The 114,173-nt window shown below is 66.1% G+C and carries 98 protein-coding genes (1 of these 98 running past the window's edge); 50 read left to right on the forward strand and 48 right to left on the reverse strand.

Annotation, left to right across the window (positions count from 1 at the left end; translation table 11 throughout):
* The 14 genes from recG to A6B37_RS04900 all read left to right on the forward strand — a co-directional run.
* Window positions 1-305: the final stretch of an ATP-dependent DNA helicase RecG gene (recG, locus tag A6B37_RS04835; RefSeq protein ID WP_102771299.1), read on the forward strand. The gene continues 1,786 nt to the left of window position 1, outside the view; only the last 305 of its 2,091 coding nucleotides appear in the window; its start codon lies off the left edge, out of view; its stop codon occupies window positions 303-305.
* 62 nt (window positions 306-367) lie between these two features.
* Window positions 368-1,318 (forward strand): LysR substrate-binding domain-containing protein, encoded by a 951-nt coding sequence (locus A6B37_RS04840; RefSeq protein WP_102771298.1) that lies wholly within the window; start codon window positions 368-370, stop codon window positions 1,316-1,318.
* Window positions 1,319-1,435: 117 nt separating this feature from the next.
* A complete protein-coding gene (locus A6B37_RS04845; RefSeq protein ID WP_102771297.1) occupies window positions 1,436-1,936 on the forward strand; it encodes a Dps family protein in 501 nt (166 codons plus the stop codon).
* Between the two features lie 102 nt (window positions 1,937-2,038).
* Window positions 2,039-3,112 carry a phytanoyl-CoA dioxygenase family protein gene (locus A6B37_RS04850; RefSeq protein ID WP_246842364.1) on the forward strand — a complete coding sequence of 358 codons (1,074 nt, stop codon included), beginning with the start codon at window positions 2,039-2,041 and terminating at the stop codon, window positions 3,110-3,112.
* Entirely contained in the window at window positions 3,105-3,911 is an 807-nt protein-coding gene (locus A6B37_RS04855) for an SDR family NAD(P)-dependent oxidoreductase (protein ID WP_111825066.1), read from the forward strand. Before A6B37_RS04850 ends, A6B37_RS04855 begins: the two co-directional genes overlap by 8 nt.
* The gene (locus tag A6B37_RS04860) at window positions 3,904-5,490 is read left to right on the forward strand and encodes an LTA synthase family protein (protein ID WP_111825067.1); all 1,587 of its coding nucleotides are present in this window, start codon (window positions 3,904-3,906) and stop codon (window positions 5,488-5,490) included. The genes A6B37_RS04855 and A6B37_RS04860 overlap by 8 nt, the downstream gene beginning before the upstream one ends.
* Before the next feature lie 231 nt (window positions 5,491-5,721).
* Window positions 5,722-6,828, forward strand: a complete 1,107-nt coding sequence (locus A6B37_RS04865) for an ABC transporter permease (RefSeq protein WP_111825068.1) — start codon at window positions 5,722-5,724, stop codon at window positions 6,826-6,828.
* A 132-nt stretch (window positions 6,829-6,960) separates the two neighbouring features.
* Complete coding sequence (locus A6B37_RS04870; protein WP_246842365.1) at window positions 6,961-7,950, forward strand: polysaccharide biosynthesis/export family protein; 990 nt, start codon at window positions 6,961-6,963, stop codon at window positions 7,948-7,950.
* Between the two features lies 1 nt (window position 7,951).
* Window positions 7,952-8,737, forward strand: coding sequence for an ABC transporter permease (locus A6B37_RS04875; protein WP_111825070.1), 786 nt, complete (start codon window positions 7,952-7,954; stop codon window positions 8,735-8,737).
* A 21-nt stretch (window positions 8,738-8,758) separates the two neighbouring features.
* Window positions 8,759-9,415, forward strand: coding sequence for an ABC transporter ATP-binding protein (locus A6B37_RS04880; protein ID WP_111825071.1), 657 nt, complete (start codon window positions 8,759-8,761; stop codon window positions 9,413-9,415).
* A gap of 27 nt (window positions 9,416-9,442) precedes the next feature.
* Entirely contained in the window at window positions 9,443-10,567 is a 1,125-nt protein-coding gene (gene wecB, locus A6B37_RS04885; protein ID WP_210405775.1) for a UDP-N-acetylglucosamine 2-epimerase (non-hydrolyzing), read from the forward strand.
* Window positions 10,568-10,574: 7 nt separating this feature from the next.
* Window positions 10,575-11,852 carry a UDP-N-acetyl-D-mannosamine dehydrogenase gene (wecC, locus tag A6B37_RS04890; protein ID WP_111825072.1) on the forward strand — a complete coding sequence of 426 codons (1,278 nt, stop codon included), beginning with the start codon at window positions 10,575-10,577 and terminating at the stop codon, window positions 11,850-11,852.
* Between the two features lie 77 nt (window positions 11,853-11,929).
* A complete protein-coding gene (locus tag A6B37_RS04895) occupies window positions 11,930-14,068 on the forward strand; it encodes a glycosyltransferase (RefSeq protein WP_168202114.1) in 2,139 nt (712 codons plus the stop codon).
* Between the two features lie 21 nt (window positions 14,069-14,089).
* Complete coding sequence (locus A6B37_RS04900) at window positions 14,090-16,687, forward strand: YqiA/YcfP family alpha/beta fold hydrolase (RefSeq protein ID WP_111825074.1); 2,598 nt, start codon at window positions 14,090-14,092, stop codon at window positions 16,685-16,687.
* Window positions 16,688-17,200: 513 nt separating this feature from the next.
* Here the strand turns inward: A6B37_RS04900 and A6B37_RS25945 are convergent.
* From A6B37_RS25945 to A6B37_RS04930, 7 genes are all read right to left on the reverse strand, one after another.
* Window positions 17,201-18,643 (reverse strand): hypothetical protein, encoded by a 1,443-nt coding sequence (locus A6B37_RS25945; RefSeq protein WP_146747996.1) that lies wholly within the window; start codon window positions 18,641-18,643, stop codon window positions 17,201-17,203.
* Window positions 18,644-18,696: 53 nt separating this feature from the next.
* The gene (locus A6B37_RS04905) at window positions 18,697-19,683 is read right to left on the reverse strand and encodes a glycosyltransferase (protein ID WP_111825075.1); all 987 of its coding nucleotides are present in this window, start codon (window positions 19,681-19,683) and stop codon (window positions 18,697-18,699) included.
* Window positions 19,683-20,978, reverse strand: a complete 1,296-nt coding sequence (locus A6B37_RS04910) for a capsular biosynthesis protein (RefSeq protein WP_111825076.1) — start codon at window positions 20,976-20,978, stop codon at window positions 19,683-19,685. The genes A6B37_RS04905 and A6B37_RS04910 overlap by 1 nt, the downstream gene beginning before the upstream one ends.
* The gene (locus A6B37_RS04915; RefSeq protein WP_246842366.1) at window positions 20,975-23,041 is read right to left on the reverse strand and encodes a capsular polysaccharide biosynthesis protein; all 2,067 of its coding nucleotides are present in this window, start codon (window positions 23,039-23,041) and stop codon (window positions 20,975-20,977) included. The genes A6B37_RS04910 and A6B37_RS04915 overlap by 4 nt, the downstream gene beginning before the upstream one ends.
* 12 nt (window positions 23,042-23,053) lie before the next feature.
* On the reverse strand, window positions 23,054-24,397 hold the full coding sequence (locus tag A6B37_RS04920) for an aminotransferase class I/II-fold pyridoxal phosphate-dependent enzyme (RefSeq protein WP_111825077.1): 1,344 nt from the start codon (window positions 24,395-24,397) through the stop codon (window positions 23,054-23,056).
* A gap of 7 nt (window positions 24,398-24,404) precedes the next feature.
* On the reverse strand, window positions 24,405-32,012 hold the full coding sequence (locus tag A6B37_RS04925) for a type I polyketide synthase (RefSeq protein WP_111825078.1): 7,608 nt from the start codon (window positions 32,010-32,012) through the stop codon (window positions 24,405-24,407).
* 720 nt (window positions 32,013-32,732) lie between these two features.
* Window positions 32,733-33,329 carry an alpha/beta hydrolase gene (locus A6B37_RS04930; protein ID WP_111825540.1) on the reverse strand — a complete coding sequence of 199 codons (597 nt, stop codon included), beginning with the start codon at window positions 33,327-33,329 and terminating at the stop codon, window positions 32,733-32,735.
* Window positions 33,330-33,597: 268 nt separating this feature from the next.
* Between A6B37_RS04930 and A6B37_RS04935 the strand changes: the two genes are divergently transcribed.
* From A6B37_RS04935 to A6B37_RS04955, 5 genes are all read left to right on the forward strand, one after another.
* The gene (locus A6B37_RS04935; protein ID WP_111825079.1) at window positions 33,598-34,725 is read left to right on the forward strand and encodes a branched-chain amino acid ABC transporter substrate-binding protein; all 1,128 of its coding nucleotides are present in this window, start codon (window positions 33,598-33,600) and stop codon (window positions 34,723-34,725) included.
* 95 nt (window positions 34,726-34,820) lie between these two features.
* A complete protein-coding gene (locus A6B37_RS04940; protein WP_111825080.1) occupies window positions 34,821-35,522 on the forward strand; it encodes a response regulator in 702 nt (233 codons plus the stop codon).
* Window positions 35,515-36,828: an ATP-binding protein gene (locus tag A6B37_RS04945; protein WP_111825081.1), complete on the forward strand. Its 1,314-nt coding sequence runs from the start codon at window positions 35,515-35,517 to the stop codon at window positions 36,826-36,828. Before A6B37_RS04940 ends, A6B37_RS04945 begins: the two co-directional genes overlap by 8 nt.
* A gap of 117 nt (window positions 36,829-36,945) precedes the next feature.
* Window positions 36,946-38,040, forward strand: coding sequence for a serine hydrolase domain-containing protein (locus A6B37_RS04950; RefSeq protein ID WP_102771278.1), 1,095 nt, complete (start codon window positions 36,946-36,948; stop codon window positions 38,038-38,040).
* A gap of 34 nt (window positions 38,041-38,074) precedes the next feature.
* Window positions 38,075-38,965, forward strand: a complete 891-nt coding sequence (locus A6B37_RS04955; RefSeq protein ID WP_111825082.1) for a MipA/OmpV family protein — start codon at window positions 38,075-38,077, stop codon at window positions 38,963-38,965.
* A 48-nt stretch (window positions 38,966-39,013) separates the two neighbouring features.
* Here the strand turns inward: A6B37_RS04955 and A6B37_RS04960 are convergent, their stop codons facing one another.
* The 4 genes from A6B37_RS04960 to ugpB all read right to left on the reverse strand — a co-directional run bounded on the left by A6B37_RS04960 (window position 39,014) and on the right by ugpB (window position 43,417).
* Complete coding sequence (locus A6B37_RS04960; protein ID WP_102771276.1) at window positions 39,014-40,102, reverse strand: sn-glycerol-3-phosphate import ATP-binding protein UgpC; 1,089 nt, start codon at window positions 40,100-40,102, stop codon at window positions 39,014-39,016.
* Between the two features lie 53 nt (window positions 40,103-40,155).
* Window positions 40,156-41,007 carry a sn-glycerol-3-phosphate ABC transporter permease UgpE gene (gene ugpE / locus A6B37_RS04965; RefSeq protein ID WP_102771275.1) on the reverse strand — a complete coding sequence of 284 codons (852 nt, stop codon included), beginning with the start codon at window positions 41,005-41,007 and terminating at the stop codon, window positions 40,156-40,158.
* Between the two features lie 18 nt (window positions 41,008-41,025).
* Window positions 41,026-41,907 (reverse strand): sn-glycerol-3-phosphate ABC transporter permease UgpA, encoded by an 882-nt coding sequence (ugpA, locus tag A6B37_RS04970; RefSeq protein ID WP_102771274.1) that lies wholly within the window; start codon window positions 41,905-41,907, stop codon window positions 41,026-41,028.
* A gap of 196 nt (window positions 41,908-42,103) precedes the next feature.
* Window positions 42,104-43,417, reverse strand: coding sequence for a sn-glycerol-3-phosphate ABC transporter substrate-binding protein UgpB (gene ugpB / locus A6B37_RS04975; RefSeq protein WP_102771273.1), 1,314 nt, complete (start codon window positions 43,415-43,417; stop codon window positions 42,104-42,106).
* Between the two features lie 194 nt (window positions 43,418-43,611).
* Here ugpB and proC point away from each other — a divergent pair, with 194 nt between their 5' ends.
* Entirely contained in the window at window positions 43,612-44,445 is an 834-nt protein-coding gene (gene proC / locus A6B37_RS04980; RefSeq protein ID WP_111825083.1) for a pyrroline-5-carboxylate reductase, read from the forward strand.
* A complete protein-coding gene (locus A6B37_RS04985) occupies window positions 44,442-44,996 on the forward strand; it encodes a queuosine precursor transporter (RefSeq protein WP_102771271.1) in 555 nt (184 codons plus the stop codon). Before proC ends, A6B37_RS04985 begins: the two co-directional genes overlap by 4 nt.
* A gap of 85 nt (window positions 44,997-45,081) precedes the next feature.
* On the opposite strand, the gene A6B37_RS04990 is transcribed toward A6B37_RS04985, so the two are convergent.
* From A6B37_RS04990 to A6B37_RS05000, 3 genes are read right to left on the reverse strand one after another with little or no spacing between them, the layout of a single operon-like run.
* Window positions 45,082-46,098, reverse strand: coding sequence for a tripartite tricarboxylate transporter substrate binding protein (locus A6B37_RS04990; RefSeq protein WP_246842367.1), 1,017 nt, complete (start codon window positions 46,096-46,098; stop codon window positions 45,082-45,084).
* Window positions 46,099-46,142: 44 nt separating this feature from the next.
* Complete coding sequence (locus tag A6B37_RS04995) at window positions 46,143-46,946, reverse strand: citryl-CoA lyase (RefSeq protein WP_111825084.1); 804 nt, start codon at window positions 46,944-46,946, stop codon at window positions 46,143-46,145.
* Window positions 46,943-48,106 carry a CoA transferase gene (locus tag A6B37_RS05000; protein WP_111825085.1) on the reverse strand — a complete coding sequence of 388 codons (1,164 nt, stop codon included), beginning with the start codon at window positions 48,104-48,106 and terminating at the stop codon, window positions 46,943-46,945. The genes A6B37_RS04995 and A6B37_RS05000 overlap by 4 nt, the downstream gene beginning before the upstream one ends.
* 116 nt (window positions 48,107-48,222) lie before the next feature.
* On the opposite strand from A6B37_RS05000, the gene A6B37_RS05005 reads away from it, so the two are divergent.
* The 6 genes from A6B37_RS05005 (at window position 48,223) to A6B37_RS05030 (ending at window position 54,398) form a co-directional block, all read left to right on the forward strand.
* Complete coding sequence (locus A6B37_RS05005; protein ID WP_111825086.1) at window positions 48,223-49,128, forward strand: LysR substrate-binding domain-containing protein; 906 nt, start codon at window positions 48,223-48,225, stop codon at window positions 49,126-49,128.
* Window positions 49,129-49,465: 337 nt separating this feature from the next.
* Window positions 49,466-50,581 carry a high-affinity branched-chain amino acid ABC transporter substrate-binding protein gene (locus A6B37_RS05010; RefSeq protein ID WP_102771265.1) on the forward strand — a complete coding sequence of 372 codons (1,116 nt, stop codon included), beginning with the start codon at window positions 49,466-49,468 and terminating at the stop codon, window positions 50,579-50,581.
* 190 nt (window positions 50,582-50,771) lie between these two features.
* Entirely contained in the window at window positions 50,772-51,698 is a 927-nt protein-coding gene (gene livH / locus A6B37_RS05015) for a high-affinity branched-chain amino acid ABC transporter permease LivH (protein ID WP_102771264.1), read from the forward strand.
* Window positions 51,698-52,933, forward strand: coding sequence for a high-affinity branched-chain amino acid ABC transporter permease LivM (locus tag A6B37_RS05020; RefSeq protein ID WP_168202115.1), 1,236 nt, complete (start codon window positions 51,698-51,700; stop codon window positions 52,931-52,933). The genes livH and A6B37_RS05020 overlap by 1 nt, the downstream gene beginning before the upstream one ends.
* Complete coding sequence (gene livG / locus A6B37_RS05025) at window positions 52,930-53,697, forward strand: high-affinity branched-chain amino acid ABC transporter ATP-binding protein LivG (RefSeq protein WP_102771262.1); 768 nt, start codon at window positions 52,930-52,932, stop codon at window positions 53,695-53,697. Before A6B37_RS05020 ends, livG begins: the two co-directional genes overlap by 4 nt.
* Window positions 53,697-54,398 (forward strand): ABC transporter ATP-binding protein, encoded by a 702-nt coding sequence (locus A6B37_RS05030; protein ID WP_102771261.1) that lies wholly within the window; start codon window positions 53,697-53,699, stop codon window positions 54,396-54,398. Before livG ends, A6B37_RS05030 begins: the two co-directional genes overlap by 1 nt.
* Before the next feature lie 50 nt (window positions 54,399-54,448).
* Here A6B37_RS05030 and A6B37_RS05035 read toward each other — a convergent pair whose 3' ends face one another.
* From A6B37_RS05035 to A6B37_RS05045, 3 genes are read right to left on the reverse strand one after another with little or no spacing between them, the layout of a single operon-like run.
* Window positions 54,449-55,192 (reverse strand): amino acid racemase, encoded by a 744-nt coding sequence (locus tag A6B37_RS05035; protein ID WP_102771260.1) that lies wholly within the window; start codon window positions 55,190-55,192, stop codon window positions 54,449-54,451.
* Window position 55,193: 1 nt separating this feature from the next.
* Window positions 55,194-56,660 carry a D-aminoacylase gene (locus tag A6B37_RS05040; RefSeq protein WP_111825088.1) on the reverse strand — a complete coding sequence of 489 codons (1,467 nt, stop codon included), beginning with the start codon at window positions 56,658-56,660 and terminating at the stop codon, window positions 55,194-55,196.
* Between the two features lie 2 nt (window positions 56,661-56,662).
* Window positions 56,663-57,640, reverse strand: coding sequence for a tripartite tricarboxylate transporter substrate binding protein (locus A6B37_RS05045; RefSeq protein ID WP_102771258.1), 978 nt, complete (start codon window positions 57,638-57,640; stop codon window positions 56,663-56,665).
* 132 nt (window positions 57,641-57,772) lie between these two features.
* Between A6B37_RS05045 and A6B37_RS05050 the strand changes: the two genes are divergently transcribed.
* Window positions 57,773-58,756 (forward strand): LysR substrate-binding domain-containing protein, encoded by a 984-nt coding sequence (locus tag A6B37_RS05050; RefSeq protein WP_111825089.1) that lies wholly within the window; start codon window positions 57,773-57,775, stop codon window positions 58,754-58,756.
* Here A6B37_RS05050 and A6B37_RS05055 read toward each other — a convergent pair.
* Window positions 58,753-59,373: a glutathione binding-like protein gene (locus A6B37_RS05055; protein WP_102771256.1), complete on the reverse strand. Its 621-nt coding sequence runs from the start codon at window positions 59,371-59,373 to the stop codon at window positions 58,753-58,755. The two genes, A6B37_RS05050 and A6B37_RS05055, sit on opposite strands and share 4 nt — an antisense overlap.
* 116 nt (window positions 59,374-59,489) lie before the next feature.
* Between A6B37_RS05055 and A6B37_RS05060 the strand changes: the two genes are divergently transcribed.
* Together A6B37_RS05060 and A6B37_RS05065 are read left to right on the forward strand one after the other, a co-directional pair.
* Entirely contained in the window at window positions 59,490-60,659 is a 1,170-nt protein-coding gene (locus tag A6B37_RS05060; protein WP_111825090.1) for a PQQ-dependent sugar dehydrogenase, read from the forward strand.
* The gene (locus A6B37_RS05065; RefSeq protein WP_102771254.1) at window positions 60,656-61,294 is read left to right on the forward strand and encodes a glutathione S-transferase; all 639 of its coding nucleotides are present in this window, start codon (window positions 60,656-60,658) and stop codon (window positions 61,292-61,294) included. Before A6B37_RS05060 ends, A6B37_RS05065 begins: the two co-directional genes overlap by 4 nt.
* On the opposite strand, the gene A6B37_RS05070 is transcribed toward A6B37_RS05065, so the two are convergent.
* Together A6B37_RS05070 and A6B37_RS05075 are read right to left on the reverse strand one after the other, a co-directional pair.
* Window positions 61,245-62,207, reverse strand: coding sequence for a DMT family transporter (locus A6B37_RS05070; RefSeq protein WP_102771253.1), 963 nt, complete (start codon window positions 62,205-62,207; stop codon window positions 61,245-61,247). The genes A6B37_RS05065 and A6B37_RS05070 overlap by 50 nt on opposite strands.
* 67 nt (window positions 62,208-62,274) lie before the next feature.
* Entirely contained in the window at window positions 62,275-62,652 is a 378-nt protein-coding gene (locus A6B37_RS05075) for a DUF423 domain-containing protein (protein ID WP_102771252.1), read from the reverse strand.
* A gap of 183 nt (window positions 62,653-62,835) precedes the next feature.
* Between A6B37_RS05075 and A6B37_RS05080 the strand changes: the two genes are divergently transcribed.
* Window positions 62,836-63,303 carry an antitoxin Xre/MbcA/ParS toxin-binding domain-containing protein gene (locus tag A6B37_RS05080; protein ID WP_111825091.1) on the forward strand — a complete coding sequence of 156 codons (468 nt, stop codon included), beginning with the start codon at window positions 62,836-62,838 and terminating at the stop codon, window positions 63,301-63,303.
* A gap of 40 nt (window positions 63,304-63,343) precedes the next feature.
* Window positions 63,344-63,853 carry an RES family NAD+ phosphorylase gene (locus tag A6B37_RS05085; RefSeq protein ID WP_102771250.1) on the forward strand — a complete coding sequence of 170 codons (510 nt, stop codon included), beginning with the start codon at window positions 63,344-63,346 and terminating at the stop codon, window positions 63,851-63,853.
* A gap of 6 nt (window positions 63,854-63,859) precedes the next feature.
* On the opposite strand, the gene A6B37_RS05090 is transcribed toward A6B37_RS05085, so the two are convergent.
* The 4 genes from A6B37_RS05090 to rocD all read right to left on the reverse strand — a co-directional run bounded on the left by A6B37_RS05090 (window position 63,860) and on the right by rocD (window position 68,543).
* A complete protein-coding gene (locus A6B37_RS05090) occupies window positions 63,860-64,918 on the reverse strand; it encodes an alcohol dehydrogenase (protein ID WP_102771249.1) in 1,059 nt (352 codons plus the stop codon).
* Between the two features lie 33 nt (window positions 64,919-64,951).
* Window positions 64,952-66,160, reverse strand: coding sequence for an ABC transporter substrate-binding protein (locus A6B37_RS05095; RefSeq protein WP_102771248.1), 1,209 nt, complete (start codon window positions 66,158-66,160; stop codon window positions 64,952-64,954).
* A gap of 207 nt (window positions 66,161-66,367) precedes the next feature.
* Window positions 66,368-67,309 carry an arginase gene (gene rocF, locus A6B37_RS05100; protein WP_102771247.1) on the reverse strand — a complete coding sequence of 314 codons (942 nt, stop codon included), beginning with the start codon at window positions 67,307-67,309 and terminating at the stop codon, window positions 66,368-66,370.
* Between the two features lie 25 nt (window positions 67,310-67,334).
* A complete protein-coding gene (rocD, locus tag A6B37_RS05105; RefSeq protein ID WP_111825092.1) occupies window positions 67,335-68,543 on the reverse strand; it encodes an ornithine--oxo-acid transaminase in 1,209 nt (402 codons plus the stop codon).
* A gap of 146 nt (window positions 68,544-68,689) precedes the next feature.
* On the opposite strand from rocD, the gene A6B37_RS05110 reads away from it, so the two are divergent.
* Window positions 68,690-69,511: a MetQ/NlpA family ABC transporter substrate-binding protein gene (locus A6B37_RS05110; protein WP_111825093.1), complete on the forward strand. Its 822-nt coding sequence runs from the start codon at window positions 68,690-68,692 to the stop codon at window positions 69,509-69,511.
* Window positions 69,512-69,680: 169 nt separating this feature from the next.
* Window positions 69,681-70,658, forward strand: a complete 978-nt coding sequence (locus A6B37_RS05115) for a diguanylate cyclase (RefSeq protein WP_102771244.1) — start codon at window positions 69,681-69,683, stop codon at window positions 70,656-70,658.
* A 24-nt stretch (window positions 70,659-70,682) separates the two neighbouring features.
* On the opposite strand, the gene A6B37_RS05120 is transcribed toward A6B37_RS05115, so the two are convergent.
* A complete protein-coding gene (locus A6B37_RS05120; RefSeq protein ID WP_246842368.1) occupies window positions 70,683-71,891 on the reverse strand; it encodes an MFS transporter in 1,209 nt (402 codons plus the stop codon).
* 91 nt (window positions 71,892-71,982) lie between these two features.
* Here A6B37_RS05120 and A6B37_RS05125 point away from each other — a divergent pair, with 91 nt between their 5' ends.
* On the forward strand, window positions 71,983-72,438 hold the full coding sequence (locus A6B37_RS05125) for an Lrp/AsnC family transcriptional regulator (RefSeq protein ID WP_102771242.1): 456 nt from the start codon (window positions 71,983-71,985) through the stop codon (window positions 72,436-72,438).
* A gap of 5 nt (window positions 72,439-72,443) precedes the next feature.
* Here the strand turns inward: A6B37_RS05125 and A6B37_RS05130 are convergent, their stop codons facing one another.
* The 4 genes from A6B37_RS05130 to A6B37_RS05145 form a co-directional block, all read right to left on the reverse strand.
* Window positions 72,444-73,604: a metallophosphoesterase gene (locus tag A6B37_RS05130; protein WP_111825542.1), complete on the reverse strand. Its 1,161-nt coding sequence runs from the start codon at window positions 73,602-73,604 to the stop codon at window positions 72,444-72,446.
* Window positions 73,605-73,690: 86 nt separating this feature from the next.
* On the reverse strand, window positions 73,691-74,920 hold the full coding sequence (locus tag A6B37_RS05135; protein ID WP_111825095.1) for an alpha-hydroxy acid oxidase: 1,230 nt from the start codon (window positions 74,918-74,920) through the stop codon (window positions 73,691-73,693).
* Between the two features lie 103 nt (window positions 74,921-75,023).
* Window positions 75,024-75,887: an archaetidylserine decarboxylase gene (asd, locus tag A6B37_RS05140; RefSeq protein ID WP_102771240.1), complete on the reverse strand. Its 864-nt coding sequence runs from the start codon at window positions 75,885-75,887 to the stop codon at window positions 75,024-75,026.
* Between the two features lie 135 nt (window positions 75,888-76,022).
* Window positions 76,023-78,377, reverse strand: a complete 2,355-nt coding sequence (locus A6B37_RS05145; RefSeq protein WP_111825096.1) for a cytochrome P450/oxidoreductase — start codon at window positions 78,375-78,377, stop codon at window positions 76,023-76,025.
* Window positions 78,378-78,491: 114 nt separating this feature from the next.
* Here A6B37_RS05145 and A6B37_RS05150 point away from each other — a divergent pair, with 114 nt between their 5' ends.
* Entirely contained in the window at window positions 78,492-79,328 is an 837-nt protein-coding gene (locus A6B37_RS05150; RefSeq protein ID WP_111825097.1) for an IclR family transcriptional regulator, read from the forward strand.
* Here A6B37_RS05150 and A6B37_RS05155 read toward each other — a convergent pair.
* Window positions 79,313-80,251: a LysR substrate-binding domain-containing protein gene (locus A6B37_RS05155; RefSeq protein WP_111825098.1), complete on the reverse strand. Its 939-nt coding sequence runs from the start codon at window positions 80,249-80,251 to the stop codon at window positions 79,313-79,315. The two genes, A6B37_RS05150 and A6B37_RS05155, sit on opposite strands and share 16 nt — an antisense overlap.
* A 126-nt stretch (window positions 80,252-80,377) precedes the next feature.
* On the opposite strand from A6B37_RS05155, the gene A6B37_RS05160 reads away from it, so the two are divergent.
* Both A6B37_RS05160 and A6B37_RS05165 read left to right on the forward strand, forming a co-directional pair.
* Complete coding sequence (locus A6B37_RS05160; RefSeq protein ID WP_111825099.1) at window positions 80,378-81,340, forward strand: tripartite tricarboxylate transporter substrate binding protein; 963 nt, start codon at window positions 80,378-80,380, stop codon at window positions 81,338-81,340.
* On the forward strand, window positions 81,337-82,929 hold the full coding sequence (locus A6B37_RS05165; RefSeq protein WP_111825100.1) for a sulfatase-like hydrolase/transferase: 1,593 nt from the start codon (window positions 81,337-81,339) through the stop codon (window positions 82,927-82,929). Before A6B37_RS05160 ends, A6B37_RS05165 begins: the two co-directional genes overlap by 4 nt.
* A 16-nt stretch (window positions 82,930-82,945) precedes the next feature.
* Here the strand turns inward: A6B37_RS05165 and A6B37_RS05170 are convergent, their stop codons facing one another.
* The 6 genes from A6B37_RS05170 to A6B37_RS05195 form a co-directional block, all read right to left on the reverse strand.
* Window positions 82,946-84,577 carry an ATP-binding cassette domain-containing protein gene (locus A6B37_RS05170; protein ID WP_102771234.1) on the reverse strand — a complete coding sequence of 544 codons (1,632 nt, stop codon included), beginning with the start codon at window positions 84,575-84,577 and terminating at the stop codon, window positions 82,946-82,948.
* Window positions 84,578-84,690: 113 nt separating this feature from the next.
* On the reverse strand, window positions 84,691-85,716 hold the full coding sequence (locus A6B37_RS05175; RefSeq protein ID WP_111825101.1) for an alpha/beta hydrolase: 1,026 nt from the start codon (window positions 85,714-85,716) through the stop codon (window positions 84,691-84,693).
* A 24-nt stretch (window positions 85,717-85,740) separates the two neighbouring features.
* Complete coding sequence (locus A6B37_RS05180) at window positions 85,741-86,610, reverse strand: CoA ester lyase (RefSeq protein ID WP_111825102.1); 870 nt, start codon at window positions 86,608-86,610, stop codon at window positions 85,741-85,743.
* Between the two features lie 11 nt (window positions 86,611-86,621).
* The gene (locus tag A6B37_RS05185) at window positions 86,622-87,335 is read right to left on the reverse strand and encodes a response regulator transcription factor (RefSeq protein WP_111825103.1); all 714 of its coding nucleotides are present in this window, start codon (window positions 87,333-87,335) and stop codon (window positions 86,622-86,624) included.
* Window positions 87,336-87,591: 256 nt separating this feature from the next.
* Entirely contained in the window at window positions 87,592-88,062 is a 471-nt protein-coding gene (locus A6B37_RS05190; protein WP_102771230.1) for a hypothetical protein, read from the reverse strand.
* A gap of 31 nt (window positions 88,063-88,093) precedes the next feature.
* Window positions 88,094-89,215 (reverse strand): 3-deoxy-7-phosphoheptulonate synthase, encoded by a 1,122-nt coding sequence (locus A6B37_RS05195; protein ID WP_102771229.1) that lies wholly within the window; start codon window positions 89,213-89,215, stop codon window positions 88,094-88,096.
* Window positions 89,216-89,442: 227 nt separating this feature from the next.
* Between A6B37_RS05195 and A6B37_RS05200 the strand changes: the two genes are divergently transcribed.
* Window positions 89,443-90,669, forward strand: a complete 1,227-nt coding sequence (locus A6B37_RS05200; protein ID WP_102771228.1) for an EAL domain-containing response regulator — start codon at window positions 89,443-89,445, stop codon at window positions 90,667-90,669.
* A gap of 127 nt (window positions 90,670-90,796) precedes the next feature.
* Window positions 90,797-92,107: a ferric reductase-like transmembrane domain-containing protein gene (locus A6B37_RS05205; protein ID WP_111825104.1), complete on the forward strand. Its 1,311-nt coding sequence runs from the start codon at window positions 90,797-90,799 to the stop codon at window positions 92,105-92,107.
* Here A6B37_RS05205 and A6B37_RS05210 read toward each other — a convergent pair whose 3' ends face one another.
* Together A6B37_RS05210 and A6B37_RS05215 are read right to left on the reverse strand one after the other, a co-directional pair.
* Window positions 92,108-93,748 (reverse strand): mucoidy inhibitor MuiA family protein, encoded by a 1,641-nt coding sequence (locus A6B37_RS05210; RefSeq protein ID WP_246842369.1) that lies wholly within the window; start codon window positions 93,746-93,748, stop codon window positions 92,108-92,110.
* 110 nt (window positions 93,749-93,858) lie between these two features.
* The gene (locus A6B37_RS05215; protein WP_102771226.1) at window positions 93,859-94,755 is read right to left on the reverse strand and encodes a LysR family transcriptional regulator; all 897 of its coding nucleotides are present in this window, start codon (window positions 94,753-94,755) and stop codon (window positions 93,859-93,861) included.
* A gap of 127 nt (window positions 94,756-94,882) precedes the next feature.
* Here A6B37_RS05215 and A6B37_RS05220 point away from each other — a divergent pair, with 127 nt between their 5' ends.
* The 3 genes from A6B37_RS05220 (at window position 94,883) to A6B37_RS05230 (ending at window position 99,928) form a co-directional block, all read left to right on the forward strand.
* Window positions 94,883-96,136, forward strand: coding sequence for an MFS transporter (locus A6B37_RS05220; RefSeq protein ID WP_111825105.1), 1,254 nt, complete (start codon window positions 94,883-94,885; stop codon window positions 96,134-96,136).
* Window positions 96,137-96,198: 62 nt separating this feature from the next.
* Window positions 96,199-96,882 carry a DUF2325 domain-containing protein gene (locus A6B37_RS05225; RefSeq protein WP_102771224.1) on the forward strand — a complete coding sequence of 228 codons (684 nt, stop codon included), beginning with the start codon at window positions 96,199-96,201 and terminating at the stop codon, window positions 96,880-96,882.
* A gap of 55 nt (window positions 96,883-96,937) precedes the next feature.
* Window positions 96,938-99,928 carry a PAS domain-containing protein gene (locus A6B37_RS05230; RefSeq protein WP_111825106.1) on the forward strand — a complete coding sequence of 997 codons (2,991 nt, stop codon included), beginning with the start codon at window positions 96,938-96,940 and terminating at the stop codon, window positions 99,926-99,928.
* On the opposite strand, the gene A6B37_RS05235 is transcribed toward A6B37_RS05230, so the two are convergent.
* Both A6B37_RS05235 and A6B37_RS05240 read right to left on the reverse strand, forming a co-directional pair.
* Entirely contained in the window at window positions 99,925-101,361 is a 1,437-nt protein-coding gene (locus A6B37_RS05235; RefSeq protein ID WP_281492751.1) for an RNA polymerase factor sigma-54, read from the reverse strand. The genes A6B37_RS05230 and A6B37_RS05235 overlap by 4 nt on opposite strands.
* A 154-nt stretch (window positions 101,362-101,515) precedes the next feature.
* Window positions 101,516-102,457 carry a sigma-54 dependent transcriptional regulator gene (locus A6B37_RS05240; RefSeq protein ID WP_281492752.1) on the reverse strand — a complete coding sequence of 314 codons (942 nt, stop codon included), beginning with the start codon at window positions 102,455-102,457 and terminating at the stop codon, window positions 101,516-101,518.
* A 238-nt stretch (window positions 102,458-102,695) separates the two neighbouring features.
* On the opposite strand from A6B37_RS05240, the gene A6B37_RS05245 reads away from it, so the two are divergent.
* A complete protein-coding gene (locus A6B37_RS05245) occupies window positions 102,696-104,072 on the forward strand; it encodes a sigma-54 dependent transcriptional regulator (RefSeq protein WP_111825109.1) in 1,377 nt (458 codons plus the stop codon).
* 4 nt (window positions 104,073-104,076) lie between these two features.
* On the opposite strand, the gene A6B37_RS05250 is transcribed toward A6B37_RS05245, so the two are convergent.
* A complete protein-coding gene (locus A6B37_RS05250; RefSeq protein WP_111825110.1) occupies window positions 104,077-104,457 on the reverse strand; it encodes a hypothetical protein in 381 nt (126 codons plus the stop codon).
* 125 nt (window positions 104,458-104,582) lie between these two features.
* Here A6B37_RS05250 and A6B37_RS05255 point away from each other — a divergent pair, with 125 nt between their 5' ends.
* The 3 genes from A6B37_RS05255 (at window position 104,583) to A6B37_RS05265 (ending at window position 106,049) form a co-directional block, all read left to right on the forward strand.
* Entirely contained in the window at window positions 104,583-104,801 is a 219-nt protein-coding gene (locus A6B37_RS05255) for a hypothetical protein (protein ID WP_111825111.1), read from the forward strand.
* Window positions 104,802-104,871: 70 nt separating this feature from the next.
* A complete protein-coding gene (locus tag A6B37_RS05260; protein WP_111825112.1) occupies window positions 104,872-105,444 on the forward strand; it encodes a hypothetical protein in 573 nt (190 codons plus the stop codon).
* On the forward strand, window positions 105,441-106,049 hold the full coding sequence (locus A6B37_RS05265) for a DUF4142 domain-containing protein (protein WP_246842371.1): 609 nt from the start codon (window positions 105,441-105,443) through the stop codon (window positions 106,047-106,049). Before A6B37_RS05260 ends, A6B37_RS05265 begins: the two co-directional genes overlap by 4 nt.
* 18 nt (window positions 106,050-106,067) lie before the next feature.
* Here the strand turns inward: A6B37_RS05265 and A6B37_RS05270 are convergent, their stop codons facing one another.
* The 5 genes from A6B37_RS05270 to A6B37_RS05290 all read right to left on the reverse strand — a co-directional run bounded on the left by A6B37_RS05270 (window position 106,068) and on the right by A6B37_RS05290 (window position 111,239).
* Window positions 106,068-106,955 carry an SDR family oxidoreductase gene (locus A6B37_RS05270; RefSeq protein ID WP_111825113.1) on the reverse strand — a complete coding sequence of 296 codons (888 nt, stop codon included), beginning with the start codon at window positions 106,953-106,955 and terminating at the stop codon, window positions 106,068-106,070.
* Window positions 106,956-107,017: 62 nt separating this feature from the next.
* Entirely contained in the window at window positions 107,018-109,486 is a 2,469-nt protein-coding gene (ligD, locus tag A6B37_RS05275; protein ID WP_111825114.1) for a DNA ligase D, read from the reverse strand.
* Window positions 109,487-109,506: 20 nt separating this feature from the next.
* On the reverse strand, window positions 109,507-110,418 hold the full coding sequence (locus A6B37_RS05280) for a Ku protein (protein ID WP_111825115.1): 912 nt from the start codon (window positions 110,416-110,418) through the stop codon (window positions 109,507-109,509).
* A gap of 75 nt (window positions 110,419-110,493) precedes the next feature.
* Window positions 110,494-110,835: a DUF883 family protein gene (locus A6B37_RS05285; protein ID WP_102771213.1), complete on the reverse strand. Its 342-nt coding sequence runs from the start codon at window positions 110,833-110,835 to the stop codon at window positions 110,494-110,496.
* Window positions 110,836-110,909: 74 nt separating this feature from the next.
* Window positions 110,910-111,239, reverse strand: a complete 330-nt coding sequence (locus A6B37_RS05290) for a four-helix bundle copper-binding protein (RefSeq protein WP_111825116.1) — start codon at window positions 111,237-111,239, stop codon at window positions 110,910-110,912.
* Between the two features lie 147 nt (window positions 111,240-111,386).
* Between A6B37_RS05290 and A6B37_RS05295 the strand changes: the two genes are divergently transcribed.
* Window positions 111,387-111,650, forward strand: a complete 264-nt coding sequence (locus tag A6B37_RS05295) for a hypothetical protein (protein ID WP_102771211.1) — start codon at window positions 111,387-111,389, stop codon at window positions 111,648-111,650.
* Here the strand turns inward: A6B37_RS05295 and A6B37_RS05300 are convergent.
* Window positions 111,636-112,703, reverse strand: a complete 1,068-nt coding sequence (locus tag A6B37_RS05300) for a DNA topoisomerase IB (protein WP_111825117.1) — start codon at window positions 112,701-112,703, stop codon at window positions 111,636-111,638. The genes A6B37_RS05295 and A6B37_RS05300 overlap by 15 nt on opposite strands.
* A 100-nt stretch (window positions 112,704-112,803) precedes the next feature.
* Between A6B37_RS05300 and A6B37_RS26025 the strand changes: the two genes are divergently transcribed.
* Both A6B37_RS26025 and A6B37_RS05305 read left to right on the forward strand, forming a co-directional pair.
* Complete coding sequence (locus A6B37_RS26025) at window positions 112,804-112,965, forward strand: hypothetical protein (RefSeq protein ID WP_168202117.1); 162 nt, start codon at window positions 112,804-112,806, stop codon at window positions 112,963-112,965.
* 49 nt (window positions 112,966-113,014) lie between these two features.
* On the forward strand, window positions 113,015-113,167 hold the full coding sequence (locus A6B37_RS05305; protein WP_102771209.1) for a DUF3309 family protein: 153 nt from the start codon (window positions 113,015-113,017) through the stop codon (window positions 113,165-113,167).
* A gap of 43 nt (window positions 113,168-113,210) precedes the next feature.
* Here the strand turns inward: A6B37_RS05305 and A6B37_RS05310 are convergent, their stop codons facing one another.
* Window positions 113,211-114,044, reverse strand: coding sequence for a universal stress protein (locus A6B37_RS05310; RefSeq protein WP_102771208.1), 834 nt, complete (start codon window positions 114,042-114,044; stop codon window positions 113,211-113,213).
* Window positions 114,045-114,173 lie beyond the last annotated feature (129 nt).

Raw genomic sequence — 114,173 nt, forward strand, 5'->3', positions numbered from 1 at the left:
TCTGCGTGCTGCTCTACCAGACCCCGCTGTCGCAGGTCGCGCGCGAACGCCTGCGCGCCATGTTCGAAACCTCCGACGGCTTCGAGATCGCGCGGCGCGACCTGGAGCAGCGCGGCCCGGGCGAATTCCTGGGCACGCGCCAGTCCGGCATGGCGCTATTGCGCTTCGCCGACCTGGAAACCGACGCCGCCATCGCCGAGGATGCGCGCGACGCCGCCGTATGGCTGCGCGCCGAGTACCCCGAGGCCGTCGAGGCCCACCTGGCGCGCTGGATGCGCGGGCGCGAGGATTTCCTGCGCACATGAACCATTACCTACCGACCGCCGGCGCTGCCGCCGGCGCACAACCCGCGGGGGCGTAGTCCACCATGACTCTCACCGAACTCAAATACATCGTCGCCGTCGCGCGCGAGCGCCACTTCGGCCGCGCGGCCGAGGCCTGTTTCGTCAGCCAGCCCACGCTCTCGGTCGCGATCCGCAAGCTCGAAGACGAACTGGGCGTCACGCTCTTCGAACGCGGCGGCGCCGAAGTCGGCGTCACGCCAATCGGCCAGCGCATCGTCGCCCAGGCGCAGAAAGTGCTGGAAGAGAGCGCGAGCATCAAGGAAATCGCACGCCAGGGCCACGACCCGCTGGCCGGCCCGCTGCGGGTCGGCGTCATCCACACCATCGGCCCGTACCTGCTGCCCAGGCTGGTGCCGGTGCAGATCGCGCGCACCCCGCAGATGCCGCTGCTGCTACAGGAGAACTTCACCGTGCGGCTGGTCGAACTGCTGCGCCAGGGTGAAATCGACTGTGCCATCATGGCCTTGCCGCTACCCGAAGCCGGCCTCGTCATGCAGCCCCTGTACGACGAACCCTTTGTCGTGGCCGTGCCCAACGACCACGAACTGGCGCGGCGCAAGGCCATCGACGCGCAGGACCTCAAGCAGCAGACCATGCTGCTGCTGGGCAGCGGCCACTGCTTCCGCGACCAGGTGCTGGAAGTCTGCCCCGAACTCTCGCGCTTCTCCGCCGCCAGCGACGGAATCCAGCGCACCTTCGAAGGCTCCTCCCTCGAAACCATCCGCCACATGGTGGCCGCCGGCATCGGCGTCACCGTCCTGCCCGTGACCGCCGTGCCCGAGCAGCCGCCGGCCAACAGCCTCTTGCGCTACCTGCCGTTCGAAGGCCAGGTGCCCGAGCGCCGCATCGTGCTGGCCTGGCGCCGCAGCTTCCCCAGGCTGGCCGCCATCGAGGCGCTGGCGCAGGCTGTCTACGCCTGCGAACTGCCCGGCGTCCGGATGCTGACCGACGAAGTCGCGGCGATGCAGGACTGATCGCTTGCGCATCGTCAACACCTGCCGCGCCTGACGGCGCCGGCGCTCAACTTTGCCGCAAATCATCATCCCCGCAGTGGTATTCTTGTTTTGCAATTTCACCAACAGGAGTTAGCAATGGCCAAGTCCCCCAAGAAGACCTCCAGCGTTCCGCGCATCAACATCGGTATCTCGGACAAGGACCGCGCCGCCGTCGCAGGCGAACTGTCCAAACTGCTGGCCGACTCGTACACGCTGTACCTGATGACGCACAACTTCCACTGGAACGTCACGGGACCCATGTTCAACACGCTGCACCTGATGTTCATGACCCAGTACACCGAAGAGTGGAACGCGCTCGACAGCATCGCCGAACGCATCCGCGCACTGGGCCACTACGCGCCCGGCACCTACCGCGAATTCAGCAAGCTCTCGTCCATCTCCGAGCCGGACGCCGTGCCCGAGGCCCTGGAAATGGTGCGCCTGCTGGTCACCGCCAACGAATCCGTCGCCAAGACCGCGCGCGCCGCCTTCGAGAAGGCCGACGCCGCCAACGACCAGCCCACGGCCGACCTGCTGACCCAGCGCCTGGACGTGCATGAAAAGAACGCATGGATGCTGCGCAGCCTGCTTCAATAAAATTTGGTGCGATTCGCTTACAATGGCCGGCCGTCCTTACCGACGGCCGGATCTTTGTGAACCCCGACAATGGCCGCCGAGAGGCGGCCATGTCTATGCGACGTGCCAAAGAAAACGCCCCAGACGCCACCTTCTGCCACCTTCCCATCCGCCGCGCACTGGCTGCGCTGGCTCTGCGCGCCGGTGTGGGTGCTGGCGCTGGCGACCGAAGCCAAATCCTTCAAAGACAATCCCATCCTCGGCAGCCGCAGGCTGAACCGCGCCGGCCTGCACATCGCCCGCGTGCGGCTGGCGCAGCGGCTGGCCGACAGTCGCCGTAAACGCCTGGCCCACCTCCTGGACGAACAGGACCGTAGCGATTTCGACCGCGACGGCTTCATCCTCAAGCCCGATTTCCTGCCCGCGGCCACCCTGGCCGCCGTCGAACGGGAACTGGCCAGCGCCGCCGGCCAGGTGCGGGAAATGGAGCAGGGCGACGCCATCACCCGCCGCATGTCGCTGGACGCCGGCGCGCTCAAACACATGCCGGCCACGCGCCAGCTGCTGCAAGGCGAACAATGGCTGGGGCTGCTCAGCTATGCCGGGTCGTTCCGCTGCCATCCCATGAACTACCTGCAGACCATCCTGGCGCACGCGCGCCCGGCGCCTGCCGACCCGCAGCTGCAGCTGCATTCCGACACCTTCCATCCCACCGTGAAAGCCTGGCTGTTCCTGAACGACGTGGGCGCGGAAGAGGGGCCTTTCGTCTACGTGCCCGGCTCGCACCGCATCAACCGCCGCAGGCTCGCCTGGCTGCGCCGCCAGTCCATCGACGCCTGCACGCTCGACCGCATGAGCGCACGCGGCTCGCTGCGCGTCTCGCGCACCGCGCTGCGCCGCATGGGCTACCCCGAGCCGCGGGCCTTCGCCGTCAAGAAAAACACCCTGGTGGTCGCCGACACCTCCGGCTTCCACGCCCGCGGCGCAAGCCGCCATCCGTCCACCCGCATCGAAATCTGGGGCTACGGCCGCCGCAACCCCTTCCTGCCCTGGACCGGCTGGGACCTCCAGGGCCTGCCCGGCCTGAAGGGCAGGACCGTGCCGCTCTACTGGCGCGCCCGCGACCTGGGCGAAGCCCTGGGCCTGCGCCGCAACCCGTGGCGCCGCGTCGCGCCTACCGATACTGGCCATGAATAGCGTCCACCCCCGTGCCGAAACCCGCGAACCCGGTTTCCCCCGCTGCGTCCTGATCACCGGCGCCACCGGCGGCATAGGCGGCGCCCTGGCGCTCGAATACGCCTCCGCCGGCGCCAAGACCCTGATCCTGCAGGGGCGCAACGCCGACCGCCTGCAGGAACTGCGCGCCGCCTGCCAGGCGCTGGGCGCGCGCGTCCTGACCCACGAACTCGACGTGCGCGACCATGACGCGCTGATGGCCTGGCTGGCCGACGTGTGCGAAGCCGAAATGCCCGAACTCGTCATCGCCAACGCCGGCGTCAACATCAACACCGGCCCGCAGCAGCAAGGCGAACAGTGGCGCGACGTGCACCGCCTGCTCGACGTCAACATCAAAGCCGTATTCGCCACCGTGCACGGCGCGCTGCCCGCCATGCGCAGGCGCGGCCACGGCCAGATCGCCCTCATCAGCTCGCTGGCGGCCTGGCGCGGCCTGCCCGAAACCCCCAGCTACAGCGCCAGCAAAGCCGCCGTCAAAGCCTACGGCGAAGCCATGCGCGACGCCCTGGACGCCGAGGGCATCCGCTTCAACGTCGTCATGCCCGGGTACGTGGAATCCCAGATGTGCTTCGACATGCCGGGCCCCAAGCCTTTCCTCTGGAAAGCCGACAAAGCCGCCCGCGTCATCCGCCGCGGCCTGCAGGCCAACCGCGCCCGCATCAGCTTTCCCTTTCCGCTGAACCTGGGATGCTTCCTGCTCTCCGTCATCCACCCCGCGGTATCCGGCTGGATACTGAAAAGGTTGGGCTACGGTGATTGAAGCCTTCTGGATCCCGCTGCTGCCGCCTTACCTGATAGGACTGGCGCTCACCTGGGCCATCGAAACTCTGCTCGTGCCGCGCCCCGTCGCCCCGTGGCGCCGGCCCGCGGCCGCGCTGGGCGCGCACCTCGGCGTCTGGACCCTGGCCTTCGCGCTCGAACTCGCCCTGTTCCGGCGCCCGTACTTCGCCGTCGCCAACGTCCTGGCCATCCAGCTCCTCATCGTCCTGGTCAACAACGCCAAATACCACGCGCTGCGCGAACCCTTCGTCTACCCCGACTTCGAATACTTCACCGACGCCATCAAGCATCCCCGCCTGTACTTGCCGTTCTTCGGCCTGGCGCGGGCGTTGGCCGCCGGAGGAGGGTACGGCGCCGCCCTGTGGGCGGGACTGGCGCTGGAAGACTCCGTCACCGCGGGCGCCGGCCTGTGGCTGGTATCGTTCGCCGAACTGCCCCAGGAACACCTGTTCGATCCCACCGCGCCGCTCATCCCGTTCTTCGCCCACACCGCCGCGCTGGCCATCGCCGGCCTTGCCCTGGCCATGCTTGCCGGCAGGTGCAACCCCGTCGGCTTCGACGCCTGCAACGACCTGCGTCGCCTGGGCCTGATCGCGGCCCTCTGGGCCTACGGCCGCGCCGAACGCCAGCCCACCGCAGACCTGCGCAGCCGCGCCCCGTTCGCCAACGTCAAACCCCCGGACGTCCTGCCGGACCCGCTGCCCGACCTCGTCGTCATCCAGAGCGAGTCCTTCTTCGACGCCCGCCGCGCCTATCCCCAGATCCTGCGCGAAGACATCCTGGCCAACTTCGACCAGCTCAAATCCGAAGCCATCGCCCACGGCCAATTGAAAGTCCCGGCCTGGGGCGCCAACACCGTACGCACCGAATTCGCCTTCCTGTCGGGCATGGGGCCGGACGAACTGGGCATCCACCAATACAACCCCTACCGCAGACTGGCCGGCCAGGGCTTTCCCACGATCGCGTCATACCTCAAATCGCTGGGCTACCGCACCGTCTGCGTCCATCCGTACCACCGCAGTTTCTACCGGAGGGACAAAGTCCTGCCGCTGCTGGGATTCGACGAATTCATCGGCATCGAAGCCTTCCAGCACGCCAGACGGGACGGCCCCTACGTGGGGGACAGGGCGCTGGGCGATTACATCGCTCACATGCTGCAACAGGAATCAGACCAACCCTTGTATCTGCACGTGATCACCATGGAGAACCATGGACCGCTGCATTGGGAGAGCGTGGATGAGGCGGATGTGGCGGACGTGTTCAAGGGACCGATGCCGGACGGCTGCCGGGACCTGGTGGCCTATGCGCGGCATTTGCGCAATGCGGATGCGATGTTTGGGAGGGTGAGGGAGGTGCTGATGGGACGGAACAGGCCGGCTTCGTTGTGCATCTTTGGGGATCATGTGCCGATCATGTCCGGTGTGTATGCGGAAATGGGGGAAGGGGACGGGAGAACAGACTATATCGTGTGGCGATCTGAATGCGGAGCGCTGCAGACCACGATTACCGATGTGATGCAACTCGGAGACGCTTACCTAGCTCCCGTCGTACTAGGGTGAATAACGAGCAGAAATGCGAAGTGTAGCGCCATTCGGCCAAGAGCTACAGAAACGTAAGAAATATATGGAAATGAAACGTCAATTTTTATTCCTCTATCGGCGGCCAATGTAACAGCCTCCTTCGCAATTGCCGGTACAATCGCGGCGCCACCAAATAATCCAGCTTGAATTGGGAACGATTGTAAATTTCCTGTACAAATTGATGCAATGTGCAATAAAAGCAAATATTAGATGATAAATTTTGACAAATTGAAATCGAAGCGCCTTTTCGTATGCGTGGTGGGCGTTCCGATGATACTCGCGGTCTTGTATTACAGCTTCTTCGCCTTGGATCGCTATGTGAGCACCGCACAGGTGGCCGTTCGCCAGGTGGGTAATAACGAGGCTCCGCAGATACCGGGCTTGGCTGTCATGTTAAGCGGGCTTAATCCAACGTCGCGCGAAGAGACCCTTTATCTTCGGGAGTTTCTAACGTCGCAGGATATGCTCAATGTGCTGCAACAGAAGGCCAATTGGTCTGAGCATTATGCGAATCGCTGGCGAGATCCTCTTTACTGGTTATCGAGTGATGCTCAACGGGAAGATCTACTTGATTACTACCGGCGCCTAGTGACCGCGCATTTCGATGAACAAACCGGACTTCTCAATGTGAGTGTTGAGGCATTTGACGCGGAATTTGCAGAGAAAGTTCTGAAAATCATGCTCGGTGAGAGCGAGCGCTTTGTAAACGAGCTGTCGCACCGCATGGCTCGTGAACAGATGGCGTTCGCGCAAAGCGAACTGGCGAAGGCTCGTGCAGCCTACGAAGAGCGGCGCGAAGATATGCTCGTTTTTCAGAGCAACAACAGCTTGTTGGATGCAGAAGCTACGGCCAAAGCGCGGGCGAACATCATTGCGGAGCTTGAAGCCAATCTGACAAAAGAGCGAACGACCCTGAAAGGGCTGCTTGCGACGCTTAGTGCGAATACTCCTCAAATCCGTCAACAACGAAACCGGATTCAGGCGCTCGAGCAGCAGCTTGCTGCAGAAATTCAGCGGCTAGTTTCGCAGAAGGACGGAGACAAACTCAATGTCGTGGCCTCTCGCTACCGGAATTTGACTATCGATGCAGCGATCGCAGAAGAAGCGTACAAGTTTGCTGTCAGCTCGGTCGAGTCTGCCCGCATTGAGGCCAGCAAGAAGCTGCGCAGTCTTGTTACTGTGGTGTCTCCTAATGCGCCCGATAAGGCGATATATCCGGACCGTGCCTACAACCTGATCACCATATTTATTGCACTGTTGCTGCTGTACGGCATTGCCAGGTTCGTGATCGCCACAATTGAAGATCACCGCGATTAATAATTGGCAATAGCAAAAATGAAAGTTTATTCTTATCGCCCTGTTATTATAGCCGCTGCCCTCAGTCTGCCATTATTGCTCTCAGGCTGCGGAAGCTTATTGTCTGCTGCAGGGCCATCGCGTCACGCAGTAATGACGAGTGAAGACTCGCAAGCCTACACACTTATCGATATCACCGCACAGACGATTGCTCCATACATGCGATTGCCCGAGCCGGACATAGAAGCCGCAGTAGCTTTGCCTGCGGTTCCCGACGTCCGTTTGGTGGCGGGTGACGTACTGCGCGTAATGATCTCCGATAGCGCTTCGGAAGGCGCTATTTTTGCACCGCTGGCTACCGGCGGCACGGTTTTCGAAAATGTGCGGCTCGATAGCAAGGGAACCATATCGCTACCGTACGTTGGCCAGGAACGTGTTGCTGGTAAGAGCACCGCTGAAGTTGAGGGCTTGATACGCAGGAAGCTCAAGGGGATCACCAGCGATGTGCAGGTTCAAGTCGCGCTTACGGGCGATCTTTCGGGTTCCGTATTGGTTGCGGGAGCTGTCAAGACTCCGGGTCGGTTTTCCGCGTTGCAGGGGCCGTTAACCCTCTTGGATGCGATCAATCAAGCCGGGGGGCCAGTGTTGGAGCCCCACCTTATCCGCGTTGTTGTTCGCACAGGCAAAAAGTCCTATCAGTTCAATTATCAAGATTTGCTGGCGGGCAAAAACCAAGTCGTTCCGCCTGGTGCGGAAATCGTGCTGGAGCGTGCTCGAAAGCGTTTTGTGGCAATGGGGGCGGTCGGGGATCCTGGTCTGCATGATCTTCCTTCGAATAATCCCAGCTTGCTCGAAGTGCTTGGCACCGTGAAAGGGTTGAGCGAGGCCAAAGCGGATGCTGCGGGTGTGTTCGTGTTTCGTCTGGTCGACGAGAAAGACACCGTCACTGGCCAGGCCACACCCAAAGCGCAAGTATTCCGGCTTAATCTGAAAGAGCCCGCAGCGATGTTCCTTGCTCGCCAATTTTTGGTTCAACCTGAAGACGCAATTTACGTGACTAACGCGGCGGTGTACGAATGGCAAAAGATAATTTCCCCTATCGTGCAAGTGTTGGTATTGGGTCGCACCATTAACGGGTTTTGACATGTTGCGGCGCTCGCCTTGGAAGATATCGCGGACAGTCATTTTTGCGCTGATTCTGCGGGAAATGCGCGGTAGATTTGGAGTAAATCGTCTGGGCGCTTTTTGGTTCGTGTTTGAGCCAATCGCCCATGTACTCGTGCTCATGACAGTGTTTATTGTCATTCGAGGGAAGACTCTACCTGGATTCGATTACGCGGTTTTTCTCGTGACGGGAATCGTCCCATACATCCTTTTTAAGAATATTGCCCTGAAAGGCATGGAAGCGGTAAATGCCAATCGCGCATTATTTTCTTATAGGCAAATTAAGCCCTTTGACGCAATTATTGCGCGCGCCATCGTCGAGTTTTCATTGATGGCATGCGTCTATCTGGCATTAAATTTCGGTCTCGGATTCTGGGGCGGATTTGATGTGGCGATTCACAGTCCGCTGCACTGGATCTTGGCGCTGGGGATAGGGTGCGTTCTATCGTTCGGTTTGGCGCTGGTCTTGTGCGTGATAGCCGATGCATTTCCAGAACTTAAGACATTTCTCCGCATAATGTTTCTGCCATTGTATTTTTTGTCGGGTGTGATCATTCCATTATGGCTATTACCTCGTCAAATTCTTGAGTGGATGATGTGGAATCCCTTCTTGCATATTATTGATGAGCTTCGTGTGGGCACTTTTCTGCACTATCCGAATGTTGTGGGAATAGACCTTATTTATGCCGCCAAGATATCGCTGACTATGCTGTTTGTGGGGATGGTCCTATATCGTACTCGCCGGTTACAGCTCGTTGCAATATAAAGGTGATTCGGGCTGACGTAAATGATCGAGTTGAAAAATTTAACAAAATCGTACCGAACTAATGCGGGTAGACGTTATGTATTCCGAAACCTAAACCTCGTCATTCCTTCGGATAAAAATATCGCATTAATTGGAAAAAACGGAGCGGGAAAGTCGACATTGATGCGGCTGCTGGGCGGGCTTGATATGCCCGACAGTGGCAAAGTGGAAACGACGAAAAGCATTTCCTGGCCGGTCGGATTGTCTGGCGGATTTCAGGGTTCTATGACAGGGCGCCAAAATGTGAAATTTGTATGCCGCGTTCATGGCGCAGAAGGCGAAGTTATGACTCGCTTGGTCAAGTATGTGGAAGATTTCGCTGAGATCGGAAGTTATTTTGACCAGCCGGTAAAAACCTATTCTTCTGGGATGCGCGCGCGTGTTGCATTTGGTCTAAGTCTCGCGATCGATTTCGATTATTACCTGGTCGATGAGGCAATGTCTGTCGGAGATGCTCATTTCCGAGAAAAGGCTATCCAGGCGTTTCGGGATCGTACCGGCCAGGCAAACATAATTCTTGTAACGCATGGCATGAGCCAAGTTCGGAGAATGTGCGACCTAATATTGCTAGTGAAAGATGGTCAGGTATTTCAGTATGAAGATATTGAGGAAGGTATTGCCGCGTATGAAGCGGGTTAGCAATTACGTGATTAATTTCGGAGGCTTTTGGTGAGGTTGTTGACTGTTTTTGGAACAAGGCCTGAAGCCATAAAAATGGCTCCTTTGGTCAAGCTATTAGAGCGAGAGGAGGACTTTGAGAGCAAGGTCTGCGTGACCGCTCAGCATCGTCAAATGCTCGACCAAGTTCTAAGCCTCTTCGATATCTCGCCCGATTTTGATTTAAACGTCATGAAACCGGGCCAGACTCTGACGGAAATTACTTCCAATATACTTGTCTCCCTGACCCCGATATTGGAAGAATACAAGCCTGATTTGGTGCTAGTTCACGGAGATACGTCTACGACTTTGTGTGCGAGTTTGGCTTCCTTTTATAGCAAGATTCCTATCGCCCATGTAGAGGCGGGCTTGCGCACCGGTGACTTACTGTCGCCGTGGCCCGAAGAGGCAAATAGGAAACTCACCGGCGCTTTGGCGAGTCTGCATTTGGCTCCGACTGTTGGTGCCCGGGCCAACCTGCTTGCCGAAGGTATTTCCGAGTCCCGTATTCATGTGACCGGAAACACAGTGATTGACGCGCTGCTTTGGGTCGATCGGGAGATTCAAAGCAATGAAAGCCTACTTGCCGGTATGCGTAATACGTTTTCCTTTCTCAGGAATGACGCGAAATTGGTGTTGATTACCGGCCACCGTCGAGAAAACTTCGGCCAAGGCTTTATTGATATCTGTCATGCCATAGGAGAATTGGCTACCGAATATCCGGATGTCGATTTTGTCTATCCAGTGCACATGAATCCCAATGTTCGTGAGCCGGTCAACAGATTGCTGAATGGCCTATCTAACGTTCATTTGATAGAGCCTCTTGAGTATTTGCCATTCGTTTACTTGATGGGGCGTTCATATTTAATTTTGACCGACTCTGGTGGGATCCAGGAGGAGGCTCCTTCGCTTGCAAAGCCAGTGCTGGTAATGCGAAATACTACTGAACGACCGGAGGGCATTAATGCGGGGACTGTTCGACTAGTGGGGACGGAGAAAGAAAAAATAATTCACCATGTAAAGCTGCTGTTAAACGATAAGGCTGAATATCTCGCGATGAGCGAGGCTCATAACCCTTATGGTGATGGTAAGGCATGTGAAAAAATAATCAATGTTCTGAAGAATTGGAAATAGGTGAGATATGCAGAACTCTAAAGTGGCCACCGTTTCGGTAGTTGGTCTCGGCTATATCGGCCTGCCAGCTGCGGCTATGTTTGCGTCCCGCAAGGTAAAAGTGATTGGCATTGATGTGAACCAGCATGCAATTGATACAATCAACAGCGGTAAGATTCATATCGTCGAACCAGAGCTTGACCTGCTTGTTCATGCGGCGGTCACAGAAGGCTACCTTCGCGCTTCCACTGTTCCGGAACCGGCCGAAGCCTTTGTTATTGCAGTGCCTACTCCGTTCAAAGGCGATTACGAGCCAGATCTTAGCTATATCAAGGCCGCGGTCAGTTCAATCGCGCCAGTATTAGAGCGGGGTAATGTGATCATCTTGGAATCCACTTCCCCAGTCGGAACGACGGAACAGATGATTAAATGGCTGACCGAAGCGCGACCCGATCTCCGATTTCCGATGTCGGCCACCGACAAGCCTGATGTGCACATAGCATATTGTCCGGAGCGCGTTCTTCCTGGGCAGGTGGTGCGAGAGCTGGTGCAAAACGACCGTATCATCGGTGGAATTACTCCGGCTTGCAGCGAGCGTGCCGTGGATGTGTACCGAGTTTTCGTGGCGGGTGAGTTGTTGGTTACCGACGCTCGCACTGCAGAGATGAGCAAACTTACGGAGAATGCGTTTCGCGACGCAAATATAGCCTTCGCAAATGAGCTGTCCTTGATCTGCGATCGGCTAAATATCAACGTATGGGAATTAATCAAGCTGGCGAACCATCATCCTCGCGTGAACATTCTGCAACCGGGACCGGGCGTAGGGGGGCATTGCATCGCGGTTGATCCCTGGTTCATCGTACACAGCGCACCCGATGTCGCCAAGCTGATCCGCCAAGCACGGGAGACCAATAACGCGAAGCCAAGATGGGTGGAAGGGAAGGTTGTTGACGCAATCAGAAGCGTTGCGTCCAGTCAAGGAATCTCGGAAGCCGCAGTAAAAGTCGGATGTTTCGGTCTAGCGTTCAAGGCTAACATCGATGATTTGAGAGAAAGTCCCTCGCTTGATATCGTCCATACGCTTGCTAAGGAGTATAGAGGACAGCTGATTGCTGTGGAACCGAATATTAACGAACTTCCGAGCAGTCTGAAGGATCTGGGGGTGCAATTACAAGATATTCAGACAGCAATCGCAGAATGCCATGTTGTCGTGATGCTGGTGGACCACCAGGAGTTTATGGAGTTGAAGCCTGAATTCAGGAAAGATCAGATTCTCGTCGATGCGAAGGGCGTTTGGCTCAACTAAGAGTTGCTGAGTTTAGAACGAATAGATAGGGGGGGATGTCCCCCCTATTTAATTTTGAAGGAATGCCGGAGATTGTTGTGTTCTTGATCAAGAAAATTAAAAAATATATTCGCGCTTTCTTGCTATCAAGGCGTAGGCGCACGTCGATTGTTCGCCTGAATTCATCGGACCGCAATCTGCGTGAAAGGAAAATTGTCTTCAACTTGGCTAGGAATAATCCAGCTGAAGGTTTTATTGTTGCGGGAAAGATCTTAACTCAGGAGCGTGACATAGCCAAAGCTGCAATACTGGCAGTCAATTTGTTCGATGGCAACAATAAAAAAATACTGCCAGAAAAGAATCTGACTGGGTTCTCTGACTCCGCCAAATATGGGCAATATAAATACCTTCCGGGCAGTGCACTCGGGCAACGGTTTCATCTTTTTGTGCCCGTACCGGCCGAAACAAGGGTGCTGAAGCTTGAAATTCACGCAAGGGGAGATTCGAACGCAACCCTCCTCGCAGGTGCCACGATAGAACGTGTCACAGTGACTTCAGTGGCCGAAGCTGCCGATCTCGTTGCTAGGATCGATAAGTTCGTGGCGACGCGCCTGAATCGCATGGCTTCAGATTTCTCGGTGGATGAAGTGGAGAAGCTCATTCAGAGCTGGTATGGCAAAAACTCTACCATACAAAAGCATTTGCTTTGCTCCAAAGCGTTTAGCCACTACGTTGATTTGAATGCTCCGATTGCCCCAATTGTCGGGTGGTGCGCTTATCGATTGATGGCGGATTTGGAAACGGCAAACAGAGTACGTACGCTACTGGTAGAGCAAGGATGTCTATACCTACTCCGCGACTTTATTGACGAAGTTAATCAGGACGCTCCGTATGGCTGGAAGCATACGTCGCGAAGAGTCGTGGCGGACATCCGCAATTATGAAAACGGCTTCGATATGCCGGTTGTCACTGAGTGCAGCAGCTACGAACGCGCTTCTAAGGTTTTTTATCTGCTACATAACTCCCTGCCATACAATTCCGGCGGTTATGCGACACGCACGCATGGACTTCTCACCGGCATCAAAAACCTGGGTCACTATACTCCCGCAGGTTTTTCTCGGCCCGGATATCCAACCGATCATAAAAAGTATATTAGCCATTCGCTCCCACCGACGATTCCCCCAATCGATATTGTGGAGGGAATAGAGTATTTTCGTGCAAATCAGTCGACACGGAAGAGTAGCTTAACCCTTGAGGAGTACGTCGAGGTGTTCGCCGGGGAGTTGGAGCGGCATGGGCGAGAACAGCGCGTACGGCTTATTCACGCGGCCTCCAACTATCCCAACGGACTTGCTGCGAGTCTTGCTGCTCGCCGTCTGGGGGTGCCATCGGTTTACGAGGTTCGCGGGTTGTGGGAAGTAACACGAATGTCGCGGCAGAAGAACTGGGAGCATTCCGACTATTGCAAATTCATGGCGAAAATGGAGGCAGAGGCTTGCCGCCATGCTGATCACGTTATAACGATTACTGAGGCTCTAAAAGAGGTAATGGTCAGCCGCGGAGTCGATCGGAACAAAATATCAGTCGTTCCCAATTGCGTTCACGTCGACCTATTTACTCCGTCTGAGAAACGAGACTTGGAACTCGCGACGCAGTTAGATATAGCACCTTCGGATGTGGTCATTGGCTATATTGGCTCTGTTGTAAACTATGAAGGTCTGTACGATTTGCTTCGTGCCGGTCGAACGTTGTTGGACGATGGAGTTTCGAATTTCAAGATTTTGATTGTTGGAGACGGAGCCGTATTAGACGGCTTAAAGGGATTGGCCGCTACACTGTGCCTGGAGCGAAATGTAATCTTCACGGGCCGGGTGCCGCATGCCTTAGTAAATCGATACTATTCGTTGGTCGACATCACGCCTTTTCCTCGGGAACCTTTTATGGTTTGCGAAATTGTCTCGCCGCTAAAACCGTTTGAAGCGCTGGCATGCGGAAAGGCCGTGGTGGTATCCAGTTGTGCCGCGCTAACAGAAATCATAGAAGATGGTTCCAACGGGCTGGTCTTTGAGAAGGGTAGATATGAGGATTTGGCGAAAAAATTAAAGCTGCTGATTGACAACCAAGATGTCAGGGAGCGCTTAGGAAAAACTGGTCGTGATTGGGTAAAAAAATACAGGGATTGGAGCCATTCGGCTCAGATAGTGCAATCCATATATAATAAGATTTCTGATAATTGATAGTTGGGGGGCATTTCAGATATGATTCCGCTCGCATCTTTTTTGCATCGAATATTTCCTTATGGCGCTTACGATGATAGCGTCGATCTTATAATAAATAAAAAATTATTCAAACCGCGAAATGACTGCGAGCCATTTTTTCTAGAGTGCCCCATTGACTGGGAAGCTAAGGGCCGCGCGGAAGATCGGAACTGGAGAATGCAACTTCAGGGCTGGACCTATTTTCACGCGATTATGAATATTTTTGACGAGTATGGCGAGAAAGAAAAGCTCGTGCAAATATTTCTCGAATTTTCACGCGATTGGTACTCTGTTTATGGAGGTGACGAGGAGGACATAAAGACGACTAGGATGCCAGAAAGCTATGCTTGGTACGATATGTCGGTTGGGTTTCGGGCTCTCGTTATTGCTTTCTTTTTGGATAGGATCGCGTCGTATCAGTTGGCTGTGGAGGAAAAGGATATGGCTTTTATCCAAGAAATTGGATTAAAGCACCTACGTCACCTGAGCCACGAGAAAGTGTTCAGCCTCAACAATCATGGAATTTTTCAGATGCAGGGGCTGGTCGCGTTGTGCCAGTTCCTTGAAAATGGGGAGCAAAAGAACAAGATCTTGGCCTATGGTATCCGGCAGATGGAGGAATTGGTCAAAAGTCAGTTTGGGGTGAATGGAGTTCATTTGGAACATTCGCCGCATTACCATTTTTATGTGTGTGCTACGTTTGAGGCGGTAACTCAAACAGGCTGGTACAAGGGCAGTGATGTAATTTCAGAGCGTATATCAAAAGCGTTGGAACGCAAGAGATGGTTGGTTGATCCTCTCGCGAGGCCTATCTGCGTCGGCGATTCTATCCTCACTCCACAGCGCTCAGTCAACTTCTTACTGCAACCGGAAGATCGTGAAAATCGGGATACACTGACCAGCGACTTTCATGAAAGCGGCTACGCCGTCGTCCGATCGGCGTGGAACTCCGCTCCCGACGCTGCTTCGATGCTGTTTATGACGGCGGCTTATCATTCCAAATCGCACAAACATCGGGATTGTCTGTCCTTCGATTGGTTTGATCGGGGGGAGCGTATTGTTTGTGATGGCGGGAAATACGGTTATCGCAGCGACAAATATAGAAATTACTTCTTAAGCGCAAGAGCGCATAATTCTGTTGAAATCGAAAACTTCGATATCATAAAGATAAAACCATACGGTTCGGCTATTCGGAATCTCAGAAGGGTCGATGAAAACGTATACTGCATATCGGCATCGCTTGAGTATCCCGCGATCCACCACGCAAGAAAATTGTACTTTTGTCCAGGGCGCTGGGTAGCGGTTTTCGATGAACTGGTTTTTCAGCGTGCCAAAAAGTTTACCCAGTGGTTTCATTTGTCGCCCAGCTTCAAAGTAACGTCGATTTCGGGAAATAAAATTGTTGCCGGTGATAAGACGCGCTCTTTGATCGTGCAGTGCATGGATGAAGGGTTGCAGGTTAGTGCCTATCACGGAGATGAAGATACGCTCAACGGCTTGATTTCCGAGAAAGATTATAAGTTTGAGGCTGCATGGGCGATCGGATTCTCGTCCACCGATAAACAACGTTCGATCATCACAACGCTCGCTCTCGGCGAGGAAGAACACAATGAAGTGCAGGGGTTCGTCGCCAATGGCTTTACATTTAGCTCTGCTTCGAATGGGGTGCGAGGGGCTCCGGCGGGGGAAGTCGCTGTTGCAGAATCGATAGACTCTGATAAGGTTGAATCTGTCTCCGTCAAGACAAATTTTGATGGCAGAATGCTAAAAGGAGTCCCGCATTTTTCGTTTGACGATAATGAAGAGGCTTTTAAGCTCAAACCCGGCGCGGCGACCTATTCCGCCGAGATTGGTGGCCTCAGGTTTTACTTTTATGCAAACGTCGTTGAATCTCGTGATCTAACAATACTACTTCCTGGCGCAATAAACCGGGAAAAAGGTTTGGTCGATTTCCAACGGCATAGCTGGGCAAAGGAGCTTGGCACCAGTGTTATCTCATTCTCGGATCCTACGATTACGGCCGATAACGATATTTCGATCGGATGGTTTCAAGGAAACGAAAATTCTTACGCTGTTAATTTGCTGGCCGAGATAATTGAGTCTATTCTGAGTAATAATGGATTCACATCCTCTCGCATGAAAATATTAGGCTCTTCTGCGGGAGGATTTGTTGCACTAAAACTTGCAGACAGGTTCCTCGACGCTAGAGTCGTGGCCGTAAATCCGCAGATTTTTTTGTTTAATTATGTGCAAAGCCACTACGAAAGGATGATGCAGGCTTGCTATCCGAGCCAGCCGCTGCAAGTGAGCGCGTGTCAGTATCGAGATAGAATTGTCGTCGATTTGCCGTCCCCTTATCGGACCGCTAGGACATATATAATTCAGAATGTTAAGGATGATCGGCATTATGAGCTGCATTTGAAACTGTATTTGAAGCAGCTTAAAGAGGGACAGTTCTATATTACCGACATTGAGCGCGCACGACAAAGCGAAGCCAAGATGCTGAATATTTTGCTATACGAAGACGCGTTACTTGGTCATTCTCCGCCGGACAAGGAAACTACGTTGCGGTATCTGGACATTATTGAGAAACTCTGATCAGTATGTCGGCCTATCGATCGTAGCCAGCGGGTGGCTTGCTGTCGTTTGGCCTCTTATGGAAAGTGGCGAGGCGCTCGTTAATCAGAGGGCCTCGCCGAGCACTTTGTGACGGCTAGATTGGCTTCCGCAGCCACTACTAGCTGCGGGCCCAACATTCTTTATTTTAGTTGATTCAAGCGGTCCAGCGTGCTCTGGAAAAGCCTTGTAATGTAGGCCGAGTCGACTGCAGCCTTTGCCACTGCTTGCTTGGCTGCGCTTTCAGCTTGGACAGTGAGTGCCGCATGATTCAACGCTCCGCCGGCTAACGCTGCCTTAACAATCTCAAGTGCAAGTTCTTGATTGCTGGATACTCGTTGGGTAGATTCTGATGCCATAAGTAAGATTGCTTGGTGAAAGGAATCATTATGTTAGCGCGCCGACAATAGTAGCTCTGTAACCAGATGTCGATTTTAGATGCAAATCTATATGTATAGAATTCGATGCACCGAATGTTTATCTGTCCGGTGCTCATTAGCGCTCGTAGCGATTGATATATCTATACTTGACGATTTTGCTGACATTGACCCCACTCAACTCGTAATCGCTATTGATCGGAACTTGCGCCGCAGAGCAACGTTCGAGAAGTATTGTTTTTTCTCGTTGTTGTTCTTCTATGCTGATCTCCGCAAAGTGCTGGTCTTCCTCAAATGCCCGTAGCCAGAATTTGGAGTGTTCGGGATAATCAAAGTAACGAAAGGGCTCTATAATGCGTACGAGATTGAGAAATGCGTTGCGATACTTCTTATGCCACAATTTCTCTCTCGCATAGCTCGGATCGATCTGACGAGAAAGTTGTATGATCGCGCAGGTATGATTCCGGTGGGCGAATTTATCGACCTGAGGGGGGAATTGTGTCGGAGAGTCGGCGAAACCTGACTCGACGTCAGTTACCAACTCTCGTACATACTGAGAATTTTCAAAATAGTATCCGAGGTTGAAGTCGCATTCCTTTTGATTGGCAAGGCTGGCCATGGCGTAGGTAAAGCATTTTCGACATTTTAGGCACCATTTTCCACCCAGTCTTTCACACATATAAATATTAGAGTAATATTCTGGATAGGCGGCCGAAAGTAACTTGAATGCGGGAGTCGGCCCTAGGCCATAGTTGAAATTTCGTACGGCAAAATTGCGTTTTAACGTCAGACTTGTAGCGTTCGCATAGGCCGAGATGAATTCAGGTCTCACCAAGGCAAAGCGGGCCCTTTGCGACGGATTAGTGCCGAGGTGAAATTCACTGCCATCATAGCCATGTGCAGCTTGTATATATTTTCCTGCTGCTAGAGCAGGCGCCATCAAGCCTGGGTATAGTGCAAAATTTGCTGATTTTCCGACATCACGGTTTTCGATGACGCAATGAAAATTGCTTTCTACGAACTGTACCTCGAATCCCCTATTTTGCAGGAAACTCAAGTGATCTGAAATTATTTCCCTTTTTTTTGAAAGATTGGCGATGTCGCTATCCCATACCAAGCGGAATAAGGTTGTTTTTTCCGCGCCATATAGGTCAGCATGTATGGCGGCAGAGAGTGAAGAGTCCTTTCCTCCGCCATAGAACAGCGCGTGTGTTCTACAATTATTCCCGCCGTGTTGAAAGGATGGGCCGTCAGAGGTGCCTATGTGTACCTTGACCTGGGAAAAATTGAAATAGCGGAGAATCGTTTCGGCAATTCTCTTATCCGTTTTGAAGGGAAAGTCGACGACGAACGGTTGTCGATGTATCGTTGCATAGCAGGGTATGACAACACTGAAAAACATGTACTGCGCAATATCCGCATCCAGTGTGATGGCCTCATCGAACTTGACGTAGAGGCGCGTCTCTTTGAATACCCCTGTTAGATTTTCGGAGTGCTTCCAAGTTAGAGTGACCTGCCCGGGATGTTGCAGTTGGTAGCTGATGAATTTAATTGCATCCATGTTGTAGAGCCAACCGAATTGTATTGATGTTTACTGTTTTTTGCATGGCAGATCTAAATTCCAACTGTGTTTCTTATCAGTTCGAGCCGAACGTCCCATGAGTGCCTCTTTCTAACGACCTCTGCCCCGGCTCTTGCACGTTCTTGGTCTCTGGAAGTGGGGCCATCCTTTAAAAGCCTTTTGATTAGATCTCGGCAGTCTGCAATATCGCTGACGATATGACAATAGTCCGAGAAGTATCTGTCCACGGCTAGGCTGGGATTGGTCACCGCAATCCCACCGCAAGCGAGAATTTCCACGAGACGACGGGAGTACATGGTAGGAGAGTCTTCTACGGTGTTCACGTTCAGCGACACTAGATGTTTCCGGTAGATTTCCCCCGTTTCCGCATATGGAACGGCGGGGTTGACGACTAGCCCCGGGTACGATGGATAGCGATAGTTTGAAGATTGGCGGTTGGAATTACGGTCGTACACGTTAATTGGCATGCCAGATTCCGCGCAGGCAGTAAACATCATCTCCTGCCATAGTCGGCGCCGAGTATGTATATGCCGGCTATAGCTGCCGACGAAATTTGCACGCGGAATTTCGAAGGAAAAACCTTTGAAGTAATGGAATTTGCTTTCAACAGCAAAAGGCAAGGTGTCCACGCTAGCATTGCCACCGGTCGCTTCAATGTAGCGTGGAACGCAGTTTTCATCTACGGTAAAGATATGTTCAAAAAAACGAGCGCTGTCGATAAAGCGATCGAAATGTACAGAATCTTCTTTATTCCAAAAGACCGTTGGTATGCCAAGATCGCGAGCATAGGTGACGACTTTACGCAATGCCCCGTTGTTTCGTTGTGGATGATCGGGGTATGATGCAATTTTATATTTCCAGCGGTCCCGATCACCTTGCCATGCAGATTCTACAAATAGAAAGTCAGGCTTTCCGTACCGTAACGTCAACCGATAGTTTAATGGTGTTACATTAATGACATGCCATCGTTCTCGTAGACAAGAAGTGGTCAAGGCGTCGGCGATTAAGGCAATTTTCATTAATTTGTCGTACGGGGCAGTTGGGCTGATTCCAGTTCGCTGATCGACAGCGTATCAATATTTGATTTGGATTCCTGTACGGAACTGGGCTGTAAAAGTCGTGGCAGGCTATGAAAGATCGCTTTGTCGATGGCGGTTTTTGAATAAAATCCGCCATTAATTTGTGTATGATTAATTACGGTGTCTCGAAAATTATGGAACAACTTCCCATCGGGCGCCTGACCGCCTTCCCAGAATGAATCCAGCGATCCTTGAAATGTAAGGCCAGGTATATCATATAGTGCCCATCCCAAAGCAATGGTAGGACGGCCGTGGATAAGAGACGAGCTTCCCACTGTGCTATTGACAGTAATCACACCTTTTGCCGCGCTTAATAGCGCCGGTAAATTCCCAGTCTCCAGATAGAAGATCCGATCAGCAATTCCGTTGATTCGGGCAACTTGTCTCAAGTATCTGTCATAATTAACAAGACCGGGGTCGAGAGGGTGAATTTTGACCACGAGCCTACTATGTTTAGGAGCTTGTGTAGCGAAGGACTCAAGGACTCTGTCTATCGCATGAGTCATGCTCTGAAATGGGGAGTGATGCACAATTTGTGCATCCGAGTCGAGTTGGAGTGGCAACAAGTAGAACGGTGACTTGTCCGCTTCAGCGATTAGTGTTGCTTCGATACGGCGGGATCTCGGTGCAAGGAATTTGACTCGTATGCCTCGACACAGATATCCAAGGTATTCGGTTGCTGGTGAGTACGGTACGTGGTTTTTTACGCCAGGGTGCAGGATAGGATTCAGGCCGGCCCAGATGTTGTAGCCGACATCGTAGGCCGCACGTAGCCAGAAGGGCGCCGAAAAGGGCTCACCGTTGTCATAGTGTGGGACTGCCTTGGCCTGTATCCTGTACCACTCGGCATCACGCGGTAAGCGCGAGTGCGCATTGACGCCGTCACGTTCTAATGTGATCCAGAAGGGACGAAAATAACCTTCCTCATACACATGTACGCGAATGTCCCGTTGTCGGGCGAGATTAATAGCGGGGCGGTGTACGGGCCGACAATCACCGAATAGGACTATATCAGTGATGGAGTGCTCCTCAAACTCATTCTGATAAAAGTCTTTCAGGCGATCCATGGAGCCACGGTAGGCCACGGCATTTCCCGAACGCCAGTAGAAAGAGTCTCCGACCGAAAAGTTGACTTTGCGGACGTAGTGACCTGCTTCACGGAGGGCACGGCCAAGGCGTCGGAAGAACGGCGACCGGACGCCCTGCAAAAATAGAAAACGCTGAGCTTGGCTCATCGCTTCACCGTAAACCCTGCTCGAGTCCAGAGCACGATTTTATTCCATTGCCGCCGCCATTTCGTCTGGCGGAGAGGTGCATACATGCCTTTGGCCAACAAAAGATCACGAGTCTGAATCAAGTTGCAAAGTGTGGCCTCACAAGTGGTGTAACCATTGAGGCGTGCATCGAAGTAAATCGGATAGTGCAGCAGGGCGCCGGCAACCAGTTCGTCCAGAGTGAGCTTGCGTTCGCGGCGCGGCGGGGGTTGCCGATCTGTGGTAAGGCCCCACCCAGCGTAGAACGGGCTCCCGTATGTAGTCACGGGCTTCCCACGCAGCAAGGCGTCAAAGCCGCTCAGCGAGGTCATCGTATGGAGCTCGTCGCATGCATCGATGCAACTGACGATGGAGGCATGGGTTTCGACTGTGTTGGCGAACTCCAAGGCCTCTTTTTGATGTAGGCGTCCGATGCGGTTGTTGGCCATGACATCGGGGTGAGGCTTGTAGACGATAAAGGCGTCGGGTGCTGCAAGTCGCGCCGCGCGAAGCAGTTGTAGATTGTTGCGCACGTCCTGGCAACCGTGGCGCACCGAGGCGTCGTCCTCGACCTGACCAGGGACCAATAGCGTATAGCGGTCCGGGTTCTTCCACGTCGGCGCGATATTGGGTTCGACATTGTATTTGGTGATGCCGTTGGCCACGATCAATTCACGAACCCGCCGCGCTCGCGCGCGATCCACGTCGGTGAATTCGCGGGTATTCAGCATGGATTCCAGGTCGCTGGCCTGTCGAGGGTCGAAATACAGGCCTTGACTGTCAAGCACGAGTGCACGGGGAGGTATGAAGTCCGATCCCAGTCCGACGGAACGTACAAAACCGTCTTCCATGCGCAGCAATCGTGCTCCGCTGGCGTGGGCCAGGGCTTGCACGGGCGGCGGCGCGTCCGTGCCCCACACCACCAAATGATCGATGGCCGTCGGCTTCAGCGCGGCTGCAGCCGCGGCATCCTTTACGAAATGCGGTGCCTTGCCGTTGAATCGGAGAAACGGTCGAACGTTGTCGGCTTTCCACCGTCGGTAGCCGATTGCGATGGCGCGACCGGAATGCCGACGATGCGTGCGTCGTTGTCTTGCGAGCCATTCGATGGCGTCGAATATCGTGCCTGCCTGGCCGGTCTCGGGATCGAGATAGCGGCTGTAGTGCATGTACGCCGCTGCAAAAAGCTCTTCCACGGTACGACGTTTCGTGCGCCGTTCGCAGTTGAAGGCGTCATGGGTACACCCCCATCCTGCGTACCAGGGAAGCCCATAGCAATGCACTGGAAGTCCGCGCAATAGGGCCTCGAAACCCATGTGCGAGGTGACGGTGTAGACCTTGTCGACTTGCCCGAGCAGGCTGGCGGGTGAAATTGCGTCGCGCAGCATGATGCAGCGTTCATCGGCCGGAAAGTCGGAAAGATATCCGCGCTTGGCGCCGCTGCTGACTTCGGGGTGGGTTTTTATGTAGAGCGTCGCGTCGGGGTTCTCCCGCCTTGCGGCCGCAACCATTTCGGCGAATGTAGAGGCCCGCGCCATTCCGTGCGTCACACTGGCATCACCACGGGTCTGGTCTACGATCAGAACGCGCGAGCAGTTTCGGGGCCCGGGCAGTGAGTCGATATCTGGTGCGTGATTGTATTTGCTCAGACCCTCGGCAAGGATGCGTTCGCGCGCTTGTGCGTAGCCGGCTCCAGGTCCTTCCAGAACGTCGATGTCGGATTCCAGCAGTGTTTCCAAGTCTGAAGGGCGATCCGCCGCGTAGTAGATCCCCTGATGATCAACCACCAGCGACACCGGCGGATAGGCTCTTCCGGGCGCGAAAGAGCGCAAGAAGCCGTCCTCCAGATTGATGAACGGTATGCCGAATTGGCCAGCGAGCTTGCGCGGAAGACGAGTGGAGGGCCGGAATCCCCAACCATACACGGCGCTCATTCTACGTACGCCAAGGATCTGGCCCAGGCTCAGATGCGTCACTCGGCCGCCTACGAAGGTTTCGAGGTGGGGCAGGCGCGAGAGTTGGCGCGAAAAGGTGGCGAACGACATGGCGATATGGGCTTAGCGCAATGCTTCCGTCAGCGCCCGGATCGTTTGCTGGAGCTGCTCTTCCGTATGCATACAAGAAATAAAAAACCGCAGCCTTGCCGACTTCTCGGGCACGGCCGGATACAGAATCGGCTGCACGTTGATCCCTTGCTTGAAGAGTTCGGCCGACGCGCGCGTGGCTTTCAGCGAGCTGCCGGTGATGGCGGGCACGACGGCCAGGCCGGTGCTGGTGCCGGTGTCTATGCCGGCGGCGCGGGCCTGTTGCAGGAAGAACCGGCCGCGGGCCTGCAGGGCGGCCACGCGGTCGGGCGATTGCTTCATCTTGCGCAGCGCCGCCAGCGACGCGGCGGCGACGCTGGGCGGCATGCCGACGCTGTACAGGAAGCCGGGGGCCAGGAATTTCAGGTGTTCGACCAGCGCGGTTTCGCCGGCGATGTAGCCGCCGCAGCCGGCCAGCGTCTTGCTCAGGGTGCCCATCCAGATGTCGACGTCCTTGCCGTCGACGCCGAAGTGTTCGCTGATGCCGTAGCCGCGTGTGCCCATGACGCCCAGGGAGTGGGCTTCGTCGACCATGAGGAAGGCGCGGTGGCGCTGCTTGACCTCGATGAAGCGCGGCAGGTCGGGGTAGTCGCCGTCCATGCTGTAGATGCCTTCCAGCACGATGAGGACGCGTTCGAACTGGCGGCGCTGGTCGTTGAGGATGGCGTCGAGCGCTTCCCAGTCGTTGTGGGGGAAGGGCAGGCGGCGCGCGCCGGAGAGCTGGATGCCCTGTAGGACGCTGTTGTGGATCAGTTCGTCGTGCAGCACCAGGTCGCGCGGGCCGAAGAGGTAGCCGATGGTGGAGACGTTGGTGGCGTGGCCGCTGACGAAGGTGATGGCGTCGTCCACGCCGTAGAGGGCGGCGATCTCGGTTTCGAGTTCGCGGTGCACGGGGCGTTCGCCCGAGACCAGGCGGCTGGCGGACACCGAGGTGCCGTAGCGGTCGATGGCGGCCTTGGCCGCGGCGATCACGTCCGGATCGCCGGACATGTTCAGGTAGTTGTAGCTGGCGTAGTTGATGTAGCCGTTGCCGCTGATCCGGGTGGCGGCGCCGGCGGTGCCTTCATGCAGCTTGAAGAAGGGGTTCTTGACGCCGAGGCGGCTGGCGCCGTCGTTGATGATGCGCAGCTGCTGGTAGCCGGGGTGGAGATGGAAGCGGTAGTGTTCCTCGGGGATCTCGGCTTTCTTTTCCGCGGGGCGCGCCAGCGCCTGGCCGGCGGGCGCGGCGGCCTGGCGCAACTTGCGCTCCAGCGCTTGCTGGATGAGTTTGTCTTTGATGCCGGCGGCAAGGCCGGGCAGCTTTTTTACGGTGCTCAAGTCTTGCCTACTGGATCATGCGTTGCTTGGGAAGGCTGCCGTTCTGCTTGATCTCGTCGACGAATTCGGAGACCGAGCTGGCGCCGACTTCGGCGGCGTGGTGCGCGACGACCTGCTGCACGCTGGCGGTGAGGGCGTCGCCGGCGTCGTGTTCGTCGCGCAGCAGCAGCACCAGACGTTCGGCGAGCTTGGCCGGCGTGGGGCTTTCGTTGAGCGCCATGACGGGCAGGCGGATGCCGAAGCGGTTTTCCAGCGCGACCACCAGTTCCACGCCCATGAGCGAGTCCAGGCCCATGTCGTAGACCGAGCGGGTGGCTTCGATCTTGTCGGGCGCGACACGCAGGATTTCGCCGATCTCGGCCTTGAGCATGTCGGTGAAGCGCTCATGCAGGGCCTCGTCGTCCAGGGTGGCGATGAGGTGGGCGATGTCGTCGGCGCCGCTGTCTTCTTCGCCGGCGTCGCCGGCCTGGCGGGCGATGTCGGAGAACTTGGGCAGGCCGGAGGTGGGCAGGAAGCGGGCCAGCGCGCGCCAGTCCAGTTCCAGCACGCCGAGGCCGGAGGCGTCGGCGGCCAGCATGGCTTCGAGCGCGTCCAGCGCGGTCTGGGAGGCCAGGGCGCCGCCGCCCATGCGGCTTTGCAGGGCGTCCTTGATTTTTTCGTTGCGGGCCAGGAAGCCCACGTCGTCGATGGCGCCCCAGCGCACGCAGGTGGCCGGCAGGCCTTCGGCGCGGCGCTGGGCGGCGAGGCGTTCGAGCCAGGCGTTGGCGGCGACGTAGTTGCTTTGCCCCGGGTTGCCGAAGAGGGTGGTGGCCGAGGAATAGCAGATGAAGAGGTCCAGCGGCAGCGCGCGGGTCAGTTCGTGCAGGTGCTGCGCGCCCAGGACCTTGGCGGCCAGGGTGCGCTGGATCTGTTCGGCGTTGGCGCTGCGGGCCAGGCCGTCGTCGATGACCACGGCGGCGTGGACCACGCCCTTGAGCGGCGGCAACGTGGCGGCGGCGTCCTGCAGCAGGCCGGCCAGGGCGTCGCGGTCGGTGACGTCGCAGGCGGCGGCGTGGACGCGCACGCCTTGTGCTTCGAAGGCGGCGATGGCGGCTTTCGCGGCGTCGTTGGCGGGTCCGCTGCGGCTGATCAGGATCAGGTTGCGCGCGCCGCGCTCGGCCAGCCATTGCGCGGTGCGCAGGCCGAAGCCGCCCAGGCCGCCGGTGACCAGGTAGCTGGCGTCGGCCGGCAGTGCCAGGCCGTGATCGGCCTGGGCCGCCGGATGGTGCACGCCGCTGATGCCGTTGCGGTAGGTGACCACGATCTTGCCGATCTGGCGCGCCTGCTGCATGTAGCGGAAGGCGTCGACGATGTCGTTGGCGTCGAAGACGGTGTAGGGCAGCGGATGCAGCGCGCCCTGGCGGAACAGCGCCATCATCTCCGCGAACAGGCGCTGGGTGAGGTCGGGGCGCTCGTTCATCAGCTGGTCGGCGTCGATGCCGAAGTAGCTGATGTTGTTGCGGAACGGGCGCAGGCCGATGCGGGTGTTCTCGTAGAAGTCGCGCTTGCCCAGTTCGAGGAAGCGGCCGAAGGGCTTGAGCACCCGCAGGTTGCGGTTGACGGCTTCGCCGGCCAGGGAGTTGAGCACCACGTCCACGCCGCGTCCGTCGGTGTCGGCGAGGATCTCGTCGGCGTAGGACAGCGAGCGCGAGTCGTAGATGTGGCGCACGCCCAGCAGGCGCAGCAGGTCGCGTTTTTCGTCGGAGCCGGCGGTGGCGTAGATTTCGGCACCCAGCCATTGGGCGAACTGGATGGCGGCGATGCCGACGCCGCCGGCCGCGCCGTGGATCAGGATCTTCTCGCCTTCTTCGAGGCGCGCCAGGTGGTGCAGCGCGTAGTAGACAGTGAAGAAGGTGCTGGGAATGGTGGCCGCGGCTTCGAACGAGAAGCCTTCGGGGATGTGCGAGATGGCGCTGGGGCGGGTCAGCACGCGGTCGCCGAAGCTGGCCGGGCCGAAGCCCACGACCGCGTCGCCGACCTGGTAGCCGGCCGCGTCCGGTCCGACGCGGGTGACCGTGCCGGCGAACTCCAGGCCCAGGGTGGGGCCGGCGAAACCGTTCTCGATGGCTTCGTCGGACAGCAGGCCCAGGGCGTACATGACGTCGCGGAAGTTCAGGCCGGTGGCTTCGATGCGTACTTCGAGCTGGTCGCCGGCGGGCGCCGGGGCGGGGCAGGCTTCCCAGCGCAGGTTGCGCAGCTGGCCGGGGAATTCGAAGCCCAGGCGCACGGCGTGCGCCCCGGTGGCCTGGCTGGCCGGCGCCGGACGCGCGGCGAGGCGCAGGCGCGGCGCATAGCGTTCGCCGTCGGGGCCCAGCAGGATTTCGTCTTCGTCGTCCATGGCGGACAATTCGCGCGCCAGGGCATCGGCCAGGCCGCCGGCATGGGCCAGCGGCAGGTCCACCATGCGGATGCGGAAGTTCGACGCTTCGTTGGCCAGGGTGCGGCCATAGCCCCACAGGGCGGCGTCGTTGAGCGCGTGCATGGCGGCGGGGGCCGGCGCACGGCGCAGGTATTGCGCGGCGTCGGCGGTGATCAGCCACACGGTGGCCGGCGTCTGGGTGCGTTCGCAGGCCTGGATGACGGCGGCGGCAAGCGCGCAGCGGCGGGTCTGCTTGGCCAGCAGCTCGTCGGGCGTTTCGTGGGCGTCGGCCCAGGCCAGGCCGTCGAGATGCACGATGTGTTCGACCGGACCGTCGGCGTCGCCGGCCAGCAGGGCGTCCAGCGCCTCGGGCGCGACGCCGGTCTCCAGGCGCACCTGGTGGCCGGCCGCGGCCAGGCTGGCCTGCAGCGCGGGCGCCAGGCCGGCGCCGTGTTCCGGGTTGCGGTCGGCCAGGATCAGCCAGCGCGCCGGCGTGGCGGGCTGCGCCGCGGTGTCGGCCGACTGCGCGGCCTCGAGGCTGGCGGTCAGCAGATAGGCGCCGGTGGCCGGCGATTGGCTGAATTCCAGCGGGCTATCGCATTGCAGGCCCAGGGATTGCAGGGTTTCCTGCCAGAAGGCGGCGGGCTGTTGGGTGGAGAGCTGTTCGCCGTTCTCGCCGGCCTGCCACCATTGCCGGCGCGCGCCGAAGACGAAGTCGGCCCAGGCGGCCGGATGGGCGCCGCAGAAGAGCAGCACGCCGCCCGCGCGCAGGCTGGCGCGGGCGTGCTTGAGCGCGGCCAGGGCCGCGTCCAGGGTGTCGAATTCGCAGTGGAAGATGACGAGGTCGCAGCGCGCGGCCGGGGCGTCGCCGTCTTCGCCGATGCGTTCGGTGCGGGCGTTGGGATGGCGTTCCGCCTGCTGGTGGCCGACGTGGTCCAGCATGTCGGCGTCGGGCGAGGCGTAGCAGTAGTCGGCGACGTTGAAGTCCAGCGCGTCGCAGCAGTTGAAGTTGAAGAGCGGCGCGGCCTGGCCGACTTCCATGACGCTCAGGCGCTGGCCGGGCAGGCGGGCCGCCTGGGCCTGTTGCAGCACCGCGCGCAGGGCCGTGCCCAGGCGCTGGCCGCTGGCCGCGCCGAGCAGGCTGCGGTTGATGACGGCCGGCGTGGTGGCGCGCGGGCAGATCTGGTCGACGTCGGCCTCGCCGCGCAGCAGCGCGGGCAGGTGCAGGCCGATGCGGCCCACGGCGTGGACGATCTGCGCGTAGTCGGGGTATTCGCGCAGCAGCGTGTTCCAGATGTCGGTGGCGCCGCCTTCGCCGTTGTCGTCGGCGGGCAGCGCGATGCCGGCCGCCTGCGCTTGGACGTAGCCGGCGGCCGTCAGGCGGGCGGCGATATGCCGCAGCAGGGGCGCGGCCTGCGGGGCGTGGCGGCCCAGTTCGGTGATCAGGGCCTGCGGCAGCAGGCGGCCGTCGGGCGCGATGGCGCGCAAGGCGTCCAGCGCGAAGCTGTCGCACAGGCTTTCCAGCAGCGGATCGACTTCGTCGGCATAGCGCGCGTGCGCGCCGCCTTCGGTGCAGGCGGCGACGGCTTCGGCCAGCGCGGCGCGCAGGGTCTGGAGTTCGACCGGGTTGGGGCCGAACGGCGCGCGCGGGCGCGGCGTGGCGACGCTGTCCAGGAAGCTGAGATGGTCGGCCGCGGCCTTGCGCAGGCGGATGCTGCGAAAGCGCGCCTGTTCGACGGCGGCGATCTGCTCGCCGGCGGCGTTGTACAGCTCGAAGCTGGCGGTCAGCGAATGCGGGGCGCGGCGCTCCAGGCGCACGCGCGCGGCGGCCGGCTGGCCGGCGTTGGCGCGCAGGCTCAGGCGTCCGATCTTGGCGGGCACGTAGGCGATGCCCAGGCCCATGGCCGGGTCGTCGCGCAGCAGCTGGATGATGAGCTGGAACGCGCAGTCCAGCAGCGCCGGGTGCAGGTGGGCGGTTTCGAGTTCGGCGGCCAGGCAGGGCTGGGGTTCGAGCACGGCCAGCACGCTGGCGTCGGACTCCAGCCAGCCGTGCTTGACGGCGCGGAAGGCCGGGCCGTAGTCCAGGCCCACGGCGCGGGTCAGCGCGTTGTGGCTGTCGCCGGTGAAGTCGGGCGCGCGTTCCGGCAGGACCAGGGCGGGCCGGGTCAGGCGGGTCAGGCGCGGCTCGCGCAGCAGGCGGCCGCTGGCGTGCCGGGTCCAGGGTTCGGTGCTGCCGGTTTCCTTGGACGTGATGCGGAAACGGCCGTCGCCGTCATCGAGCAGCAGGCGCAGCAGCTTGCCGGGCGCGGCACTGAGCAGCAGCGGCGCGTGGATTTCCAGCTCTTCCAGTTCGGCGCAGTCGGTGGCGCCGCCTTGCCAGCGCAGCGCGGCGGCCAGCGCGATTTCGGCGAAGCCGGTGCCGGGAAACACGACCGCGTCGCCGACGACGTGGTCGGCCAGCGTGGGATGGGATTGCGTGTCGAGCCGGTTCTCCCAGGTGTGCTCGTGCTGCTGCATGGGATAGCCCAGCAGCGGGTGCGCCAGCCGGCGCGTGAGCAGGCCCTGGGACTCGGGGGTGGCCGGGTGCCAGTGGCGTTCGCGCTGCCAGGGATAGGTCGGCAGTTCGACCGGCGCGCCGGCCCACGGGAACAGCGACTGCAGGTCGAGCTGGCCGCCGCTGACGATGGCCTGGCCGGCGGCGTTCCAGATTTTCTCGGGATCGTCGCCGCCGCGCGTGGCGGTGCTGAGCACGCGGCCTTGCAGGTCGCCGGCCTTGAGGGCGTCGTTCAGGTACGAGCGCAGCACCGGGTGCGGGCCGACTTCGACGTAGACGTTATTGCCTTCGGCCACCAGCTGCTGCGCGGCCTGTTCGAAGCGCACGGCTTCGCGCACGTTGCGCCACCAGTAGCCGGCGTCCAGCCCGGCGCCGTCCAGCGGCGCGCCGGTGACGGTGGAATAAAAGGGCACGTCGGCCGCGCGCGGCGCGATGCCGGCCAGCGATTCGCGGATGCCGGCCTCGATGGCGTCCATGGCCGGGCTGTGGAAGGCGTAGTCCAGGTCGAGGCGGCGATGGAACAGGGATTGTTCGGCCAGCGCCGCTTCCAGCACCGCCAGCGCTTCGGGCGCGCCGGCCAGGGTGGCGCCGCGGCCGCTGTTGAAGCCGGCCACGCACACGCTTGCGCCCAGGCCATGTTCGGCGATCAGGGCCAGCGCTTCTTCGCCGCTGACGCCCACGGCCGTCATGCGGCCTTGGCCCTTGGTCTGACCCTGCAGGCGGCTGCGCTGGAAGATGACGCGCACCGCGTCGGGCAGCGACAGCGCGCCGCAGGCCCAGGCGGCGGCGACTTCGCCCACGCTGTGGCCGATCACGGCCGACGGCACCACGCCGTGCTGGGCCAGCATGCGGGTGATGCCGACCTGCAGCGCAAAGAGCGCGGGCTGGGCGATTTCGGTGCGTTCGTAGCGGTCGTCGCCGTTCTCGCCGGCCAGTTCCTTGTGCAGCGAGAAGTCGGCGTACTGGGCGAACAGCGCATCCACTTCGTCGATGGCGGCGGCGAACACCGGATCGGCCAGCAGCCGGCGGCCCATGTTGGCCCATTGCGAGCCGTTGCCGGAATAGACCAGCACCGGGCCGCGCGCGGCGGGCAGCGCGCTGCCGGCGACCAGGCCGGGCTTGGCGTCGCCGCTGTCGGCGTATTGCTGCAGCAGGTCGGCCACCGCGTTGCACTGGGTGCCGAACACCACGGCGCGCTCGCCGTGCCAGTCGCGGCGCATGGCGGCGTGGTAGGCGGCGTTGTACAGGAACTTGGCGGGCTGGTCGCGCAGCGTCTGCGCCATCCGGCCGGCCGCGGCCCGCAGCGCGGGCAGGGTCTTGCCCGAGACCACGACGGGGATCGGGGCGGTCTTGGCCATCTTGCCTTCGGCGGCCGGGCTGCGCGGCGGGGCGCTTTCCAGGATGACGTGCGCGTTGGCGCCGCCGAAGCCGAAGGAGTTCACGCCCACCACCAGCTTGCCGGCGGGACGCAGCTTGCGGTTCTGCGTGACGACGTCGAGGTTCCAGTCCTGGAACTCGATCTTGGGATTGAGGGTCTTGATGCCGATGGTGGCGGGCACCTCGCGGTGGCGCAGCACGTACAGGGCCTTGACCAGGCCGGCCACGCCGGAAGCGGCTTCCAGGTGGCCCAGGTTGCTCTTGACCGAACCGATGGGCAGCGGCGCGTCCTTGCCGCGCTGCTGGGCCAGGGCCAGGCCGATGGCGCGGGTTTCGATCGGATCGCCGACCGCGGTGCCGGTGCCGTGCGCTTCCAGGTAGTCGATCTCGGCGGGCGAGATGCCGGCCTGTTCGTAGACCTGGCGCATCAGCGCGGCCTGGGCCTGCACGCTGGGCACGGTGAGGCCGGACTTGCGGCCGTCGGTGTTGACGGCGCTGCCGGCCACCACGGCAAGGATGGCGTCGCCGTCGGCGACCGCCTGGTCGTAGTCCTTCAGCACGAAGATGCCGCCGCCTTCGGAACGGACGTAGCCGTCGCCGGAGGCGTCGAAGACGTTGCAGCGCCCGCGCGGCGACAGCATGGACGCCTTGGAGAAGGTGATGAAGCCGTAGGGGTGCAGGTGCAGGCTGACGCCGCCGGCCAGCGCCTGGGTGCATTCGCCCGACAGGATGGCGCGGCATGCCTGGTGGAAGGCGACCAGCGAGGACGAGCAGGCCGTGTCCATGGCGATGCTGGGGCCGCGCAGGTCGAAGAAGTAGGAGAGGCGGTTGGCGGCGATGCTGGCGGTGTTGCCGGTCGCCATCGAGGCGTCGACGGCGTTCAGGTCTTCGGCCAGGCGGTAGGCGTAGTCGGAGCTGGCGATGCCGATATACACGCCGCAGTCCGAACCGCGCAGGATGGAGGGCGCGATGCCGGCGTCTTCCAGGGCTTCCCAGCTCATTTCCAGCAGCAGGCGCTGCTGCGGGTCCATCAGCGCGGCTTCGCGCGGCGAGATGCCGAAGAACCCTGCGTCGAACCCGGAGACGTCGCCGATGGAGCCGGCGGCAAAGGTGTAGGCGGTGCCGGGATGGTCTTTGGCGGGATGCAGGTAGGCGTCGGCGGACCAGCGGTCCTGTTCGACGTGGGTGACCAGGTCGCGGCCTTCCAGCAGGGCCGGCCAGTAGCTGTCATGGGTGGTGCTGGGAAACCGAAACGAAAGTCCAACGACGGCAACGCGCTTACGCATGCAGAGTCCTTCTGGCCCCGCCACGCGGCGGGGGATGGTAAATGAGGGCGGTCGAACCGCAATGGCGGTCGGGGCCGGCCGAGGCTGCGGCGCCGGGACGGCCGGCGGCTGCGACGATCGGGAGTGCGGGAAGCCCGCGCCGGAAAATCAGGCGCGGGATAGACGGCCTGGGATGGCCGGAAGCTCCCGTCCAGGCGCTGCGAATAGCGTTATGGCGACGCCGGCGCCGCGGTTGCGCCGAAGCCGGGGCGCGAGAGTATTGCTCTGCATTCTCATTTTTTATTTTGTCGATCTGGCGACGAGATATGGCCTGCCGAACCTGCTCGATAACCGGCGAGCATGGTTTGGGCGCGGGCGAATCGCCGTGACATTTAGATGAATATGAGCCGATTTTACTGTATGTATAAGATTCAGCTAAATCCGGGAAGGAATGGCGGCGGACGGGGTTAACCCGTAGCGCCGCGCGCGCGTAAGCTGTCATTTCCCTGTCCCCGATGTTCCCGGCCGCTAGGATAACAACCATATGTAACCAAATTGGAGCAAGATTAATCAAAACGCTTCAACTGGGCGTAAGGGTTGTTGCGCAAGCGGCGTGTGCTGAAAGGTTTGCGGAAATCATCCGGCGATTACAAGAATTTCCGGTGCATTTCTGTTGCAAACAGTAGTCTGGATGCGTGATTTTACGCAACCAGCATGACCGCGCAGGACGGCTGCGGGCGTCTAGGACGCGTCGTAGAGCGGAATGGGCGGGATGCGCTTGGCGGGGGTGGGAATGCGCCAGGACGCCCGGCGGCGCAGGGCGCCGAGCAGTTTCAGGCCTTGCGGCCAGTCGCCCAGGCCGCTGTCGGCGTTGATGTGGCCGGCGCCGGAGAGGATGACGATGCGGCTGCCCCAGTCGCCGGCGAAGGCGCGGGCGCGGTCCAGGCTGCAATAGGGATCGTCGTCGCTGGCGACCACGACGCTCTGGTAGGGCAAGGGCTGGCGCGGCACGGGCGCGAAGCTGCGCAGGCACTCGGGCGCGTCGGCGCGTTCCACGTCGGCCGGCGCCACCAGCAGAGCGCCGGCGACCTTGGCGCGCAGCGGCACCGGCAGCGCGGCGCTGACCAGGCAGCCCAGGCTGTGAGCGACCAGCAGCACGGGGCTGCGGGCCCGATCCACTTCCGCGGCCAGCGTGGCGATCCATTGCGCGGCGACCGGGTTCTGCCAGTCGCGCTGTTCAAGGCGGACCGCAAGCGGCAGGGACGCGGCCCAGCGCGATTGCCAATGGTCGGGTCCGGAGTTTTTCCAGCCCGGGACGATGATCGGTTGGAGTCTCATGGCGGCCATCATGCCGCGCCGCTTTAGTAACTCAAACGAATAAATCGTCTTTTGCATATACGGCGACGGGCATAAGGCTGCGAGCGCGGCGGCCGCCGCGGTTTACGCGCGGCCCTCGTCGAAAAGCGGGTCGCGCGCCCTGCAAACAGGGGTATTTTTCAGTGTATGCTTGCCGTGCTAATGCACCGTAACCGGGCGTGAACACGGAAACAACCGGCGTGCGCACGGGTGCGGAACTAACGATTACAAATCATTAGAGGAGTCCAACATGAAGCCAGTATTCCGTCTGACCCCGGTCATCGCCGCGCTGGGCGTCGCCGCGGGCATGGCGTTCGGCGCGGCCGCGCAGGCGCAAACCATCAAGATCGGCGTCGTCGGCCCCACCACCGGCGCGGTCACCCAGTATGGCGATATGGTCCGTGAGGGCGTCGATACGGCAATCGAGCGCATCAACGCCGCCGGCGGCGTGAACGGCAAGAAGCTGGAAACCGTGGTGATCGACGACGGCTGCGAGCCCAAGCAGGGCCCGGTCGCCGCCAACCGCGTGGTCAACAGCAAGATCGGCTTCGTCGTGGGCCACGTGTGCTCGGGCGCCACCATCGCCGCCGCCGACGTCTACAACAACGAGGGCGTGGTCATGGTGACCCCCTCGGCCACGTCGCCGGCCCTGACCGACGGCAAGAACTACGAGTTCATCTTCCGCACCATCGGGCGCGACGACCAGCAAGGTCCTGCGGCCGCCAAGTTCATCCTGGACAAGATTAAGCCCAAGAAGGTCGCGGTGCTGCACGACAAGCAGTCGTACGGCCAGGGCATCGCCACCGCGGTCAAGAACGACCTGGAAAAGGGCGGCGTCACCGTGGCGTTCTTCGAAGGCATCAACGCCGGCGACAGCGACTACTCGGCCGTCATCACCAAGCTCAAGAGCCAGGGCGTGGACTTCGTCTACTACGGCGGCTACCACCCTGAAATGGGCCTGCTGCTGCGCCAGGCGGCCGAGCAGGGCGTGAAGGCCAAGTGGATGGGTCCGGAAGGCACGGGCAACCCGGACATCAACGCCATCGCCGGCGACGCGGTCGAAGGCATGCTGGTGACGCTGCCGGCCGACTTCACCCAGAACGCCGCCAACGCCGACATCGTCAAGGCCTTCCAGGCCAAGAAGCGCAACGCCGCGGGCGCCTTCCAGATGACGGCCTACACGGCCACCCAGGTCATTGCCGACGGCATCAAGGGCGCGGGCACGGACGATCCCACCAAGGTCGCCAAGTACCTGCACGCCAACTCCTTCGATACCCCGATCGGCAAGGTGTCGTGGAACAAGCAGGGCGACCTGACGAACTTCGAATTCGACGTGTTCGTCTGGCACAAGGACGGCTCCAAGACCGTCTACAAGTAACCCCGGGCGGCCTGCCGCCCAGTGATGCCGACCGGGCCGTGAGCTAGACTTGCGGCCCGGTTTTTATTTCGCCATCGATTTCATCCTGCACACCCATGACCAAGGCTTTGCTCGTCGAAGACGATCCGAAACTCTCGCGCCTGATCGCCCAGTTCCTGGAGCAGCACGGCTTCAACGTCGCGCAGGCCTTTCGCGGCGACCAGGCGGTGGAGGCGTTTCGGCGCCACGATCCCGCCATCACCATCCTGGACCTGATGCTGCCGGGCCGCGACGGGCTGCAGGTCTGCCGCGACCTGCGCGCGTTTTCGTCGGCGCCGATCCTGATGCTGACGGCCCGCGAGGATGACCTGGACCAGATCCTGGGCCTGGAGTCGGGCGCCGACGACTACGTGATCAAGCCGGTCGAGCCGCGCGTGCTGCTGGCGCGGGTGCGGGCGCTGCTGCGGCGCCACGGCCAGGCCGACGAACCGCCCGAGCGCCTGGAGTTCGGCCCGCTGGCCATCGACCGGCGCAACCGCGCGGTGGTCCATGCCGGCGTGGAGCTCGATCTCACCACGATGGAGTTCGAGATGCTGTGGGCGCTGGCCAGCCAGGCCGGCCAGGTGCTCACGCGCGACGACCTGCTCAACGCGGTGCGCGGCATCGAGTTCAACGGGCTGGACCGCAGCGTGGACGTGTGCGTGAGCAAGCTGCGCCGCAAGCTCGACGACGATCCGCGCGATCCGGCGCGCATCAAGACGGTCTGGGGCAAGGGCTATCTGTTCTCGCCCAGGGCGCAAGAGGGCGACGATGCTTAGGTTCATCCTGCGGCTGTTCGTGGTGCTGGCCGTGGGGTTCGTGATTTCGAGCCAGGTGGTGGACCGCTCGGCCTCTTACCTTTTCGAGCCGCTGAGCGAAGGCTATACGCGCCAGGCCGTGCGCGGCCAGATGTACAGCCTGGTGCGCGAGCTGGGCCAGGTGCCCGCCGCCGACCGCGAGGCCTATGTGCGCGACCGGTTGGCGCCGCACTACGGCCTGGGGCTGAGGGTGGCGCCGGCCGCCAGCTTCGAGGCGAGCGAGGCCGAACGCAAACTCATCGCCGCGGGCAGCTTTTTCATCCGCGACGAGATGCAGACCTTCGTGGCGGCGCTGCCGGGGCCGGGCGATCAATGGCTGGAAATGAAGCTGCCGGCCGAGCCGCCGGTCGGGCCCTGGGTGCTGGTGGCGGTGTATTCGGCGCTGACGCTGCTGCTGGGCGCTTTCATGCTGGTGTGGGCGCTGCCCACCTGGCGCGACCTGGAGGCGCTGAAGACGGCGGCGCAGCGCATGGGGCAGGGCGACCTGCAGGCGCGCGCCCGGCTGTCGCGGCATTCCACCATACGGGGCCTGGGCGACACCTTCAATCAGATGTCCGAGCGGATCAGCGCGCTGGTCAGCAACCAGCGGGAACTGACCAACGCCGTCTCGCACGAACTGCGCACGCCGATCGCGCGGCTGTCGTTCGAGCTGGACATGATGGACCGCGAGGACGATCCCGAGGCGCGCCGGCGCCTGGTCGAGGAAATGAAGAGCGACGTGGCCGAGCTGGACAGCATGGCCTCGGAACTGCTGATGTACGCCCGGCTGGAGCACAAGGGCGACGGCGTCGCGCTGCAGCCGCAGGACGCGCGCGGCTGGCTCGAATCGGTGGTGCAGCACGCGGGCTTCGAGGCCGGCGTGGCGGGCGTGCGCTGCGAGGTGGCGCAGTGCCAGGTGCCCGAGGTGCATCTGCACCAGCGTTACATGACGCGCGCGCTCCTGAATCTGCTGCAGAACGCCATCCGGCACGCGGGCGGCCGGGTCCAGGTCAGCCTGCTGGGCGGTTCGGCGCGCGAGTACGTGCTGATGGTGGACGACGACGGCCCCGGCATCGCGCCGGCGGATCGCGAGCGCATTTTCGAACCCTTCATCCGCCTGGATGAAAGCCGCGATCGCGAAACCGGCGGCGTCGGCCTTGGGCTGGCGATTGTGAGCCGGGTGGCGCGCTGGCACAACGGCTCGGTGCGCGCCGACGACAGCCCGCTGGGCGGGGCGCGCTTCGTCATCGCGTGGAAGGCGCTTTCCGCGCCGGGCCGCAGTACGTAAAGCAACTTCACAAACTCCCGCGACGATCTTCACAAACTCCATACAAAGCGGGAAAGATCGCGCGCAGGCGCATGGCTAGCATGACGGCACTTTCGTTCAGAGGAGCCGCCGTCCGCCATGTTTTGCCTGAGCCGCCTGCTTGCCGTCGCATCCCTGCTGGCCGTGATCGGCGGCTGCCAGGGCGTGCCGCCCGCCGCGCCCGCCGCCGTCGCGCCGGGCGACTACGCGGCGGTGATCGGCTACCTGGCCCAGCGCATCGCCTACGACATGGACGCGCAGAACGTGCCCGGCCTGTCCATCGCGCTGGTCGACGACCAGCGCGTGGTCTGGAGCACCGGCTTCGGTTATGCCGACGTGGCGCGGCACCGCAAGGCCAGCGGCGACACGCTGTACCGGGTCGGGGCCATCAGCAAGGTCGTCACCGCCGCCGGCGTACTGCGCGCCGCCGATGACGGCGCGCTGGGGCTGGACCGGCCGGCCTCGCAGGCGCTGCCGGACTGGGAGCTGCAGCCGCGCCGCAACGCCATGCAGTGGCTGGGCGCGCATCCCTTCACCGCGCGCGGCCTGATGGCGGTCCGTCCGGACGCGCCGGAAGACACCATGGGCCGGGCCCGCGCCGACATGGCCTACGCGCTGCTGGGCGACATGCTGGCGCAGGCGGCCGGCGAACCCTTCGACGCCTATATGCGCCGCGCCATCCTGCGGCCGGTGAACATGCCGCGCGCCGGCTTCGAGCCGGGGCCGCGCATGCTGCAGCTGCGCGCGGCGGGCTATCGGCGCGGCCACCCCTGGGCCGAGGCGCCGCAGGCCAATCCGCCGGCCGACGGACTGTGGCTCAGCACGACCGAGATGGCGCGTTTCTCCAGCATGTTGTTCGCCGGCGGCGCCCATGAGGGCAGGCGCGTGCTGAGCGCCGGCTCGGCGCACGCGGTGCTGGACCTGGAGACGGTGGCCAGCGGCATGGACCTGGAATGCCGGCTGGCGCTGTCGTGGCTGGCCGCGCCCTGCGCGGACATGATGGACGAAGCGCCGCTGCGCATGCATCGCGGCGCGACCGAGGCCTTCCATTCCCGCTGGGTGCTGGCGCCGCGGGAGAAGCTGGCGGTCCTGGTCATGGGCAATTCCGACACCAGCGAGCCGCTGGTGGCTTCGATCTCCGCGGTGGCGATGGCGCTGATGCGCCAGGCCAGGCAGCGCGGCGACGCCGACTGAATCCTTTCCTCAACCTGTTTCCAGGAACCCTCCCATGAAGCGTATTCTTCGCTCGTCCGTGTCCGTGCGCCGCGTCGGCGCGGCCTGCCTGCTCTCGCTGGGCCCGGGCCTGTGCCTGGCCGCCGACGAGGTCGCCGTCAATTCGGTCTATGGCCAGCGCGGGGCCACTTCACGCGGCCTGACCGTGCCCGACGCGCAAGGGCCGGCCGGCGAATGGCTGTTCTACGGGACGCTGGGCGTGGGCTACGCGCCGCGCTACAGCGGCAGCGACGAAGGCTCGGCGGTGCCCATCGTCGGGCTGGGGGTGCGCGGGCCGCACGGCTTCTTCCTGGGCACCGATCACGGGCTGGGCTGGGAGACCGAGGCGCTGGACAGCACCTTCCGCTTCTACCTGGCGCCCAGCGCGTCGCGCAAGGACCGCAAGCATGGCTTCGAGGGGTCGGACAAGCTGCGCGGCATGGGCGAGATCAAAAGCCGCGCGCAGATCGGCATGGACGCCGAAACCACGCTGGGCCCGGTGACCCTGTCGGCGACGCTGGCGCACGCCTTCAAGAAGAGCGGCGACAGCGACGTGGGCAGCGCCTACACCATGCTGAACCTGGGCGCCGGCGCCACGGTCTACGAAGGCGCCGCCGGCCTGGTGTCGGTGGCGCTGTCGGGCACCTTCGGCGACGGCAACTACATGCGTACCTGGTATGGCGTCAGCGCGCACCAGTCGGCCAATTCCGGCTATCGCCGCTACAGTCCCAAGGGCGGCCTGGAGAGCGTGGGCCTGGGCGCGACATGGACGCTGCCGCTGGACGAGTCATGGTCGTGGACGGTGGGGGCGGAGGCGCGGCGCCTGTTCGGCGACGCCGCCGACAGTCCCATCGTGCGCGAGCGCAACCAATACACGATCGGCACGATGGTGACCTACACGTACTGAGCAGGAGTAATGCCGGCCCCGTCCGGGGCCGGGGATGCCTGTGCAGGCTTACAGGCCTTGCACGCGGCGGCCGGTATCGGGTTCGAACCAGTGCAGCGGGTGGCGGCCGTCCGAGCCCACGTTGACGCGGTTGCCGACCTTGGCCGACGATTCCGAAAGCTGGCGCGTGGTGCAGCGGACCACCAGCGTGGCCTTGCCGCAGCGGCAGTGCACCAGTTGCTCGGAGCCCAGCGTTTCCACCATTTCCACTTCGGCCGGCACGCCCTGCGTGTTCAGCAGCATGTGCTCGGGCCGCATGCCCAGGATCACCTTGCGGCCGCGCACCGGGGCGGGTACGTCCAGCGGCGAGATTTCCAGCGGGGTGCCGTCCACCGTCTCCATCGTGCCGTCTCCGGCCACGTTCACTTCCATCAGGTTCATCGGGGGCGAGCCGATGAAGCCGGCCACGAAGGTGGAGGCGGGCTTTTCGAACACTTCCATCGGCGTGCCGATCTGCTCGGGCACGCCCTGGTACATGACGATCATGCGATGGGCCAGGGTCATGGCCTCGACCTGGTCGTGCGTCACGTACAGGCTGGTCGTGCCCAGGCGGCGGTGCAGCTTCATGATTTCCAGTCGCATCGCCACGCGCAGCTTGGCGTCCAGGTTCGACAGCGGTTCGTCGAACAGGAACACCTTGGGCTCGCGCACGATGGCGCGGCCCATGGCCACGCGCTGGCGCTGGCCGCCGGACAGCGCGCGCGGGCGGCGGTCCAGCAGGTGCGACAGCTCCAGGATCTGGGCGGCCGCGTCCACGCGCTTCTTGATCTCTTCCTTGGAGAACTTGCGGATCTTCAAGCCATAGGCCATGTTCTCGAACACGGTCATGTGCGGGTAGAGCGCGTAGTTCTGGAACACCATCGCGATGTCGCGTTCGGCCGGCTCCAGGTTGTTGACGACCTTGTCCTCGATGAGGATCTCGCCGCTGGTGACCGTCTCCAGGCCGGCGACCATGCGCATCAGGGTGGACTTGCCGCAGCCCGACGGGCCGACGATGACGATGAATTCACCGTCCTTGACGTCCATGTCGATGCCATGGATGACCGGCACATTGCCGGCATAGGTTTTCTTGACGTTGCGAAAGCTGAGAGTAGCCATGTGTTATTCGTATACGGAGTCGTGTTGGGGCGGCGAGGGCGGGAGAGCGGGGGTCACTTTTCAGTGTCGACCAGACCCTTGACGAACCATTTCTGCATCAGGATGACGACCAGCGCCGGCGGGATCATCGCCAGCATGGCGGTGGCCATGGTGATGTTCCATTCGGTCACGCTGTCGCCGCCGCTGATCATGCGCTTGATGCCGATGACGACGGGGTACATGTCTTCCTGCGTGGTCACCAGCAGCGGCCACAGGTACTGGTTCCAGCCGTAGATGAACTGGATCACGAAGAGGGCGGCGATGCTGGTCTTGGACAGCGGCAGCAGCACGTCGCGGAAAAAGCGGATGGGCCCGGCGCCGTCGATGCGCGCGGCCTCGATCAGCTCGTCCGGCACGGTCAGGAAGAACTGCCGGAACAGGAACGTGGCCGTGGCCGAGGCGATCAGCGGCAGCGTCAGGCCGGCGTAGCTGTTGAGCAGGCCCAGGTCGGCCACCACCTTGTACGTGGGCGCGATGCGCACTTCGACCGGCAGCATCAGCGTGACGAAGATCATCCAGAAAAAGAACATGCGGCCAGGGAAGCGGAAGTACACCACCGCGAAGGCCGACAGCAGCGAGATGGCGATCTTGCCGATGGAAATCGCCAGCGCCATGATCAGGCTGACGTACATCATGCGGCCCACGGGCGCGCCCGAGGAGCCGCCCGACGAGCCGCCGAACAGGGCCTGCATGTAGTTGTCGACGAAATGCTTGCCGGGAATGAGCGACATCGGCGCGGAAGCCACTTCCTGCGCGGTCTGGGTGGACGCGACGAAAGTGACGTAGAGCGGAAATGCCACCATCGCCACGCCGCAGAGCAGAATGACGTGGGCCAGAATATCCAGCCAGGGACGGCGTTCAACCATTGTTATCAGCCTCGAAAATCAATACTGCACTTTGCGGTCGACGTAGCGGAATTGCACGACCGTCAAGGCAATCACAATGAACATCAGCACCACCGACTGGGCCGCGGACGAGCCGAGATCCAGGCCGCGGAAGCCGTCGCTGTACACCTTGTAGACCAGGATCGAGGTCGACGTGCCGGGACCGCCCTGCGTGGTCGTGTCGACGACGGCGAAGGTGTCGAAGAAGGCGTAGATGATGTTGACCACCAGCAGGAAGAAGGTGGTGGGCGACAGCAGCGGGAACACGATGCTCCAGAAGCGGCGCGCCGGGCTGGCGCCGTCGATCGCGGCGGCTTCGATGAGCGAGCGCGGAATCGACTGTAGGCCGGCCAGGAAGAACAGGAAGTTGTACGACACCTGCTTCCATACCGCGGCGATCAGCACCAGCAGCATGGCCTGGTTGCCGTCCAGGCGCGGGTTCCAGTCGACGCCGGCGTGGCGCAGCGCCACGGCCAGGATGCCGACGGAAGGCGAAAACAGGAACAGCCACAGCACGCCGACCACGGCGGGCGCCACGGCGTAGGGCCAGATCAGCAGCGTCTTGTAGAGACCGGCGCCGCGGATGACGCGGTCGGCCATGACGGCCAGCAGCAGCGACACGCCCAGGCCCACCACCGCTACGAGGATGGAGAACACCGCGGTGACGCGGAAGGAATCGAGGTACGCCTGTTGCGAGAACAGGTCGATGAAATTATCCAGCCCGACGAATTCGGAGGACAGGCCGAAGGCGTCTTCGAGCCGCATGGACTGCCACATGGCTTGACCGGCGGGCAGGAAGAAGAAGACCACCGTAATGGCAATCTGCGGCAAGAGCAGCAGATAGGGCAGGGTCTTGTGCCCGAATACAACGCGTTTTTCCATAGGGGGAACCCAAGGTACACAAAAACGGCGGTTGGATTAACCGCCGCCTGAAACCGCCTTCATAAATGCGACAGGCCTAAAGCCCCAGAAAAGCAGGGCCTTAAGCCTTGTACTGCGTGGTGCTGAATGGCCCAAGTCCTTGTCACGGCATGGAAAATACCGATTGACAGAACCGGGCCGGCAATTCAGAGGGGCGTTACTTTACACTCTTCTCGAACTTTTCCAGCAGCTCGTTGCCGCGCTTGACGATGTTCTCCGCGCCGTCCTTGGCCGAGACCTTGCCCGACACGATGCGTTCGATTTCGGCGTCTTCGATCTCGCGGATCTGCGGCAGGAAGCCCAGGCGCAGGCCGCGCGACTGCGCGGTGGTCTCGACGTTGAGCTGCTTGACGCCGACTTCGGTGCCCGGGTTCTTGTCGTAGAAGCCTTCCTTCTTGGTCAGCTCGTAGGCGGCCTTGGTGACGGGCACGTAGCCGGTCTGCTGGTGCCAGCGGGCGGCGATTTCCGGGCTGGCCAGGAACTTGAAGAACGCGGTCACGCCCTTGTAGGTTTCCGGCTTCTTGTTGGCGAAGACCCACAGCGAGGCGCCGCCGATGATGGTGTTCTGCGGCGCGCCCTGCACGTCGGCGTAGTAGGGCAGGGTCGAGGTGCCGAATTCGAACTTGGCGTTCTTGGCGATGTTGGCGCGCAGGCCCGACGAGCCGGTGATCATGGCGCACTTGCCGCTGATGAAGAGCGAGTTCGGCTCGTCGCCGCGCCCGCCGTACATGAAGATGCCGTCCTTGGCGAGCTTGGCCAGGTTGTCCAGGTGGCGCACGTGCAGCGGGGTGTTGACCGCCAGGCGCGCGTCCAGGCCGCCGAAGCCGTTGTCCTTGGTGGCGTACGGCACGTTGTGCCAGGCCGAGAACGTCTCCAGCTGGACCCACGACGGCCACGAGGTGGTGTAGCCGCATTCCTGGCCGGCGGCCTTCAGCTTCTGGCCGGCGGCGGCCAGTTCTTCCCAGGTCTTGGGCGGATTGTCGGCGTCCAGGCCGGCCTTCTTGAAGGCGTCCTTGTTGTAGTAGAACACCACGGTCGAGCTGTTGAAGGGCATCGACACCAGCTTGCCGTCGGCCGACGAATAGTAGCCGGCCACGGCGCCGATGAATTCCTTCGGATCGATCGGGTTGCCGGCTTCCTCGGACATCTGCTGCACCGGCTTGATGGCGCCCTTGGCGTACATCATGGTGGCGGTGCCGACTTCGAACACCTGGAGGATGTCGGGCGCATTGCCGGCGCGGAACGCGGCGATGCCGGCGTTCATGGATTCTCCGTAGTTGCCCTTGTAAACTGCCTTGACCTGGTAATCGGGGTTTTTCTTGTTGAACTCTTCGACAAGGCCGTTCACCCGGTCGCCCAGGGCGCCTTCCATCGAGTGCCAGAACTGGATCTCGGTGGCTGCCTGCGCCGAGGCGCCGGCAAAAGCCGTCATGATGGCGGCAAAAGTTAAGGCAATACGGTGGGATCGCATAGAGAGGTTCCTCCAGGTTGGGCGTGTTGCGACCGGGGTGTCCGGGCACGAAAAACACGACACCTTATGAATTGTTTGTGACAAAACCGTGACTTTCACATCACTCTAAACGCCTGTCAAATTGCGCGTTTTAGGCGCGAACGAACATTTTTCCTTTTTTCCCCTACGGGAACTACCGATTACAATCGCCGGCTATGAAAAACGAACTTTCGATTGCGTTCATTGGTGGCGGCAATATGGCGGCCGCCCTGGCATCTGGCCTGGCGGGCAAAGTATGCGCCGCCGACCGCATCCATGTCATTGACATAAACCAGGAGGCCCATGCCGCCTGGCAGGCCCGCGGCATGACCACCGCGACGGCCCCCGACGAGGCCCTCGCGCGCGCCCGCGTATGGGTTTTCGCTGTCAAGCCACAGAACATGAAAGACGTTGTGGCTTCCACGCGTCAGTGGTTGCGCGAAGACACTTTGGTGGTAAGCGTCGCGGCCGGCATCCGCGCCGACACGCTGGCCGGCTGGCTGGGCACGCCCGAGGCGCCGTTCAAGCGCCTGGTGCGCTGCATGCCCAACACGCCGGCCCTGGTGGGCGCGGGCATGACCGGGCTGGCCGCGCTCGACGGCGTCGGCCAGGCCGACCGCGAACTGGCGGCCGAACTGCTGTCCAGCGTGGGCGAGGTGGTCTGGGTCAAGGACGACGCCGCGCTCGATGGCGTGACGGCCCTGTCCGGCAGCGGCCCGGCCTATGTCTTCCTGTTCCTGGAGGCGCTGGTCGCCGGCGGCCAGAAGGTCGGGCTGACGGCCGAGCAGGCCAAGCAGCTGGCCCTGGGCACGCTGGCCGGCGCCACGCGCCTGGCCGCCGAATCGTCCGAGCCGTTGTCCACGCTGCGCGAACGCGTCACGTCCAAGGGCGGCACCACCGCCGCCGCGCTCGACGCCTTCGGCGCCGCGGGCTTCGCCGGCATCGTGGAAGACGCCATGACCGCGGCCGCGCGGCGCTCGCGCGAGCTGGCGCAGGAGTTCGGCAAATGAGCACGGCGGCGCGACGCTTTCCGGCCATGAGCCGCACGCAGTTCGGCATCGCCGTGCTGTGCATGCTGCTGGTGGTGGTGGGCTCGAACATCCTGGTCCAGGTGCCGCTCAACGACTGGCTGACCTGGGGCGGGCTGTCCTACCCGGTGGCGTTCCTGGTCACCGACCTGCTGAACCGCCGCTTCGGTCCCGCAGCCGCGCGCCGCGTGGCCTGGTGCGGCTTTGCCGCTGCGCTGATCGTATCGGTATGGGTGGCGTCGCCGCGCATCGCGCTGGCCTCGGGCCTGGCCTATATCTGCGCGCAGCTGGCCGACATCCAGGTCTTCGACCGCATGCGCGACCAGCGCTGGTGGCGCGCGCCGCTGGTCTCCGGCACGCTGGGCGCCATGCTCGACACCGCCGTGTTCTTCAGCGTCGCCTTCGCCGCCACCGGCGCACCCTGGGTCACCTGGATGCTGGGCGACCTGGCGGTCAAGCTGGCGGTCAACGTCAGCATGCTGGCGCCGTTCCGCGCCCTGATGTGGAACCTGGCCAAACCGGCCAACGCCTGAAAGCCCACACCGGGGAACCGCAAGCCGCCCGCGAGGATGGGCACATGGCGAACGGCGGCACGCTCGCGCCACACCGCCGCGATCCTCAATTCGCCTGCGCTCCCGATTGCCGGATCAGGTTGGACCATTTATCCAGTTCGTCCTGGCCGAATTTGTCGATGCCGCTCATGGCCACGTCGCTTTTCTCCAGGCCCTGGGCTTCGAGCTTGGCGACGATGTCCGGGCTGGACAGCGCCGCGGCGGCGGAGTCGCGCAGGGTCTGCAGGACGGGAACGGGCGTGGCGGCGGGGGCGTACAGCATGAACCAGGCCTGCAGGTCGAATTCGCCGCCCAGCTGTTCGGCGATGGTGGGCACGTCCGGCGCGGAGGCGCTGCGGCGCATGACGGAGGTGCCGAGCGCGCGCATCTTGCCGGACTTGATGTGCGGCAGCACGGCCAGCGGGTGGTAGAACATGAACTGGGTCTGGCCGGACATGACGTCGGTCAGGGCCTGGCTGCCTTCTTTGTAGGGGATGTGCACCATGGTGCCGCCCAGGCGCGACTTGAGCAGTTCGCCGGCCAGGTGGCCGGAGGTGCCGGTGCCGGCGGAGGCGAAGCTGATGCCGCCGGGTTTGGCGGCGGCGGCCGCCAGGTCCTGGAGGCTGCGTACCGGCGAGCCGGCGCCGACCACCAGCAGGGTCGGGGTGTAGCCGACCAGCGCGACCGGCTTGAAGTCGCGCAAGGGGTCGTAGCCGAGCTTGGGATAGAGGGCTTTGTTGATGGCGTGCGTGCCGACCGTGCCCATGACCAGGGTGTAGCCGTCGGCCGGGGCGCGGGCGACGAGTTCGGTGCCGATGGAGCCGCCGGCGCCGGCGCGGTTTTCGATGATGACGGGTTGTCCCAGCGATTTGGACATGGCGTCGGCCAGCATGCGGGACACGGTGTCGGTGGTGGTGCCGGGGCCGAACGGGACGATCAATTTTATCGGGCGTTCGGGGAAGGCGGCGGCGCGCGCCGGCTGTGGGACGAGACCCAGCGCGCAGGCGCCCAGGGCCAGCGCCGCAAGGGCGCGGCGCATGGGGTTGGGGCGGACGGGCCGCGGGCAGGCGGTGGTCGGTTGCATGGTGTTTGTCTCCTGTGTGTTTTTAGCGCCGTATAGGGTGGGCGTCATGCTGCGGGGTGGTCCGGAACCTCGCCGTCGTATTGCAGTTCGCGGGTGGCCTGGTAAGAGAGGGCGAAGCCCGAGGGCTGCTGGAGTTCTTCGTTGAGGTGGGCGATGAGGCCGGCGGTGCGGGCCAGCAGCGGCACGCCGCGCAGGGCCTGCAGCGGAAACCCGGCGCCCAGCAGCACCGCCGGGATGGCGGCGGAGACGTTGAGCTTGAGGGCCTTGCCCAGCACTTCGGGGATCTGGCGTTCGACGGCTTCCGCGATTTCGACGTAGGTCTGGTCCGAGCCGCAGTCGCGCGCCACCTCGAACAGCCGCGCCACGCGGGGGTCGCGGGTCTTGTGCAGGGGATGGCCGTAGCCGGGGATGGGCCTGCCTTCGGCGCGGTAGCGCCTGAGCACGTCGAGCGCCGCGGCATCCAGGTCGATCTGTTTCTGTTCGGCGCAGTCCTTGATTTCGGCGAACAGCCGGCCGGCGGTTTCCGAGGCGCCGAGGATGACCGAGCCGCAGCCTAGCAGGCCGGCGGCGACCGCGCCCTGCATGGCGTCGGGCGCGGCGGCCAGCGTCATGCGGGCGGCCTGCACGCTGGGCACGAAGCCGTGTTCGGCGATGGCGACGAGGGTGGCGTCGAGCACGGCGGTGGCCGCGGCGTCGGGGCGGCGGCCGGTGACCAGCAGATGGAAGTAGTCGGTGAAGGAGATGCGGCCGATCAGGTCTTTGCACAGGTCTTCGCCGCGTACCACGATGGTGTGTTCGTCGGAGGTGCAGATGGCGGTGCGGGGGATGGTGCTTTTGCCGATTTTCATGACGGGTCCTGGGGGGTAGTGGGGTTGCGGCTGGCCAGCGCGGCGCGGATCTGGGTGTTGTGTTCGCCCAGCAGGGGCGGGGGCGTCACGTCGCAGGCGCGTTGGCCGTCGAAGCTGACGGGCGAACGCACGGTGCGCCAGGGGCCCAGCGTGGGATGCGTGCCTTCGATTTCGAGTTGCAGGTGGCGCGCCTGCGGGTCTTGCAGGGCTTCGGCCGTGTCGTACATGGGGGCGTGCGGCACGTCCGCTTCGGTCAGGCAGCGGCACCATTGTTCGCGGGTACGGCCGGCGAACACGCCGTCGAGCACGGCGATCAGCGCCGCATGGTTGGCGATGCGGCCTTCGCGCGTGGCGAAGCGCGGGTCTTGCAGGATGTCGGGGCGTTCCATGGCGTCGGCCAGGCCGCGCCAGAATTTCTCGGGCGATGACATGTGCAGGGCCAGCTTCTTGCCGTCGGCGCAGGTCAGGGCGTAGGACTGCGAGACGCTGGGACGGCTGTAGGGGCCCATGACTTCGTTCTCGGCGAAGTAATGGGTATAGGCGTCCAGGTTGAAATGGCACATGGCCTCCAGCATGGAGACCTCGACGCTACGGCCCGCGCCGGTGCGCGCGCGTTCGACCAGGGCGCCGAGAATGCCGTAGGCGGCGTAGAAGCCGGTGAGCGAGTCGGCGATGGCCGGCCCCACGACGCGGGGATGTTCCGGATTCACCAGCAGGTTGAGGAATCCGCTGGCGGCCTGGGCCACGGTGTCGTAGGCGGGGCGTCCGGCCGCCGGGCCGGTCTGGCCGAAACCGCTGATCGCGCAATAGACCAGGCGCGGGTTGATGGCGCGCAGCCGCGCCTCGCCGGCACCCAGGCGCTCGGCGGCCCCGGGGCGGAAATTCTGGATATAGACGTCGGCCTCGCGGATCAGTTCGTCGAATACGCGCGCGTCCTCGGGGTTCTTGGCGTCGAGCTCGATGCTGCGCTTGTTGCGGTTGTAGGTCTGATAGTGCGGGCTGTACAGCCCGCCCTTGAAGGCGCGGAACGGGTCGCCCGTGCCCGGCTGCTCGACCTTGATGACGTTCGCGCCCAGGTCGGCCAGCAGCATTGCGGCCGCGGGGCCGGTAATGAAGGTTCCCTGTTCGATGACGGTGATGCCATCCAATACCTTGGACATGAGTGTTCCTCTTGCGGATTGCTGCGAACCGCAAGACTATCGGCCGCCGAGAAAAGATGAAAATGATTAATATCGTCCATCATCATTGATGCCATCGATTGTTTGGGGGGCAAGACATGGAGCTGCGGCATCTCCGGTACTTCATTGCGCTGGCCGGGTCGCTGAATTTCACGCGGGCGGCCGAGCGCGTGCACGTGACGCAATCGACCCTGTCCCACCAGATCCGGCAACTGGAGGACGAGGTGGGGCAGCGCCTGTTCGACCGCATCGGCAAGCGCGTGGTGATGACGGAGGCGGGGGAGACTTTCCTGGCCTACGCCCAGCGCGCGCTCAGGGAGATCGACCAGGGGCTGGGCGCGATCAAGCAGGACGTCGCGCTGGTGACGGGCCTGGTTCGGGTCGGCACCACCCATACCTTCAATCTGAATTTCATTCCGGATTGCGTGGCGCGGCTGTTGCAGCGCAGCCCCGGGGTGAAGGTGCTGATCGAAGAGCTGCCGGCAGACGCCATCGCCAGCGAGCTGGAGGCCGGCCGGCTGGACATCGGCGTGGCCTACCGGCCTGAAGGCGCCAGCGCGCTGCGCTTCGAGCCGTTGTTCAACGAGGAGCTGGTGCTGGTGGTGTCGGCCAGCCATCCGCTGGCCGGGCGGCGGCGCATCCGCATGATCGAGCTGCATCGCGAGCCGCTGGTGATGCTGCCGGCCGGGTTTTCGACGCGGCGGATCCTGGACGAGTGTTTCCAGGCCGCGGGCGCGGCGCCCGAGGTCGTCGCGGAGATGAACACCATCGCCGCCATGCTGGGCATGGTCGCGCGCATGAACGTGGGCGCCATCGCCGCGGCCAGCGCGATCGCGCCGGACCCCGGGCTGCGCCTGATACCCATGGAAAATCCCACGCCCATGCGCACGCCGGGCCTGCTATTCAATAATGCGCATCCGCAAAGCCGCGCATGCCGCGCATTCGTGGCGCTATTGCGCAGGCGCGCGCTGGGGCAGGCCGCATTATCCGTAAGTCCTGCGTAAGTACTGTATTTGAATGCGCGGTTAAACGTCGTATTAATGGCCATCGCATATAAACCCGCATGCACGATTTTCGTGGGGTGCGCCAGCGGTCTTGCAAGCTCTGTTCGCGAATTCTCCTGCGATTTCATGGGCTTGCGGAGCCAATCCGTCACGATTAAAGGCGGCTCGCAAAATATTGGGGATTACACGCAGTGACAGTGTGGCGGCTTGCTTCCAGAATACCGCCCACATCGTGATTTCGCCCAAGAAGCCGGCGACGGGCGTCGCGCAATATCGGAATAAATGCCGTAAATGCGCGCCGAACAGAGCCGCTCACAACCTCGCTGGAGAACTCCGCATGAAGTTTCTGCATCGTCTTACCCCGGTAGCCGTCGCGCTTGGTGCACTTGCCCTGGCCGGCGCCGTGCATGCAGCCGACACGATCAAAATCGGCATTCCCCAGCCCATGACCGGGCCCAACACGCAGTACGGCGACCAGATCCAGGCCGGTGCGCTGACGGCCATCGAGACCATCAACGCCAAGGGCGGGGTCAAGGGCAAGAAGCTCGAGCCCATCCTGATCGACGACGGCTGCGAACCGAAGCAGGCCGTGCCCGCCGCCAACCGCGTGGTCAACTCCGGCGCCAAGTTCGCCGTGGCCCATGCGTGCTCGGGCGTGACCGTGGCCGCGGTGAAGGTCTATGAGGAAGAGGGCATCGTCGGCATCACCCCGGGCGCGACCTCGCCGCTGGTGACCGACACCATCAAGCCGCATTTCTTCTTCCGCACCATCGGCCGCGACGACCAGCAGGGTCCGTACGCCGCCAACTACATCGCCAAGACGCTCAAGCCCAAGAAGGTCGCCGTGCTGCACGACAAGCAGACCTACGGTTCGGGCGTGGCCACGCAGGTCAAGGACACGCTGGCCAAGGAAGGCGTGAACGTGGCGATGTTCGAAGGCATCAACGTCGGCGACAGCGACTATTCGGCCATCATCACCAAGCTGAAGTCGGCCGGCGTGGACCTGGTGTACTTCGGCGGCTATCACCCCGAGCTCGGCCTGCTGCTGCGCCAGTCGCGCGAGCAGGGCCTGCAGGTCCAGTTCATGGGTCCGGAAGGCACGGCCAACCAGGACCTGGTGGCGATCGCCGGCCCGGCCATCGAAGGCCTGCTGGTGACCCTGCCGGCCGACTTCACCAAGCTGCCGGGCAACGAAGGCATCGTGAAGGCGTTCAAGGACGCCAAGCGCGATCCGGACGGCGCCTTCCAGATGCCGGCGTACGCCGCCGTGCAGATCCTGGCCGACAGCATCAACGCGGTGGGCGAGGACCCCGCCAAGGTGGCCGACTACATGCACAAGACGACCTTCAACACCGGGATCGGCAAGGTCGAGTACGACGCCAAGGGCGACCTGAAGAACTTCGAGTTCGCGGTCTACAAGTGGGACAAGAACGGCAAGAAGACCCAGCTGTAAACTCGCGATCCCGCCGGCGGCTCGCCGGCGTGTAGGGTCTGTCGTCCTCGTTTTGCCGCCATCCGCATGGCAAGCGCCAAAAGCGCTGCGGGGGCGGCGGGAAGCGGCGGCAGGCCCTTATAAAATACGCCCAGGTTTCCGGCTCCGGGTCTCTCTACCGGAGCCGGAACTATTTGGAGCAAGAGAAATAATGTCTGACCTCATACCCCAACTTACCCAGCAATTCTTCAATGGATTGTCTCTGGGCGCGATCTATGCGTTGATCGCCATCGGCTACACAATGGTCTACGGCATCATCGGTATGATCAACTTCGCCCACGGCGAAATCTATATGATCGGCGCCTATGTCGGCCTGGTCACACTGACCGCCATCGGCACCAACAGCGGCCTGCCGATGCCGTTCATCATCGCGGCCATGCTGGTCGTGTCCATCGTGGTCACCGGCATCTACGGCTTTTCCGTGGAACGGGTGGCCTACCGCCCGGTGCGCGGCAGCCCACGCCTGGTGGCGCTGATCTCGGCCATCGGGATGTCGATCTTCCTGCAGAACTGGGTGGCCCTGGGCCAGGGCGCGCGCGACATGGCCGTGCCTTCGCTGGTCTCGGGCGCCTGGCAGTTCCAGATGGGCTCCGACTTCGATGTGACGGTGCCGTATTCGCGGCTGATGATCATCGTGGTGACGGTGCTGCTGATGATCGCGCTGACGCTGTTCATCAAGTATTCGCGCATGGGCCGCGCCTCGCGCGCCTGCTCGCAGGACATGCACATGGCCAATCTGCTGGGCATCGACACCAACCGGGTGATCTCGTTCACCTTCGTGATGGGCGCGATCCTGGCGGCGGTGGGCGGCGTGCTGATCGCCATCACCATCGGCAAGCTCAATCCCTTCATCGGCTTTCTGGCAGGCATCAAGGCCTTTACCGCGGCGGTGCTGGGCGGCATCGGCAGCATCCCGGGCGCCATGCTCGGCGGCGTGCTGCTGGGGCTGGCCGAGACCTTCGCGGCCGCCTACATCTCGTCGCAGTACAAGGACATCGTGGCGTTCTCGCTGCTGATCCTGATCCTGCTGTTCCGTCCCACCGGGCTGTTGGGCAAACCTGAGGTGGAAAAAGTCTGATGTCGAACAACACTCTTAAAAACGCCACGATGGCGGCCGTGCTGACGGCGGTCATCGTCACGCCGGTCTTCGGCCTGCAACTGATCCGCCAGGGCGCGCGCACCAGCATGGAGGCCAACTGGTCGCTGGTGGCGATCGCCGCCGCGGTGGTGTTCGTGTTCCAGCTGCTGCGGCCCTGGATCGCCAAACCCTTCCAGAAGCTCAAGACGGGCCTGCCCACCTTGCCGGCGGCGCCGGCCAAGAGCCACAAGCCGCTGGCGCTGCTGCTCCTGGCGATCGCGGTGATCTGGCCGTTCTTCGCCGGCCGCAGCTCGGTGGACATCGCCACCCTGGTGATGATCTACGTGATGCTGGGCCTGGGCCTGAACATCGTGGTGGGCTTCGCCGGCCTGCTGGACTTGGGCTTCGTGGGCTTTTACGCGGTGGGCGCCTATACGTACGCCTTGCTGTACCACTGGGGCGGCTGGAGCTTCTGGGAAGCGCTGCCGTTCTCGGGCGCGATGGCGGCGCTGTTCGGCTTCATCCTGGGCTTTCCGGTGTTGCGGCTGCGGGGCGACTACCTCGCCATCGTGACGCTGGGCTTCGGCGAGATGATCCGGCTGCTGCTGATCAACCTGAACACGCTGACCGGCGGCCCGGACGGGATTTCCGGCATTCCCAAGCCGACGGTGTTCGGCATGGAGATGACGCGCCGCGCCAGCACGGAAGGGGGCACCACGTTCCATGACTTCATGGGCTGGACCTTCGAGAACCAGCACATGGTGATCTATCTGTACCTGATGGCGCTGCTGCTGGCGCTGATCACGCTGTTCGTGTCGACCCGGCTGATCCGCATGCCGGTCGGCCGTGCCTGGGAGGCGCTGCGCGAGGACGAGATCGCCTGCCGTTCGCTGGGCCTGAACCCCACGCGCATCAAGCTCTCGGCGTTCACGCTGGGCGCGATGTTCGCGGGCTTCGGCGGCGCGTTCTTCGCGGCGCGCCAGGGCATGGTCAATCCGGAGTCCTTCACCTTCATCGAATCGGCGCTGATCCTGGCCATCGTGGTGCTGGGCGGCATGGGCTCGCAAGTGGGCGTGATCCTGGCGGCCGTGCTGCTGACGGTGCTGCCCGAGGTGGCGCGCGAGTTCGCCGAGTACCGGATGCTGATGTTCGGCCTGGTGATGGTGTTGATGATGATGTGGCGTCCGCAGGGGTTGTTGCCCATGAAGCGTCCCCACGTGGAGCTGGCCAAATGAGCGAGGCATTGCTGAAAGTTTCCGGGCTCACCATGCGGTTCGGCGGCCTGCTGGCCGTCGACAGCGTGGCGTTCGAAGTCAAATCCGACGAGGTGTTCGCCATCATCGGCCCCAACGGGGCCGGCAAGACCACCGTGTTCAACTGCGTGGGCGGCTTTTATTCGCCGACGGCGGGCGAGATCATCATGGACGGCCAGGCCATCACCGGCCTGCCCAGCCACAAGGTGGCGCGCCACGGCCTGGTGCGCACGTTCCAGAACGTGCGGCTGTTCAAGCAGCTGACCGTGCTGGAGAACCTGCTGGTCGCCCAGCACACCCAGGTGGAGTCGCGGCTGCTGCCGGGGCTGCTCAAGCTCAAGTCCTATCGCCAGTCCGAGGCCGATGCGCTGGCGCGCGCGGCCCAGTGGCTGGATTTCATGGGGCTGCGCGAGTATGCCAACCGCGAGGCGGGCAACCTGGCCTACGGCCACCAGCGCCGCCTGGAGATCGCGCGCTGCATGATCACCAAGCCGCGCCTGCTGATGCTGGACGAGCCGGCCGCCGGCCTGAACCCGCAGGAAAAGCGCGACCTGCAGGCGCTGATCGACCAGCTGCGGCGCGAGTTCGGCGTGGCGGTGCTGCTGATCGAACACGACATGAGCCTGATCATGGGCATTTCCGACCGCATCCTCGTCATGGAGCACGGCAAGCCCATCACCACCGGCACCCCCGAGCAGGTGCGCAACGACGAGCGCGTCATCAAGGCGTACCTCGGGGAGGAATGATGCTTAAGCTGGAAAACATACATACCTACTACGGGGCCATCCAGGCGCTCAACGGCGTGTCGGTGGAGGTCAACAAGGGCGAGATCGTCACGCTCATCGGCGCCAACGGCGCCGGCAAGACGACGCTGCTGATGACGGTCTGCGGCAATCCCCGGGCGCGCGAGGGCAGGATCACCTTCGAGGGCGAGGACATCACCCACAAGGACACCCACCACGTCATGCGCAGCGGCATCGCCATCTCGCCCGAAGGGCGGCGGGTCTTCAAGGACCTGACGGTGGCCGAGAACCTGAAAATGGGCGGCTTCTTCTCCAAGCGCGACGAGATCGAGGCGGGCATCGACCACGTCTACGGACTGTTCCCGCGGCTCAAGGAGCGCGCCAGCCAGCGCGCCGGCCTGATGTCGGGCGGCGAGCAGCAGATGCTGGCCATCGGCCGCGCGCTGATGACGCGTCCGCGCCTGCTGCTGCTCGACGAGCCCACGCTGGGCCTGGCCCCGCTGGTGATCGCGCAGATCTTCGACATCATCCGCGAGATCCGCGAGCAGGGCGTGACCGTGTTCCTGGTGGAGCAGAACGCCAACAAGGCGCTGGGCGTGGCCGACCGCGGCTACGTGCTGGAGAACGGCCGTGTGGTGCTGCAGGACAGCGGCGCCAACCTGCTGGTCAACGACCAGGTGCGCAAGGCGTACCTGGGCGGTTGAGGTTTTTCCCCGCGAAGGGAGATTGGGCGCATCGGGAGATGCGCTTTTTTTTACGCCGCGATCCGCTCCCGCTCCCGGTCCGCCTGGTAATGGCCGATGGCGGCCAGCGCCAGCGCGTCGATGGAGTCGGTGAGGGTCACGCCCAGGCTGGGGCGCAGCGCGTGCGGCACGGCCAGCGGCAGTTCGGTGCAGCCCAGCACCACGGCGTCGGCGCCGCGGGCGCGCAGGCGGACGATGCATTCGGCGGCCGGCGCGTAGGCGTCTTCCAGGCGGTTGGCCTTGACGGCGCGGATCGATTCCATGCAGTAGCGCTCGACCTCGTCCTCGTCGGGCACGACGCAGTCGTAGCCCTGGGCCTGCAGGCGCTGCTGGTACAGGCCCAGCTTGAGCGTGGCGGCCGTGCCCATCAGGCCGATGCGCCCGCGCGGCAGGCCGAGCCGGCGCAGGTCGTCGATGACGGCCTGGATGATGTGCAGCACCGGCAGGCGGGTGGCGGCGGCGATCTGCTCGTACCACAGGTGGGCCGTGTTGCACGGGATGGCGATGAGCTGCGCGCCGGACTGTTCCAGGAAGCGTACGCCTTCGACCATATAGGGCAAGGGGCTTTCGCCGCCCGCCATATGGGCGCTGGAACGGTCGGGGATGCGGGGATCGTTGCGCAGCAGGGTGGGGATGTGCTGCTGGTCGACGGCGGCGGGCGTCAGGGCCGCCAGGCGCAGGGCAAAAGCGGCACCGGCCATGGGGCCCATGCCGCCCAAAACACCCAGGTAACAACCCTGGGAATGGCTATTCACTTTATTCACTCCGAGCTGATGCTGCACCGGGCGTCAGAACCTGGCCCGGGCGTTCGGTGCCGGTCCGTTCCCCGTCCCACACGCGCTTGCCATTGACCCAAACTGCCTGGATGCCCTGGCTTGCCTGAATGGGAGCTGAAAAAGTGGCCACGTCTGTGACGGTGGCGGGATCGAACAGCACCAAGTCGGCATGATACCCCTCCCGGAGGCGGCCGCGGTCCGCGATGCCGTACTGGTCGGCCGCCAGGCCGGTCATTTTGTGGATGGCCGACTCCAGCGACAGCAGGCGCTGCTCGCGCACCATGGTGCGCAACACGTTGGTGAAGGTGCCCCACTGGCGCGGATGCGGGTGCGGGTCGAAGGGCAGGCCGTCGGAGCCGACCATGGTCAGCGGGTGCGCGAAGATGCGCGACACGTCGGCCGGGTCCATCAGGAAGTAGATGGCGCCGGCCGGGGCCAGGCGCTCGACGGCGGCCGCGTCGTCCAGGCCGAGTTCGGCCATGACCTCGGCGAAGTCGCGGCCGGTGGCCCCCGGGTAGCCCTTGGACCAGGTGATCAGCGTGCGGCTGGCCAGCCGCGCGCGGTCCAGCCGCAGCATGGTGGAGGTGGCGGGATAGGGGTGGCAGTCCAGGCAGACCGGCTGCGCGGCGGCGGCGCGGCTGATCAGGTCCAGCGTTTCGCGGCTGCGGCCGTGATTGCGTTCGCCAGCCAGCTTGTGGTGCGAGAACACCACGCGGCAGCCCAGCTCGCGCCCGACCAGCAAGGCTTCTTCCATGGCCGGCACGATATGGTCGGCCTCGTCGCGCAGATGGGTGGCGTAGACGCCGGGGCGGCCGCGCAGCGGCGCGCAGACGTCGATGATTTCGTCCGTGGTGGCGGCGCTGGCGGGCGGGTAGAAGGTGCCGGTGGACACGCCGAAGGCGCCCGCGTCCAGCGCCTCGCGCAGCAGTTCGCGCATGGCGGCGCGCTCGGCCTCGTCGGCTGCGCGCGAGGTGTCCTGCATGACGGCCACGCGCAAGGTGCTGTGGCCGACCAGCGGCGCCACGTTGACGGCGGGCGGCGCGGCGCGCAGCGCATCGAGCCAGGCCGCGAAACTGGCGTAGCGGAACAGCGGGGCGGGGCCGAGCAGGTCCAGCGGCTGCGGAATCTCGGCGCGCGCCAGCGGCGCGAGACTGATGCCGCAGTTGCCGGTGACCACGGTAGTCACGCCCTGCGACACCTTGGGCCGCATGTCGGGATGCGCCAGCAGATAGCCGTCGTCGTGGGTGTGGGAGTCGATGAAGCCGGGCGCCAGCGCCAGGCCGCGCGCGTCGATGACGGGCGCGCCGGGCGGGTGGTCGAATTCGCCGACGGCGGCGATGCGCTGGCCGCTGACGGCCAGGTCGCCGCGGCGGGCGGGGCCGCCGGCGCCGTCGATGAGCGTGGCGCCCGCCACGATGAAGTCTGCTTGCAAGCGCGTTGCGGTCATGTTCAGTCTAGTTTCTCGATGCCGGCGGATTCGATGATGCCGCGCCACTTGGCGGTTTCGCGGTCGATCAGCTTCTTGAAGTCGGCCGGCGACCCGCCGGCGGGCTCGGCGCCCAGCGTGGCCAGGCCGGCGCGCACGTCGGGAGCCTGCAGCGCCTTCTGGATGGCGGCGTTGAGCGTGGCCACCACGTCGTCGGGCGTGCCCTTGGGCGCGACCACGCCGCCCCAGGAGACGGTCTCGTAGCCCTTGACGCCGGCTTCGTCCAGGGTCGGGACCTCGGGCATCAGCGGCAGGCGCTTCAGGCTGCTGACGCCGATGGCGCGGACCTTGCCGGCCTTGACCAGCGGCGCGGCCTCCGAGGTGTTGACGAACAGGTAGTCCAGGCGTCCGCCCAGCAGGTCCTGGATCGCCGCGGGGCCGCCGTTATAGGGCACGAACATCACGTCGACCTTGGCCATGCTTTTGAACAGTTCGCCGCCCATGTGGCCGGTGGTGCCCACGCCCGAGGCGCCGTAGGACAGCCGGCCGGGCTGCTTGCGGGCGCGGTCGATCAGGTCCTGCACGGTTTTGACCGGAGAGTCGGCCGGCACGATGAGCGCGTTGTACAGGTCGAACAGGTGCGCGACGGGCGTGAGGTCCTGGTCCACGTCGTAGGGCAGGCGCTTGAAGAGCGAGCGGTTCACGGCCAGCGTGTTGATGTTGCCGTAGCCCACGGTGTAGCCGTCGGCCGCGGCGCGCTTGACCAGCGTGATGCCGATGTTGCCGGCCGCGCCGGGGCGGTTTTCGATGACCAGCGTGGCGCCGGTGTCGCGCGCCAGCTGGGTCGTGATCAGGCGCGACAGCACGTCGGGCGAGCCGCCGGCCGCGGACGGCACCACGAAAGTGATGGGCTTGTCGGGATAGGCGGCGGCGAAGGCGCTGGCCGAGAGCGTGACGCCGAGCGCCAGTGCGGCCAGGCCGCGGAGGTAGCGGTTGCGCATGATGGATTTCCCCTGGTTTGTATGGTGATCGTGGCCGCAGGTTACACCCGGGCCCGGGCCGCGCCGTCATCGAAAAATGTCTAAAACCTATAATCGGCCGTTATCGATCTGGCGCGACTGAGCGGGGGAAAAATGGAGATGGACGCCTATTCGGACGAGGTCGGACCGACTGCCGGCAGACCCTTGAACCTGAGGCAGATAGAGGTGTTTCGGGCCATCATGATGTCCGGCTCGATCAGCGGGGCCGGGCGCATGCTGCACGTGTCGCAGCCGGCCGTCAGCCGCGTGCTGGCGCTGACCGAAAGCCGCCTGGGCTACCGGCTGTTCGACCGGGTCAAGAGCCGGCTGTCGCCCACCGCCGAGGCCCGCCGGCTGTATGCCGAGGTGGAGCAGGTGTACGGCGGCATCCAGCGGGTCAACGACCTGGCCGCCAGCCTGGCGCAGTCGGGCGCGGGGATGCTGAAGATCGTGGCCAGCGCCAGTTTCGGGCAGCGCCTGATTCCCAGGGCGCTGGAGCGGCTGCGCAGCCGCAACGCGGACGCGCGGGTCGATTTCCGCAGCGTGACTTTCGACGAACTGGCCGCGTATTTTCTGTCGGGCCAGGCGGACATCGGCATTTCGATGCAGCCGCCGGACCATCCCAACCTGACCTCGCTGCGCCTGGCGCAGGTGCCGGTGGTCTGCGCCTTGCCGCCGGCGCATCCGCTGGCCGCGCGCGCCGTGGTGCGCCCCGAGGACTTTTCGACGGCGGCGTGGATCGGCTATCCGCAAGATACGCCGCTGGCGCGCGCCTTGCAGCCGTTCTTCGGCGGGCAGGCGGCCTGTCCGGCCGCGATCGAGGTGCATTCGCCGGTGACCGCCTGCGCCTTCGTGCAGCAGGGGCTGGGGCCGGCGCTGGTGGACGCCTGGTGCGTCACGCCGGAGCAGGCCGGGCACATGGCGCTGCGCCCGATCGAGCCGCCGGCCTCGGTGGACATCTGGGCCACGCATTCCAACCTGAGCGCGCCGCCGCTACTGGCGCGGCGCTTTCTGGCGGCGGTGAAAAAGACGCTGGAGGCCGAGGGGCCGGGCGTCGCCACGCCGGGCGCCGCTGCGCCGGGCGTCGCTACGCCTTAGGCGGCTTGCAGCCCTTCGGCCTGGAGCGCGGCCTGCACGCCCTTGTCGGCTTCCATGCGCTTGAAGAACGCGGCCAGGTTGTCCAGGCCGGTCAGGTCGACCGACTTGCCATGCGCCCAGCGCAGCACCACGTAGAGGTAGGCGTCGGCGATGGACGGCTTGTCGCCCACCAGGTAGGACTTGCCGGCCAGTTGCCCGTCGAGCTGCGCGAACAGTTTGGTCAGCAGCTTGGAGGCCGAACCCGCCAGCTCCTTCTGCGCGCCTTCTTCGCCCAGGAAACGGGAAGCGCCGAAGATCATGGAGAAGGTCTTGTGCACGTCGGAATTGATGAAGCCGAGCCAGCGGCGCACTTCGGCGCGCGAGCGGGCGCTGCCGTCGCCCATCAGGCCGGATTCCGGCGCCTGCTCGGCCAGGTATTCGAGGATGGCGGCGTTCTGCGTCACGGTCCAGTCGCCGTCGGACAGCGCGGGCACGGCGCCCAGCGGATTGACCTTGAGGAACTCGGGGCCCTTGAGCTCATCGCGGCTGAGCTTGTGCGTCTGGTAGGGTTTGCCAAGCCATTCGAGGACGATGTGGGAAGCGAGCGAACACGCGCCGGGCATGTAGTACAGTTTCATCTGATGGGTGCTCCACGGAGGTAGGACAGGAGACTCCCGTCCCTGGCCGATATGGTACGCCACCGGCGCGCCGGGTCCGACACAACGCCTCAACCGAGTTGCCGCCGGAGATGTCCATGCCGCCACGATACGCCGCCCGCGCGCGCGCCTTGCTCCTGACCCTGTCCGCGCTGTGCGCGGCCCCCGCCGCGGCGGCTTCCGATCCTGCTTCCGAGGCGCCCGCCGTGGCCGCCCGCGTCGAGGTGGTGGCGCGCGGGCTGGACCACCCCTGGTCCATGGCCTTCCTGCCCGGCGGCGACATGCTGATCACCGAACGTTCCGGCGGCCTGCGGGTGTGGCGCGCCTCGGGCGGGCTGTCCCAGCCGCTGGCCGGCGTGCCCAAGGTGCTGGCGCAGGGGCAGGGCGGTTTGCTGGACGTCGCGCTCTCGCCCGATTTCGCCGCCGACCGCTATGTCTATCTTTCGTATGCCGAAGCCGGCGGCGCCAAGAGCGGCGCGGCCGTGGGCCGCGGCCGCCTGTCGGCCGACGGCGCGGCGCTCGAGAACTTCCAGGTGCTGCTGCGCCAGGAGCCCAAGCTGTCGTCGGGCATGCATTACGGCGCGCGGCTGGCGTTCGACCGCAAGGGTTACCTGTTTGTCGCGCTGGGCGAGAATAACCAGCGTCCCACCGCGCAGGACCTGGACAAGCTGCAGGGCAAGGTGCTGCGGCTCAACGCCGACGGTTCGGTGCCGCCGGACAATCCCTTCGTCGGGCGGGCCGGCGCGCGGCCGGAGATCTGGTCGTACGGCCACCGCAATCCGCAGGGCATGGCGCTCAATCCGTGGACCGGCCAGATCTGGGAGAACGAACACGGGCCGCGCGGCGGAGACGAGATCAACCTGGTGCAGCCGGGCAAGAACTATGGCTGGCCGCTGGCGACCCACGGCATCGATTATTCCGGGCGGCCCATACCCGAGGCCAAGGGCGAGAGCCTGCCCGGCATGGAGCCGCCGCTGTACTGGTGGCCCAAGTCGCCCGCCATCAGCGGCATGGCGTTCTATGACGCCGATCGCTTTCCGGCGTGGCGCAATTCCGTATTCATCGGCGCGCTGGGCTCGCAGGACCTGATCCGGCTGACGCTGGAGGGCGATCGCGTGGTGGCGCAGGAACGGCTTCTGGCCGAGCGCAAAAGCCGCATCCGCGATGTGCGGCTGGGGCCGGACGGTTATGTGTACGTGTTGACGGACGCCTCGCCGGGCGAGCTGCTGCGGGTGGCGCCGGCGCAATCGGGAGGAGGAACGCGATGAAACCGTATGAGCTGATCGGGTCCGCGGGCTGCGGCTCGGCCATCGTCGAGATGGCGCTGGTGCTGGCCAACGTGCCGCACACGCTGACCGACGTTCCGTATCTGAAGCCCGGGCCGCAGCGCGACCGGCTACTGCATCTGAATCCGCTGGGGCAGGTGCCGACGCTGATCCTGCCGGACGACGAGGTCATGACCGAGAGCGCGGCCATGATCCTGCACCTGAACGACGTGGCGCCGCAGGCCGGCCTGGCGCCGCCGCCGGGCAAGCCCGAGCGTGCGCGCTTCCTGAACCTGCTGGTGCGGCTGGTGGGCGCGATCTACCCCACTTTCACGTATGGCGACGATCCGCCGCAGTGGACCACCGCCGGCGCGCCGGCCGAGCTGCTGCGCGAACGCGTGCACATGCGGCGCGCCGAACTGTGGCAGGAACTGGAGCGGCAGGCCGGCGCGCCCCACATGCTGGGCCGGCGCTTCTCGGCGCTGGACCTGTACGTGACCGTGATGACGCACTGGCGTCCCGGCCAGGCCTGGTTCGAGTCGAATTGTCCGGCCCTGACCGCGGTGGCGCGCGAGGCCGCGCAGGAGCCTAACGTGGCGCGCGTGCTGCGCCGGAATTTTCCGCCGCCGACCGAGTGACGGCAGGCGCGGGACGGCGCGCGCGCGACTTGCCGCGCGCCTCGCGCACGGCGATGTACACGCCGCTGCCGGCGATGAACAGTGCGCCCAGGTAAGCGTAGGCGTCGGGCGCCTCGCGCCAGAAGATCCAGCCCAGCACCGTGGCCCAGATCAGGCCGGTGTAGTCGAAGGGCGCGACCACCGAGGCCGGGCCGATGCGAAAGCCCTGCGTGATCAGGGCCAGGCCCAGCGTGCTGAAGAGCGCCACGGCGCCGAAGTACGGCAGGTCCTGCATGGCGGGCGTCTGCCAGACCCAGGGCAGCCCCACGGCGCTGCACACCAGCTGGCCCAGCACGATGTAGAACGTGGTGGTCAGCATGCCTTCGCCGCGGCTGATGCCGCGCGCGGTGATCATCATGACCGCGTAGAGCAGGGCGGTGGTCAGCGGATACAGCGTGGCGATCTGGAATGCCTGCGTGCCGGGGCGCACCACGATCAGCACGCCGGCGAATCCGGCCAGCACCGCCAGCCAGCGCCTGCCGTCCACGCGTTCTTTCAGGACCAGCACGGACAGCGCCGTGACGAACAGCGGCGCCGCGAACGCGATGGCCGTGGCCTCGGCCAGCGGCAGCGCACGCAGCCCCAGGTAGAAGCAACAGGCCGACACCACGTTGATGACGCCGCGCGTCAGGTGCAGGCCGGGATGCGTGGTGCGCAGCACGCGCCGGCCGCCCAGCCACAGCGCCAGCGTCATGACGAAGGGCAGCGCGATCAGCGCGCGCAGGAACAGGATCTGCAGCGGGTTGTAGCTGGCGCCCAGCCACTTGGCGTTGGCGTCGCTCAGGGTCAGGAAGAAAATGCCGCCCACCACGCAGGCGATGCCTGCGGCGGCGGATGGATTCTGGGCGGCGGGCAATGCGGTGGAAGTGGACATCTACAGCCTGGGAAAGCGGCGGTTCCTGCCGCCGGGTATGGGGAAACGGAAAAGGCGCGGCGCGCGATCAGGGCTGGGCGCGGTAGGCGGCCAGCGCCACCATCGCCCAGGCGGCCAGAAAGGCCGCGCCGCCGAAAGGCGTCACGATGCCCAGGCGGTGGGTTCCGGTCAAGGACAGCACGTACAGGCTGCCGGAGAACAGCACGATGCCCACGAACATCACCACGCCGGCGGCCGACAGCAGCGGCGAACCGTAGCGCGCGCCCAGCAGGGCGATGGCGAGCAGGCCCAGCGCGTGGATCAGGTGGTACAGCACGCCGGTCTGCCAGACCGTCAGCAGTTCGGGCGTGATCATGCGCTTGAGTCCGTGGGCGCCGAAGGCGCCGGCGCCTACCGCCACCAGGAGATTCAACGCTGCGAGTATCGTAAGTTGCCGGTCCGTCATCGTCTGTCCTTCGTGTGTCTGACTAATCGTGTTACAGCTGCCTATGATAGGCCCAAATCCGGCCCCGGCCGGACCGCGCGCCCCGCGCCGGGTCCGGGATCGGAGGCTTGCCGGTTGAATTCCAAATGAGCTATCATAAATTCAATTTGGAACACAGGCCGCCGCGCGGCCCAGGAGCGTCCCATGAGCCTCGTCCTTGCCGATAAAGCCCCGACCAAGCGCCCGGCGCGCCCTGTCGCCAGGCGGACCAGACAGCTGTTCCGCGGCCTGGTGGACAGCCCGCTGATCGACATGGCGCGCGACGTCAGCCGCGGCCTGCCAGCGCAGATGGTGGACGACGCCGCCGACTACCTGCAAGTGCCCAAGTCGGAAATCATGGCCATCACCGAGGTCAAGGCGGCCTCGCTGTCGCGCTGGGCCCGCGAAGGCCTGATGCTGCCCCTGGGCGAATCCGACCGCCTGGCCCGCGTGGCGCGGGTGGTGAGGGTGGCGCGCCAGGTGCTGGGCAGCGAGGAAGAGGCGGTGCAGTGGCTCAACACGCCGGTGCCGGCGCTGGGCAACGTCAAGCCGCTGTCGCTGCTGACGTCCGACGCCAGCAGCCGCATCGTCGAGGACACGCTGGCGCGCGCGGCAGCGGGCGTTTATGCATGAGCCGCGCATATCGAAAGACACGGCCTGAAGGCGCGGCCCGATGAGCGCCAAGGTTTCACTGTGGCGCATCGGCACCACCGCCGGCAAGTACCGGGCCGACGATCTCAGCGGCGGCGGCGCGGCCGCGGTGGGCGGGCGCTACAACAGCCCGGGCACGCCGGTGGTCTATACCTCGTCCTGCGTGGCCCTGGCCGTGCTGGAGACGGTGGTGCATTTCGCGGCGCGCGCCTCGGAGCAGGCCAACCGCTACCTGATCGAGCTGGCCGTGCCGCACGCCGTCTATGAAGCCAGGCAGGTGCTGGATATCGACCAGCTGCAGCAGGATTATCCCTTCTGGGACGCGGTGCCCTTTGCCGAGGCGGCGCAGGGCGTGGGCGACAACTGGGTCGCCTCGGGCGTGTCGGCGCTGCTGCAACTGCCCAGCGCCATCGTGGCCAGCCGCGGCGTGCCGGACTGCAACCTGCTCATCAACCCCGCGCATCCGGACGCCGCCCGCATCGAGGTGGTGCGGCGCGAACGCTTCATCTACGATCCGCGGCTGCGCGGGTAGGGCGGCTCAGTCGGTCAGCACGGCGCGGCCCACCACCTTGCCGGCGCGCAGCGCCGCCAGCACGCTGTCGGCCTCGGCCAGGGCGTGGCGGCGCACCGGAATGGGGGGCACCTTGCCGGCGCGCACCAGTTCCATCAGTTCCTGCAGTTCGGCCAGGTTGCCCACGTAGCTGCCGATGATGGACAGCGCCTTCATGGGGATCAGCGCGATCGGCCACGACGAGGCGCCGCCGAACAGCCCCACGATGACGAGCTTGCCGCCCTTGGTCAGGAAGTCGAAGGCCAGCGAGGTGGTGGCGGGCGCGCCGACCAGGTCGATCGCGGCCTGCACCGGCTTGCCGCCCGCGGCCGCCATGATCTGCTGCGCCGCGTCGGGCGCGGCGCCGTCGATCGCCGCCAGCGCGCCGGCGTCCAGCGCGGCCTGGCGCTTGGCCGGGTCGATGTCGACCATGATGGCGCCGGCTCCGCCCAGCGCCTTGAGCACGGTCAGACTCATCAGCCCCAGGCCGCCGGCGCCGAAGATCACCACGGGATGCTCGCGGTAGACGTCGGCGCCGATCTTCTTGAGCGCCGCATACGTGGTCAGGCCCGAGCAGGCGTAGGGCGCGATCTGCGCCGGGTCGAGGTCGCCGATGTCTATCAGGTAGCGCGGGTGCGGCACCAGGATGTGGTCGGCGTAGCCGCCGGCGCGGTGCACGCCCAGGCAGGCCGGGGCGGAGCAGTGATTCTCCATGCCCGCCAGACAGGGCGCGCACTTGCCGCAGCCGATCCAGGGGTACACCAGGTAGTTGCGGTCCGGCGCCAGCCCCTGCGCTTCGGGGCCGGCCGCGACCACGGCGCCGACGGTTTCATGGCCCATGGTCAGCGGCAGCGAAACGCCGCGGTCCTTCAGGGACAGCGTGCGGCCCTGGCCCAGGTCGTAGCCGCCTTCCCACAAGTGGATATCGCTGTGGCAAACGCCGGCCGCGCGAACCTTGAGCAGCACCTGCGTCCCTTGCGGCGTGGGCGTGGGCGGGTTCATTTCCTCTAGCGGTTGGCGGAAGTTCACGACGCAATAGCACTTCATGGGTGTCTCCTGTTGTGAGGTATTGCCGGGGTATTACTTCTTGACGCTGGGGCATTCGCTGTCGGCCAGCGACACGAATACCTTGTCGCCGGGCACCGTCGACAGGATACGGTAGAAGTCGCCGGCGTACTTGGACTCGGCGGGTTTTTTCACTTCCACCAGATACAGGTCCATGATGACCCGGCCGTCCTCGGGGCGGATGCGGGCGTTCTTGATGAGCTTGGTGGTGATGGGCAGCTCGCGCATCTTCTGGTTGACGGCGGCGCCGTCGAAGGTGCCCGCGGCCTGGGCGGCCTGCAGATAATGGGTGGTCGCGACGTAGCTCAGCGCCTGCACGATGGACGGCGCGCGGGTCACGCCCATTTTTTCCTGCCAGCGGCGGGTCCAGGCGCGGGTGTCCTCGTCGGCGTCCCAGTAGAAGCCGGTGGGAAAGGTCAGCCCCTGGGCCACCGGCAGGCCCATGGCCTGGACGTCGTTGATGAAGGTCAGGAAGGTCAGCAGCCGCTGCTTGCCGCCGGTCAGGCCGAATTCCTGGGCCTGCTTGATCAGGTTGACCAGGTCGCCGCCGGCGCTGGCCAGGCCCACCACGTCGGCCCGCGACGATTGCGCCTGCACCAGGAAGGACGCGAAGTCCAGCGCGCCCAGCGGATGGCGCGTGCTGCCCAGGACCTTGCCGCCGGCATTCTGCACGAAACGCGTGGCGTTGCCTTCCAGCGACTTGCCGAACACGTAGTCGGTGGTGATGAAGTACCAGGACTTGCCGCCGCTTTCGACCACGCTCTTGACCACCGCATTGGCCAGCGCGTAGGTGTCGGGCGCCCACTGGGTGCTGAGGTTGCTGCACTGCTTGCCGCTGAAGTCTCCGGCGAAGCCGCCGCTGATCAGCGCGGTGCCGCCTTTTTCGCGGGCCACGCCCTGCGCGGCCAGCCCGGCCGAACTGGCGCCGCCGTCCACCACCGCGACCAGGTTCTGAGTGTCGAACCAGCGGCGCACCAGCGCCGAAGCCACGTCGGCCTTGTTCTGGTTGTCGGCGCCCACAACCTCCACGGTCTTGCCGGCCGCCTTGCCGCCGAAATCCTCGACCGCCATGCGGACCGCCATTTCCGAGCCCAGTCCGCCCAGGTCGGAGTAAATGCCGGAACGGTCGTTGGATACGCCCAGGCGGACCACGTCGGATTGGGCTTGGGCCGCGCCTGCGGCCAGGACGGCGGCCAAGGCCGCCAACAGGGGGGTGATACGCATCTGCTTGCCTCCCGGCCCGCGCGCGAGCCGATTATTGGTATTCGGGTTGGGGACGCGGTGTATCTGGCCTGACGGTCGGTGCTCCAGCCGACTGAAAAGTTTTTCTGTAGTGTGAATAAAAATGCCTGCACGTGAATTTATTTTCACGTACAGGCAAAGTCAATTAGGTGGATCGCGCGGGCGCGTGCCGCAATGCGGCGGCTTGCCTCAAACGCCGCGGCGCATCAGGGTGGACTTGCCGAACAGGCTTTCGATGAGGTCCACGGCCAGTTCCGCGGTCTTGTTGCGCACGTCGAAGGCCGGGTTCAGTTCGACCACGTCGAGCGAGCGCATCAGGCCGGTGTCGGCGATCATCTCCATGCACAGCTGGGCTTCGCGGTAGGTGGGGCCGCCCGGCACCGTGGTGCCCACGCCGGGGGCGATCTCGGGGTCGAGGAAGTCCACGTCGAAGCTGACGTGCAGGTGGGTGTCGTCGTCCAGGCCGGCAAGCGCGGCCTGCATGGTGGCGCGCATGCCCATTTCGTCGAGGTAGCGCATGTCGAACACTTCCAGGCCGGCTTCGTGGACCAGGCGCTTCTCGCCCTGGTCCACGCTGCGGATGCCGATCTGACGGACCCAGCCGGCTTCGATGTCGGGGGTCTGGCCCGACAGGCCGGTGATCTGGGCCGGACCGTAGCCGCACAGGCAGGCCACGGGCATGCCGTGGATGTTGCCGGTGGGCGTGAGCGCGTTGGTGTTGAAGTCGGCGTGCGCGTCCAGCCACAGCACCCGCAGCTTCTTGCCCGCCGCGCGGCAGTGGCGCGCTACGGCGCTGATGGAGCCGATGCCCAGGCAGTGGTCGCCGCCCAGCAGAATGGGCAGGTTGCCCTGGCTCAGTTCGTCGTGCACCGCATCGTGCACCGCCCGGTTCCAGGCCGCGACTTCGTCCAGGTGGCGGTAGCCTTCGACCGGCGGCTGCCAGGGGTTGGCCGGGCCGTACAGATTGCCGCGGTCGACGACCTCGAAGCCCTGGGCCTCGATCACGGGGCCCAGATCGGCCACGCGCAGGGCCTCGGGACCCATGGAGGCGCCGCGGGCGCCGGCGCCGATGTCGGTGGGCGCGCCGATGAGTGCGATGCGGCGGGGCAGGTTGGCGGTATGGGGATGCAAGTGGCGCTCCGGACGTAAGGCGTGGTCAGGGGGCGGATAGTACCGCGGTGAGCTGGTCGCAGGCCCAGTCGATCTGGTCGCGCGTCACGATCAGGGGCGGCGACAGGCGCAGGGTATGGCCGTGGGTGTCCTTGACCAGCATCCCGCGTGCCTGCAGGCGTTCGCACCACAGGCGCGCGCCGCCGGCGTCCGGTTCCAGCTCCACGGCCAGCATCAGGCCGCGGCCGCGCACGGCGCGTACCGGGCCGGGCAGCGCCCGCAGGCGTTCCAGGAAGTACTCGCCCATCACGGCGGCGTTTTCTATCATGCCTTCCTCGGTCAGCACGCGCAGCGCGGCGCGCGCGATGGCGCAGGCCAGCGGGTTGCCGCCGAAGGTGCTGCCGTGCTGGCCGGGCTGGAACACGCCCAGCACGTCGGCGTTGGACAGCACCGCGGACACGGGATAGAAGCCGCCCGACAAGGCCTTGCCGATCAGCGTCACGTCGGCCTCGATGCCTTCGTGCTCTTCGGCCAGCAGCCGGCCGGTGCGGCCCAGGCCGGTCTGGATTTCGTCCAGGATCAGCGTGATGCCGCGTTCGGTGCAGCGCTGGCGCACGCGCGAGAAATAGCCGGCCGGCGGCAGGATCACGCCGGCCTCGCCCTGGATGGGTTCGACCAGGAAGGCGACGGTATGGGGCGTGATGGCGGCCTCGAAGGCCGCGTAGTCGCCGAAGGGAACGATCTTGAAGCCCGGCGCGAAGGGGCCGTAATGCCCGTAGGCGTCCGGGTCGGTGGAGAATCCGACGATGCCCAGCGTGCGGCCATGGAAATTATTGGCGCAGACGATGATCTCGGCCCGGTTCTCCGGCACGCCGCGCACTTCGTAGCCCCATTTGCGCACCGCCTTGATGGCGGTTTCCACCGCCTCGGCCCCGCTGTTCATGGGCAGGATCTTGTGCGCGCCGGTCAGGCGGGCGAGGTCTTCGTAGAAGGGCGCCATCTGGTCGTGGCGGAAGGCGCGCGAGGTCAGCGTGAGCTTTTGCGCCTGTTCCGTCATGGCGGCCAGGATGGCCGGGTGGCAGTGGCCCTGGTTGACGGCCGAATAGGCCGACAGGCAATCGAGGTAGCGGCGGCCGTCCACGTCGTAGAGCCAGACGCCGCTGCCGCGCGCGATCACGACGTCCAGCGGGTGGTAGTTGTGCGCGCCCAGCTGGTCTTCGACCATGTCGCGATGGGATGTCAATACGGCGCTCATGCGGTTCTCCCGAGGTCGTACTACTGCCATCTTAGCGCTCCTGGCCGGTCGTTGGATTGCCATTGCATGACCAAGGCCTTTGCCGGCCTCGGCCGGCGCCTGCTGCACAATAGCGCCTGCGCCGGTTTTCTTCCTGGAAGGTTTTCATGCTGCTGCAACGACTGATTTCGACTTTGACGCGCGGCGCGGCCGCGGCCGTGCTGGCTCTGGCCGCGGCGGGCGTCGCCACGGCGCAGGACAAGCCGCTGCGCATCGGCGTGATCCCCAGCGTGGCCAACGCGGCCACCGAACTGGCCATCGAGCAGGCCAGGCGCGAAGGGCTGAACGTGGAGCTGGTGGAATTCAACGACTGGGTGCTGCCCAACATTGCGGTGGCCGACGGTTCGGTGGACGCCAATTTCTTCCAGCACGAACCGTTTCTGCAATTGTTCAACCAGCGCCGCGGCGCCAACCTGGTGCCGGTGGCCTACGGCTATTCCACCACGATCGGGCTGTTCTCCAAGAAGCTGAAAAAGGGCGACGCGGTGCCCGAACGCGCGACCATCGCGGTGCCCAACGATCCGGTCAACACCGGGCGGGCCCTGTTGCTGCTGGAGTCCATGGGCCTGATCAAGCTCAAGCCCGGCGTGGCCCACCGGGCGGCGCTGGAAGACGTGACCGACAATCCCAGGCGGCTGAAGTTCGTACAGATCGAGGGTTCGCAGTCGGCGCGCACCTTCGACGACGTGACCGCGTCGGTCACGTACACCACTTTCGCCAAGCAGGCGGGCATAGACGAAAAGGACGGGCTGGCGTTCGACAACACCGACCCCGTCAACGTGCGCCGCTACGCCATCCGCTGGGTCGCCACGCCCGCGGGGGCGCAGGATCCGCGGCTGCTGCGCTTCATCTCCATCTATCAGCAGTCGCCCGAGGTCAAGGCCAAGCTGCGCAGCCTGTACGGCGATCTGATCGACTTTCCCTGGTAGGGAATTCCCCGGGCGGGCGTTGACGATTCTTGGCAGTCGCCGGCGGATATCGAACGTATACTGGCTCGGACATATCCCAGCCAGGCACGACGGCGCCGTCGATGCCGCGTAGCCGGTCCGGCTTATCCGCCGGCCTGGCCGGCCGCCGCCATCCACCGATCGCAGAGCCATGCTCAGTACTCCGTTCAATATCGTCGCGGCCAGCGTCCAGACGCTGGCCCCAGGATCGCCGGCCGGGCTGGATGCGACGGAGTGCGGGCAGGAACTGCAGCGCCTGCGCGAGGTGGTGGCCCAGTACGAGGCCCTGTTCCAGACGGCGCCGGTGCTGATCAACGCTTTCGGGCCGGACGGCCGCTGCACGCTGTGGAACGAAGCCTGCGAAAGGCGTTTCGGCTGGTCGAGCGCCGAGATTATGGCCGCCAGCGAGCCGCTGGCGCTGTTCTATCCCGATCCGCAACTGCGCCAGCGGGTCATCGACACCGTCGGCCCGCAGCCCAGCCGCTCGTTTCGCGAATGGCATCCGCTGGCGCGCAACGGCGAGCGCCTGTCGGTGTTGTGGTCGAACATCCGCCTGCCCGACGGCAGGGTGATCAATATCGGCATGGACGTCACCGACAGCCGGCGCACCGAGGCCGCGCTGGCCCGCATGGCGCGGGTCGACAGCCTGACCGATTGCTGGAACCGTGCCGAGATCCTCAAGCGCGTGGAAGACCGGCAGGCTGAAGCCCGGCATGGCGAAGACGGGCCGAACACGGTGCTGATGCTGGACATGGACTATTTCAAGCAGGTCAATGACCGCTACGGGCACCTGGGCGGCGACGCCGCGCTGCGCCATTTCTGCGATCAGCTGCGCGCCTGCGTGCGGGAATGCGATTCCATCGGCCGGCTGGGCGGAGAGGAATTCCTGGTGCTGCTGGCCGGCGCGGACGTGGACGTGGCGCAGGCGGTCTACGCGCGGCTGCGCGCCAGCCTGCGCCAGAACCCGGCCGAGATCGACGGCGAAGCGGTGACGCTGTCGGTCAGCGGCGGCATTGCGCGGTTTTCGCCCGACGACGCGAATGCCTCGGACGTGCTGCGCCGGGCCGATTTCGCGCTTTACCAGGCCAAGCGCGCCGGCCGCGATTGCGCGGTGCAATACCGCATCTGAATCCCCGAAGCGCCTCCCCGCCGATCAGGCGGCGGCCTGTCCGCGCGCGGCGCGCCCGCGGTTCAGGCGCCAGTGCAGGCCCGCGGCCGCGCAGGCCAGGGCGGCCGCGGCCGCCAGTCCCAGCGCCTCGAAGCCGGCGTGGGTATAGATGGTGCCGGCGATGGCGGTGCCCAGGCTGGAACCCAGGTAGGTGGTGCAGGTGTTGAGGCCCAGCACCGCGCCGCGTTCGTCGGGGCGGGCGCGCGATAGCAGCAGCACCAGCAGGTTGAGGCTGAGCTGCGAGGCGGCGCCCCACAGCACGGCGACGGCAAGCACCGCCGCCAGCGAATGGGCCGCCGGCAGCAGGCCCAGGTAGACCATGGCGATCACGCCCAGCGCCAGCGGCAGCGCGCGGCGCGGACCGGCGCGTTCGATCAGCGGCGCGCCGGTCACGCCGGCCAGCAGAAAGCCCGCGCCATAGGCGAACGCGATAAAGCCCACCTGTCCGGCCGACAGCGCCAGCAGCGCGCGCACGTGATCGGCCAGGAACGCGTAGACGCCGTAGAAGGCCGCGGAGAACGCCAGGCAGCCCAGCAGCAGGACCGGCACGTCGCGGTAGGACAGCGGCGCCAGCAGGCGCGACAGGCGCAGCGCAGCGGGGTTGGCCGCGCGGCGCTCGGGCAGGCGGCGCAGGCCCAGCACGGCGACCGCGGCGCACAGCGCCAGCGTGGCGTAGGTGGCGCGCCAGCCCACTGCGTCGGAAATCAGGGCCGACAGCGGCACGCCGGCCACCAGCGACACCGACCAGCCGGCGATCACGCGCCCCAGCGTGCGCGCTTCCTGTCCCGGCGGGGCGATCAAGGAGGCCGAGCCGTAGGCGGCCGGCAGGATCACGCCGGCTGCGCCGCCGGCCAGGGCCTGGGCCAGCGTCAGCACGATCCAGTGCGGCGCGGCCGCGGACAGGACCAATGCGGCGATCAGCACGGCCATGGCGCACAGCAGCGCGCGCCGGATGCCGATGCGGTCGATGCGCGCGGCCAGCAGGAAGGCGCTGGCCGCCGTGGCCGCGCCGTAGGCCGAGATGGCGGTGCTGATGGTCAGCGCCGAGGTCGAGAACGAACGCGCCACGTCGCTCAGGATCGGACTGAGCGCCAGGCCGTTGGAACCCACCACGCTGACGGCGAACATCAGCGCGGGGACGGAAGAAACTGGGGATTTGGACAGCGAACTGCTGGGGGTGTCACGATTCGGCATCCCGGGATTTTATTGGAATAAAATAAGGGTTAACTCCTATATTCCCTTATTACATAAAAGTTCGAATGCCGTTCGGCAGAACACGATTCCAATGTCAGACCTAGACGACCGCGACCGAAAACTGTTAACGCTGCTGGCGGCCGACGCCACGCCCAGCTATGCGGAGCTGGGCAAGATGCTGAACCTTTCCGCCCCGGCGGTGCACGAGCGGGTCAAGCGCCTCAAGCGCGACGGGCTGATCAAGGGCATCGCCGCCCGGCTGGACGGCGCGCGCATCGGGCGCCCGCTGCTGGCGTTCGTGCACGTGGACACGGCCAACTGGACCATCACGCAGCAGGTGCTGGGGCTGGCCGAACTGAACGAGGTGGAAGAGATCCACACCATCACCGGCAAGAGCGCGATGCTGCTGAAGGTGCGGGTGCGCGACACCCAGGCGCTGGAGCTGTTGCTGGCGCGCATCCACCAGATCGAGGGCATCACCAACACCACCAGCGATATCGCCCTGACCAGCTACCTGGAGCGCGGGCCGCTGCCGGACAACGCCTGAGGCGATCAACACGAGCGCAGCCGCAGCCGCGTGATCTCGGAGGGCGCGCCCAGGCGCTTGGGCGGGCCCCAATAGCCGGTGCCGCGGCTGACGTAGACCCACATATTGCCCAGGCGGTGCAGCCCGGCGGTGTAGGGCTGCTGGAAGCGCACGAAGTATCCCCACGGAAAGAACTGGCCGCCATGCGTGTGGCCGGACAGCTGCAGGTTGAAGCCCAGCGCTTCGGCCGCGGCGGCGCTGCGCGGCTGATGGGCCAGCAGGATGCGGGGACGGGCGTCGGCCGGCGCGCCGGCCAGCGCGCCCGCGGGGCTGCTGCCGTGCCGGGGATCGTAGGCGCCGGCGCCGTAGTCGGTGACGCCGGCCACCACCATCGGCAGGCCCAGGGGATGGATCACCGCATGCTCGTTCATCAGCACGCGCAGGCCCAGGCGGCGGAACTCCGCCACCCAGGGCGTGACGCCCGAATAGTATTCGTGGTTGCCGGTGACCAGGTAGACGCCGTAGGGCGCGCGCAAATCGCCCAGCGGGCGGGTGTGGGCGGCCAGCTGCTCCACGCTGCCGTCGACCACGTCGCCGGTGATGGCGACCATGTCGGGCAGCAGCCCGTTGACGGCGTCGACGATGGCGCGGACGTAGTTCCGCTTGATGGTGGGACCGACGTGGATGTCGCTGATCTGCACGATGGTGAAGCCGTCCAGGTCGGGCGGCAGGTTCGAAATGGGCACGTCCACGTCGACGATGCGGGCGCGCCGCCGCGCGTTGACCAGGCCCACCAGCGTGCCGCACAGCGCCAGCAGCGCGACCGCCCAGGCGCTGACCTGGCGCAGCGCGCGCCACGGCGGCGAGACGTCCAGCGGCAACGTGGCCAGCCAGCCCAGCAGCAACAGCGCGTCGCGTATCACCGTCAGCACGAACAGCGACGAGAACAGCCCCATGGCGAAGAGCCCGACCCAGGCGTTGCGGTCGCCCCAGGGCGCATGCATCGAGGAGCGGGCCAGCATGCCCAGCGGAATCAGGATGCAGGACAGCGCCAGCAACAGTATGGCCGCCGCCGAGCCGGCGCCGCCCAGCAGGGCGTCGGGGATCAGGCGTGCGCCCACATAGACGTGGGCCAGCGCGCCCAGGGTCAGGAAACGCAGGAAAAACGTGGATTGGCGTAGCGACATCGGCGGCGCGGGCGCGCCCGGGGCGCGCATGGCAAAAGAACCGCCATTCTATGCCGGGGCCGGAGCGCCGCTGATACGAATCTGCCTTAATCTGCCAGGCTCTCGCGGGCCAGCAGGCCTGCGTCCATTTCGCGCAAGGTATTGATTCCCAGCATGGCCATGTTGCGGTCGATCTCGGCGCGCAGCAGGCCGATGGCGTGCGCCACGCCGGCCTCGCCGCCGACCGCCGCCGCATAGTTGAAGGGGCGGCCCACGAACACGTGGCGCGCGCCCAGCGCCAGGGCCTTGAGCACGTCGCTGCCGCGGCGGATGCCGCTGTCCATCATCACCGTCATGTCGCCGGCGGCCGCGACTACGCCGGGCAGCGCGCGCAGCGGCGAGATCGCGCCGTCGAGCTGGCGGCCGCCGTGGTTCGAGACGATGACGCCGTCGGCGCCGTGGCTGCGGGCCAGCGCCGCGTCCTGCGGGTGCAGGATGCCCTTGATGATCAGCGCGTCGGGCCATTGCCGGCGGATGCGGGCCACGTGTTCCCAGTTCAGGTGGTCGCGCGCGCTGAAGTCGCGCAGCACCGAGGCCGAGACGATGGGCGCGCCGCGCGTGGCGAAGGAATTCTCGAAATGCGGCATGCCGTGCTTGAGCAGCGTGCGCAGAAAGGTGCCGGCCAGCCAGCGCGGGCGCGTGACGCCGTCCCAGGCCAGCCGCAGGCTGGGCTTGAGCGGCGTGGAAAAGCCGGTGCGCACGTTGTTCTCGCGATTGGCCGACACCGGGATGTCCACCGTCAGCACCAGGGTTTCGAAACCGGCGCGGCGCGCGCGTTCGACCAGCGCGTCGATGCGCTGCGGATCGCCCGGCAGATAGGCCTGGAACCAGGTGCCGGGCGCTTCGCGGATCACGTCTTCCAGCGGAATCAGCGAAGTCCCGCTGAGGATGGCCGGGATGCCTTGCGCGCGGGCGGCGCGCGCCAGCACGATGTCGCCGCGGTAGGTCGACAGCGCGCTGATGCCCATCGGCGCGATGCCGAAGGGCGAAGCGTAGCGGCGTCCGAACAGTTCGGTCTGCTGGCTGCGGCGCGACACGTCCACCAGCACGCGCGGCGCGAACGCGTAGCGGCCGAAGGCCTCGCGGTTGCTGCGCAGCGACTGGTTGTCTTCGGCCGCGCCGGCGATGTAGCCGAAGATCGGGCGCGGCAGGCGGCGGCGCGCGGCGGCCTCGAAATCATCCAGCGACAGCATGCGTTGCAGCGCGCGCGGCAGCGGCCGCGAGGCCTCGGCGGGGCTGCTGCCGGGAACGGTGACGGACGGAAGGATGGATGTCATGGCGGGCCCGCAAAAGCCCGTAATCTAGCAACGCGGATTCATCGCATAAAGCGAATAAATCCCGACATCCAGATTCGATTTTGGAGAACAAGCCCTGCCGGCTTCAGGCCGGCAGCGCCATCAGTTCGCCCATGCGCACGGGGCCCAGCACCGCGGGCGTGTCGGCCCAGCGGATCTTGCCCGGCCCGAACAGCACGATGGCGGTCGAACCCAGCTTGAAGCGGCCCATTTCGGCGCCCTTGGCCAGATGGATGGGCGCGCGCGCGGCGTCGTCGTAGCGCACGGCGCGCACGCGGCGCTTGTGCGGCGTGACCAGCCCGGCCCACACGGTTTCGATGGAGGCCACGATCATCGCGCCCACCAGCACCAGCGCCATCGGCCCGTATTCGGTGTCGAAGATGCAGACCACTCGCTCGTTGCGCGCGAACAGGCGCGGCACGTTGCGCGCCGTCAGCGGGTTGACCGAGAACAGGCGGCCCGGGACGTGGATCATTTCGCGCAGCGTGCCGGCGACCGGCATGTGCACGCGGTGATAGTCCTTGGGCGAGAGGTAGACGGTGGCGAATTCGCCGCCCTGGAACGGCGCGGCGCGTTCGGCGTCGCCGCCCAGCAGCTCGGCCAGGCCGTAGGAATGGCCCTTGGCCTGGAAGATGCGGCCGTGCTCGATGGCGCCCATCTGGCTGATGGCGCCGTCGGCGGGGCAGACCACCGAACCCGGCTCGTCGTCGCAGGGGCGCGCGCCTTCTTTGAGCGCGCGGGTGAAGAAATCATTGAAGCAATCGTAGGCCAGCGGATCTTCCTGCAGGGCCTCGCGCATGTCCACGCCGTAGCGGCGCACGAAACGCGAGATCATCCAGTTCTTGACCGCGGGTTCCCGGCAGTCGGCGGCCAGACCGAAAAGGCGCGACACCAGGTGGTGGGGCGCGAGGTACTGGCTGGCGAGAAATAATTGGTCTTTGATCGGCATGCTTGGGAAGGCCCGGCGACAAAAAAACGCGTCCCGCGTGTTGCGGGACGTCGTGATGAGCGGGGCATGGATTGTAACGCGTTCAGGCCCGTTTCAGGCGAATGCGCGGCGCCGGGCATTGCGGCGCGGCGCGCGCTACAGCTCCAGCACGATGCGGCCTTCGCGGGCGCGCGAGCAGCAGGCCATCATGCGCTGGCCGGCCTCGCGTTCGGCGCGCGTGAGCACCACGTCGCGATGGTCGATGGCGCCGTCCAGCACGCGCACCTCGCAAGACCCGCAAAGCCCTTCCTCGCAATCGCTCTGCACGTCGATGTTGGCGCCGCGCAATGCCGCCAGCAGGGTCTGGCCGGCCGGCACCTGCACCACGATGCCGGAATCCTTCAGCTCCGCCTCGAACGCATGCTCGCGCGACGGGTCCAGCGTGGCCAGGCTGGAATGGAAATGCTCCACGCGCAAGGCGTCCTCGGGCCAGTGCGCGCAGGCCTGCTGCAGCGCGCTCAGCATGCGCTCGGGACCGCAGGCGTAGATCTGGGCGCCGGCGTCCGGCCGGGCGAGCAGGGCGGCGAAATCGTTGCGGCCGCCTTCGTCGCCGACGTGCAGGTGCAGGCGCTCGCCGTGCAGCCCGGCCAGTTCGTCCAGCAGCGCCATGCAGCGGCGGCTGCGGCCGCTGTAGTGCAGCTGGTAGTCCAGGCCCAGTTCGCGCGCGCGGCGCGCCATGGCGCTGATGGGCGTGATGCCGATGCCGCCGGCGATGAGGATCAGGCGCGCGGCGCTTTCGTCCATCCGGAAATGATTGCGCGGCCCGCGCACCCGCACGCTGCTTCCGGGGCGCAGGTGTTCATGCACCCAGGCCGAGCCGCCGCGGCCATCGGCCTCGCGCAGCACCGCGATCTCCAGCGCGCCGCTGTCGGCCGGGTCGCCGCAAAGCGAGTATTGGCGCGACAGCCCGGTGTCGCCGCATTCGATGTCGATGTGGGAGCCGGGCGTCCAGCGCGGCAGCGGCTTGCCGTCGGGCGAAGCCATGCGGATGCGTGCGACGCCGTCGGCCGCGGCGACGACCGAGATCACCACCAGCTTGCGGCTGATGGCGTGGGTCGAGGGTTCGCCGATGCGCACCGGCTGGCTGCGCGCCAGGAGCGAGGGATCGCGGCGTTCGGGATTGGCGGCCGGGTCCCATTCCACCCACAGGTGCTCGGGGCCGCGGAACGAGGTGTTGGGCACATAGGTGAAGCGCTGCTCGGCCAGGCGCAGGTGCGGCAGCCGGCGGGTCAGCTCTTCCAGGAAGATCTGCATCTCCATGCGCGCCAGGTTCTTGCCCATGCACTGGTGCGCGCCGTAGCCGAAGGTCAGCTGGTCGCTGGCGTTCTCGCGGCGGATGTCGAAAAAGTCGGCGTCGGCGAAATGGCGCTCGTCGTGGTTGGCCGAGGACGACACGATCAGCAGCTTGGCGCCGGCGGGGATCGCGACGCCGGCGATCTCGGTGTCGCGCGTGGCCAGGCGCCGCCACGCGGCGACCGAGCCGTTGTGGCGCAGGCATTCCTCGACCGCGTTGGGCAGCAGGCCCGGGTCTTCGCACAGCTCGCGCCAGGCCTCGGGATGCTGCAGCAGGAGCTTGATGGCGTTGGCCGAGGCGTTGGCGGTGGTCTCGTGCGCGGCGACGATGCCGGCCATCATCATCGAATGCAGATAGGAGTCGGTGACCACGTCGGGGAATTCGCGCTGCTTGCGGATGCCGTACTGCATCCAGCCCGGCGCGTCGGGGTCCTGGCGCATCTTGTCCAGGATCTTGCCCGCCAGCTGCCAGAAATTGCCCACGGCATGGGCCACGGCGACCTGTTCTTCGGGCCTGGGCCGGCCCCAGGTGTTGACGGTGTGCGCGATGGAATATTCGCGCAGCCGGTCCATGTCTTCCTCGGGCACGCCCAGGAAGTGCAGGGCGACCGTCAGCGGCACTTCCCACAGCATCTGGTCGACCAGGTCGGCGCGGCCGTCGTCGATGAAGCGGTCCACGTATTCGCGGGTGAGCCGGCGCACCATGGGCTCATGGTGCTTGAGGGCCTCGGGCGTGAAGGGGTCCATCAGCGCGCGCCGGCGCGCCATGTGGGCCGGCTCGTCTTCGTTGACCAGGGTGCGGTTCATGGCGTAGCCGTAGCTTTCCAGCACGGCGTTGGCCTCGGGGCCGGTGGGGGTGATTTTTTCCAGCGCGATGGACGGGCTGAAGGTGTGGTTGTCGCGGAACACGGCCTTGATGTCGTCGTAGCGCGTGACCACCCAATAACCCAGCTTGGGGCTGTAGAACACCGGTTCCTGTTCGCGCGCCCAGCGCACGTATTCGGGCGGGTCCTGCTGGTAGCCGTCGCCGAAGGGGTCGAACTCGGCCGCCCGCGGGCTGACGGGACAGCCCCGGGCCGCGGCCAGGGCGGCGTGGTCGACGGGACAGCCGCCGGCGTTGCCGGCGGGCGAAGGCGATTGCGGGGAGGGCTGGGCCATGACGATCACTCCGGATTACAATTGCGTAAATCATATACGCATAGCGTAAATTTTCAATTGGGGTAATCTCCGGGCAGGTCAGCCGCCGGCTGACGGCCTATCCCTCGCGCCGCCATGAGTCAGACTTCCGAATCCAGCCCCAATTCCGTCCCGTCCGCCGACGCGCCGCGGCCGCGCCAGCGGCGCCAGCGCGTGCAGGCCGCCGAAACCGGCATGGCGGTGTTGAAGGAGCTGGGTCGCCTGGGCGGGCGCGCCAGTCTGACGCTGCTGGCCTCGCGCCTGGAGGAAAGCCCGGCCAAGGTGCACCGCTATCTGGTGAGCCTGATGGAGGCCGGCCTGGTGGCGCAGGACGCCGCCAGCCAGCAGTATTTCCTGGGCCTGGAAGCGATGCTGCTGGGCCTGGCGGCCCTGCGCCAGGCCGATCCCATCCGCCTGGCCGAACCCGGGCTGATTCGGCTGCGCGAAGGGCTGGAGGTGACCTGCTTCATCGCGGTCATGGGCAACAAGGGGCCGACCATCGTGCGCTTCGAAGAGCCGGGCCTGCCGGTCACGGTGAACGTGCGCATGGGCTCGGTGCTGTCGATGCTGTGGTCCGCCACGGGCCGGGTGTTCCTGTCCCTGCAGGACGACGCGCGGGTGCGCGCCCTGGCGGAGGCGGAATTGGCGCGCGCCCCGGCCGAGCTGCGCGCGCAGCTCGACCCCGCCGATCCGATCGGCCGTCTGCGCCGCGAGGTGCTGGAACAGGGCTGCGCCACGGTGCGCGACACCAACCTCAAGGGCATCAGCGCCGTGTCCGCGCCGCTGCTCAATCATGACGGCCGGCCGTGCGCGGCGCTGACCGCGCTGGGCGCCACCGGGGGTTTCGATCCATCGCCGGACGGGCCCATCGCCCAAGCGCTGCGGCGCGAGGCCGAGGCCGCCAGCGCGCTGCTGGGCTACCGGGCCGGCTGAGATCCGTCCGCGGCCTGGCCGCGCAGCCACGCCAGGGCCGCCTGCACCGCGGGCGCGCCGGCCGAGTTGCGGTTGATCACGGCGCCGATGTCGCCGAAGTTCGCCTCCAGCCGCAGCGGCAGGATGGCGACGCCGCCTTGCCGTTCGCAATAGCGCGCGATCGCCCGGGGCAACGCCGCCAGCCAGTCGTGCTGCGCCAGCAGCGCAAGCGTCGCAAGCAGTGAGTTGGACTGCAGGCTGGACGCCGGCGCGCGCACGCCGGCGCGCAGAAATGCCTCTTCCAGCCGCTCGCGCATCAACGTGTCCTCCAGCGGCAGCACCCAGGGCCAGCGCGCCAGTTCCCCGGTTTCCAGGGTGTCGCGGCCGGCCAGAGGATGGTCGGGGCGCGCGACGGCCACGATGGGTTCCTCGTACAGGCGGATGACGTCGCAGTCCGGCGGCAGCATGCGGCTGGCCAGGCGTCCCAGCACGATATCGAGTTCGTCGCGGGCCAGCTTTTCCAGCAATTCGTTGAGCGCGCCCTCGACCAGCTTGATCTCCAGCCGCTCGACCTGCGGCATGAGGTGCGCGACCAGCTGCGGCGCGAGCCTGGGCGCGGCCGAGGGCAGGGTGCCCAGGCGCAGCAGGCTGGCGCCGCGCTCTTCGGCCGCCTGCAGTTCGGCGGCGACCCGGTCGGCCGCGCCCAGGCTGTAGCGGGCGTGGCGCACCATAACCATTCCGGCATGGGTGGGGTGGCTGCCCTGGGTTCCGCGTTCGAACAGGGCGTAGCCCACCTGTTCTTCCAGCTGGGCCAGGGCCTTGGAGGCGGCGGGCTGCGACATGTGCATGCGCTCGGCGGCGCGCCCGAGATGCCGCTCGTCGTCCAGCGCGACCAGCAGTTCGGCGTGGCGCCGCTTGAGGTGGGTGCCGGCTCGCTTGGTCATGGCCGAACATATCCTTGCGGTTATGAATAGTTCAGTTTATTTCATTTCACAGCGCCCGAGCCGGCTGGGCATACTTGCCGCTCGATAGATCAGGCGCCGGGACAGGGCGCCGGGATGGAGACAGCAATGAAAAGGTTGTGGATGGCCCTGGCGGCGGGCTGGGCCTGCGGCATGGCGGCGCCCGGCGCCGCGGCCGAGGCGTATCCGGCGCGGCCGGTGCAGATCGTGGTGCCGTTCGCGCCGGGCGGCGCGGTGGACGTGCTGACGCGCCAGCTCGCGCAGCGCCTGGAGCCGCGCGGCTACACGCTGGTGGTGGAGAACAAGCCGGGCGCGGGCGGCAATATCGCCGCCGGCCAGGTGGCGCGGGCCGCGCCGGACGGCTATACGCTCCTGATGGGCACCACCAACACCCACGGCATCAACAGCGCGCTGTACGACAAGCTGCCGTACGACCCATTGCGCGACTTCGCGCCGGTCGGGCTGGTGGCGGACAACGTGGTGGTGCTGCTGGCCAACGCCGACTTTCCGGCGTCCACGCTGGCCGAGGCCGTCAGCCTGCTCAAGCAGAACCCGGGCAAGTACACCTACGGCTCGCCCGGGCTGGGCACGGTGCACCAGCTCGCCATGGAACAGCTCAAGCGGGCCGCGGGCCTGGAAGTGGTGCATGCGCCGTACAAGGGCGCCGCGCCCGCCATGGCCGACCTGGTGGCCGGGCACGTGCCGCTGATGATAGGCGGGATCGCCCCGGCCATTCCGTTCCTGGCGTCGGGCCGCGTCAAGGTGCTGGGCGTGGCCAATACCGAGAAATACGCCGCGCTGCCGGACGTGCCGCTGTTCTCCGACGTGGCCGCCAACGTCGGGGTGCGTTCGTGGATCGGCCTGTTCGCGCCCGCGGGCACGCCGCAGGCCGTGCTGTCGCGGCTGAGCGAGGATCTGCGGGCCGTGCTGACCGACGCTTCCTTCGCCCAGGCGCTGCAGCCGCTGGGCATGGTGCCCATCTACATGACGCCGCAGGCGTTCGGCGACATGGTCGCGCGCGAGATGCCGGCCTGGCGCGCGGCGGTGGAACAGTCCGGAGCGAAGCAATGACCGCGGCCGCCCAGCCCGTGAACTTCCTGCTGTTCATCACCGACCAGCATCGCGCCGACCACGTCGGCGCCTATGGCAACCGCGTGGTCCGCACGCCCAACCTGGACCGGCTGGCCGCCGGCGGCTGGCGCGCCGACAACATGCACGTGGCCACGCCCATCTGCATGCCCAACCGGGCCAGCCTGATGACGGGGCGCTATCCTTCCGCGCACGGCGCGCGCCACAACGGCATCGCGCTGTCGCTGCGCAGCCGCACCTTCGTCGAAGCCATGCGCCAGGCCGGCTACGGCACCTCGCTGGTCGGCAAGGTGCACCTGCAGAACATGACCGACATCGCGCCTTCCTGGCCGGTGCGGGCCGAAGACCGGCTGCCGCACGAGGCCGTGACGCCCGACGCCGGGCGCTACGACCAGGAGCTGCGCAAGCTGTGGCTGGAGCGCGACGACCACGACCTGAGCCTGCCGTACTACGGCTTCGAGCAGGTGGACCTGGTCGACGACCATAGCGACGACGTGCACGGCCATTACCGCCGCTGGCTGCGCCGCGAGTATCCCGAGGTGGAAGCCATGATCGGCCCGGCGCAGGCCACGCCCGCGCCGGAATACGCGCTCACGCAGATCCGCCAGGCCTGGCGCACGCGCGTGCCGGAAGCGCTGTATCCCACCGCCTATATCGCCGACCGCAGCATCGAGGCGCTGCGCGGCTACGCGGCGCAGGGGCGGCCGTTCTTCATGCAGTGTTCGTTTCCGGACCCGCACCATCCGTTCACGCCGCCCGGCCGGTTCTGGGACATGTACCGGCCCGAGGACATGGAGCTGCCGGCGTCCTTCCATTCGGCCGAGCCGCCGCCTCCCCACGTGGCCTGGCTGCGAGCCCGGCGCGACGCCGGCACGGCGATCAGGCACACGCCGGCGATCTTCGCCTGCAACGAGCGCGAGGCGCGCGAGGCCCTGGCGCTGAACTACGGGTCCATCGCCAATATCGACAACCAGATCGGCCGCGTGCTGGCGGAGCTGGACGCGCTGGGCCTGGCCTCCAACACGGTGGTGATCTTCACCAGCGACCACGGCGACTACCTCGGCGACCACCAGCTGATGCTGAAGGGGCCGATCCACTACCGCGGCCTGACGCGGGTGCCGTTCATCTGGCGCGATCCGGCCTCGGCCGGCCGCCCGGGCGCGGCCAGCGTAGCCTTGCTCAGCACCATCGACGTGGCGCCCACGGTGTTGGCGCGCGCCGGCGTGCAGCCCTATAACGGCATCCAGGGCCGCGATATGGCGGGCCTGATCGCGGGGCGCGAGACGGCGTTGCGCGACGCGCTGATGATTGAAGAGGAAGGCCAGCGCGTGATCCTGGGCTTCGACAGCCGCATCCGCTGCCGCACGCTGCTGGCCGAGGGCTTTCGCGCCACGGTGTACGACGGCGCGCGCTGGGGCGAGCTGTACGACCTGGCGCGGGACCCGCATGAAACGCGCAATCTGTGGGACGACCCGGCCCACGCCGGCGTGCGCGCCCGGCTGATGGAGCGCCTGGCCTACGGCATGCTGGAACACATCGACACCAGCCCGTATCCCACGGCGCTGGCCTGACCGGCCCGGGGACGGCTTACGCGGCCTTGGCGCCCAGCTTGGTCTGGTACAGCCAGTTCTTGTAGTCGTCCAGGTCGCCGTCGAAGGGGCTGACCTTGCCGTCGGCCACGATGATGAACTGGTCGGTGGTGGCGCGCAGCAGGTGGCGGTCGTGCGACACCAGCACCAGCGTGCCTTCGAACTGCGCCAGCGCCGAGGTCAGCGCCTCGCGGGTTTCCAGGTCCAGGTGGTTGGTGGGCTCGTCCAGCAGCAGCAGGTTGGGGCGCTGCCACACGATGAGCGCCAGCGCCAGCCGCGCCTTTTCGCCGCCGGAGAACGGCGCGATGGAACTGGTGGCCATGGCGCCGTTGAAATTGAAGCTGCCCAGGAAGTTGCGCAGCTCCTGCTCGCGCACGTTGGGCGCGGCCTTGGTCATGTGCCACAGCGGCGATTCGTCGTGGCGCAGCATCTCCACCTGGTGCTGGGCGAAATAGCCGATCGACAGGCCCTTGTTGAACTGCGTGTCGCCGGCCAGCGTATCCAGCTCGCCGGCGATGGTCTTGATGAAGGTCGACTTGCCGGCGCCGTTGATGCCCAACAGGCCGATGCGCTGGCCCGCCTGCAGCGAGAAATTGATGCCCGAGACGATGATCTTGTCGGAGGCGGCCTGCGTGTCCTCGTCGATGCTGCGGTAGCCGGCGCTGACCCGGTCCATGGTCAGCAGCGGATTGGGCGCGCGCAGCGGCTCGCGGAACTCGAACGAGAACTCGGCGGCCGCGCGCAGCGGCGCCACTTCCTCCATGCGCGCCAGCGCCTTGATGCGGCTTTGCGCCTGGCGCGCCTTGCTGGCCTGCGCCTTGAAGCGGTCGATGAAGGATTGCAGGTGCGCGCGCTGGCGCATCTGCTTCTCCATCATGCCCTGCGCCAGTTCGAGCTGGGCGGCGCGCTGGCGTTCGAAAGACGAATAATTGCCGGAGTAGCGCTTGAGCTTGCGTTCGTCGATATGGACGATGACGTTGACCACGCCGTCCAGGAAATCGCGGTCGTGCGAGATCACGATCAGCGTGCCGGGATAGCGCTTGAGCCAGTCCTCCAGCCAGATGATGGCGTCCAGGTCCAGGTGGTTGGTGGGCTCGTCCAGCAGCAGCAGGTCGGACGGGCACATCAGCGCCTGCGCCAGGTTCAGGCGCATGCGCCAGCCGCCGGAGAAGCTGGTCAGCGGCAGATGCATCTGCGCCTGGGTGAAGCCCAGGCCGGTCAGCAGCTGTTCGGCGCGCGAATGCACGGTGTAGGCGTCGGCGTCGGCCAGCGCGGCGTAGATGTCGGCCATGCGCAGGCCGTTCTCGGCGCTTTCGGGCTCGGCCTCCAGGGCCGCCAGCTCGGCTTCCAGGCGGCGCAGCGTGACGTCGCCGTCGATCGCGTATTCGATGGCGGGACGGTCCAGCGCGGGCGTCTCCTGCGCCACGTGCGCCATGCGCCAGTTCGCCGGGAAATCCAGGTCGCCCTGGTCCGCGTGCAGCGTGCCGCGCAGCAGCCCGAACAGGCTGGACTTGCCGGCGCCGTTGGCGCCGATCAGGCCGATCTTGTCGCCCGGGTTCAGGAGCAGGTCGGCGCGGTCGAGCAGCGGCTTGACGCCGCGGGCGAGTGAAACTTGTTGGAAGCGGATCATGGAGGAGCTGGCGCGGCCGCGCTCCCGCCGCAGGCTGCGGCGCAAAGAGGGACCGGGGAAGGGTCGGTATTGTACAGATCCCCGGTAGGCGCCCTAAGCCCGCGATCGGGTCCTCACCTTGGCAGACCGGCGGCAAGCGCCTGCAGGGCAAGTTGAACGGCGGACTTGTGAACTTCTTGACGATCGACGCCGGGGAGGTCGATGCACAGTTCCGGCTCCAGCTTGCGTCCAGCCTCGGTCCCGGCGCAGAGCAAGGTGTAGTGTCCGACATGAGCGCCAAGAGAATGCAGTTTGCAACGCGGCAGTCGTTCCGCCAGCCACATGGCGCAGGGTTCGATAGGCGCTTCACGGTCGGCTTCTCCCGCCAGCACGGTCACGGGAACCGCGATCTCGGCGAGGCTGTTCGGCGTGAAGGCGCGCACCGGCGGCGCGGGAGCAAGGGCGACAACGACCCTTACCCGCGGGTCGGCGCAGGAAGCGGACTGGCGCTCCCACGATGTTCGAAAGACCGCGCTATCACGCAGCAACGGTTCAATATGACCACCGAGGCCCGGAAATTCGCGCGGCACCCGGCCGGAGTCTGAAGTTCCAGCCCATTGGTTGAAGCGATCCATATCGGTGATTGCGCCGAGAATGGAGACAGCCGTATATCCGCCAAGAGAGAAGCCGACGCACGCGACCCGTGAGGTATCGAGGCGGCCAGCGAAAAACCCCTCGTTTGCGAGCGAATCGAGCGCTACGGATAGATCCCGCGGACGTTCCCACCAGCACAGGAAACCCTCGGGTCGGTATGGCTCAGAAGCGGTATTGCCGTGATGATCGACACCGATCACCACATACCCGGCGGCAGCCAAGGCTCGGGCGATCCAGCCCAGGCTCGTCGCCGTTCCGCCGGTGCCGTGCGAGAGCAGCACGACGGGGTATTGCCGCCATTTCTCGTTGATCGGCGCGTCGCGCGCGACCGTTCCCATGAGGAACAGGGGCTCCGTGGAGGGGACTGCGAGCGGTCGTTCGACCGCATCGGGGGTCGCGGTGTACCACGCGTGCCAGCGAATAGGGCGTGGTCCGTCATTCGACCAGTTCCGGCGAGAGGCATCGTAGGCATGGCCTTGCCGATAGCCGACCTTGGAGCTTTCCATAGATACCCTCCTGACTTGCGCATTTCAAGCCCGTGCGATGGCCTCGGCCAGCGCCAGCACGCGCAGCGCTTCCTGCGCGTGCAGGTTTTCCACCAGCGCGCCGTCGACCACGGCCACGCCCTGGCCGGCGGCCTGCGCCGCGCGCCAGGCTTCCAGGCGCCGGCGCGCGCCGGCCAGTTCGTCCTCGGTGGGCGCGAAGGCGGCGTTGGCGGCCGCGATCTGTTTCGGGTGGATCAGCGTCTTGCCGTCGAATCCCTGGTCGCGCCCCTGCTTGCAGGCCGCGGCCAGGCCGGCGTCGTCGTGCAGGTCCAGGTGCACGCCGTCCAGCACGGCCAGGCCGTGGGCGCGCGCCGCCATCACCGCCAGCGAGCGCGCCAGCAGGGTTTCTTCGCGCGACGGCGTGTGGCGGGCGTGCAGGTCCTTGACCAGGTCGGAGGTGCCGACCACGATGGCGGCGAGCCGGGGATGGCCGCCGGCGATGGCGTCGAGGCGCAGAAAGCCCAACGGCGTTTCCGCCATCGCCCATAGCGGCAGGCCGGCGGGCGCGCCGGCTTCGTCCAGCGCCTGCGCCAGCGCCGCCAGTTCGGCGGCCGACTGCACCTTGGGCAGCAGCACGGCGTCGGCGCCGGCGCGGGCGATGACGCGTACGTCGTCGCGGCCCCAGGGCGTGTCCAGCGCGTTGACGCGCACCACGCATTCGCGCCGTCCGTAGCCGCCGGCGCGCAGAGCGGCGGCGACCTGTTCGCGCGCCTGCGCCTTGGCGTCGGGCGCGACGGCGTCTTCCAGGTCCAGGATCAGGACGTCGGCGTCCAGGCTGCGCGCCTTGTCGAGCGCGCGGGCGTTGGCCCCCGGCATGTACAGGACGGAACGGCGGGGACGGATAGGGGAGTGCATGGTCGGGATTCTCAGGGTTGGACGCCGCCGACGATCTGCACGGGTTCGGTGCAGACGTAGCCCACGCCGTAGACGGTGCGGATGCCGAGGTCGCCGCCGGTCTGTTCGCGCAGCTTGCGGCGCAGCCGGTGCACGTGCGCATCGAGCCGGTGGGTGTCGTAGGCCGCTGCGCTGGCGCCCAGGGCCTCGATCAGGCGGGCGCGCGACAGCGGCAGCGGGGCGGCCTGGACCAGGGCGCCGACCAGCCGGCTTTCGGTGTCGGTGATGTCCACGCGCACCTGCCCGGGCGAGAGCAGCACGCGGCGCGCCGGATCGAAGCGCCAGCCGCCGGGCCGGGCCTCGCCGTCGCCGGGCACCACGCGCAGGCGGCGGGCCAGCGCCACCAGGGTGGCGCCCAGCTCGGCCAGGTTGACGGGTTTGGTCAGGTAGTGGTCGGCGCCCAGGCTCAGGCCGGACACCTTGTCTTCGCTCAGCAGCCGTCCGGTGAGCATGATGATGCCCATGGACGGAAAGCTGGTGCGCAGGTGCGATACGCGGGTCAGCGCGTCGCCGTCGGGCAGCATGGCGTCCAGCACCAGGATGCCCGGGGTCACGTCGAGCAGCAGGCGGTCCAGCTCGGCCAGCGAGCCGGCGGTGAGGATGGGACCGCCCAGGCCGAGCTCGGCGATGAACTCGGCGATGGTATCGCGCCAGTCCCGGTGGTCGTCGACGATGACGATGGTCACGGCGAATATGGCGCCAGCGCTTGCACGAGGGGCGCTCCAAGGGCTAACACGCTATCCGCTCCTTCGATCCGAGGCTTGTTATCGGCGGAGAATATCATCAACGCCGCACTGCGGCATCGGTAAGCCGGCGCAGGCAGGGGTGGTCAAAAATTGAGCAGCCCCTGCGGCATCGCCCGAAAGGCCATCAGCCGTGCGCGCGAGCCATTCTTATCCACAGAAATTGTGGATAAGCGCCGGACCTGTGGATACCGCCGCTTCAGGCGGGCAGGCGCTCGACCGGAACGCCCGCGGGCACCTGGCGCAGCCGGTCGCGCGTGATGCGCAGCGCGGAAAAGCGCGTTTTGCGCGCCGCGGCATTCTGCAGCAGGACGGACAGCACCGCGCCCTTGTCCTGCACCCACTGGGTCTTGCCGCGCAGCAGCTTCATCGCGTTCTCGGCCGTGCCCAGGCGGTAGGACATGGCGTCGATCTGGATGGTGTGCCTGCCGTCGAAGCGCGAGGCGTCCTGGTCGGTGAGCGCGGCGGCGTCGAGGTTGCTGCTTTCGTGGTCGATGCGGTAGATGAACTGCAGGCCGCTATGCGGGTCCTGCACCACGATGAGCTTGTCCGAGCCGGAGACGTCGGACAGCATGCCGATCACCCGCGACTCGACCAGTTGGTTGCCGCGCTGCTCCTGCGTGTACAGGAAGATGGTGGGGAGGGGCGGGGCGGAGAAGCTGCTTTCCATATCGAAGACACCGTGCCTGTGACGCCGCCTTTTACGCCCGGGCGCGGCGCTGGCGCACCGCCTGCGCCAGCATGTCGAGCACCGGCTCGGTCTGGATCCAGCCCAGGCAGGCGTCGGTGATGGAGACGCCGTGGCGCAGCGGCTGGCCGGCCTTGAGGTCCTGGCGGCCTTCTTCGAGGTGGCTTTCGATCATGACGCCGGTGATGCGCGCGTCGCCCGCGGCCAGCTGGGCCGCGATGTCGCGCGCCACGTCGACCTGGCGCAGGTGCGACTTATTGGAGTTGGCGTGCGAGCAGTCGATCATGACCTGTTCGCGCTGGCCGGCCGCCCGCAGCGCGGCGCAGCTGGCGTCGACGCTGGCGGCGTCGTAGTTCGGGCCCTGTTTGCCGCCGCGCAGGATGACGTGGGTGTCCTGGTTGCCGCGGGTCTCGAAAATGGCGGCCATGCCCATTTTGGTCATGCCCATGAAGGCGTGCTTGGCGCTGGCGGCCACCATGGCGTCGGCGGCGATCTGCACGCCGCCGTCGGTGCCGTTCTTGAAGCCCAGCGGACAGCTCAGGCCGGAGGCGAGCTGGCGGTGGCTGGGGCTTTCGGTGGTGCGCGCGCCGATGGCGCCCCAGGAGATCAGGTCGGCGATGTACTGCGGGCTGAGCAGGTCCAGGAATTCGGTGGCGATCGGCAGGCCCAGGCCGCTGATGTCCAGCAGCAGTTCGCGCGCGCGGCGCAGGCCTTCGTTGATGCGGAAGCTGCCGTCCAGGCGCGGGTCGTTGATGTAGCCTTTCCAGCCCACCGTGGTGCGCGGCTTCTCGAAGTAGACGCGCATGACGATGAGCAGATCCTTGCGGTAGTGCTCGGCGGCGGCGCGCAGGCGGCCGGCGTATTCCATGGCCTGGTCGCGGTCGTGGATGGAGCAGGGGCCGACCACCAGCACCAGGCGGTCGTCGCGGCCGTGCAGCACGTCGGCGATTTCGGCGCGGCTGCGTTCGACCAGCATCTGGATCTCGCTCGATACCGGCAGTTCGTCTTGCAGCAGGGCGGGTGAGATCAGCGGCCGCACGGCGCCGATGCGGGTGTCGTCCGTGCGCGTATTGTCCTGGGTGGAGTCGGCCGTGCCGACCTCGCGGTCGTGCAGGGGATCGTCAATGCGGGTCAAGGGAAGCTCCGTGCCGTAGATGCGGGAAAGACCGCCATTATCGCACCGCGCAGCCGTCCGGTTGCCTACGTCCGGCTGATGGGCCGATTTCTACGTCTATCGGCGACGCTATGGCATTAACCCGTTAGCGATAAGGACAGGTCCTGCACCGATAACGTAGCATTGCGGCTACAGTGTTCCTGCGGCCGCCTGCAAGGGCCCGCCCTATTCGACTAGGACGGTAGACAATGCCTAAGACCGACGCCGGCGCGACCCGACGGATTCTTCTCGTGGAAGACCATCCCGTCGAACGCGCCTATCTGCAGAACGTGCTTCTGGCGTTCGGTTTTCGGCGGGTGGCGGGGCTGGGCAGCAGCGCCGAGGCCGTCGGCGCGCTGACGCGCCAGTTCTACGACGTGGTCATCAGCGACATCGTGGTGGGCGAGGGCGACGGCACGCGCCTGCCCAACGAGCTGCGCCGCCTGGTCGACGCCGGCCGCCTCAAGCGCATGCCTCCCATCATCTGGATCAGCAGCCTCAGCGACGAGCTGCTGCAATCGCACGTGCGTCTGGCGCTGCAGGCCGGCTGCCCGTCGGCTCAGGCGCTGTCCAAGCCGGTTTCGCGCAGCGCCCTGCAACAGGCCATGAAGACCGCGCTGCGCAGCATCGACGAACACGACGCGGCCTCGCCGCAGCCGAATGCCGTGCGCCGCGACGTGATGGAAGTGGCGCTGGGGCACGCGCTGATCACCGGCCAGGGCATGAGCGTGGTGCTGCAGCCGCAGATGAGCCTGTCCACCGGCCGCGTGCTGGCGGCCGAGGCGCTGTCGCGCTGGGAGCATCCCGAACTGGGCGCCATACCGGCGGTGGATTTCGTGCCGGCCGCGCACCGGCTGGGCCTGGACCGCATGCTGTTCAGCCGGGTCACGGACCGCGTCATCGAGGTGCTCGGCCGCATGCATGCCCAGGACATCGCGGTGCCCATCGCGATCAACGCCTCGGCGTCCACGCTGTGCACCCGCGACCTGCCCGCGCTGCTGGAGCAGCGCGTCGGGCAGGCCGGCCTGCCGGCGCGGCTGGTCAAGGTCGAGCTGACCGAGGACGAGCCGGTCACCGACTGGCTGGCGCTGTCCTCGGTGCTGAACCTGCTGCGGGTGCGCGGCTTCGAGCTGGCGATGGACGATTTCGGCGCCGGCATCGCCTCGATGCGGCTGTTCTCGGCCATGCCGTTCACCGAGCTCAAGATAGACCGCGACTTCATCGTGCACATGCATCGCGAGCCGGCCTCGCGCGCGGTGGTGGCCGCCGCGATCGAAATGGGCCGTGTGCTGGGCCGCCGCGTGGTGGCCGAAGGCGTGGAGCACGAGCGCGACCTGCAGCTGCTGCGCGAACTCGGCTGCGACGTGGCGCAGGGCTACGGCATCTCCATGCCGCTGGAGCCGGACGCCTTCATCGAATTCTGTCGCCAGCACTGAACGGCTTGACCGCAATCAAGCGCTCGCCCGCGGGCCGGCGGGCTGGCGGCCGCGCCGCGCTACCATTGATATAGGGACGCCTTGCCGGTCGGCGGGCGCCCGGACCTTCAAATGGAGCGATGGAACGATGCGACGCATCCTTGCTGCGGTGTTGCTGGTCTGTTTGCTGGCGTGGGCCGGCGCCTATAGCGCGCTGCCCCCCGCCGAACTCAATGTCTGGATCGTGCGCGATCAGCTGATCCTGCTGACCGGGCTTTCCGCTTACGCGGTGATGACGCTGATCATGCTGCTGGCGGTGCGGCCGATGTGGCTGGAGACGCGGCTGGGCGGGCTGGACAAGATGTACCGGCTGCACAAATGGAGCGGCATCCTGGCCACGGCGCTGGCCGCGGCCCACTACCTCATCAAGGTGGGCAAGCCGGTGCTGCTGGCCATGTTCGATCCCGTACCCAAGACGCCGCGCACGGCCGCCTTGCTGGACATGTTCCGCGGCTCGGCCAAGGACATCGGCGAATGGGCGGTGTGGATACTGGTGGCGCTGGTGCTGCTGACGCTGTGGCGCCGCTTCCCGTATCACATCTGGCGGCAGGTGCACCGGATCTCGGCCGTGATTTTCCTGGTGGTGGCGTTCCATGGCGTGGTGCTGGCGCCGGCGGCATGGTGGAGCCAGCCGGTCGGCTGGGTGCTGGCCGCCTGTACGGCGGTGGGCGGCGTGTGCGCGCTGATGGCGCTGGCCGGGCTGATCGGCCGTTCGCGGCGCTACAAGGGCCAGGTGCTGGCCATCGACGCGCTGTCCGACGACATCCTGTCGCTGACCTGCAGGGTGGAGGGCGACTGGCATCACCGCGCCGGGCAGTTCGCCTTCCTGACGGCGGACCGGCGCGAAGGCGCGCATCCGTTCACGGTGTCGGGCGCCGACGACGGCACGGGCCGCGTGGAGTTCTCGATCAAGGCGCTGGGCGACTACACACGGCGGCTGCAGAAAAGCCTGAAGGTGGGCCAGGCCGTGACCATAGAGGGGCCTTACGGCTGCTTCGATTTCGAGCGCGACGATGGCCGCCCGCAGATCTGGGTGGCCGCCGGCATCGGCGTCACGCCGTTCATCTCATGGCTGGAGTCGCTGCAGGCCGAGCCGGCCCGCGCGCCGAACGCCACGCTGTATTACTGCGTGCGCAACGCCGACGAGGCGCCGTTCGCCGAACGGCTGAAGACGCTGTGCGCGCACGTTCCCAACGTGACGCTGAAGATCCGCTACAGCGATACCGAACGGCCGCTCAGCGCGGCCGAGCTGGCGGCGGACCACAAGCCGGGCATGCCCTGGCCCAGCGTGTGGTTCTGCGGTCCGATCGGGTTCGCCGACGCGCTCAAGGACGGGCTGCATCGCCGCGGCATGCCGGTGGGCGAGCTGTTCCACCAGGAAGCCTTCCAGATGCGCTGATCAGAGGCCGGACACCTCGACGTCGGCCGGGTAGTCGACCGAGAACTTGAACACGGTTTCGCGCGTCTTGCCCGGTTCGAGTTCCCAGTCCCAGGCGATCCGGCCGTCGGCTTCGCGCTTGATGTCGCGCTCGGCCGGCGACAGCAGCTTGACCGTGATCTTCTCGTTGCGCGAGACCGGCAGGCGGTCCTTGAAGCTGATGCGCTCCTTGGTGGCCTTGTTGTTCTTGACCGTGAACTTGTATTCGTAGGTCACGCGCTGGCCGCTACCCGAAAAGCCGGTGCTCTCGGTATAGCGGTTGACCAGTTCGCGCTTGATCGAGATGCCGTCGTCGGCGCCCAGCGCCAGGTCCATCTTCTCGCCCGGCATCACCGCCTTGAGCCGGCCGGCGGCCACGAAAGCGTCGTCCAGGTAGGTATTGAGCGGCCCGGCCAGGAACGGGAAGGCGGTGTCGTTGCTGGCCTGCGCGGTCAGGTAGGCGGTTTCGCGCAGCGCGGGGGTGGACTGGTATTGCAGCGTGGCCGGCAGCTTGGCGGCGGCGATGGCCACGCGCTGGGTGGTGTTGTCCGAAGGCAGCGTGGCGGGGTTCTTGATCTGGAACGAGGCGCTGGTGGCTTCGTTCTGCACCTGCGCGGTGACGACCTCCACGGGCCGGGGCGCGGGCCTGGCCAGGGTGTAGGCGGCGTCCTCCATCGGCGCGCCGCTGCGCGCGCGGCTCTCGGCCGCGATCTCGGCCTGCTTGCGGGCCGTGGGCGCGGGCGGAGGCGGCGGGGCGGCCACGTCGACGATCCAGGGCTGCAGCGCCGGCGCGCCGCCGCCCAGCGAGGGGCGCGCGGTGGACAGGGTGAGCTTGACGTTGTTCCAGTCCTCGCCGGTGTTCTGGCGGATCACGCCGAAATATCCCAGGTCCACGCTGCGCTCGGCCAGGCGCAGGCGCGCGTCGTAGGCCGGCGTCCAGTGGGCGCCGCCCACGGCGTAGGTCAGGTTCAGGTCGACCTTGCCGGCGCGCGCCAGGTTCACGCGCAGCGTGACGGTCTTGCTGCGCCGGGCCTGCGTGTCCTGCAGCCGGGCCAGCTGGTTGCGCAAGGCTTCGATGTCGCGCTCCAGCGCCGCCTTGCGCTCGCCCACCTGGCGCAGCGCGGCCAGCGTACGGGCAAGCGAGTCCGCGCTGAGCGACTGGATGGCCTTCAATTCTTCCAGCGTCGGACGCGCGCCGTCCTTGCCCGGCTCGGTGGCGCCGCGCTGCATCATCAGCACCAGCTCGCGCTGGTTGTCCAGCACCGCGGCCTCGTCTTCGAGCGCGCCATGCCGGCCTTCCAGTTCGCGCAACTGGTCTTCCAGCTGCCGGACGCGGGCGTTGGCGGCGTCGGCCTGGAAGGCGTCGCTGACCTTCACGTCCAGCAACGTGGCCTGGCCGGTGCTGTTGGCGGAGACCTGGACCGAGTTTTCCTGCAGGGATGCGGGCAGCTTTTCCAGCACCAGTTCGTGCTCGCCGGCGGGCAGCTCGGCGCTGCTGGCGTTGCGTGTCACGACCGCGCGGTCCTGGTAGACCGTCACGGCGCCGATGGAAGAGGGCAGCCCGGCGGCCGCGCCCAGGCCGGGAATCGTCGCAATGGCCAGGGCCAGAAGAGTACGTCGCACGGGATCACCTTTATATGGAAGTTCGAAGCGGCGCCGGGCCGCGGACCCGGCGAGCGCGACAATTTACATTGCCCCTCTGGCGCCGGTTTTACAGAAGGTGTCAAAGCACTTCAGGAATCGGGGTGCGCCAGCTCGCGCAGCAGTTCGACCGCGTTGGACGCCGCGGCGGAGCGGTCGTGGCGGCGGTAGGCCATGTCCAGCAGCGCGTGCGGCGCGTCGCCCTTGATCGGACGGTACTCGATGCCTTGCGCGCCCATGTGGCGCATGGCCGCCGGCACCACCGAGATGCCGACCCCGGCCGCGACCAGGCTGACGATGGAGGCCATCTGCGGGGCTTCCTGGATCACGCGCGGCGTGAAGCCGGCGCGCTGGCAGGCCGACTGGATGGCGTCGTACAGGCTTGCGCCGATGGGCCGCGGATACAGCACGAAGTCCTCGTCGGCCAGCGCGGCCATGGGGATGGCGCGCTTGCGCACCAGCCTGTGGTCCGGCGGGAGCGCGACCAGCATGGGCTCGTTGAGCACGCGCTCGGACTCGAACTCCGGGTCGGCGACATAGGGAGGGCGCACGAAGGCCACGTCGACCTCGCCGGCGCGCAGGCTGCGCAGCAGCGACACGCTGGTGCTTTCGGTCAGCGTGATGCGCACGCCGGGATAGCGGTCGCGGTAGGCGCGGATGGCGCGCGGCAGGTAGGGATGGAACACGGCCGAGGCGGTGAAGCCCACGGTGATCGCGCCGCGCTCGCCGCGGCCCAGCCGGCGCGCCGTGTCCACGGCCCGGTCGGCGCCGGCCAGGATGGCGCGCGCGTCTTCCAGGAACTGGGCGCCGGCCTCGGTCAGCGCGATCCCGCGCGGCAGGCGCAGGAACAGCGGCGTGCCGATCTCGCGTTCCAGCTGCTGGATCTGCTGGCTCAGCGGCGGCTGGCCGATGCCCAGCCTGGCGGCCGCGCGGGTGAAATGCAGCTCTTCGGCGACGGCGGTGAAGTAACGCAGGTGGCGCAACTCCATGATGGCGCGGTCCTATCGTTATTAAATATGGTGGGTAGCAGTTTCATATATTGGACGTATGCAAGGGAAAAGTCTATCTTGAATGGGCGCGCCGGTTCTTCCGGCCCGATGTTTTTCGAGAACCCAGATGTCCGCCGCCATACCTTCTCCCGCCGCACCTTCCGATTACCTCGTCCGCGGAACGCCCAGCCTGCACCGCGCCCAGTGGGCCTTGTTCGCCGCCGGGTTCTCCACGTTTTCGCTCTTGTATTGCGTGCAGCCGCTGATGCCGCTGTTCACCCACGAATTCGGCGTGTCGCCGGCGCAAAGCAGCCTGGTGCTGTCGCTGTGCACGGGACTGCTGGCCGCGGCCATTTTCCTGGTGGGCCTGTTTTCGCAGTCGCTGCCGCGCAAGCGCGTCATGACGCTGTCGCTGGCGGCCTCGGCGCTGCTGGGCACGGTCGCGGCGGTGGCGCCGGACTGGCACAGCCTGCTGGCGCTGCGCGCGCTGCAGGGCGTGGCGATGGGCGGGGTGCCGGCGGTCGCGATGGCCTATCTGGCCGAAGAAGTCGAACCGGAGACGCTGGGCCTGGCGATGGGGCTGTACATCAGCGGCAGCGCCTTCGGCGGGCTGTCGGGCCGGGTCATCACCGGGCTGGTGGCCGACCATTTCGGCTGGCGCGCGGCGCTGGGCACGCTGGGCGTGCTGGGCATGGCGGCCGCGCTGCTGTTCGCCTGGCTGCTGCCGGCTTCACGCCGCTTCAGCGCGCAGCGCGGGCGCGGCTGGGCCGGCGTCTGGGCCGACGTGCGCGCCGGCGTGGGCGCCCACCTCCGGAACGGCCCGTTGTGCGCGCTGTTCGCGCTGGGCGGCCTGCTGATGGGCGCCTTCGTCACCGTCTACAACTATGTCGGCTTCCGGCTGCTGCAGCCGCCGTTTTCGCTGAGCCAGACCTTCATCGGCTCGATCTTCGTGGTCTACCTGGTGGGCATCTTCGCCTCCACCTATTGCGGCCGGCTGGCCGACCGCCACGGCCGCGGCCTCATGCTGTGCGCGGCCACCGGCCTGGCCCTGGCCGGGCTGCTGTTGACGCTGTCGGACTCGCTGCCCGTGCTGATCGCCGGCATCGTGGTGTTCACGTTCGGCTTTTTCGCCGCCCACGCGGTGGCCAGCGGCTGGGTAGGGCAGATGGCCCGGGGCTACAAGGCGCTGGCGGCGGCGCTGTACCTGCTGGTGTACTACGTGGGCTCCAGCGTGCTGGGCTCCCTGGGCGGACACTTCTGGGCCGACGGCGCCTGGGGCGGGGTGGCGGCGATGACCGGCGGGCTGCTGGCGCTGGCGCTGGCGATCAGCGCCGGCCTGTACCGGCGCGCCGGTCGAGCGGCCGCCTTGCAGCAGGCATAGCACAAAAGCGATTAATTCTCATTTAAACTCTTGGCTCGATGCATTCCGATCCGAGAGCCGCGATGCCTGATTCCATCTCCGATTGCCAGACCCTGCGGCGCGAACACGCCGCGCTGTTGGCCGCCTACGGCCAGGCCCAGTCCCATTGCAGCCGCCTGTTGACCGCGCAGGCGGCGCGCATACTCCACCTCGAAGCCGAAACCATGCGGCTGCGCGCCGCCGTCATCGTGCGCGACACGGCGCTGGCCTGGGCGCGCCAGGACCGCGAGGCGCTGGAGCTATCGGCGCCCGGGCTGCCCAGACGCGCGGCGCTGGCGCGCACCGTGACCCAGCTGATCGAACGCATCCGCACGCTGTCGCGCGAACGGCTGGCCTGGCAGAGCCAATGCGGCGGCGCGCGGCCGCCCGCCGCCGCCGGCATGCCGGCGGCGATGGCGTTGCAGCGCAAGTCCGTGCTGTGCGTGGGCGCCGACGCCGTGGCCCTGGCGCTCACGCGCAAGGTGGTGGAGACGGCCGGCGGACGCTACCTGGGCCATAGCGGCGACGCGCACAGCGCCGAGGCACTGGAAGCCAGCCTGGTGCAGGCCGATCTGGTCATCTGCCAGACCGGCTGCGTCAGCCACGGGGCTTACTGGCGCGTGAAGAACCATTGCACCCGCACGGGCAAGCAGTGCGTGCTGGTCGACAAGCCGGAAGCCTTGAGCGCGCTGCGGCTGGACAGGGAACCGTTGCGTCGAGTTACCTAGCGTTTCGGCAGCCCGGCGTCCCCCGCAATACAGTCTTGGTGGTGGGGGAGCCTAAATGCTGACCAAGCGAGACCGCGTCGCGCTGCCCTGGACGGACACCCTGGCCCGTCTGGAGGATGAGCGCATCATGCTCGAACGCATCGCCGCCGGCGTGCCGCTGGCGCAGGTGCTGGAGCACGTGCTGCACGCCATCGAGGCGCAATCCAGCGTGGAGCTGCGGACTTCCATCGCGATGTTCGACGAAGCCGCGGGCTGCCTGCGGCACGGCGCGGCGCCCAGCCTGCCGCCCGCGTTCAACGCCGCGGTCGACGGCGCGGCCATCGGCCCGGACATGGCGTCGTGGGGCGCGGCCGCGCACTCCGGCTGCCCGGTCTATGTCGAGGACATCGCCACAAGCCCGATCTGGGCGCGCTGGCGCGACCTGGCGCTGGCCAACGGGCTGCGGGCCTGCTGGTCCACTCCGATCAAGGCGCCCGACGGCCGGCTGCTGGGGGTGTTCTCCAATTACTACGGCGCGCCGCGCGCGCCGTCGGCGCACGATATCGACGCCATCGCGCTGGTGACGCGCAGCGCCGCGCTGGCCATCGAACGCCACCTGACCGAATCCGCGCTGCGCCGCAGCGGCCAACGCTGGCGCACCATGTTCGAAGGCATGCAGGAGGCCTTCTTCCTCAGCGAAGCCCTGCGCGACGACGACGGGCGCATCATCGACTTCCGCTTCCTGGAGGTCAACCCGGCTTTCGAGCGCCAGAGCGGCATGCAGGAGGGCGACACGCTGGGCCACACCCTGCGCGAGATGATCCCGGGCGTGCCGGGACAGATCATGGACACCTTCGCGCGGGTGGTGGAAACCGGCGAAGCGGCGCAGTTCGAGTTCGCCGTATCCACACCCCGGCAGGCCTGGTACGAGGCGCGCGTGCGCAAGGTGGAGGCGGACCGCATCATGGCGCTGTTCCTGGACGTCACGGCGCGCAAGGCGGCCGAAGGCGAGTTGTGGGAAGGGCAGCACCGCAAGAACCTGCTGCTGGCGCTGGGCGACCGCATGCGGGAACTGCATCTGCAGAGCGTGATCGAACAGGCCGCCTGCGAAAGCCTGGGCCAGCACCTGGCGCTGGGGCTGGTCGCGGTGCTGGACGGGGCCGGCGGCGAGACGCCGCCCACGCTGTCGGCCTGCTGGCGCTCGGCCGCCGACAGCGAAAACCTGGAGCCGCTGCAATTGGACCGCCTGGGCGACGAATACTACGCCGCCCTGGCGCACGGGCGCACCACCTATCTGCAGCCTCTGCTGGCGCAGGTCCAGGGCGATATCCGGCCGTGGGCCATCGTGGTGCCGACCCGCCGCTGGGGCCGGCCGGACGCGGCGCTGCTGGCGCGCCCGCAGGCGGGCAGCCGGTTGCGCCACGCCGACATCGCGTTCATCGAAGAAGTGGTCGAGCGCATGTGCGGTGCGGTCGAGCGTTCGCAGTACGCGCGCGTGCTGGAACAGCGCGTGGAAGACGCGATCGCCGAGCGCGACCGCATCTGGCGGCTGTCGCCGGAACTGCTGGCGGTGGTCGACCGGCAGGGCCGCTTCGTCAGCGTCAACCCGGCGGTGCGCACGATCCTCGGCTGGAGCGCGGAGCAGTTTCTGTCCATGAGCCTGCCTGAGCTGATCCATTCCGAGGACCTGGCGGCCACGCTGGCGGCCTGGGTCCGGCCGGCCGACGGCGAGCCGGCGCAGACCGTGCGGCACCTGGAGAACCGCGTGCTCAAGCGCGACGGCGGCCATTGCTGGATCACGTGGAGCATGTCCTGGTCGAACGACAGCCTGTACATGGCGGGCCGCGACGACACCGACCTGAAGCTGCAGGCCGAGGCCCTGCGCGAAGCCGAGACCGCCTTGCGCCAATCGCAGAAGATGGAGGCGGTGGGCCGCCTGACCGGCGGCATCGCCCACGATTTCAACAACATGCTGCAAGGCATCAGCGGCGCCCTGTACCTGATCGAGCGCAAGCTCGGCGCGGGCACGCCGGAACAGGCGCTGCGCTTCGTCGCGGTGGCGATGGATTCTGCCAATCGCGCGGCCCATCTGACCCAGCGCCTGCTGACGTTTTCGCGCCGCCAGCCGATAGACCCCAAGCCGTTCAGCGTGGCGTCGGCGCTGCAGTCCATGGCCGATCTGTTCCGCCGCTACACGGGCGAACGGGTACGGCTCACCTTCGACGTGGAGCCCGGCCTGTGGACCGTGTGCTGCGACAAGAACCAGTTCGAGAACGCCATGCTGAACCTGGTCATCAACGCGCGCGACGCCATGCCGCAAGGCGGCGTACTGACGGTGGCCGCGCGCAACCTGCGGGGCGACGAACCGTCGCTGCGGCAGGCGCTGGAAGTGCAGCCGGGGCCATTCGTGGAAGTGGCGGTCTCCGACGAGGGCTGCGGCATGACGCCGGAAGTGCTGTCGCACGCCTTCGATCCGTTCTACACCACCAAGCCGCAGGGAGAGGGCACCGGGCTGGGCCTGTCGATGATCTACGGCTTCGCCCGGCAGGCCGGCGGCGCGGCGACGCTGCAAAGCGCGCTGGGCCAGGGCACCACAGTGCGGCTGCTGCTGCCGCGCCATGAAGGCGCGGAGGAATGCGCGCCGCGGCGCGCGGCGCCCACGGAGCCGGCGCCGCCGCTGAAGTGCAAGGCGGTGGTGGTCGTGGTGGAGGATGACGCCAACGTGCGCGACATGGTGCACGAATGTCTGGTGGAGCAGGGCCTGCAGGTGCATACCGCGGCCGACGGCGAGGCCGGCCTGAAACTGGTGCTGTCCACGCGCGACATCGACCTGCTGGTGACCGACGTGGGCCTGCCGGGGTTGAACGGACGGCAGCTGGCCGACGCGGCGCGGGCGGCCTATCCCGACCTGAAGGTGCTGTTGATGACCGGCTACGCCGGCAAGGCCGGACGCAACGGCGACCTGCTGGAGCGCGGCATCGAACTGATCGTCAAGCCGTTCTCGCTGGCCACGCTGGGCGAACGTGTGCAGCGCATGCTCCAGACCGCGGGAGCGCCCGGCGCCTAATGCTGGCGCCGCAGCTCGGCCGGCGGCACGCGCAACTGGCCGCGGTACTTCGATACCGTGCGGCGCGCCAGCAGGATGCCGTTGGCGGCCAGTTGCTGGGTCAGCGCCACGTCCGACAGCGGCATGGCCGGGTCCTCGGCCTCGACCATTTCCTTGATCAGGGCGCGCACCGCGGCCGCCGAGCAGGAGCCGCCCGATTCGGTGGCCAGCTCGCGCGAGAAGAAGTGGCGGAACTCGAACACGCCGCGCGGCGTCACCATGTACTTGCCCACGGTGGCGCGCGATACCGTGGACTCGTGCATGTCCAGGTCGTCGGCCACTTCGCGCAGCATCAGCGGGCGCAGGGCCACGTCGCCGTACTCGAAAAAGGTCTGCTGGCGCTTGACGATGGCCTCGGCCACGCGCTGGATGGTGGTGTAGCGCTGCTCGACGTTGCGCACCAGCCAGCGGGCCTCCTGCAGTTCCTGGGCCATGGGGCTGCGGTCGTCGAGGCGGGCGCGCCGGAACAGGTCGGCGTAGGTGCGGTGCAGCCGGGCCTGGGGCATGGCGTTGCGGTTGGGCAGCACGCGCCAGCGCGCCTGCCATTTGTCCACGAACACGTCCGGAATCACATAGGCCGGCGCCTCGGCGCTGTAGCGCGCGCCGGGCTTGGGGTCCAGGCTGCGGATCAGCGCGCAGGCCTGGCGCAGCGCGTCCTCGGTGCAGCCCAGGGCGCGCCGCAGGCCGGCGCTGTCGTTCTTGGCCAGGCGCGGCAGATGCTGCAGCACGATGTCGCGGGCCAGCGCAAGCGTCTCCGGCGCGGCCTCGGTGTCGGCGGCCAGCTGCAGCATCAGGCATTCGGACAGATCGCGCGCCGCCAGGCCGGGCGCGTCGAGCTGCTGGACCAGGCGCAGCGCCATCATCCATTCGGCCTCTTCGGGCGGCGGATCGAACTCGCCCTGAGAATTGCCGCAAAGCTCGCACAGGGAGGTGCGCAGATAGCCGTCGTCGTCCAGCGCGTCGATGATGAACTCCGCCAGCAGGCGGTCGCGCGGCTTCAGGTGGTAGTTGCCCAGTTCCTGCGACAGGCGCTGGTGCATGGACGGCGTGGCGCAGACCCATTGGGCCTGGTCGATCGAGCCGTCGCCGGCGGCCCGTGTGGGATAGTCTCCCGAATAGGAGGGGGCATCGGGCGGAGGCTGGTCGGCGTCGGAAGCCGGCGCCGGCGCTTCGGGCGCAGGGGCTTCGTGGGCGGCGTGCGCCTGCGGGGCAGGCGCCGGCGCGCCGTCCTGTTCGTCCTCGGGATTTTCCAGGAACGGGTTGGTGGCCAGCGCGTGTTCCACCGCGGTGGTGAATTCCAAGGCTGTCATCTGCAGCAGCTTGACCGATTGCTGCAGGCGGGGCGCCAGAGTCATTTGCTGGCGCAGGCGCAATTCTTGCGTAGGGTAGCCCAATCGAGACTCCAGGATGAGGGCCGCCGGACGGCAGCGCACCCTGGTATACATGCAAATTCCGTGCCAGCCGCGGCGGCGGGCGGGCAGGCGGCCCGCACGCGCCGCGCAGGGCCGGTATTACAAAGCCGCGGTAAGAATTGCCCAGCCGGCCGGTTCAGCTTTCGCCTACGTCCAGGCCGTAGGCGTCGAGCCGGTTGTAAAGGGTCTTGAGGCTGATGCCCAGTGTCTGCGCCGCCAGCCGCTTGTCGCCCTCGTGGTGGGCCAGCGTGGCCAGGATGTACTCGCGCTGGGCGCGTTCCAGCGGCATGCCGACGGGCAGGCATAGCGTGCCGTCGCGCAGCTCGCCGCGAGGCACGTCGCGCGCCCGCGCCAGGGCGCTGGCGTCGAGCTCGGCGTCGGCCAGGATATAGGCGCGCTGCACCGTGTTGCGCAGCTCGCGCACATTGCCCGGCCAATCGTGCTGCGCAATCGCATCCTGCATGGCTCGGGAGAAGGTTTTTTGCGTGCCGTGCTCGCGGTTCAGCGTGTCCAGGAAGCGCTGGGCCAGTATCCGCGCGTCGTCGCCGCGCTCGCGCAAGGGGGGCACGCGCAGCGGCACCACCAGCAGCCGGTGCAGGAAATCCTGCCGCAGCCGGCCTTCGGCCACGGCGGCCTGCGGGTCGCGGTTGCTGGCGCAGATGACGCGCACGTTGGCGCGCAGCAGGTCGGCCCCGCCGACACGCTGGTACGTGCCCGATTCCAGCACCCGCAGGAAGTGCACCTGCATGTCCGGCGGCATCTCGGTCACTTCGTCCAGGAACAGCGTGCCGCCGCTGGCGTACTCGAAATAGCCGGCGTTCTGCGCCACCGCGCCGGTGAAGCTGCCTTTTTCGTGGCCGAACAATTCGGCATGCGCCAGCGTGCCGCTGATGGCGCCGCAATTGACGGCCACGAACGGCTGGTCGCGGCGGTCGCTGGTTTCATGGATGGCGCGCGCGACGATTTCCTTGCCGGTGCCGCTTTCTCCCACGATGAAGACGCTGGCGTCGGTGGCGGCCGCCAGCCGGAGCTGGGAGGCCAGTTTCTGCATCGCCGGCGAAAGGCCGTCGGCGTCCATCAGCGCCGAAGGGGAGGCGGCGGCGGCATCGCGCGCGGCGGCATTGACAGTGCGATTGGCCATGCGGATTCCTTGGCCCGGGCGCGGGCCGTTGTCCAGATTGCATCGTAGAGGGCGGCCGCGGCGGCGTATGCGACCAGTTGCAAGTATTCGAAAACGTTGATGGAAAGTATCCAATATTTACCCATCGCGCGACGCCAGCCGCTATGCTGAACCGTGGCTCAACAAGGAGCAGGGAATGCCCCATTTGCTGATCGTCGACGACGACGCCGCGATACGCGAAACGCTGGCCGAAATAGGCCGGGACAGCGGCTTTTCGGTGGCGCTGGCCGCGAGCATCAAGGATGCGATGATCCAACTCGAACGGCAGGCGCCCGATCTGGTCCTGACCGACGTCCGCCTGCCCGAGGGCAGCGGCATGGACATCTTCAAGAACGCGGCCGCGGCCAGCGCCGAGGTCGTGGTGATGACCGGCCATGGCACGGTGGACAACGCCGTGCAGGCGCTGCGGCTGGGCGCCACCGACTACCTCGTCAAGCCCATCTGCATGGAGCGGCTGAACGATATCCTCACGCGCATCGCCGCGGGCGCGGGCGGCGACCTGGCCGGCCAGCCGTTCGAGGAGCCGGGACGTTTCGGCAAGATGTACGGCGCTTCCGAACGGATGCGGGACCTGTACCGCCAGCTGGGACGCGTGGCGCCCACCAACGTCACCACCCTGGTCATCGGCGAAAGCGGCACCGGCAAGGAACTGGCGGCCCACGCCATCCATGAACTCAGCCCGCGCCGGCAGCGGCCCTTCATCGCGGTCAATTGCGGCGCGATTTCGCCCAACCTGATCGAAAGCGAAATGTTCGGCCACGAACGCGGCAGCTTCACCGGCGCCGACCGCCAGCACAAGGGCTACTTCGAGCGCGCCGACGGCGGCACGCTGTTCCTGGACGAAGTGACCGAGATGCCGCTGGACCTGCAGGTCAAGCTGCTGCGCGTGCTGGAGACGGGCCAGTTCATGCGCGTGGGCACCAACCGCGAGATCGCCTGCGATATCCGCATCGTGGCCGCCACCAACCGCAACCCCGAACAGGCGGTGCGCGAAGGCAAGCTGCGCGAGGATCTGTATTACCGGCTCAGCGTGTTCCCGGTGGAGCTGCCGCCGCTGCGCGAGCGCGGCGACGACATCCTGCTGCTGGCGCGGCGCTTTCTCGCCACGCAGAACCAGGAGTCGGGCACCAGCAAGGATTTTTCCCCGGCCGCGCTGCAACGGCTGCAGCAGTACGAATGGCCGGGCAATGTGCGCGAGCTGAAGAACTTCGTGCGCCGCGCCTTCATCATGGCCGACGGCAATGTGCTGGAGGCCGACATGCTGGCGCCGCAGGTGTCTCCGTCGGGCGCCTCGGCCACGGGCGGGCGCGTCAGCGTGCCGGTGGGCGAAACGCTGGCCGAGGTGGACCGGCGGCTCATCCTGGCCACGCTGGAGCGCTGCAACGGCGTCAAGAAGCAGACGGCGGCGATGCTGGGCATCAGCCCCAAGACCCTGTACAACCGGCTCGAAGAATACGCCGCGGCGGGCTATGTGCTGCCGGGCGAACCCGGGGCCCGCCCGCCGCGGCGCTAAGGCCTTATTTGCCGTAGCGGGCCTTCAGGTCCGCGATACAGGCATCCTTGGCGTTGCCCGACATGGCGTCGCATTTCTCCTTGCCGACCTTATAGTCGGCGTCGTTGCGCGTCTTGGCGGCGTCGCGGTTGGCTTCGGCCTTCTGCTTGCCGGCCTTGGCCTCGGCCTTGGCCTTGTCGCGCGAGGCTTCCGCCTCCTGCTGGCAGATGTCCTTCTGGTTGCCCTTCATCGCGTCGCAGCGCTTCTTGTCGAGTTTGTACTGATCGTCGATCTGGTCGTCGCTGCGCACAGCGGCGGCGCCCGACGCGGGCTGCGCCGGCGCCTGGAAGGCGAGCGCGCTCAGGCCCAGGGCCACGGCAGGAAGAACGGCTAGGGACAGTTTCATGGTTGACTCCTCGGGTTGTGGTCCGACCACGCGCGGACCCGGGCGTCGACACGCAAGCGGCGTTCCCGGCGGGCCGGGCATGCGGCTTGCAGACCCGTTCGCGTTGCAGCAAGAGAGGGATCGGCATGGATACCGAACGTAAACGCGACGGCGGCGCGCGCGCCAATACGCCGCAGGACGAGACCGAAGCCGCGCATCGCAGCGGCAAGCTGGGCGCGGACAAGCCGGGCTTCGGCAAGCTGCCGGCGCATCCGGCGCGCCCGGCCGACAAGAAACCGAACGAGAAGGGGCCAGAGTTCGAAGAGGGCGGCCAATACCCGGGCAAGCGTCCCGGCGGCAAATAGGCGGGAGTCGGCGCGCGGGCATGGCGGTTGCTGGGCTAGCCGCAAGCCATTCCCTTACCGGAGGTTTCCCATGGCCTTGATCGTCGCCGCCCGATTCGACACCTTCGACGAGGCCGCCGTGGCGGCCCGTCAGCTCTTCGACCAGGGCTTCACCGAGGACGACATCCATACGTTCTACATCAACACGGCGGGCGAGCACGCGCGGTTTCCCATAGGCGGAGACCGCGTCGCCGACCCCGACGCCAAGGGCGGGCACTTCGGCGCCGTGGCCGGCGCTTCCGTGCTGGGCCTGCTGTTCGCGCTGGCCGGCGGGCTGGTGGCGGCGCGGCTGGCCGCCTCCATCCTGGTCGTGATTGCCGCGGCCGGCGTGGGCGCCTACCTGGGCGCGCTGGCCGGCGCGCTATGGGTCGTGGGCCGCGGCCGGCGCGCGCGTCCCGGCGTGCCGGCCGCGCCCGACGAGCATCCGGACCTGAGGCCGGCCGGCGTCATGCTGGCGCTGCACGTCGCGCCGGACCGCGATGCGCTGGCGCGCAGCGTACTGCGGCAGGCCGGCGGCAAGGACATCGAAAGAGCGCAGGGCCGCTGGCTGGAAGGCAAGTGGGAGGACTTCGATCCCCTGACCCCGCCCCGGAGAGCGGCATGAGCGCGCCGCGGATGCGCGCCTGGGCCGCGGCGCTGCTGCTGGCCGCGCTGGGGCCGTTGCAGGCGCAGGACCTGCCCGAGGCCGACGCGCGCTTTCTGCAGGCGGCTGCGGGCTCGGGCATGTTCGAGATCGAGGCCGCAAGGCTGGCGCAGCAGCGCGCCGACAGCCGCGCGGTCAAATCCTATGCGGCGCAGATGCTGGAGCAGCATCGCGCCATCGACAAAGAACTGAGGACGCTGGCGCAGCGCAAGCAGGTGACGCTGCCCGACCAGCCGTCCGAGCCGGACCGCAGCACGCTGGAACAACTGCGCAACCGCAGCGGGGCGGACTTCGACGTGGTCTACGCCAAGCGGGCCGCGGTGGACGCGCACGTCATGGCCAACCGCCTGTACGAGACCGCGGCGCGCGAGTCGGAGGACCCGCAGGTGCGGGATTTCGCCACGCGCGTGCTGCCGGTGGTGACGCAGCACCTGGCCATGAGCCGCGAGTTGCAGCAGGGCCGGCCCGCCAACGGCGACAAGATCCAGCCGCCGGTCAAGGGCGAGGCGCCGGCGGTGTCGCCCGCCTCGCGCGACGCGCCGGCCTCGATCGCGCCGCCCAGATGATGGGGCGGCGGCCCGGCATCAGTCGCCGGCGCTGCCGGTGATCGGCAGCACGATGCCGGTGATATAGCTGGAACAGACCGGCGAGGCCAGGAACACGTAGGCGGGCGAGATTTCCTCGGGCTGCGCCGGGCGTCCGAGATCCGTGTTCTTGCCGAACTCCCGGATGGCCTGCGGACTCTGGTCGGCCGGGTTCAGCGGCGTCCACACCGGACCCGGCGCCACCGCGTTCACGCGTATGCCCTGGCCGGCCAGGTTGGCCGCCAGCGAGCGCGTGAATGCGTGGATCGCGCCCTTGGTGGTGGAGTAGTCCAGCAGTCTGGCGCTGCCGCGCAGGCCCGTCACCGACCCGGTGTTGATGATGGCGGCGCCGGCCTTCAGATGGGGCAGGGCGGAGCGCGCCATGTAGAAATAACCGGTGATGTTGGTGCGCAGCGTCCGGTCCCATTTGTCGTTATCGATCTCCGGCAGCGTATCGGTGTGCTGCTGGTAGGCGGCGTTGTTCACCAGGATGTCCAGCCTGCCGAAGGCCTGCACCGCCTGCTGCACCGCGCTCTCGCAAAAGGCCGGGTCCTGCACGTCGCCGGCGATCAGCACGCAGCGCCTGCCTTCTTCCTGGACTGCGCGGCAGGTGGCTTCGGCGTCTTCGTGTTCGTTCAGGTAGACCAGGGCCACGTCGGCGCCTTCGCGCGCATACAGCACGCAGACCGCGCGGCCGATGCCGGAATCGCCGCCGGTGACGATGGCGGCCATGCCTTCGAGCTTGCCGCTGCCGCGGTATGAAGGGGCCTGGTACTGCGGCTTGAGCGCCATGTCCGCTTCTTCGCCGGGCTTGTCCAGATGCTGGCCGGGCATGGGTGGGGTCGGGTGCGGCCGCGCGCCGGTGTTGTCCTGGGTGGGTTTGCTCATGCGTCTCTCCTGGGTGCGTGTCTGCACCCACCGAGCAATCCGCGTTCCCGCGCCCGCCGGCGCTACAGGCCCAGTTTCTTCAGCATGCGCGGGCCCACCGTCTTGCGGGCCGCTTCGTAGCCTTGCCAGGGATCGCCCAGTTCGCGCGCCAGCTCCACCGCGTTGCGGATATTGCAGGCCGCGCCGCGCCAGTCGCGTCCGGATTCCAGCGCGTCCCAGCCCACGGGCAGCGACACCGGCGCGCCGGCGCGGGCGCGCGCCGAGTAGGCCGCGATGGCGGTGGCGCCGTTGCCGTTGCGCAGATAGTCCACGAAGATGCGCCCGTGGCGGCGCAGCTTGGACATATTGGAGGTGTAGCGCTCGGGGATGACCCGCGCCAGCTCATCGGCCAGCGCGCGCGCCAGGCCCTTGACCACGTCCCAGGGCTGGGTCGCGCGGATCGGCGCGACCAGGTGCAGGCCCTTGCCGCCGGTGGTCTTCAGGAACGGCGTCAGGCCGATTTCCTGCATCAGGCCGCGCGCCAGCTGCGCGCCTTCGGCGACGGCCTGCCATTGCACGTCGGGGCCCGGGTCCAGGTCTATGGTGATGCGGTCCGGCTCGTCGGGCCGCGGCTGGCGCGCGCCCCAGGTATGGAACTCGATAACGCCGCGCTGCACCATGGCCAGCACGCCTTCCAGCGAGCGGATCAGCAGGTGTTCGCCGTCGCGTTCCAGGCCCTCGGGCAGCCGGCCGCCGATGTGCTTCTGGAAAAAGCAGGTGGCGTCGGTGCCGTCCGGGCAGCGCAGCAGCGCGATGCGCCGGCCCCGCAGATGCGGCAGGATCAGATCGCCGGCCGACTCGTAATAGCGCGCCAGGTCCAGCTTGGTGGTGTCCGGATCGTGCATGATGACCCGGCCCGGATGCGTGATGCGGACCTGGCCCACCTTGTCGGCGGCCTTGTCCGTCCTGGCGGCGGGGGACTCGGGCGTGGGGGCTACCCGTTCGCCCTCGACCTCGCTGGCCGGCTTGTCCTCGCGCAGCCCGACGAAGGAAGCCTGGCGCAGCAGCTTGTCCTGGGTGACGCTGGCGTAGCGGATTTCCGCCACCAGTTCCGGCTTGACCCAATGGATTTCGCCCGCGCTCTGCCCATAGCGCCCGGGGCCGGGCAGCTCGCCCGCGAACGGGCTGGCGTCCGTCTCCAGCGCGTGCAGCTTTTTGTAGAGCGAGGCCAGGGTGGCGGCGGTGAAGCCCGTGCCGACGCGGCCCGCGTATTCCAGCTTCCGGCCCTTGCGCAGGCCCACCAGCAGCGCGCCGAAATGCTTGCGCGCGCCGGCCGGCGCGGTGTAGCCGCCGATCACGTATTCCTGGCGCGGCCGGCACTTGAGCTTCAGCCAGGCCGTGCCCCGGCCCGCCACGTAGCGCGAATCCAGGCGCTTGCAGATCAGCCCTTCCAGGCTCAGCCGGCAGGCTTCGGACCAGGCCGCGCGTCCTTCGGTGCCGTCGGCCACCTCCAGGCGCTGCGTCATCTGCAAGGGGACGCCGTCCGGCAGCGCGGCCAGCACCTGCTCCAGGCGCGCCTGGCGCTCGGACAGGGGCAGGCCGCGCAGGTCCTCGCCGTCCCAGTAGGGCAGGTCGAAGGCCATGAACGACAGGTCCTGGGTGCGGCCGTCCAGCGCGTTCTGCAGCAGCTGGAAGTCCGATATGCCGCGCTCGTCCAGGCAGACCACTTCGCCGTCGATCCAGCCGTCGGGCAGGTCCAGCGCATCCAGGGCGTCGGCCAGCACGGCCATGCGCGCGGTCCAGTCGATGCCGCTGCGGCTGACCAGGCGCGCGCGTCCGCCGTGCACGCGGCACAGGATGCGATAGCCGTCGTACTTGACCTCGTAGGACCAGCCCGTTCCCTGCGGTGGAGCCTCGACCAGCGTGGCCAGTTGCGGCGCGAGCGTGGCCGGCAGCGCCGCGCGGCGCGTGGCCGGCCGGGCGCTTTTGGTCGTTTTCGTCGTCTTCGCCGCCTTGGCGGGCTTTTTCGCCTCGGCCTTGCGGGCCGCCTCGGCGTCATCGCCTTCGAGCGCCGCCTCGTCGTCCAGCTTGCGCAGCAGCCATTGCTTGTCTTCCTTGCCCAGGCGCAGCAGGGCCCAGGCGCCATTCAGGGTGCCGCCATGCAGGGTGAAGCGCAGATGCCCGCGCGCCAGTCCGCGCCTGGGATCGCCGTCCGGCGTCCAGGTGCCGCGGTCCCAGATGTCCACGTGGCCGGCGCCGTAGTGGCCCTTGGGGATGTCGCCCTCGAACTTGCCGTATTCGACCGGGTGGTCCTCGACCTTGATGGCCAGGCGCTTGACGTCTGGATCGCGGCTGGGTCCCTTGGGCACGGCCCAGCTCACCAGCACGCCGTCGAGTTCCAGGCGGAAGTCGTAGTGCAGCGCGCGCGCCTCGTGGCGCTGGACCACGAAGGACAGGTCGCCGGCGCGGCGCGCGCGCGGCGCCTTGCCGGCAGGCTCGCGGGTGCCGGTGAAGTCGCGCATCCTGCGGTACTGAGCCAGCGGTTCGCTCATGGGAACTCCTTATGACCGGCTCACGCCGCCTTGCGCCTGGCGGACGCGCCGGACTTGGCGGCAGTTTTGGCGGCAGTTTTCTTGGCGGCGGGCTTTTTCTTCGGCGCGGCGCGCTTGGCCGGCGCCTTGCGGGCGCCGCCGCGCTGCTCGATGCTCTGCTTGAGCAGCGACATCAGGTCTATCACCTTGGCCGATTCGCGCGGCGCCTTCGCGCCGTCCTCGGCTTCGGCCAGCACGTGGGTGCGGCCGGCCTTGATCTTCTTCTCGATGGCCGCCAGCAGGTCTTCGCGATAATCGTCGCGATAGGCCTGCGGGTCCCAGGGGCCGGTCATGTCCTCGACCAGCCGCAGCGCCATGTCGCGTTCGCGCGCGGCCGGCGCGGCGGTCTTGCCGGCGGGCAGGTCCAGGTCCTCGGCCGACAGGATCTCGCCGGCGTAGCGCAGCGTGATCAGCATCAGGGCGTCGCCCTGCGGCAGCAGCGCGCACAGGTATTGGCGCGTGTGCAGCACCACGCGCGCCAGCCCCAGCCTGCCGGCCTGGCGCAGCACCTCGCGCAACAGCACGTAGCCTTTTTCGCCGCGCCGGTCCGGCGCCAGGTAGTAAGGGGTGTCGTAGTAATAGATCGGCACTTCGGCGGCGTCGACGAAACCCTGGATCTCCACCGTCTGGGTGGCGGCGACGTTGGCGCGCTTGAAGTCCTCGTCGTTCATGTAGACGTATTCGCCTTTTTCGTACTCGTAACCCTTGACGATGTCTTCCGAGGCGACGGGCTTGCCGGTGCGCTTGTTGATGCGCTGGTAGCCGACGGGCGCGTCGTCGCGCCGGTCTATCCAGTCGAAATCCAGGCGCTGCGGCCGCGTGGCCGCATGCACCACGATGGGCACATGCACCAGGCCGAACGAGATCGCGCCTTTCCAGATGGTACGCGGCATGGCCGCCTCCAGAGGTCGGGGACGCGATGAGCAGCAAGCCGCATGCCCGGCGCCGGGCATGCGGCCGCGGCCGCGCTACTGGCGGCCGACCACCACGCCGAACAGAAAGGCCGCGCCGGCCACCAGCCCGATCGCCTGCCACGGCCGGGCATGGATGTACTCCTCGGTGCAATCGATGGTTTCGCGCATCAGGTCGCCCGCATTGTCGGAAGCGTCGCGCAGGCTGCGCCGGGTGGCGCGCAGCTGCTCCGACAGCCGCTCGCGCAGCGCCTCCAGATCGGTGGCTTCCTTATCGTTGAGAGTGGCCTCCAGTTCGTCGATCCAGGATTCCGGATGCCGCGCGCGGCGGCGCAGGCTGCTGTTGTCCGGGCCGTTCTCGGGAAAATCGGAGGGCAGGGGGGTGTTGGTAGTGGCCATCGCAAGCTCCTGGCGGTCGGGCTGGAAAAGCGTCTTGCAAGCCGGCCCGGGACGGCACGCAAGACGGGTCGGGATCAGGGCCCGAGCATGTCGCGGCAGGCCAGCGCGCAGCCCAGGCAGGCGCCGGCGCAGATCTGGCAATGCTGCGCCGGCGACGCCGAACACGCGCGGGCGCAGGCGTCGCAGAGCTGGGCGCACAAGGCGCACAGCCCCTTGGCGAACTCGCCGTCGCGCGCCAGCATGGCCGCGCACAGCCGGCAGACGGCGGCGCAATCCGTGCACAGGCCGATGGCCCGCTGCATGCCGGCGGCGTCTTCCCGCAGGCACATTGCGGCGCACGCGTCGCAGGCCACGGCGCATTCGTAGCAGGCTTGCACACACAGGCCGAAATTTGAGTCTCGCATTGCATCTCCTTGTGAGCCGCCGTGCCTGCCGGCAATCGGCGTGCCCGGCCGGGGCGGGCACATCCGCTTGCAATTTCGCCGCGCCGGGGGCTTTTCCGGCGCACGCGACGCCGTAGCATGAAAGACCGGAACCGGAAGGAGATACGCATGAAACCCGCAGCCAAATCCGGACATGGCAAGTCCGCCCGCGCCCGCAAGGGGCCACAGGACGGCGCGCAAGACAACGTTAAGATACTGCCGCCTCGCGGTCCCGTCGACGTTCCGCGCATGCCGGACAAGCCGGACGCCTCGACACCGGACGAAGCCGCGCGCGACCGGCGCGCCGTGGTGGACAATCGCACCGAATCGAATTGGGCCGACGGCTCGGCGCCGCAGCCGCGCGCCAAGAACGCGCGTTCATCGATTCTTTGAGCCAGCCCCGCGGCCGCCTCGTTGCAGAAAGGCCAGCAGCCGGCGCTCGTCGGCGTCCAGCCCGCGCGGGCCGTCCGGCGCGCGTGCGCGCGGCGGCAGCCGGCCTTCCAGATAGGCCTCCAGGATGGCCGGATGCACATAGCAGGCGCGGCACACGGCCGGCGTGTTCGCCAGGCGCTGCGCCACCTGGCGGATGACCTCCACCACCGCCTGCCGGGCGCGGGCCGGGTCCGGCTCGGGACGGCGTTGCAGGGCGGCGAAGGCCAGCACCGAACCCGCCCAGGTGCGGTAATGCTTGGCGGTGAAATCGCCCGCGCCGGCCTCGCGCAGATAGGCGTTGACCGCGCCCGAATCCACCGGATGGCTCTCGCCTTCATCGTCCAGGTACTGGAACAGCTGCTGTCCCGGAATGTCCATACAGCGCTTGACCACGCGCGCCACGCGCCGGTCGGCCAGCCTGACGTCGTGCGCCACGCCGCTCTTGCCGTGAAAGCGGAAACGGATGCGGCCGCCGGCCACGCTGGCGTGGCGGCGCTTGAGCGTGGTCAGGCCGTAGGAACGGTTCTGGCGCGCGTATTCGCGCGCGCCGATGCGGATCAGCGTGGTTTCCAGCAGCCGCACCAGCGTGGCGATGACCTTGTCCTGCGACAGCCCGGGCGCGGCCAGGTCGCGCTGCACGCGCCTGCGCACGCGCGGCAGCGCCAGCCCGAAGGCCGCCAGGCTCTGGTATTTGTCGGCGTCGCGCACCGCGGTCCAGTCGGGGTGGTAGCGGTACTGCTTGCGGCCGCGCGCATCGCGGCCCGTGGCCTGCAGATGTCCGCGCGGGGTGGGGCAGATCCACACGTTTTCATAGGCCGGCGGTATCGCCAGCGCGTCGATGCGCGCGATTTCAGCCGCGTCGCGGATGCGGCGTCCCTGCGTGTCCAGATAGGCGAAGGCGCGGCCGTTGACCCGCATTCGGGTATAGCCGGGCCGGGCGTCGTCGACATAGACCAGGCCCGCCTCGGTGGTGGCGGACGGCGCGGACGCAGCGGTGGAGCGGGCGGATTTCATGCGGGCAGGGCAGGCGTGGAAGGAAGCGCGGCAAGCAGCATCCCGCGTGCCCGGGCACGCCGCTTGCTGCAAGCGGCTGGGATTCCCGAAGGAGGCCGCCATGCAAACTTTTTCCCATATGCACGTCCCACCCAAACCCGATCCGATTCCGCCGGGTTCGCCGCCGGGCGACCTGCCCGTGGACCCCGATACCGACGAACCGGACGTCGATCTGCCCCCGCTGTCGCCGCCCGGCAAGGAAATCACCCCGCCCGGGAAGTGATGTCCGCCCGTCGTTCCAGAACTCGAATCGATAAAGACGAGGAGTCGCCATGTCGACCATTCTGCTGATCATCCTCATCCTGCTGCTGATAGGCGCCGTGCCGGCCTGGCCGTACAGCAGGGGCTGGGGCTACTTCCCCAGCGGCATCCTGGGCATTCTGCTGATCGTGTTGATCGTGATGCTGCTGACCGGACGCTTGTAGGCGCGCGGCGGCGGGCGCGCGGACACCGCGCGCCCGGTTCCCGCTAGTGGGAGAACATGACCGGCAAGGTCATGTTTTTCAGGATCGACGCGGTGGCGCCGCCCAGCGCCCACTGGCGCAGCTTGCTGTGGCCATAGGCGCCCATGACGAGCAGGTCCGCGCTGAAGTCCGCGGCCGCGTTCAGGATGGTGCTGCCCACTCCCACGCCCTTGACGTCGCGGCGCACGTGCTCGGGTGCCGGCATGCCGTGGGCTTCGCAGAAGCTGGCCAGGTCCTCGAACGCGATCTGCGCCTTGCCGCGCGACTCGCCTTCCTCCATGGTCAGCACGATCAGGGTCGAAGCCAGGCGCAGCATGGGCGCGGCGTCGGCCAGCGCGCGGGCGGCTTCGCGGCTGCCATCCCAACAGCACAGCACGCGCTCGCCGATGACCGGGAAGGCGCCGATGGACGGCACCACCAGCACCGGACGGCCGGCCGTCAGCAGCGTCTGCTCGACGAACTCGATCTCGTGCGCGGCTTCGACGTCTTCGCGGTTCTCCTGGCTGACGACGATGAGGTCGCTGGCGCGGCCCAGCGCCGCGACGGTGGCGCTGGGCGAGGCTTCGCCGGCGCGCACCGCCGCCGGCACGTCGGCGGCCGCGGCGGAGGCGAGAAAGCCGTTCAGCACCGCATCGCGGCTCTGGGTCTGCAGTTGCTCCATGACGCTGGCGGCGCGCGACATCAGCACCGATTCGCCGTAGTAGTACTGCGGCGGCGCGGCGTTGGCGTAAATGCCGACGAGCTCGGCCTTGTGGCGGCGGGCCAGCCCGAGCGCGGCGTCGGTGCGGCGCTTACAGTCGAATCCGTGATCGAGGTGTACGGAAATGCGGCGGTACATGATGGCCTCCTGGGTTGAACGTGATCGGTCAACAACATGGTTGCGCGTTCGGTGCGATCGGCCCTTGATAAGGGTCAACCCGTACTCAGTTTCCACGAACGGCCGCAACTCCCCGCCATCGCATTGGCA

It is taken from the genome of Achromobacter sp. HZ01 (assembly GCF_003267925.1).
Taxonomy (GTDB): Bacteria; Pseudomonadota; Gammaproteobacteria; order Burkholderiales; family Burkholderiaceae_B; genus Achromobacter; species Achromobacter pulmonis_A.

Bases quoted from the DNA above. Each gene is read 5' to 3' on its own strand.
- ugpB (WP_102771273.1), bottom strand. From the start codon at position 43,417: ATGCGATCCCACCGTATTGCCTTAACTTTTGCCGCCATCATGACGGCT.
- A6B37_RS05245 (WP_111825109.1), top strand. From the start codon at position 102,696: ATGCCCCATTTGCTGATCGTCGACGACGACGCCGCGATACGCGAAACG.
- A6B37_RS25945 (WP_146747996.1), bottom strand. From the start codon at position 18,643: ATGGATGCAATTAAATTCATCAGCTACCAACTGCAACATCCCGGGCAG.
- A6B37_RS05155 (WP_111825098.1), bottom strand. From the start codon at position 80,251: ATGACCAAGCGAGCCGGCACCCACCTCAAGCGGCGCCACGCCGAACTG.
- A6B37_RS05215 (WP_102771226.1), bottom strand. From the start codon at position 94,755: ATGGAGTTGCGCCACCTGCGTTACTTCACCGCCGTCGCCGAAGAGCTG.
- A6B37_RS05225 (WP_102771224.1), top strand. From the start codon at position 96,199: ATGCCTGATTCCATCTCCGATTGCCAGACCCTGCGGCGCGAACACGCC.
- A6B37_RS05170 (WP_102771234.1), bottom strand. From the start codon at position 84,577: ATGATCCGCTTCCAACAAGTTTCACTCGCCCGCGGCGTCAAGCCGCTG.
- A6B37_RS05220 (WP_111825105.1), top strand. From the start codon at position 94,883: ATGTCCGCCGCCATACCTTCTCCCGCCGCACCTTCCGATTACCTCGTC.
- A6B37_RS05175 (WP_111825101.1), bottom strand. From the start codon at position 85,716: ATGGAAAGCTCCAAGGTCGGCTATCGGCAAGGCCATGCCTACGATGCC.
- A6B37_RS04990 (WP_246842367.1), bottom strand. From the start codon at position 46,098: ATGCAACCGACCACCGCCTGCCCGCGGCCCGTCCGCCCCAACCCCATG.
- A6B37_RS05200 (WP_102771228.1), top strand. From the start codon at position 89,443: ATGCCTAAGACCGACGCCGGCGCGACCCGACGGATTCTTCTCGTGGAA.
- A6B37_RS05250 (WP_111825110.1), bottom strand. From the start codon at position 104,457: ATGAAACTGTCCCTAGCCGTTCTTCCTGCCGTGGCCCTGGGCCTGAGC.
- A6B37_RS05265 (WP_246842371.1), top strand. From the start codon at position 105,441: ATGAGCGCGCCGCGGATGCGCGCCTGGGCCGCGGCGCTGCTGCTGGCC.
- A6B37_RS04925 (WP_111825078.1), bottom strand. From the start codon at position 32,012: ATGCGTAAGCGCGTTGCCGTCGTTGGACTTTCGTTTCGGTTTCCCAGC.
- A6B37_RS05060 (WP_111825090.1), top strand. From the start codon at position 59,490: ATGCCGCCACGATACGCCGCCCGCGCGCGCGCCTTGCTCCTGACCCTG.
- A6B37_RS05300 (WP_111825117.1), bottom strand. From the start codon at position 112,703: ATGAAATCCGCCCGCTCCACCGCTGCGTCCGCGCCGTCCGCCACCACC.
- A6B37_RS05130 (WP_111825542.1), bottom strand. From the start codon at position 73,604: ATGTCGCTACGCCAATCCACGTTTTTCCTGCGTTTCCTGACCCTGGGC.
- A6B37_RS05010 (WP_102771265.1), top strand. From the start codon at position 49,466: ATGAAGTTTCTGCATCGTCTTACCCCGGTAGCCGTCGCGCTTGGTGCA.
- A6B37_RS04880 (WP_111825071.1), top strand. From the start codon at position 8,759: ATGATCGAGTTGAAAAATTTAACAAAATCGTACCGAACTAATGCGGGT.
- livH (WP_102771264.1), top strand. From the start codon at position 50,772: ATGTCTGACCTCATACCCCAACTTACCCAGCAATTCTTCAATGGATTG.
- A6B37_RS05070 (WP_102771253.1), bottom strand. From the start codon at position 62,207: ATGTCCACTTCCACCGCATTGCCCGCCGCCCAGAATCCATCCGCCGCC.
- A6B37_RS05040 (WP_111825088.1), bottom strand. From the start codon at position 56,660: ATGACCGCAACGCGCTTGCAAGCAGACTTCATCGTGGCGGGCGCCACG.
- A6B37_RS04870 (WP_246842365.1), top strand. From the start codon at position 6,961: ATGACGAGTGAAGACTCGCAAGCCTACACACTTATCGATATCACCGCA.
- wecC (WP_111825072.1), top strand. From the start codon at position 10,575: ATGCAGAACTCTAAAGTGGCCACCGTTTCGGTAGTTGGTCTCGGCTAT.
- A6B37_RS05045 (WP_102771258.1), bottom strand. From the start codon at position 57,640: ATGCGCAACCGCTACCTCCGCGGCCTGGCCGCACTGGCGCTCGGCGTC.
- A6B37_RS05125 (WP_102771242.1), top strand. From the start codon at position 71,983: ATGTCAGACCTAGACGACCGCGACCGAAAACTGTTAACGCTGCTGGCG.
- A6B37_RS04875 (WP_111825070.1), top strand. From the start codon at position 7,952: ATGTTGCGGCGCTCGCCTTGGAAGATATCGCGGACAGTCATTTTTGCG.
- A6B37_RS04910 (WP_111825076.1), bottom strand. From the start codon at position 20,978: ATGAGCCAAGCTCAGCGTTTTCTATTTTTGCAGGGCGTCCGGTCGCCG.
- A6B37_RS04985 (WP_102771271.1), top strand. From the start codon at position 44,442: ATGAGCACGGCGGCGCGACGCTTTCCGGCCATGAGCCGCACGCAGTTC.
- A6B37_RS04955 (WP_111825082.1), top strand. From the start codon at position 38,075: ATGAAGCGTATTCTTCGCTCGTCCGTGTCCGTGCGCCGCGTCGGCGCG.
- A6B37_RS05115 (WP_102771244.1), top strand. From the start codon at position 69,681: ATGCTCAGTACTCCGTTCAATATCGTCGCGGCCAGCGTCCAGACGCTG.
- A6B37_RS04900 (WP_111825074.1), top strand. From the start codon at position 14,090: ATGATTCCGCTCGCATCTTTTTTGCATCGAATATTTCCTTATGGCGCT.
- A6B37_RS05080 (WP_111825091.1), top strand. From the start codon at position 62,836: ATGAGCCTCGTCCTTGCCGATAAAGCCCCGACCAAGCGCCCGGCGCGC.
- A6B37_RS04905 (WP_111825075.1), bottom strand. From the start codon at position 19,683: ATGAAAATTGCCTTAATCGCCGACGCCTTGACCACTTCTTGTCTACGA.
- A6B37_RS26025 (WP_168202117.1), top strand. From the start codon at position 112,804: ATGCAAACTTTTTCCCATATGCACGTCCCACCCAAACCCGATCCGATT.
- A6B37_RS05260 (WP_111825112.1), top strand. From the start codon at position 104,872: ATGGCCTTGATCGTCGCCGCCCGATTCGACACCTTCGACGAGGCCGCC.
- proC (WP_111825083.1), top strand. From the start codon at position 43,612: ATGAAAAACGAACTTTCGATTGCGTTCATTGGTGGCGGCAATATGGCG.
- A6B37_RS05065 (WP_102771254.1), top strand. From the start codon at position 60,656: ATGAAACCGTATGAGCTGATCGGGTCCGCGGGCTGCGGCTCGGCCATC.
- A6B37_RS05240 (WP_281492752.1), bottom strand. From the start codon at position 102,457: ATGGACGCCGACGGCCTTTCGCCGGCGATGCAGAAACTGGCCTCCCAG.
- A6B37_RS05090 (WP_102771249.1), bottom strand. From the start codon at position 64,918: ATGAAGTGCTATTGCGTCGTGAACTTCCGCCAACCGCTAGAGGAAATG.
- A6B37_RS04945 (WP_111825081.1), top strand. From the start codon at position 35,515: ATGCTTAGGTTCATCCTGCGGCTGTTCGTGGTGCTGGCCGTGGGGTTC.
- A6B37_RS05190 (WP_102771230.1), bottom strand. From the start codon at position 88,062: ATGGAAAGCAGCTTCTCCGCCCCGCCCCTCCCCACCATCTTCCTGTAC.
- A6B37_RS05000 (WP_111825085.1), bottom strand. From the start codon at position 48,106: ATGTCCAAGGTATTGGATGGCATCACCGTCATCGAACAGGGAACCTTC.
- ugpA (WP_102771274.1), bottom strand. From the start codon at position 41,907: ATGGAAAAACGCGTTGTATTCGGGCACAAGACCCTGCCCTATCTGCTG.
- A6B37_RS05165 (WP_111825100.1), top strand. From the start codon at position 81,337: ATGACCGCGGCCGCCCAGCCCGTGAACTTCCTGCTGTTCATCACCGAC.
- A6B37_RS05160 (WP_111825099.1), top strand. From the start codon at position 80,378: ATGAAAAGGTTGTGGATGGCCCTGGCGGCGGGCTGGGCCTGCGGCATG.
- A6B37_RS05280 (WP_111825115.1), bottom strand. From the start codon at position 110,418: ATGCCGCGTACCATCTGGAAAGGCGCGATCTCGTTCGGCCTGGTGCAT.
- A6B37_RS04995 (WP_111825084.1), bottom strand. From the start codon at position 46,946: ATGAAAATCGGCAAAAGCACCATCCCCCGCACCGCCATCTGCACCTCC.
- livG (WP_102771262.1), top strand. From the start codon at position 52,930: ATGAGCGAGGCATTGCTGAAAGTTTCCGGGCTCACCATGCGGTTCGGC.
- A6B37_RS04845 (WP_102771297.1), top strand. From the start codon at position 1,436: ATGGCCAAGTCCCCCAAGAAGACCTCCAGCGTTCCGCGCATCAACATC.
- A6B37_RS04960 (WP_102771276.1), bottom strand. From the start codon at position 40,102: ATGGCTACTCTCAGCTTTCGCAACGTCAAGAAAACCTATGCCGGCAAT.
- A6B37_RS05110 (WP_111825093.1), top strand. From the start codon at position 68,690: ATGCTGCTGCAACGACTGATTTCGACTTTGACGCGCGGCGCGGCCGCG.
- A6B37_RS04935 (WP_111825079.1), top strand. From the start codon at position 33,598: ATGAAGCCAGTATTCCGTCTGACCCCGGTCATCGCCGCGCTGGGCGTC.
- A6B37_RS05145 (WP_111825096.1), bottom strand. From the start codon at position 78,377: ATGGCCCAGCCCTCCCCGCAATCGCCTTCGCCCGCCGGCAACGCCGGC.
- rocD (WP_111825092.1), bottom strand. From the start codon at position 68,543: ATGAGCGCCGTATTGACATCCCATCGCGACATGGTCGAAGACCAGCTG.
- A6B37_RS05255 (WP_111825111.1), top strand. From the start codon at position 104,583: ATGGATACCGAACGTAAACGCGACGGCGGCGCGCGCGCCAATACGCCG.
- asd (WP_102771240.1), bottom strand. From the start codon at position 75,887: ATGCCGATCAAAGACCAATTATTTCTCGCCAGCCAGTACCTCGCGCCC.
- A6B37_RS05230 (WP_111825106.1), top strand. From the start codon at position 96,938: ATGCTGACCAAGCGAGACCGCGTCGCGCTGCCCTGGACGGACACCCTG.
- A6B37_RS04855 (WP_111825066.1), top strand. From the start codon at position 3,105: ATGAATAGCGTCCACCCCCGTGCCGAAACCCGCGAACCCGGTTTCCCC.
- A6B37_RS05085 (WP_102771250.1), top strand. From the start codon at position 63,344: ATGAGCGCCAAGGTTTCACTGTGGCGCATCGGCACCACCGCCGGCAAG.
- A6B37_RS05135 (WP_111825095.1), bottom strand. From the start codon at position 74,920: ATGACATCCATCCTTCCGTCCGTCACCGTTCCCGGCAGCAGCCCCGCC.
- A6B37_RS05120 (WP_246842368.1), bottom strand. From the start codon at position 71,891: ATGCCGAATCGTGACACCCCCAGCAGTTCGCTGTCCAAATCCCCAGTT.
- A6B37_RS05050 (WP_111825089.1), top strand. From the start codon at position 57,773: ATGGAGATGGACGCCTATTCGGACGAGGTCGGACCGACTGCCGGCAGA.
- A6B37_RS05310 (WP_102771208.1), bottom strand. From the start codon at position 114,044: ATGTACCGCCGCATTTCCGTACACCTCGATCACGGATTCGACTGTAAG.
- A6B37_RS05180 (WP_111825102.1), bottom strand. From the start codon at position 86,610: ATGCACTCCCCTATCCGTCCCCGCCGTTCCGTCCTGTACATGCCGGGG.
- ugpE (WP_102771275.1), bottom strand. From the start codon at position 41,007: ATGGTTGAACGCCGTCCCTGGCTGGATATTCTGGCCCACGTCATTCTG.
- A6B37_RS05005 (WP_111825086.1), top strand. From the start codon at position 48,223: ATGGAGCTGCGGCATCTCCGGTACTTCATTGCGCTGGCCGGGTCGCTG.
- A6B37_RS05305 (WP_102771209.1), top strand. From the start codon at position 113,015: ATGTCGACCATTCTGCTGATCATCCTCATCCTGCTGCTGATAGGCGCC.
- A6B37_RS05030 (WP_102771261.1), top strand. From the start codon at position 53,697: ATGCTTAAGCTGGAAAACATACATACCTACTACGGGGCCATCCAGGCG.
- A6B37_RS04915 (WP_246842366.1), bottom strand. From the start codon at position 23,041: ATGTCGTTCGCCACCTTTTCGCGCCAACTCTCGCGCCTGCCCCACCTC.
- A6B37_RS04865 (WP_111825068.1), top strand. From the start codon at position 5,722: ATGATAAATTTTGACAAATTGAAATCGAAGCGCCTTTTCGTATGCGTG.
- A6B37_RS05270 (WP_111825113.1), bottom strand. From the start codon at position 106,955: ATGAGCAAACCCACCCAGGACAACACCGGCGCGCGGCCGCACCCGACC.
- A6B37_RS05205 (WP_111825104.1), top strand. From the start codon at position 90,797: ATGCGACGCATCCTTGCTGCGGTGTTGCTGGTCTGTTTGCTGGCGTGG.
- A6B37_RS05075 (WP_102771252.1), bottom strand. From the start codon at position 62,652: ATGACGGACCGGCAACTTACGATACTCGCAGCGTTGAATCTCCTGGTG.
- A6B37_RS04840 (WP_102771298.1), top strand. From the start codon at position 368: ATGACTCTCACCGAACTCAAATACATCGTCGCCGTCGCGCGCGAGCGC.
- ligD (WP_111825114.1), bottom strand. From the start codon at position 109,486: ATGAGCGAACCGCTGGCTCAGTACCGCAGGATGCGCGACTTCACCGGC.
- A6B37_RS05150 (WP_111825097.1), top strand. From the start codon at position 78,492: ATGAGTCAGACTTCCGAATCCAGCCCCAATTCCGTCCCGTCCGCCGAC.
- A6B37_RS05285 (WP_102771213.1), bottom strand. From the start codon at position 110,835: ATGGCCACTACCAACACCCCCCTGCCCTCCGATTTTCCCGAGAACGGC.
- A6B37_RS04930 (WP_111825540.1), bottom strand. From the start codon at position 33,329: ATGAGACTCCAACCGATCATCGTCCCGGGCTGGAAAAACTCCGGACCC.
- A6B37_RS04940 (WP_111825080.1), top strand. From the start codon at position 34,821: ATGACCAAGGCTTTGCTCGTCGAAGACGATCCGAAACTCTCGCGCCTG.
- A6B37_RS05020 (WP_168202115.1), top strand. From the start codon at position 51,698: ATGTCGAACAACACTCTTAAAAACGCCACGATGGCGGCCGTGCTGACG.
- A6B37_RS05055 (WP_102771256.1), bottom strand. From the start codon at position 59,373: ATGAAACTGTACTACATGCCCGGCGCGTGTTCGCTCGCTTCCCACATC.
- A6B37_RS05290 (WP_111825116.1), bottom strand. From the start codon at position 111,239: ATGCGAGACTCAAATTTCGGCCTGTGTGTGCAAGCCTGCTACGAATGC.
- A6B37_RS04950 (WP_102771278.1), top strand. From the start codon at position 36,946: ATGTTTTGCCTGAGCCGCCTGCTTGCCGTCGCATCCCTGCTGGCCGTG.
- A6B37_RS05295 (WP_102771211.1), top strand. From the start codon at position 111,387: ATGAAACCCGCAGCCAAATCCGGACATGGCAAGTCCGCCCGCGCCCGC.
- A6B37_RS05095 (WP_102771248.1), bottom strand. From the start codon at position 66,160: ATGCGTATCACCCCCCTGTTGGCGGCCTTGGCCGCCGTCCTGGCCGCA.